This window comes from Bacillus sp. AFS023182 (assembly GCF_002560575.1).
Classification (GTDB): Bacteria; Bacillota; Bacilli; order Bacillales; family Bacillaceae_G; genus Bacillus_A; species Bacillus_A arachidis.
This window is the reverse complement of record NZ_NTRO01000011.1, coordinates 1-103,853: the sequence shown is the minus strand read 5'-3', so window position 1 is coordinate 103,853 and position 103,853 is coordinate 1. Positions and strand designations below refer to the sequence as shown.

The 103,853-nt window shown below is 35.2% G+C and carries 94 protein-coding genes, 3 pseudogenes and 1 riboswitch; of the genes and pseudogenes, 65 read left to right on the top strand and 32 right to left on the bottom strand.

Going from position 1 to position 103,853, the window contains the following annotated elements; all coding sequences use genetic code 11:
• Together CN288_RS06510 and CN288_RS06505 are read left to right on the top strand one after the other, a co-directional pair.
• Positions 1 to 806 (top strand): ABC transporter substrate-binding protein (locus CN288_RS06510; RefSeq protein WP_255259952.1); only part of this gene is annotated, 806 nt, incomplete at its 5' end.
• Between the two features lie 116 nt (positions 807 to 922).
• Positions 923 to 1,642, top strand: a complete 720-nt coding sequence (locus CN288_RS06505; RefSeq protein ID WP_026591609.1) for a class I SAM-dependent methyltransferase — start codon at positions 923 to 925, stop codon at positions 1,640 to 1,642.
• Between the two features lie 51 nt (positions 1,643 to 1,693).
• Here CN288_RS06505 and CN288_RS06500 read toward each other — a convergent pair whose 3' ends face one another.
• A complete protein-coding gene (locus tag CN288_RS06500; protein WP_026591608.1) occupies positions 1,694 to 2,035 on the bottom strand; it encodes a hypothetical protein in 342 nt (113 codons plus the stop codon).
• Between the two features lie 140 nt (positions 2,036 to 2,175).
• On the opposite strand from CN288_RS06500, the gene CN288_RS06490 reads away from it, so the two are divergent.
• The 4 genes from CN288_RS06490 to CN288_RS06475 all read left to right on the top strand — a co-directional run bounded on the left by CN288_RS06490 (position 2,176) and on the right by CN288_RS06475 (position 8,642).
• Entirely contained in the window at positions 2,176 to 2,511 is a 336-nt protein-coding gene (locus CN288_RS06490; RefSeq protein ID WP_026591607.1) for a hypothetical protein, read from the top strand.
• 338 nt (positions 2,512 to 2,849) lie between these two features.
• Complete coding sequence (locus CN288_RS06485) at positions 2,850 to 4,949, top strand: vWA domain-containing protein (protein WP_098301997.1); 2,100 nt, start codon at positions 2,850 to 2,852, stop codon at positions 4,947 to 4,949.
• 130 nt (positions 4,950 to 5,079) lie between these two features.
• Positions 5,080 to 8,442: a tubulin-like doman-containing protein gene (locus CN288_RS06480; RefSeq protein ID WP_090691813.1), complete on the top strand. Its 3,363-nt coding sequence runs from the start codon at positions 5,080 to 5,082 to the stop codon at positions 8,440 to 8,442.
• 56 nt (positions 8,443 to 8,498) lie between these two features.
• Complete coding sequence (locus tag CN288_RS06475; RefSeq protein WP_026591604.1) at positions 8,499 to 8,642, top strand: hypothetical protein; 144 nt, start codon at positions 8,499 to 8,501, stop codon at positions 8,640 to 8,642.
• 34 nt (positions 8,643 to 8,676) lie between these two features.
• On the opposite strand, the gene brnQ is transcribed toward CN288_RS06475, so the two are convergent.
• Positions 8,677 to 10,023 carry a branched-chain amino acid transport system II carrier protein gene (brnQ, locus tag CN288_RS06470; RefSeq protein WP_026591603.1) on the bottom strand — a complete coding sequence of 449 codons (1,347 nt, stop codon included), beginning with the start codon at positions 10,021 to 10,023 and terminating at the stop codon, positions 8,677 to 8,679.
• A 658-nt stretch (positions 10,024 to 10,681) separates the two neighbouring features.
• On the opposite strand from brnQ, the gene CN288_RS06465 reads away from it, so the two are divergent.
• The 5 genes from CN288_RS06465 to CN288_RS06445 all read left to right on the top strand — a co-directional run bounded on the left by CN288_RS06465 (position 10,682) and on the right by CN288_RS06445 (position 16,126).
• On the top strand, positions 10,682 to 12,061 hold the full coding sequence (locus tag CN288_RS06465) for an APC family permease (protein WP_026591602.1): 1,380 nt from the start codon (positions 10,682 to 10,684) through the stop codon (positions 12,059 to 12,061).
• Between the two features lie 208 nt (positions 12,062 to 12,269).
• Positions 12,270 to 12,524, top strand: coding sequence for a DUF1294 domain-containing protein (locus CN288_RS06460; RefSeq protein ID WP_141527930.1), 255 nt, complete (start codon positions 12,270 to 12,272; stop codon positions 12,522 to 12,524).
• Positions 12,525 to 12,719: 195 nt separating this feature from the next.
• On the top strand, positions 12,720 to 13,661 hold the full coding sequence (gene rarD, locus CN288_RS06455; protein ID WP_098301996.1) for an EamA family transporter RarD: 942 nt from the start codon (positions 12,720 to 12,722) through the stop codon (positions 13,659 to 13,661).
• A gap of 78 nt (positions 13,662 to 13,739) precedes the next feature.
• Complete coding sequence (locus CN288_RS06450) at positions 13,740 to 14,165, top strand: divergent PAP2 family protein (RefSeq protein ID WP_026591599.1); 426 nt, start codon at positions 13,740 to 13,742, stop codon at positions 14,163 to 14,165.
• 101 nt (positions 14,166 to 14,266) lie between these two features.
• On the top strand, positions 14,267 to 16,126 hold the full coding sequence (locus tag CN288_RS06445; RefSeq protein WP_098301995.1) for a terpene cyclase/mutase family protein: 1,860 nt from the start codon (positions 14,267 to 14,269) through the stop codon (positions 16,124 to 16,126).
• A 74-nt stretch (positions 16,127 to 16,200) separates the two neighbouring features.
• Here CN288_RS06445 and CN288_RS06440 read toward each other — a convergent pair whose 3' ends face one another.
• Positions 16,201 to 16,350 (bottom strand): YfhD family protein, encoded by a 150-nt coding sequence (locus CN288_RS06440; RefSeq protein WP_026591597.1) that lies wholly within the window; start codon positions 16,348 to 16,350, stop codon positions 16,201 to 16,203.
• A gap of 132 nt (positions 16,351 to 16,482) precedes the next feature.
• Between CN288_RS06440 and fabG the strand changes: the two genes are divergently transcribed.
• Positions 16,483 to 17,223, top strand: a complete 741-nt coding sequence (gene fabG, locus CN288_RS06435) for a 3-oxoacyl-ACP reductase FabG (protein ID WP_026591596.1) — start codon at positions 16,483 to 16,485, stop codon at positions 17,221 to 17,223.
• Between the two features lie 39 nt (positions 17,224 to 17,262).
• Here the strand turns inward: fabG and CN288_RS06430 are convergent, their stop codons facing one another.
• The gene (locus tag CN288_RS06430; RefSeq protein ID WP_098301994.1) at positions 17,263 to 18,747 is read right to left on the bottom strand and encodes an aldehyde dehydrogenase family protein; all 1,485 of its coding nucleotides are present in this window, start codon (positions 18,745 to 18,747) and stop codon (positions 17,263 to 17,265) included.
• Positions 18,748 to 19,018: 271 nt separating this feature from the next.
• Here CN288_RS06430 and CN288_RS06425 point away from each other — a divergent pair, with 271 nt between their 5' ends.
• From CN288_RS06425 to CN288_RS06400, 6 genes are all read left to right on the top strand, one after another.
• Complete coding sequence (locus tag CN288_RS06425; protein ID WP_026591594.1) at positions 19,019 to 19,297, top strand: YhdT family protein; 279 nt, start codon at positions 19,019 to 19,021, stop codon at positions 19,295 to 19,297.
• 3 nt (positions 19,298 to 19,300) lie between these two features.
• On the top strand, positions 19,301 to 20,731 hold the full coding sequence (gene panF, locus CN288_RS06420) for a sodium/pantothenate symporter (RefSeq protein WP_026591593.1): 1,431 nt from the start codon (positions 19,301 to 19,303) through the stop codon (positions 20,729 to 20,731).
• Positions 20,732 to 20,989: 258 nt separating this feature from the next.
• A complete protein-coding gene (locus CN288_RS06415) occupies positions 20,990 to 21,922 on the top strand; it encodes a nucleoside hydrolase (RefSeq protein WP_098301993.1) in 933 nt (310 codons plus the stop codon).
• 126 nt (positions 21,923 to 22,048) lie between these two features.
• A complete protein-coding gene (locus CN288_RS06410) occupies positions 22,049 to 23,158 on the top strand; it encodes a serine hydrolase (RefSeq protein WP_090691835.1) in 1,110 nt (369 codons plus the stop codon).
• A gap of 125 nt (positions 23,159 to 23,283) precedes the next feature.
• Complete coding sequence (gene argH / locus CN288_RS06405; protein ID WP_090691839.1) at positions 23,284 to 24,792, top strand: argininosuccinate lyase; 1,509 nt, start codon at positions 23,284 to 23,286, stop codon at positions 24,790 to 24,792.
• A 66-nt stretch (positions 24,793 to 24,858) separates the two neighbouring features.
• Positions 24,859 to 25,692: a GNAT family N-acetyltransferase gene (locus CN288_RS06400; RefSeq protein ID WP_098301992.1), complete on the top strand. Its 834-nt coding sequence runs from the start codon at positions 24,859 to 24,861 to the stop codon at positions 25,690 to 25,692.
• Between the two features lie 38 nt (positions 25,693 to 25,730).
• Here the strand turns inward: CN288_RS06400 and CN288_RS06395 are convergent, their stop codons facing one another.
• Together CN288_RS06395 and ric are read right to left on the bottom strand one after the other, a co-directional pair.
• Positions 25,731 to 26,483 carry a (S)-benzoin forming benzil reductase gene (locus CN288_RS06395; RefSeq protein ID WP_098301991.1) on the bottom strand — a complete coding sequence of 251 codons (753 nt, stop codon included), beginning with the start codon at positions 26,481 to 26,483 and terminating at the stop codon, positions 25,731 to 25,733.
• A 172-nt stretch (positions 26,484 to 26,655) separates the two neighbouring features.
• Complete coding sequence (gene ric, locus CN288_RS06390; protein ID WP_098301990.1) at positions 26,656 to 27,363, bottom strand: iron-sulfur cluster repair di-iron protein; 708 nt, start codon at positions 27,361 to 27,363, stop codon at positions 26,656 to 26,658.
• A 215-nt stretch (positions 27,364 to 27,578) separates the two neighbouring features.
• Here ric and CN288_RS06385 point away from each other — a divergent pair, with 215 nt between their 5' ends.
• The 5 genes from CN288_RS06385 to CN288_RS06360 all read left to right on the top strand — a co-directional run bounded on the left by CN288_RS06385 (position 27,579) and on the right by CN288_RS06360 (position 30,734).
• Positions 27,579 to 27,920, top strand: a complete 342-nt coding sequence (locus CN288_RS06385; RefSeq protein ID WP_026591586.1) for an ASCH domain-containing protein — start codon at positions 27,579 to 27,581, stop codon at positions 27,918 to 27,920.
• Positions 27,917 to 28,333: an NUDIX hydrolase gene (locus CN288_RS06380; protein WP_026591585.1), complete on the top strand. Its 417-nt coding sequence runs from the start codon at positions 27,917 to 27,919 to the stop codon at positions 28,331 to 28,333. The genes CN288_RS06385 and CN288_RS06380 overlap by 4 nt, the downstream gene beginning before the upstream one ends.
• 69 nt (positions 28,334 to 28,402) lie before the next feature.
• Positions 28,403 to 29,020 (top strand): acetate uptake transporter, encoded by a 618-nt coding sequence (locus CN288_RS06375; protein WP_026591584.1) that lies wholly within the window; start codon positions 28,403 to 28,405, stop codon positions 29,018 to 29,020.
• 417 nt (positions 29,021 to 29,437) lie between these two features.
• Positions 29,438 to 29,638, top strand: a complete 201-nt coding sequence (gene cspB / locus CN288_RS06365) for a cold shock-like protein CspB (RefSeq protein WP_003198964.1) — start codon at positions 29,438 to 29,440, stop codon at positions 29,636 to 29,638.
• Between the two features lie 262 nt (positions 29,639 to 29,900).
• Complete coding sequence (locus CN288_RS06360; RefSeq protein ID WP_098301989.1) at positions 29,901 to 30,734, top strand: exonuclease; 834 nt, start codon at positions 29,901 to 29,903, stop codon at positions 30,732 to 30,734.
• 342 nt (positions 30,735 to 31,076) lie between these two features.
• Here the strand turns inward: CN288_RS06360 and CN288_RS06355 are convergent, their stop codons facing one another.
• Together CN288_RS06355 and CN288_RS06350 are read right to left on the bottom strand one after the other, a co-directional pair.
• A complete protein-coding gene (locus CN288_RS06355) occupies positions 31,077 to 32,156 on the bottom strand; it encodes a DUF3900 domain-containing protein (RefSeq protein ID WP_026591582.1) in 1,080 nt (359 codons plus the stop codon).
• Positions 32,157 to 32,316: 160 nt separating this feature from the next.
• Positions 32,317 to 32,646, bottom strand: coding sequence for a hypothetical protein (locus CN288_RS06350; protein ID WP_098301988.1), 330 nt, complete (start codon positions 32,644 to 32,646; stop codon positions 32,317 to 32,319).
• Between the two features lie 404 nt (positions 32,647 to 33,050).
• On the opposite strand from CN288_RS06350, the gene CN288_RS06345 reads away from it, so the two are divergent.
• Positions 33,051 to 33,962, top strand: a complete 912-nt coding sequence (locus CN288_RS06345; RefSeq protein ID WP_026591580.1) for a VanW family protein — start codon at positions 33,051 to 33,053, stop codon at positions 33,960 to 33,962.
• A gap of 174 nt (positions 33,963 to 34,136) precedes the next feature.
• On the opposite strand, the gene CN288_RS06340 is transcribed toward CN288_RS06345, so the two are convergent.
• The 3 genes from CN288_RS06340 to CN288_RS06330 all read right to left on the bottom strand — a co-directional run bounded on the left by CN288_RS06340 (position 34,137) and on the right by CN288_RS06330 (position 36,261).
• Complete coding sequence (locus CN288_RS06340) at positions 34,137 to 34,589, bottom strand: DinB family protein (RefSeq protein ID WP_026591579.1); 453 nt, start codon at positions 34,587 to 34,589, stop codon at positions 34,137 to 34,139.
• 34 nt (positions 34,590 to 34,623) lie between these two features.
• Positions 34,624 to 35,142, bottom strand: coding sequence for a GNAT family N-acetyltransferase (locus CN288_RS06335; RefSeq protein WP_026591578.1), 519 nt, complete (start codon positions 35,140 to 35,142; stop codon positions 34,624 to 34,626).
• Positions 35,143 to 35,646: 504 nt separating this feature from the next.
• Positions 35,647 to 36,261, bottom strand: a complete 615-nt coding sequence (locus tag CN288_RS06330) for a TetR/AcrR family transcriptional regulator (RefSeq protein ID WP_026591577.1) — start codon at positions 36,259 to 36,261, stop codon at positions 35,647 to 35,649.
• Between the two features lie 205 nt (positions 36,262 to 36,466).
• Here CN288_RS06330 and CN288_RS06325 point away from each other — a divergent pair, with 205 nt between their 5' ends.
• The 8 genes and pseudogenes from CN288_RS06325 to CN288_RS06290 all read left to right on the top strand — a co-directional run bounded on the left by CN288_RS06325 (position 36,467) and on the right by CN288_RS06290 (position 43,520).
• Positions 36,467 to 37,648 carry a YhgE/Pip domain-containing protein gene (locus CN288_RS06325; RefSeq protein WP_026591576.1) on the top strand — a complete coding sequence of 394 codons (1,182 nt, stop codon included), beginning with the start codon at positions 36,467 to 36,469 and terminating at the stop codon, positions 37,646 to 37,648.
• Positions 37,649 to 37,860: 212 nt separating this feature from the next.
• Entirely contained in the window at positions 37,861 to 39,393 is a 1,533-nt protein-coding gene (locus CN288_RS06320; RefSeq protein WP_098301987.1) for a cardiolipin synthase, read from the top strand.
• Between the two features lie 461 nt (positions 39,394 to 39,854).
• Positions 39,855 to 40,310: a MarR family winged helix-turn-helix transcriptional regulator gene (locus CN288_RS06315; RefSeq protein ID WP_026591574.1), complete on the top strand. Its 456-nt coding sequence runs from the start codon at positions 39,855 to 39,857 to the stop codon at positions 40,308 to 40,310.
• A 111-nt stretch (positions 40,311 to 40,421) separates the two neighbouring features.
• Positions 40,422 to 40,955, top strand: a complete 534-nt coding sequence (gene pssA, locus CN288_RS06310; RefSeq protein WP_026591573.1) for a CDP-diacylglycerol--serine O-phosphatidyltransferase — start codon at positions 40,422 to 40,424, stop codon at positions 40,953 to 40,955.
• Positions 40,946 to 41,434 carry a DedA family protein gene (locus CN288_RS06305; protein ID WP_026591572.1) on the top strand — a complete coding sequence of 163 codons (489 nt, stop codon included), beginning with the start codon at positions 40,946 to 40,948 and terminating at the stop codon, positions 41,432 to 41,434. Before pssA ends, CN288_RS06305 begins: the two co-directional genes overlap by 10 nt.
• Positions 41,435 to 41,811: 377 nt before the next feature.
• Positions 41,812 to 42,183: an ATP synthase subunit I gene (locus CN288_RS06300; RefSeq protein WP_026591571.1), complete on the top strand. Its 372-nt coding sequence runs from the start codon at positions 41,812 to 41,814 to the stop codon at positions 42,181 to 42,183.
• Positions 42,184 to 42,293: 110 nt separating this feature from the next.
• Positions 42,294 to 42,420 (top strand): annotated as a pseudogene (locus CN288_RS06295) (protein-tyrosine phosphatase family protein); the annotation flags it as partial.
• A 314-nt stretch (positions 42,421 to 42,734) separates the two neighbouring features.
• Positions 42,735 to 43,520, top strand: a complete 786-nt coding sequence (locus CN288_RS06290; RefSeq protein ID WP_026591570.1) for a TrmB family transcriptional regulator — start codon at positions 42,735 to 42,737, stop codon at positions 43,518 to 43,520.
• A 240-nt stretch (positions 43,521 to 43,760) separates the two neighbouring features.
• Here CN288_RS06290 and CN288_RS06280 read toward each other — a convergent pair whose 3' ends face one another.
• The gene (locus tag CN288_RS06280) at positions 43,761 to 44,285 is read right to left on the bottom strand and encodes a CbrC family protein (RefSeq protein ID WP_035414814.1); all 525 of its coding nucleotides are present in this window, start codon (positions 44,283 to 44,285) and stop codon (positions 43,761 to 43,763) included.
• A gap of 286 nt (positions 44,286 to 44,571) precedes the next feature.
• Here CN288_RS06280 and CN288_RS06275 point away from each other — a divergent pair, with 286 nt between their 5' ends.
• Positions 44,572 to 45,957 (top strand): FAD-binding oxidoreductase, encoded by a 1,386-nt coding sequence (locus CN288_RS06275; RefSeq protein ID WP_026591567.1) that lies wholly within the window; start codon positions 44,572 to 44,574, stop codon positions 45,955 to 45,957.
• A 160-nt stretch (positions 45,958 to 46,117) separates the two neighbouring features.
• On the opposite strand, the gene CN288_RS06270 is transcribed toward CN288_RS06275, so the two are convergent.
• The 5 genes from CN288_RS06270 to CN288_RS06255 form a co-directional block, all read right to left on the bottom strand.
• A complete protein-coding gene (locus CN288_RS06270; protein ID WP_026591566.1) occupies positions 46,118 to 47,593 on the bottom strand; it encodes a protein adenylyltransferase SelO in 1,476 nt (491 codons plus the stop codon).
• 446 nt (positions 47,594 to 48,039) lie between these two features.
• On the bottom strand, positions 48,040 to 48,246 hold the full coding sequence (locus CN288_RS06265; RefSeq protein ID WP_026591565.1) for a hypothetical protein: 207 nt from the start codon (positions 48,244 to 48,246) through the stop codon (positions 48,040 to 48,042).
• Between the two features lie 88 nt (positions 48,247 to 48,334).
• Positions 48,335 to 48,526, bottom strand: coding sequence for a DUF3967 domain-containing protein (locus tag CN288_RS30000; protein ID WP_141527929.1), 192 nt, complete (start codon positions 48,524 to 48,526; stop codon positions 48,335 to 48,337).
• Between the two features lie 392 nt (positions 48,527 to 48,918).
• Positions 48,919 to 50,706 (bottom strand): oligoendopeptidase F, encoded by a 1,788-nt coding sequence (gene pepF, locus CN288_RS06260; RefSeq protein ID WP_026591564.1) that lies wholly within the window; start codon positions 50,704 to 50,706, stop codon positions 48,919 to 48,921.
• A gap of 307 nt (positions 50,707 to 51,013) precedes the next feature.
• Positions 51,014 to 52,246: a MerR family transcriptional regulator gene (locus tag CN288_RS06255; RefSeq protein WP_098301986.1), complete on the bottom strand. Its 1,233-nt coding sequence runs from the start codon at positions 52,244 to 52,246 to the stop codon at positions 51,014 to 51,016.
• A 187-nt stretch (positions 52,247 to 52,433) separates the two neighbouring features.
• On the opposite strand from CN288_RS06255, the gene CN288_RS06250 reads away from it, so the two are divergent.
• The 8 genes and pseudogenes from CN288_RS06250 to CN288_RS28655 all read left to right on the top strand — a co-directional run.
• On the top strand, positions 52,434 to 53,720 hold the full coding sequence (locus CN288_RS06250; protein WP_098301985.1) for an NAD(P)/FAD-dependent oxidoreductase: 1,287 nt from the start codon (positions 52,434 to 52,436) through the stop codon (positions 53,718 to 53,720).
• Between the two features lie 13 nt (positions 53,721 to 53,733).
• Positions 53,734 to 55,206 (top strand): aldehyde dehydrogenase family protein, encoded by a 1,473-nt coding sequence (locus tag CN288_RS06245; protein WP_098301984.1) that lies wholly within the window; start codon positions 53,734 to 53,736, stop codon positions 55,204 to 55,206.
• 45 nt (positions 55,207 to 55,251) lie between these two features.
• A complete protein-coding gene (locus CN288_RS06240) occupies positions 55,252 to 56,670 on the top strand; it encodes an MATE family efflux transporter (protein WP_026591560.1) in 1,419 nt (472 codons plus the stop codon).
• 45 nt (positions 56,671 to 56,715) lie between these two features.
• Positions 56,716 to 56,997 (top strand): cupin domain-containing protein, encoded by a 282-nt coding sequence (locus tag CN288_RS06235; protein WP_026591559.1) that lies wholly within the window; start codon positions 56,716 to 56,718, stop codon positions 56,995 to 56,997.
• A 246-nt stretch (positions 56,998 to 57,243) separates the two neighbouring features.
• Complete coding sequence (locus CN288_RS06230) at positions 57,244 to 58,704, top strand: CoA-acylating methylmalonate-semialdehyde dehydrogenase (RefSeq protein ID WP_098301983.1); 1,461 nt, start codon at positions 57,244 to 57,246, stop codon at positions 58,702 to 58,704.
• A 30-nt stretch (positions 58,705 to 58,734) separates the two neighbouring features.
• Positions 58,735 to 60,090: an aspartate aminotransferase family protein gene (locus CN288_RS06225; protein ID WP_176527652.1), complete on the top strand. Its 1,356-nt coding sequence runs from the start codon at positions 58,735 to 58,737 to the stop codon at positions 60,088 to 60,090.
• Positions 60,091 to 60,197: 107 nt separating this feature from the next.
• Positions 60,198 to 61,817 (top strand): amidohydrolase, encoded by a 1,620-nt coding sequence (locus tag CN288_RS06220; protein ID WP_098301981.1) that lies wholly within the window; start codon positions 60,198 to 60,200, stop codon positions 61,815 to 61,817.
• Positions 61,818 to 61,885: 68 nt separating this feature from the next.
• Positions 61,886 to 62,023, top strand: a pseudogene (locus tag CN288_RS28655) (hypothetical protein); the annotation flags it as partial.
• A gap of 204 nt (positions 62,024 to 62,227) precedes the next feature.
• Here CN288_RS28655 and CN288_RS06215 read toward each other — a convergent pair.
• The 4 genes from CN288_RS06215 to CN288_RS06200 form a co-directional block, all read right to left on the bottom strand.
• Positions 62,228 to 62,596, bottom strand: a complete 369-nt coding sequence (locus tag CN288_RS06215) for a hypothetical protein (protein WP_098019361.1) — start codon at positions 62,594 to 62,596, stop codon at positions 62,228 to 62,230.
• Positions 62,597 to 62,974: 378 nt separating this feature from the next.
• Positions 62,975 to 63,310, bottom strand: a complete 336-nt coding sequence (locus CN288_RS06210) for a hypothetical protein (protein WP_098301980.1) — start codon at positions 63,308 to 63,310, stop codon at positions 62,975 to 62,977.
• Positions 63,311 to 63,334: 24 nt separating this feature from the next.
• Positions 63,335 to 63,628, bottom strand: a complete 294-nt coding sequence (locus CN288_RS06205) for a polymorphic toxin type 50 domain-containing protein (protein WP_098301979.1) — start codon at positions 63,626 to 63,628, stop codon at positions 63,335 to 63,337.
• Between the two features lie 302 nt (positions 63,629 to 63,930).
• A complete protein-coding gene (locus CN288_RS06200; RefSeq protein WP_098301978.1) occupies positions 63,931 to 64,722 on the bottom strand; it encodes an arylamine N-acetyltransferase family protein in 792 nt (263 codons plus the stop codon).
• A 597-nt stretch (positions 64,723 to 65,319) separates the two neighbouring features.
• Here CN288_RS06200 and CN288_RS06195 point away from each other — a divergent pair.
• The gene (locus CN288_RS06195; protein ID WP_098301977.1) at positions 65,320 to 67,221 is read left to right on the top strand and encodes an endonuclease MutS2; all 1,902 of its coding nucleotides are present in this window, start codon (positions 65,320 to 65,322) and stop codon (positions 67,219 to 67,221) included.
• A gap of 6 nt (positions 67,222 to 67,227) precedes the next feature.
• Positions 67,228 to 67,755: a GNAT family N-acetyltransferase gene (locus CN288_RS06190; protein WP_026591553.1), complete on the top strand. Its 528-nt coding sequence runs from the start codon at positions 67,228 to 67,230 to the stop codon at positions 67,753 to 67,755.
• A gap of 62 nt (positions 67,756 to 67,817) precedes the next feature.
• Here the strand turns inward: CN288_RS06190 and CN288_RS06185 are convergent, their stop codons facing one another.
• Positions 67,818 to 68,783: a quinone oxidoreductase family protein gene (locus tag CN288_RS06185; protein WP_098301976.1), complete on the bottom strand. Its 966-nt coding sequence runs from the start codon at positions 68,781 to 68,783 to the stop codon at positions 67,818 to 67,820.
• 137 nt (positions 68,784 to 68,920) lie between these two features.
• On the opposite strand from CN288_RS06185, the gene CN288_RS06180 reads away from it, so the two are divergent.
• The 3 genes from CN288_RS06180 to CN288_RS06170 all read left to right on the top strand — a co-directional run bounded on the left by CN288_RS06180 (position 68,921) and on the right by CN288_RS06170 (position 71,083).
• Positions 68,921 to 69,817, top strand: a complete 897-nt coding sequence (locus CN288_RS06180; protein WP_098301975.1) for a LysR family transcriptional regulator — start codon at positions 68,921 to 68,923, stop codon at positions 69,815 to 69,817.
• A gap of 318 nt (positions 69,818 to 70,135) precedes the next feature.
• Positions 70,136 to 70,696: a GNAT family N-acetyltransferase gene (locus CN288_RS06175; RefSeq protein ID WP_026591550.1), complete on the top strand. Its 561-nt coding sequence runs from the start codon at positions 70,136 to 70,138 to the stop codon at positions 70,694 to 70,696.
• A gap of 159 nt (positions 70,697 to 70,855) precedes the next feature.
• A complete protein-coding gene (locus tag CN288_RS06170) occupies positions 70,856 to 71,083 on the top strand; it encodes a hypothetical protein (RefSeq protein WP_090691914.1) in 228 nt (75 codons plus the stop codon).
• Positions 71,084 to 71,118: 35 nt separating this feature from the next.
• Here the strand turns inward: CN288_RS06170 and CN288_RS06165 are convergent, their stop codons facing one another.
• Complete coding sequence (locus tag CN288_RS06165; protein ID WP_098301974.1) at positions 71,119 to 72,444, bottom strand: ArsB/NhaD family transporter; 1,326 nt, start codon at positions 72,442 to 72,444, stop codon at positions 71,119 to 71,121.
• Positions 72,445 to 72,687: 243 nt separating this feature from the next.
• On the opposite strand from CN288_RS06165, the gene CN288_RS06160 reads away from it, so the two are divergent.
• From CN288_RS06160 to mgtE, 3 genes are all read left to right on the top strand, one after another.
• Positions 72,688 to 73,038: a YojF family protein gene (locus CN288_RS06160; RefSeq protein WP_098301973.1), complete on the top strand. Its 351-nt coding sequence runs from the start codon at positions 72,688 to 72,690 to the stop codon at positions 73,036 to 73,038.
• Between the two features lie 15 nt (positions 73,039 to 73,053).
• Entirely contained in the window at positions 73,054 to 73,716 is a 663-nt protein-coding gene (bshB2, locus tag CN288_RS06155; RefSeq protein ID WP_026591546.1) for a bacillithiol biosynthesis deacetylase BshB2, read from the top strand.
• Between the two features lie 286 nt (positions 73,717 to 74,002).
• A riboswitch (M-box (ykoK) riboswitch) is annotated at positions 74,003 to 74,169 on the top strand.
• Between the two features lie 180 nt (positions 74,170 to 74,349).
• Complete coding sequence (mgtE, locus tag CN288_RS06150) at positions 74,350 to 75,678, top strand: magnesium transporter (protein WP_098301972.1); 1,329 nt, start codon at positions 74,350 to 74,352, stop codon at positions 75,676 to 75,678.
• 148 nt (positions 75,679 to 75,826) lie between these two features.
• On the opposite strand, the gene CN288_RS06145 is transcribed toward mgtE, so the two are convergent.
• Entirely contained in the window at positions 75,827 to 76,225 is a 399-nt protein-coding gene (locus CN288_RS06145) for a DUF2871 family protein (protein ID WP_026591544.1), read from the bottom strand.
• Between the two features lie 321 nt (positions 76,226 to 76,546).
• Here CN288_RS06145 and CN288_RS06140 point away from each other — a divergent pair, with 321 nt between their 5' ends.
• From CN288_RS06140 to aiiA, 4 genes are all read left to right on the top strand, one after another.
• Positions 76,547 to 77,476, top strand: coding sequence for an AAA family ATPase (locus CN288_RS06140; RefSeq protein WP_098301971.1), 930 nt, complete (start codon positions 76,547 to 76,549; stop codon positions 77,474 to 77,476).
• On the top strand, positions 77,473 to 78,570 hold the full coding sequence (locus tag CN288_RS06135) for a DUF58 domain-containing protein (protein WP_098301970.1): 1,098 nt from the start codon (positions 77,473 to 77,475) through the stop codon (positions 78,568 to 78,570). The genes CN288_RS06140 and CN288_RS06135 overlap by 4 nt, the downstream gene beginning before the upstream one ends.
• A gap of 11 nt (positions 78,571 to 78,581) precedes the next feature.
• Positions 78,582 to 79,334 (top strand): hypothetical protein, encoded by a 753-nt coding sequence (locus CN288_RS06130; protein WP_098301999.1) that lies wholly within the window; start codon positions 78,582 to 78,584, stop codon positions 79,332 to 79,334.
• Between the two features lie 90 nt (positions 79,335 to 79,424).
• Positions 79,425 to 80,177 carry a quorum-quenching N-acyl homoserine lactonase AiiA gene (gene aiiA, locus CN288_RS06125; protein ID WP_098301969.1) on the top strand — a complete coding sequence of 251 codons (753 nt, stop codon included), beginning with the start codon at positions 79,425 to 79,427 and terminating at the stop codon, positions 80,175 to 80,177.
• 790 nt (positions 80,178 to 80,967) lie between these two features.
• Here the strand turns inward: aiiA and CN288_RS06120 are convergent.
• Positions 80,968 to 81,429 (bottom strand): hypothetical protein, encoded by a 462-nt coding sequence (locus CN288_RS06120; RefSeq protein ID WP_372440524.1) that lies wholly within the window; start codon positions 81,427 to 81,429, stop codon positions 80,968 to 80,970.
• A gap of 582 nt (positions 81,430 to 82,011) precedes the next feature.
• Between CN288_RS06120 and CN288_RS06115 the strand changes: the two genes are divergently transcribed.
• From CN288_RS06115 to CN288_RS06095, 5 genes are all read left to right on the top strand, one after another.
• Positions 82,012 to 84,696 (top strand): immunoglobulin-like domain-containing protein, encoded by a 2,685-nt coding sequence (locus CN288_RS06115; protein WP_098301968.1) that lies wholly within the window; start codon positions 82,012 to 82,014, stop codon positions 84,694 to 84,696.
• Positions 84,697 to 84,906: 210 nt separating this feature from the next.
• Positions 84,907 to 85,014, top strand: coding sequence for a YjcZ family sporulation protein (locus CN288_RS06110; protein ID WP_000505670.1), 108 nt, complete (start codon positions 84,907 to 84,909; stop codon positions 85,012 to 85,014).
• A gap of 373 nt (positions 85,015 to 85,387) precedes the next feature.
• Positions 85,388 to 85,708 carry a metalloregulator ArsR/SmtB family transcription factor gene (locus CN288_RS06105; protein WP_098301967.1) on the top strand — a complete coding sequence of 107 codons (321 nt, stop codon included), beginning with the start codon at positions 85,388 to 85,390 and terminating at the stop codon, positions 85,706 to 85,708.
• A gap of 74 nt (positions 85,709 to 85,782) precedes the next feature.
• Positions 85,783 to 86,709: a DMT family transporter gene (locus CN288_RS06100; protein ID WP_098301966.1), complete on the top strand. Its 927-nt coding sequence runs from the start codon at positions 85,783 to 85,785 to the stop codon at positions 86,707 to 86,709.
• A 202-nt stretch (positions 86,710 to 86,911) separates the two neighbouring features.
• Positions 86,912 to 87,301, top strand: a complete 390-nt coding sequence (locus tag CN288_RS06095; RefSeq protein WP_098301965.1) for a hypothetical protein — start codon at positions 86,912 to 86,914, stop codon at positions 87,299 to 87,301.
• Between the two features lie 1,103 nt (positions 87,302 to 88,404).
• On the opposite strand, the gene CN288_RS06080 is transcribed toward CN288_RS06095, so the two are convergent.
• Positions 88,405 to 88,911, bottom strand: a complete 507-nt coding sequence (locus CN288_RS06080) for a DNA topology modulation protein (RefSeq protein WP_098301963.1) — start codon at positions 88,909 to 88,911, stop codon at positions 88,405 to 88,407.
• A gap of 248 nt (positions 88,912 to 89,159) precedes the next feature.
• On the bottom strand, positions 89,160 to 89,489 hold the full coding sequence (locus CN288_RS29460) for a hypothetical protein (protein WP_255259951.1): 330 nt from the start codon (positions 89,487 to 89,489) through the stop codon (positions 89,160 to 89,162).
• Between the two features lie 349 nt (positions 89,490 to 89,838).
• On the opposite strand from CN288_RS29460, the gene CN288_RS06070 reads away from it, so the two are divergent.
• Positions 89,839 to 90,297: a VOC family protein gene (locus CN288_RS06070; RefSeq protein WP_098301962.1), complete on the top strand. Its 459-nt coding sequence runs from the start codon at positions 89,839 to 89,841 to the stop codon at positions 90,295 to 90,297.
• A 123-nt stretch (positions 90,298 to 90,420) separates the two neighbouring features.
• Here CN288_RS06070 and CN288_RS06065 read toward each other — a convergent pair whose 3' ends face one another.
• Positions 90,421 to 90,801, bottom strand: coding sequence for a BA_1872 family lipoprotein (locus CN288_RS06065; protein WP_098301961.1), 381 nt, complete (start codon positions 90,799 to 90,801; stop codon positions 90,421 to 90,423).
• A 195-nt stretch (positions 90,802 to 90,996) separates the two neighbouring features.
• Here CN288_RS06065 and CN288_RS06060 point away from each other — a divergent pair, with 195 nt between their 5' ends.
• From CN288_RS06060 to CN288_RS06045, 4 genes are all read left to right on the top strand, one after another.
• The gene (locus tag CN288_RS06060; protein ID WP_098301998.1) at positions 90,997 to 92,220 is read left to right on the top strand and encodes a PucR family transcriptional regulator; all 1,224 of its coding nucleotides are present in this window, start codon (positions 90,997 to 90,999) and stop codon (positions 92,218 to 92,220) included.
• A 133-nt stretch (positions 92,221 to 92,353) separates the two neighbouring features.
• A complete protein-coding gene (ald, locus tag CN288_RS06055) occupies positions 92,354 to 93,487 on the top strand; it encodes an alanine dehydrogenase (protein ID WP_098301960.1) in 1,134 nt (377 codons plus the stop codon).
• An 857-nt stretch (positions 93,488 to 94,344) separates the two neighbouring features.
• The gene (locus CN288_RS06050) at positions 94,345 to 95,010 is read left to right on the top strand and encodes a YkyA family protein (protein ID WP_026591529.1); all 666 of its coding nucleotides are present in this window, start codon (positions 94,345 to 94,347) and stop codon (positions 95,008 to 95,010) included.
• Between the two features lie 81 nt (positions 95,011 to 95,091).
• Entirely contained in the window at positions 95,092 to 95,418 is a 327-nt protein-coding gene (locus tag CN288_RS06045; protein WP_090691966.1) for a hypothetical protein, read from the top strand.
• A 295-nt stretch (positions 95,419 to 95,713) separates the two neighbouring features.
• Here CN288_RS06045 and CN288_RS30195 read toward each other — a convergent pair.
• Positions 95,714 to 95,851, bottom strand: a pseudogene (locus tag CN288_RS30195) (Tn3 family transposase); the annotation flags it as partial.
• 287 nt (positions 95,852 to 96,138) lie between these two features.
• On the opposite strand from CN288_RS30195, the gene CN288_RS06035 reads away from it, so the two are divergent.
• On the top strand, positions 96,139 to 98,526 hold the full coding sequence (locus CN288_RS06035; RefSeq protein ID WP_098301959.1) for an immune inhibitor A domain-containing protein: 2,388 nt from the start codon (positions 96,139 to 96,141) through the stop codon (positions 98,524 to 98,526).
• 469 nt (positions 98,527 to 98,995) lie between these two features.
• Here the strand turns inward: CN288_RS06035 and CN288_RS06030 are convergent, their stop codons facing one another.
• Together CN288_RS06030 and catA are read right to left on the bottom strand one after the other, a co-directional pair.
• A complete protein-coding gene (locus tag CN288_RS06030; protein ID WP_098301958.1) occupies positions 98,996 to 100,417 on the bottom strand; it encodes an IS4 family transposase in 1,422 nt (473 codons plus the stop codon).
• 480 nt (positions 100,418 to 100,897) lie between these two features.
• Entirely contained in the window at positions 100,898 to 101,545 is a 648-nt protein-coding gene (catA, locus tag CN288_RS06025; protein WP_098301957.1) for a type A chloramphenicol O-acetyltransferase, read from the bottom strand.
• 244 nt (positions 101,546 to 101,789) lie between these two features.
• On the opposite strand from catA, the gene CN288_RS29995 reads away from it, so the two are divergent.
• On the top strand, positions 101,790 to 102,056 hold the full coding sequence (locus CN288_RS29995) for a YecA family protein (protein WP_369680619.1): 267 nt from the start codon (positions 101,790 to 101,792) through the stop codon (positions 102,054 to 102,056).
• Positions 102,057 to 102,181: 125 nt separating this feature from the next.
• Here the strand turns inward: CN288_RS29995 and CN288_RS06015 are convergent, their stop codons facing one another.
• Positions 102,182 to 103,111, bottom strand: coding sequence for a choline-binding protein A (locus CN288_RS06015; protein ID WP_098301956.1), 930 nt, complete (start codon positions 103,109 to 103,111; stop codon positions 102,182 to 102,184).
• Positions 103,112 to 103,853: the final 742 nt, after the last annotated feature.

Here is a 103,853-nt window from a genome sequence, read left to right as displayed (position 1 = left end):
TTGGTGTATATTCTGAACCAGGCACATTCTTCTTACGTTTAAATCAAAAGCGCGGTGGTCAAGATACACCATTAAAGAGCAAAAAATTGCGTGAAGCCATTGCATTGTCAATTAATAAAAAGGATTTGGCAAATGTAATTTTAAATGATGGTTCTAAACCTGCAGATTACTTAGTAGCGAACGGATTAGCAAAAAGTCCTGATGGGAAAGACTTCCAAGAGGAGTTTAAAAACGGCTTAAAGAATGATACGAAAAAAGCGGCGGCAGCATGGGAAGAAGCGAAAAAAGAACTTGGTAAAGATCAAGTGACACTAGAGTTCTTAAACTATGATACAAGTAATGCGAAAAAAGTTGGAGAATATGTAAAAGACCAAATCGAGAAAAATTTAAAAGGTGTAACAGTAAATATTAAAATGCAACCGTTCAAACAAAAGTTAAAATTAGAATCTGATCAAGATTACGATTTCTCATATGCTGGATGGAGCCCAGATTACGCGGATCCAATGACATTCCTAGATATGTTCGAATCAACAAATTCTCAAAACCAAATGAGCTACTCGAATCCAAAATATGATGAAATCATCAAACAAGGTAAGACAGAGCTAATGGCAGATGCGAAGAAACGTTGGGGAGAGTTAGGGAAGGCAGAAAAACTGTTGCTTGAAGAGGATGTAGCACTTGTACCGTTATTCCAAAGTGCTAGATCGTATGTAATGAGACCAAACGTAAAAGGTGTTGTAAAACATAACATTAGTCCAGAATACAGTTTCAAGTGGGCTTATGTAACAGAAGAAAATAGTAAGTAATGAAGATAAAAGCATTTCTAAGGAGAACTAAACCCACCTTAGAAATGCTTTTTTATTTTGCACCGTTTTTTATTTGTATGAATATAGGTAATATAGAAAAAATGAAGGAGAATCCTATGAAACGGAATATATACATTGATTTTTTAGCCTATTATGGAATTGGGAGTGCACACCCTGGTGGTTTTACGTTAACGAAACAGTTATTGGCACAGTTGCCATTACACCGTGAAGCAAATGTACTTGAAATAGGTTGCGGAACAGGACGGACAGCAGCTTATATGAAAAAACAATATGGTTATAACGTCACAGCAGTTGAAAATAATGAGATTATGGTTCAAAAAGCAAAAAATAGATGGTTACAAGAACAGTTACAAATTGAGCTAATTCAAGGAAGTGCTGAGAAATTACCGCTTTTCGACGAGCAATTTGATCTTGTACTGGGAGAATCTGTACTTGCTTTCACGAACAAAGAGCAGGTAATTCCTGAATGTTATCGTGTCTTGCGAAAGAACGGGAAACTTATTGTTATTGAAATGATAATTGAAAAGCATATAACAAAAGAAGAGGAGGATAAAATAATACAGTTATATGGAATAAAGGAATTACAAACAGAAACAGAATGGATTGACTTATTTCAAATGGAAAAATTCAAAAGGGTAACAATTGTAGGTGGAGCTACGATTGCGGAGACGATCGCAGGACAAATGGAAGAGCCAGAATGGAACATGTCACAATTTATTCCGACCGAATTGTATGATGCATGGGTACAACACGAGCGAGTATTGCATATGTACCAACATATATTAGGGCACCGGATATTTATTTGTGAGAAATAAAACAGTATATTAAAGGAGTTGACTAAAAATGCAGTCAGCTCCCTTTGTACATTAGATGAAAAATAATGCAGCTAAAGTAATACCAAAAATAAACCCGAAAGCTAATTGAACGGCACCACCGCCACAAAAACCCCTATCGCAACATCTATCAAAACCAAATCCACAATGGTCACATTGACCTATGCCACCGCAACAATCACAACCACCATTTGCATATGCATCATAATATCCAAAACCTGTATCAAAAGATGGACGATGAATTGGTGTAATCCAAACAGAATCATCTGTTACATCAACAATTTTACCAAGATGAATATAACCATCACGATCTTCAATTCGTACAACTTTACCTAAATAACGTCGGCAAGTATTATAACATTTTTGTCTATGCATGTTCTTTCCTCCTTCCGTATTACAGTAATACAATATGTTATTGGGACAAGGGCGGCTTGTATGATTGACCTAAGTTTCATAATTGTTATAAGAAAGGGAAAAGATATGGGAAGAGTGTATGTGAAAAAGGAGTGGGACTTATGGAACCTAAAGATCAATTTCAAACGTATGAAGTGCCTTGGAATGAATTTACGAATGCCCTTCGCAGTGAAATGGAAAAGCAAATAGGAGCAGATGTTATTGACAGAATCGTTTGTGATTTGAAAGATGGATTTGAAGTGTATACATATATACAAGGAGATTTAGATTTTGAATATAGAGAAACACTTGAACGAAAACTTGGGAGTGATGGAAAAACTCCTAATTTGTTAACTATCATGTTATTAGCAAGTATTTATCGTACAAGTGAAGAGAAGATTCGTTTGCACGCGGATCGTAAAGATAATCCTATTGTTGAAGTATATGTAAAACAGTAAAAACACGCTTTTATAGGCGTGTTTTTTATGTATATGATAGGGTGTAAGGGAATCAAACTTTTTTACAGTGATTTTCCATATAAAATGTAGTAAGAGCTTGTAGTTCTCATTTTTGTTCCATGCAGGCTTGTTTATGTGAAAAATAAATCCTATAAGATGCACAATTAATCAGAATTTATAAGGTAACGCTCAACAGAATGAGATTTTTTATTTTAGCAATATTGTTTGCATAATTAAATTATGAGAGCCTGTTTGTCTAAAAATACAAGTCATATATCTTGTTTCTCTTCATAAATTTAAACATAGGAATTTGTCTACAAAGGTGGCGAAGCCTCATCATGAAGATTCGAATCTGTGCCACATTCATCTTTTTTCTATTATTATGTTTGAATCCTTTTTTAACTTTTGCAAAAGGAGAGGAGGCAAAAGAAAGGGTCGTTTCACTTGTATATGATGATTCTGGCAGCATGAGAAATAACGATCGCTGGAAATATGCCAATTATGCTTTGCAAAGTTTAGTTGCATTATTAGATGAAAAAGATAAATTTTCATATGTTCCAATGAGTCGTCCTACTGAAGCGTTAAATGTAACGCTGACCAATGAAAAAAGACAAACAGAAATTAATGAAATTGGAGTGTGGAAGAACTATTTAAATACGCCGTTTCGTGCTGTAGAAACAGCAATGCAATCTATTAAAAAGGAAGCAGACATAAATGGAAAACGTGAATTTTGGCTTATTGTATTAACTGACGGAGCATTTAATGAACTCGAAAAGGAAAAGACTGATGGTAAAGAACAAATCACACAGAAACTAGGACAATTTAAAAAAGAAATGGAATCAAAAAAAATATCATTGCATCCAGTTTTAATAACAATGGAAGAAAATTTAGGTCAGCAAGAGCAACAACAGATGAATACGTTCAAAGAAATTTGGAAGAAAGAAATAAATGGCATCATCATGCCAACAAGTGGGGAAGATGGGGTCATTGAGAGTGTAAATCAAGCTGCGGCCTTGGTTGCGAATCGAGATCCATTTTCTTCTGTTGAATCTGTTGTGAAAACGAATATATATGGAAATAAATTAGAGATTACGACACCGTTTCCATTAAAAAGAATGACACTGGTGCAACAATCTTCTAATGTATCACAATATCAAATAGAACAACTTTCTAAACCATTAGCAGTACAATCGTTCTTTTCGATTCATGCACCAGGAGAATCGAAATTATATGGTGGTATTACCCATATTAGTGCTACGAATGGTGAAGTGATGAAACCAGGGACATATACGCTAGAAATTGATAGAGATATTGTGAAAGAAGGGCTGAAAGTACTTGTTGAACCAGCACTTGATTATACCGTTTCTACTTACGATAAAGAGGATAAAGCGAAAAAAAACGTTGAGGAAATGTATGAGGGAACAAAAGCAGTAATCGAAGCGAAGCCGACGGATTTACCAATTCAATCTTCTTATTTTCAAGCAGAAGTAGAACTAGATGGAAAGATGTATCCAATGAAATGGGATAGTAAGGGAAAACGATTCTATTATGAAACACAAGTTGGAAAACAGGCAGTACGTGGGAAAATTCATATGAATATAAAAGGATTTTACAGGCAAACAAGAGAATTCCGAATTGAATCGGTACCTAAACCAAAACTATCTTTACAGGTCATTACGAAAAACTATGAAGAAAAGGTGACAAATTTAGAAAAGAGTAAACCATTTGTCTTGCAGCCCTTACTGAATGGTGAACCGATAACAGAAGTGGAAGTAAAGAAACTATTACAATCTACAGGTATCACATCTCATCAATCGATCAACTACGAACTGCGGAAACATGGCAATCAAATTTATATTTATCCTCGTCCTTACTACTCCGATACATTCAATTTTACAGCTACCGGCACCATAGAAGCTACCATCACTATAAACGATTCAAAGTTACAAGAAGTAAAGAAAACGATTTCGTTTCATATTCAAAATGCACCATTTTGGGAACGTTATTCGCTAATCTTTCAATTCGTAATCCCAGTTGCATTACTATTTTTGCTTGTTGCGATTCTTATTTTAGGGTGGATTGTCCGGCCGAGGTTTCATCGGAAAGCAATGTTGTACTACGAATGGGATCAAGAAGTAGCGAAAGATTGGCTGTATCAATCTGAACCAGAATTACTAAGAAACAAGTGGTGGAAACATTATTTTGGTATTCCATTTCGAGCAGAGCGAAAGACTGTGCAATCGGTAACTTTTATAGCAAAAAAAGGATCGAAGTCTGTATTTGTCGCAAAGGAATCGCAAGTGATTGGTATGATTATTGACGGTATGTTTATCACAGAGGAAGAGGCCGGGAATGAGCATAAGACATTATATCCGAATGAGATTTTACTGATTGATCGAGGGTATGGGAAAGAAATTTATCGATACGAATGTGAATAATAGAAAGTTCGAAAAGCCCAGTACTCAAGTAGTACAGCTAAACTTCGTATCCTCCCGGCTGTTGAGCTTCGAACTGCTCGGCTCTCTTTATCCTTCTTTTTGAATACATACTAATAGGAAGGTGGTTCACATGACATTACAAGTTCCAACAATTTTAATTGGCTTAGGTGGAATCGGTAGTACTGTTACTCATCAAGTATATGAAAAGTTACCAGAAGAACGACGTAAAAAGGTAGCGATGCATGTGTTTGATACAGATGTGAATACATTAAGTAAATTTGAGCACATTCGTAAGTTTAAGACACAAACTAGTTCTAGTAAAACACCGCGAGAATATATTGCGGGGGATCCAACGATTCCGGAATGGTTTCCGATGGATCCTACTATTTTAGATAAGCCGTTAACAGAAGGAGCTGGCCAACTTCGTGTCATTTCACGTCTAGCTTTACGGGCAGCGATGAAAGAAGATAAATTAACTGCTTTTTGGCAAGAAATTGAAAAAATATTTCCTGTCACCAGTGATCAAACTGAGTATGGTGTTCGCGTGATTATTGTCACATCGTTAGCTGGCGGCACGGGCTCAGGTATGTTTTTACAAATTGCATTATATTTGCGTGAAATGCTTAGGAAAAAACTGCAGCACCATAACATCTTAATACGTGGCGCGTTTTTAATGCCGGATGTACTTGTCAAGACGCGTACGATTAGTGCGAAAGAGTTTGAAACTGTGCAAGCAAATGGTTATGCCTCTTTAAAAGAACTTCATGCGATTACCCTGGGCTCAACAGGTGAATTATCAAAAAGAGGTGGTGTAACGATTGAATTAGAGTATCGTCCGGATCAAGTAGATGAAGATGGCCGGACGAATCACACGATTAAACAACACCATTTGCCGTATAATTATTGTTTTTTATATGATTATGAAAATTTACATGGTCATCATTTACACAATTTATCAGATTATATGGAACAAATGACAAACACGATTTATTTGCAGTTATTTAGCCCGATGTCTACAAGTCATTTTGCACAGGAAGATAATCAAATTCAGCAGCTTGCAGAATCGAATGGAAAAGCACGTTACTGCGGAGCTGGAACTGCAAAGCTCATTTATCCGTATGAGCATGTGTTAAAATATTGTGCTTTGAAATGGGCCGTGCAAGGCTTAGATGAATCCTGGCTTCATTTAGATCAATTGTTTCAAGAGAAAAAGCAGCGCTATGAACAAGATGTTCGTCGTGGTATGCAACGTGAGAAGCCAGAGCGTGGGAAGAGCTATTTAGAAGATTTAGAGCATCTTGCCACTCGTCCAGAGCAAGCTCATATCTTTTATAGACAGATGTATAATGAAACACGTGAAGGGGCAGAAGGTGGGAAGGTTGGTATTGCAAAATCAAAGTTATTTTTAGAGGCAGTTGAAAGCTATGTACAACGTACTGTACAAAAAGATGAAGAGTTAAATAGATTGCAGCATGAGTGTAAAATATCGGCCGCAAAACTCAAAATTACGGAACAGATGAAGGGGGAAGTGGCGAGGGTTGATCATGCTGTTCGGTTGTATGCTTATGCAATACCAAGCCGTGTACATGAACATGTGACGACGCTTTTGTATGACATGATAGAATCGGATCGATATGCTCCAAGTGGTTCAGAAGGACAGTCATATCAACTAAACACGTGGTTTTTAAAGAAAACAGAAGCTGTTCATCCGGTGGCTGCTCGTTTCATGTTATATGAAATTCGGAAGCAGTTAATAGAGAAAATGAATCGATTGCATGAGAATAATGAGCAGAAGCGTAATTTAATTCAAAACTACGATAAGAAATTTAATGTAAGTAATATTGACGGTACAGTTACAGCAGTGCGACGTGTTGAGCTAGCTCAGCAACAAAGTTGGTTTGGGAAAATGTTCTATAATCAACAGCGTATGTTACGAAAAGAATTTGAAGATATAGTCACGCAATATGTGCATAAATTGAATGAGTATCGTAAAGAAATGTTACTCGAACTCGTTTATCAATCATTATATCAAGCGGTAAACAAAATGATTCAACATTGGGAAAGATTCTTTGATAATTTACAAGAGACACGTGAAAATTTACTGTTTGAAATTCAAAAACGTAGCAAAGAATTTGAAGGAAAAACAAACCCGACAAATGTATATGTGTTAGCAGATGAAAGGCTGCAAGAAAAAATATGGCAAGATATGCAACAACATTTAAATTTAGGTGTACTGCCAAAGGATATATCAGCGGAGATTTATATGAGCTTGTATGCAGAATATTGCCGTGATGCACAAGCTGAAGAAAGTCAATCTAAGAAGGTAGAGGATTTTTATCGAGAGCATATTTTAACGTATTGCTATGCTGAACTTCAAGTGCGATATCGAGACAAACTAGAGCTCAATATAATTGAAGCATTGCGAAAAGAAGCGGATTTTAAAAAACGTGATCGCAATGAATATGTGAGAGAAAAAATTGAAGACCTTTTCCATCTAGCAAGTCCATTTATCCCGAAAGTATCTCATCATAGAGAGTTACAATATTGGGGCATACATCCTTCGCTAAGACAAGAATTACAAGAAGAACTTCTACAAGAGATGTTTCAAGAAAAGGATACAGTGAATGAAGCATTTTCACCATTTGAAGTAATTTGTTACCGAGCACACTATGGATTATCATTACAAGATTTTCCTAAACTTTCTTCTGGGCATATTGCAAATGGTTTTATGAATGATAAAGGGGATTATTTTCAGTCTTATTATCGTCGTGTGAATAAGTTAAATATTAAAAAATCTAATTTAACGCCGCATTTAGATAAATATTGGCACTTACCAGCCTTTATGCCGGATTTGAATGCAACGCAAACGAAGTTAGATTATGATAAATGTAATCGTGCTCTTCTTTATGCATATATGTACCGGTGGATTAGTCTTGTTGCTGTCGATGGTCAATTTGTCTATCAATATAATGGGGTAGGGCGTAGCTTTTTAATTCAGTCAATGGGGAAAAATATTTCAAGTGAGAGCTATAAATTACACCGTGCATTGCTTCATAATCCGTTTATTTATGAAAATATTTTGTCGCGTTTTGAAGAAGAACAGGAGAAAGCGACACTCCAAGGCGGGCATTTATATACACATGCTTTTGTGTTAGGTGCACAAGATGTAAGATGGCTTAGAAAAGAACATGTCCATAATATTTTAGATATTATTTTAATGTATGATCGAGAGGCAAAGTATGACCCGACGCTCGAGGAAACATCAGATGAATTGTTACGGTTATTTCTTGATGAAATTTTAGTTTATTTCCAAGATTATTATGGAACTGGTGCTGAAATGGTGGCAAAGAAAGAAGCAGAGATGTTTGTAAAACAACTATGGGACCGTTCGTATGCGAAAGGCTATGTTGATCCAAATAGTGCGCCTTATAAAAAATGGCAACATGTACTGCATGTTCAAGATGAGGAACAAGATACAAAAACGAATGTGTAGGATGTAGATAGGGAACCCTTAGTATAGACATATCATTTTTGAAAAGAGGGGTTCAAGTGCCGTTTTTAGGAAGCGTATATCAAATATTTGGATTATATCCGGAGATCTACCATGCGATGATTTCTATGGAAATGCAGGAAGAAGAATTACGTAATGAGCATGTGGAAAAGAACAATACGGAAATAGAAATGGAAGATTAGGAAAAACCATGCAGATTTTTATCTGCATGGTTTTTTAATGATTTGTTTTCGGAGTATTCGTAATGAATTTCATTCGGAATACATAAATGAAGTAACCAATACATCCTCCAACAAATGCAGGACAGATCCAACCTAAACCTGCATCGTATAAAGGAAGAAATTTAGAAAAAGTAACATTGATTGCTTGAATAGGGATATTTGCTGCATTTAGTCCATCAAACAAACTAACGACAAAAGTTAGGAGTAAGCTCCATTGATATACCTCAGTTCTACCTTTAAATATGGGGTGCAAAAATGTTAAAACAATTAGCATAATTGCAAGTGGATATATCGCTGTAAGTACCGGTACAGAAACCGCGATTAATTCTGTCAAACCAAGATTTGCAATCAATGCGCTAAAAACAGAAAGTATAACAGCAAATGTTTTATAAGATATTTTCGGGAATACTTTATGAAAGTATGAAGAGCATGATGTTACAAGTCCGACGCTTGTTGTTAAACATGCAACAGTAATCATTAAGCCTAACAATAAATTGCCTAAAGAACTAAAATAATAATTCGCTACTTTAGCTAATACTTCTCCTCCATTTGTTAGGTGCCCTAGTTTAGATACACTAGCGGCCCCCATATAAGAAAGTGAAGTATAAACAATTGTTAATACAATTGCTGCAATACCAGCAGCCTTTGCACAAACGCTCACTATTTCTTTTTTATCATAAGTACCTTTCTCTTTTATAGCATTGATAATAATAATGCCGAATACAAAAGATGCAAGTGTATCCATTGTTAAGTAGCCTTCTTGGAAACCTTTAAAAAAAGAATTGTTCACAAATTCTTTTGCAGGTGCCTGAATAGGGCCGATTGGTTGGACAAACGCCGCAACTACTAAAATCCCGATGAATGTAAGCTTGATAGGGGTTAAAAGCTTCCCCACAACATCTACAATTTTCGTTGGATTAAATGAGAACCAACATGTAATACTAAAGAAAATGATTGTGAAAATAAGTAATGCAAACGTCTCTGTTCCGTTAGATAAAAATGGTTTTACACCTATTTCAAAAGAAACACTTCCAGCTCTAGGGAGTGCAAATAACGGACCAATTGCTAAATAAAGAATAAATGTGTACACAGCGCTGAACCAAGGATGAACACGATTCGCTAATGTTTGTAAATCATCACTATTAGAAATACCAAATGCTAGAACGCCTAACAAAGGAAGACCTACTCCTGTAATTAAAAATCCAGCAGTAGCAGTCCACACATTATGCCCAGCTGCTTGGCCTAACATAGCTGGGAAAATTAAATTTCCAGCACCAAAAAATAGTGCAAATAACATAAGGCCGATTACAAGGACACGAGAAAAGGGTACTTTATTTGCCAAATTAAAACCTCCATTGAAATAATTCTTTACAATACCATATTGTTACAAAGAAAATTCTGAATTTTAAAATTGTTATATTCACAACGTTTTTTATTATACTAATACGAAATTTATATAGCAACCAAAAATTTATTTTCTGAATTAATAATAAAAAGTAAATGTATGATATGAAATTTAAATCATGCAAATAATAGAGTTAAGATACAATCAAGTAACTATAGTTTTTATTTCACAAAAACAATTTCGATTATGAAATAGTGGAGTGCATATGTATCTTGTAGGGTGTAGTGAATGGAATATTAATATTAGAAAAATAAATCAGGGGATATACCTGGTGATGATTAGAATCGCATGATTTTAAATTATGAAATAATACTTTTTGTTACATAATTATCCATTATAAAAAGAGTGCTCTTATTATTGACAATTGAATTAATTATATGATAAATTCAATTCTGTTTCTTAGTGATGCATCATTTGCAAGAATATCACATTGTAATTTTAAATGTATATTTTGAATTTTTGCATTTTTAAAAAATTTAGTTTGGAAATAAGTAAAATTTCTAGTTATTTAAAAATAATAATTATAAAAACTCTAAAACGGAATAGAAGAGGTTGTACTTAGTAAGGGATTATATTGAAAACGAGGTTTCTACTAATGAGTCTATTAATTAAAAAGGAAATGAATGAAGAAAAGAAAAGGGTGTTGAATCAAACGTTAGGAGCATTTGATTTAACTCTTTTAGGAATCGGGGCAATTATTGGAACTGGTATTTTTGTATTAACGGGTATTGTGGCAGCGAAACATGCTGGCCCAGCAATTGTTCTATCTTTTGTATTGGCTGCACTTGTTTGTGCCTGTGTGGCATTTTGTTATGCTGAATTTGCTTCTACTGTTCCAGTGTCCGGTAGTGTATATTCTTATACATATATTACATTAGGAGAAATTTTTGCTTTTATAGTTGGTTGGTGTGTCATGTTAGAGTATTTATTAGCGACCTCTGCAGTAGCAGCTGGGTGGTCCGCTTATTTTCAATCATTACTTCTAGGATTTCATATTAAAATCCCTACTCTTGTTGCCTCGGCACCGGGCATGGGGAAAGGTGGAATCATTGATTTACCTGCAGTTTGTATTATTTTAGTTGTTACATTTTTGTTAAGTCGTGGTGCGAAAGAAAGTGCACGCATTAACAATATAATGGTTATTATTAAACTTGCAGTTATTGTAGGATTTATTATTGTAGGTGGACAGTATGTAAAACCAGAGAATTGGCAACCATTTCTTCCGTTTGGGTTTCATGGTGTTATTGGAGGAGCAGCTACTGTATTTTTTGCTTTTTTAGGATTTGATGCAGTTGCTACAGCAGCTGAAGAAGTGAAACGCCCACAGCGCAATGTTCCGATTGGTCTTCTTGTATCGTTATGTATTTGTACAATTCTTTACATTGGTGTTTCATTTATTTTAACAGGAATGGTACCATTTACTGAATTGAATGTAGCTGATCCAGTCGCCTATGCGCTGCGTGTTGTAGGACAGGATAAAATTGCAGGTTTGTTATCAGTAGGAGCCATTGCTGGTTTAACTACTGTTCTTTTGGTAGCTATGTTTGCTTTTGTACGGGTATCTTACTCAATGAGTCGTGATGGATTACTTCCAAAAAAGCTTTCAAGTGTACATAAACGTTTTCAAACACCATTTCTTAATACGTGGATTACAGGGGTTCTCGCAGCACTTTTAGCGGGGCTTGTAGATTTGAATTTATTGGCGAATTTAGTAAATGTGGGAACGATAACAGCTTTCATATTTGTATGTATTGCGGTAATTGTACTCCGTAAAACACACCCAAATATTGAAAGGCCATTTCGTGCACCATTGGTTCCTTTTTTACCGATAATGTCAATAATCAGTTGTATGTATTTAGCTTTAAATCTTTCTAAAGTAACTTTAATCAGTTTTATGGTTTGGATTATAATAGGTATTTTGGTTTATTTTGTGTATGCTAAAAAGCATAGTAATGTAAGGGGAAATGGGGCATAAAGTGTATGGGGTGTTAGCCCTTATCAATTTAGCTTTACTTCCTGCGAATAGTGGGATAAATAATTGAAATAGCAGCTGTAGGCTGAAAAGATAGCTTGTTTACAAGTAATTCTTTACTGTCTACAGCGATTTTTATTTGTATATAAATAAAAAATCTATTATTGTACAAAGAATTAAATTAAAAAAGATAGTGAAGTGAGAATTAATAATGTTCGTAAAATGTATGTATATATTGTGTATGAGTGTCATTGCTTTTTCGATGATGGGGCTTGATAAACGTAAGGCTGTGAAAAAACAATGGCGTACCCCTGAAAGTACATTGTTTTTAGTGTCTGCAGCAGGGGGAGCAATCGGAACGTGGATTGGAATGTATGTTTTTCACCATAAAACTCATAAAAATAAATTTAAAATTGGTATACCGCTTTTTGTTGCTATAACCTCATATGCTATATGGCTGATTTAGGTTGAGGTGATACCAATTAGGTTTCTAAAAGGAGTTTAGCTGTTTTTACTAGGTTCTAAAGCATGTATATATAAATGATAAGTAAGTTGTTTGAAAAGGGAATTATATTGTCGAAAAAGATAGGGAGAGAATATTTGTAAAGGTTTAAAGCTACACCTTATAATGAAGAGAAAAAAGAAGAGGAGAAAAGGGAAGATGGAGAGTCAAAAAGCACTGCAAAAGAAAGGGATTTTATATGCGGCGGGTGCTTATATGATGTGGGGAGTTCTCCCCATTTACTGGAAATGGGTGGGGGAAGTTCCTGCAGAAGAAATATTAGCGCATCGCATTGTTTGGGCATTTGTTTTTATGTTACTAATTTTAGGAGTATCAAAGCGAATGGGGCAATTTCTGAGCGAGCTTGTGAGTCTTTTTAAACGACCTAAATTATTAACATCATTAACGATTGCTTCTATTTTAATTAGTGGGAATTGGTTTGTGTACATATGGGCTGTGAATCAAAATCATATCATTGAAGCAAGTCTTGGTTATTATATTAATCCTCTTGTAAGTATTTTACTTGGTACAGTTGTTTTGAAAGAAAAACTTAACTTTTGGCAATATGTTGCAGTTGGTTTGGCGGGAATAGGTGTTATTATTTTAGCGTTCCGATACGGTTCAATTCCATGGATTGCCCTTTCACTTGCGTTTACATTTGGATTATATGGATTAACAAAGAAGTTACTGAATTATGATGCAATGATAGGACTTACGATGGAAACAATGATTGTGACGCCTCTTGCAGTCATTTATTTAGTTATGATTGGTGACCATGGTTTTGGTTCGTTTGGTTCTATTTCGTCTACTTCAACGTTACTTTTAATGGGAGCGGGGGTTGTTACTGCATTACCTCTTTTTTATTTTGCCAAAGGAGCACAACTTATTCCACTATATATGATTGGGTTTTTACAATATATTGCACCAACTATTAATCTTATTTTAGGGGTTTTTGTGTTCCATGAGCATTTTTCATCGGCACATATGACGGCATTTTTCTTTATTTGGATTGCACTTTTCATATTTTCGGTCGCTAAAACAAAGTTTTTATTGGAAAAGCAACCGAAGTTTCTTAAAAATAAATCAGCAAAAGTATCATAAAGCGTAGTATTTTCTACGCTTTTTTCTTTATACTTATAAGTATAGAATTTCCATTACTGCAAGTAGGGAGCTGGAAAAATGGAAACAATTTTACATAACGATCCGTTGATGGCAGCTGTACTCGCTTGGTTTTTGGCGCAACTAGCGAAAGTCATTTTTAAATTAATCAAGGCGGGAGAATTTGATTTCGCACAATTCTTTGCTTCTGGAGGAATGCCAAGCTCTCATTCTTCAACAGTTACTGCATTAGCGACAGGTGTTGGGATGGTGGAAGGTGTAACGAGTGCGGTATTTGCAGTGGCCGCTATTTTTGCAATTATTGTAATGTATGATGCATCTGGGGTAAGACTTGCGGTAAGTAAACAGGCGAAGATTTTAAATGATTTTTTTCACGGTAGACAAACAGAATATAAGAAATTAAATGAGCTTGTCGGACATACACCATATCAAGTTGTGGTGGGAGCTATATTAGGTATTGTAGTTGCAATTGGATATTGTTTATGAGCAGAACATGTATTTTTATATGTTCTGCTTTTATTTGTTTATACATAATTTTTTGTAAAGTGGAATATGGTATACGAATTTAGAAAGGGTGGGTGAAAAGAGTGTTATTATATGAAAAAGTGCGTCAGGAAGTCAATCGGAAAATTACTGCACTGCAAACGATGCAGCATCAAGACGGAACATGGCGATTTTGTTTTGAAGGTTCTCCATTAACAGATTGCCATATGATTTTTTTGCTTAAATTATTAGGTCAAGATCAAGAAATAGAGCCGTTTGTTGCAAGACTGGCATCTCTTCAAACAAATGAAGGAACTTGGAAGTTATACGAAGACGAATCTGTCGGTAACTTATCCGCTACAATTCAGGCATATGCGGCTTTACTCGCTTCTAGAAGATACACGAAAGAAGATATAAATATGAAACGTGCGGAAGTATTTATTCGTGAACGAGGTGGGATTACACACGCTCACTTTATGACAAAATTTTTATTAGCGCTTCATGGTGGATATGAATATCCTTCGTTGTTTCACTTTCCAACACCGATTTTATTTTTACCCGAAGATTCCCCACTCAGTATATTTGAGCTAAGTAGTTCGGCCCGTATTCACTTAATTCCGGCGATGATTTGCATGAATAAGCGATTTACTGTGTCAAGTACAATACTTCCTAATTTAGATCATATTTCAGGAGTGAGTAAGACGCAGTGGTTCCGAGAAGAACGTTCATCGCTGTTTCAAACGCTAATTAGAGATGTGAAGAAGTTTTTATCATACCCCTTATCTTTGCATCATAAAGGGGACAGGGAAGCAGAGCGTTTTATGATTGAGCGGATTGATGAAAATGGAACATTATACAGTTATGCGAGTGCTACATTTTACATGATTTATGCGCTACTTGCACTTGGGCATTCAATTCAGTCGCCGCTTATTTCAAAGGCAGTATTAGGATTGAAATCTTATATATGGAATATGGATAAGGGATTACATCTTCAAAATTCACCATCTACAGTGTGGGATACGGCTTTATTAAGCTATTCGTTGCAAGAAGCGGGTGTAACGCATGACAACAAAATAATTCAAACAGCAACAGGTTATTTACTGCAAAAACAACATAAAGAGAAAAAAGATTGGAGTGTACATGCTCCATCACTTGAAGCTGGGGGATGGGGATTTTCAGATATAAATACGACAATTCCGGATAATGATGATACAACAGCTGTACTTAGAGCGTTAGCACGAAGTAGGAGAGGGAATCCAAAAGTAGAAGGAGCGTGGAAGAAAGGAATCCAATGGGTGAGAGGATTGCAAAATATTGATGGGGGCTGGGCGGCTTTTGAAAAGGGTGTAACCAATCATTTACTGACGCATTTTCCTCTTGAAAATGCAAACGATATGCTTACAGATCCATCTACATCAGATATTACAGGGCGGGTATTGGAGTTTTTTGGAAGGTATGCGTCACATGAATTACAAGGTGAACGAAGAAATCGAGCAATAAGATGGCTAATCAATGCACAGGAGAAAAATGGATCGTGGTATGGAAAATGGGGAGTGTGTTACATATATGGTACTTGGGCAGCTCTGACAGGTTTACGTGCTATAGGAGTCTCGCCTAATCACACAGCTTTGCAAAAAGCAGTCGCATGGTTAGAGAATATTCAACATAGAGATGGAGGTTGGGGCGAGTCTTGCAGAAGTAGTATAGAAAGACAATTTATTTCGTTACCTTTTAGTACACCATCACAAACAGCATGGGCACTCGATGCGCTTATTGCTTATTATGATATAGAAACACCAACCATTCGAAAAGGGATTTCTTATTTACTTACACAATCAATGGAGAATCAAGATTATCCTACAGGCTTAGGGCTATCAGGTGGGTTTTACATTCACTATCATAGCTATCATTATATATTTCCCCTTCTTACTTTTGCTCACTATATAAAAAAATATAGAAAATAAACCGAGAATTTGTCTCGGTTTATTTTTGTTGGTAGTAGGTTCCAATTGAAAAGAACAAGGTAATGAATCACACCTTATTTTTTTGTTGATTGGTGTTTTTGACGTGCGTCGGCGGCATCTGCACGAGCGTTTGCTTCTAAGTCATCTTGGTCAGCGAGCTCACGTGAGAACTCGACATCAATGCCATCAGAGGCTATTTTTCGCTTTAAATCCTTTTTGTTCATTCGACACAATCTCCTTGTGTTTATGCTATGTTGCAAGTTTAGTTTGACACAAATAGACTTTTTTATACAAAAAGGATTTGGAAAAGGGAAAGCCGAAATATACAGTATAAGCGATAGAAATGGGGGAGAATAATGGACTTTTTAAATGGGAGAACAGCGGTTATAACAGGGGCAGCACAAGGGATAGGTAAGGAGATTGCTCGTACGTTTGCAAAGCTTGGAGCAAAGGTATTAATTAGCGATGTAAACGAAGAGAAATTAAAGGAAACAATAAATGAATTTTTGGAACAAGGGTATGAAGTGAGTTTATATCCTTGTGATGTAAGTAATCAAAATGAGGCGAAATCATTAATTGAATATGCGGTTCAAACATTCGGCGGGTTACATATTTTAGTGAATAACGCTGGAATTACAAGAGATGCGATGTTACATAAAATGGAGAAATCAGCTTGGGAGCAAGTGTTGCAGGTGAATTTAACGGGTGTGTTTTATTGTATGCAACCAGCACTTCTTTATATGAGGCAGCAACAATTTGGACGTATCATCAATATCTCTTCAATTAGTAGAGAAGGGAATATTGGGCAGGCAAATTATGCCGCAACGAAAGCAGGTGTCATTGGATTAACAAAAACGGCAGCGAAAGAAGTGGGTGGATTTGGTATTACTTGTAATGCCATTTGTCCCGGTTTTATGGATACAAGTATGACAAAAACCATACCAGATAAAGTGAAAGAGAAGATGGTTGGTGCAATTCCAGTTGGAAGAATTGGAACGCCACAAGATATCGCAAATACAGCGGCTTTTTTAGCTTCAGAGTATGCGTCTTATATTACAGGCGAGGTATTAAATGTGAGTGGTGGATTACAAGTTTAATGGGAAAAGAGCCTGACTGCATGAGTCAGGCCCTTTTCGTTAGTTCAGATTCACCCAAACACTCTTCACTTCTGTATAGTTATTTAATGCATAGGATCCCATTTCACGGCCAAGACCAGATTGCTTAAATCCACCAAATGGAGAAGCTGCATCAAATACGTTATAACAGTTTACCCATACAGTACCAGCGCGGACTTTGCTTGCGATATAGTGTGCATGTTTTACATTTTCTGTCCATACACCAGCAGCTAGACCAAATGATGATTTATTTGCACGTTCAATTACTTCATCAATATCATCAAACGGCAATGCGGAGATGACAGGGCCGAAAATTTCTTCTTTTGCAATTGTCATTTCATCGTTCACGTCTGCAAATACAGTTGGAGCGACGAAATAGCCTTGTTCGTATGGTTTGTTTCCACCACAAAGTACTTCTGCACCTTCTTCAATACCTTTTTCAATGTATCCCATAACGCGTTTTTGTTGTTCTTCTGAAACAAGAGGCCCAATGGTTGTTTGAGGATCTAGACCTGCACCTTGTGTTAATTTTTTCGAATACAGAACAAGGTCAGCCATAACATTGTCATACATTTTCTTTGGAATAAATAAACGTGATCCAGCGCAGCACACTTGTCCTTGGTTAAACATAACGCCAGAAAGTGCACCTGGGATTGCACGAGATAAATCAGCATCTGGCAAAATAATATTTGGTGATTTACCACCAAGTTCTAATGTAACTCGTTTTAGTGTTTCAGAAGCTTGTCTCATGATTTGTTTACCAACAGGAGTCGAACCTGTAAATGCGATTTTATCAACGAGAGGGTGATTCACAAGCGCTTGTCCAGCTGTTTCGCCAAATCCTGGTACGATGTTGACAACACCTTTTGGGAAACCAGCTTCTTCAAATAATTCAGCTAAGTATAGAGCAGAAAGAGGTGTTTGCTCTGCTGGCTTTAGTACAATTGTACAACCAGTCGCAAGGGCAGCACCCATTTTCCACATTGCCATTAGGAGAGGGAAGTTCCATGGGATAATTTGTCCAACAACACCAACTGCTTCATGGCGCGTGTAGTTAAAATATTCACCGGAAACTGGAATAGTTTGACCGACAATTTTTGTAGCCCAGCCAGCGTAATAACGCATATGTTCAATCGCAAGAGGAATATCTGCTGCCAACGTCTCACGGATTGGTTTTCCGTTATCTAATGTTTCAAGTTGTGCCAGTTCCTCTGCATGTTCTTCCATTAAATCTGCAAGTTTGTACATAAGACGGCTGCGCTCGGCGCCACTCATCCGGGACCAAGGTCCTTCATCAAATGCAATCCTAGCAGCGATTACTGCTTTATGAATATCTTCTCGACCAGCTTCCGAAACGATTGCAAGTGTTTCACCAGTTGCTGGGTTAGGAGTTTTAAATGTTTTACCGGAAGCGCTTTCGACGAATGCTCCATTCACATATAATTTTTTTGTTCCTTGAAGAAACTGCTCTACTTTTTCATGAAGATTTGCAGCTAATTGACTCATTGTATAACCCCCTTGGAAATATAGTGTAAACGCAGTGCGAGACGGCGTTTATTCCTGCAATAGGGTTGTGAAAAACTAGTTGAAAGACCTCTAATTTAAATCATAAATAAAGAAGATTGAAAATTCAAATTTCATTTTTGTTACAATTGTAAAAAATATGTAATACCGGACTTGCTACTGTATCTTAAAAAAATCCCTCTAATTTTTCTTTTCTATTAGGAAAAACTAGAAGAACAATGTTACAATAATACATCGTGAGAGGAGGGAGAAAATGAAGGATTATCATGATGATCCACGCTTTCGAATTGCCCATAAAGAAGCGTTAATGGGTCTTGGACTTGCTTTTATTAATTTTATAATATGGTATGGGTTTGCTTATGGGCTTGGTAGTAAGGATCCAAGTGAATATACATATGTATTAGGTTTTCCAGCATGGTTTTTTTATAGTTGTATAGTCGGTTTTGTTGTAGTAGTTATACTTCTTATTTTAATCGTGCGTTTTGCATTTCAAGATATTTCGCTCGATGAGGAAGAAAAAAGTGAGGAATGATGAATGAATTGGTACGTAATAATTCCAATGATAATTTCTTTTATCGTTGTATTTTTAATTGGTGTATATGCATCAAGGCGTGTGCAAGCAACGGCTCATAATAAATTTTTACAAGAATACTTTCTTGGAGGACGTGAGCTAGGCGGCTTATTATTAGCTATGACAATGATTGCTACGTACGGTAGTGCGAGTAGTTTTATTGGGGGACCTGGAATTGCATATAATATGGGACTTGGATGGGTATTATTGTCGGCAATCCAGGTTGTAACGGGTTACATCGTCTTGACGGTAATTGGTAAAAAATTTGCAATCATTGCAAGAAAGATGGAGGCAATTACACTTATTGACTACTTAAAAGGAAGATATAATCATAAAGCAGTGGTCATTCTTTCAGCACTATGTATTATTATCTTTTTATTTTCAGCAACAGTTGCTCAGTGGGTTGGAGGCGGAAGGTTAATTGAATCGTTAACAGGTCTTTCGTATACAGCGTCTTTATTTCTTTTTACATTTTCCGTACTTATATACGTTTTAATTGGTGGATTCCGTGCAGTTGCTTTATCTGACACATTGCTTGGCATTATTATGTTGGCGGGAACGACAATTATTTTAATTGCAACGGTGATTGCTGGTGGCGGAATTGAAAAGATTATGCAGGAACTTGTTCAAATTAATCCGAATTTAATTACGCCGTTTGGAGCGGATGGTAGTTTAACGAAAACGTATGTGACATCATTTTGGATATTAATCGGTGTTGGTGTGGTTGGATTACCACAAATTAGCGTGCGCGCGATGTCTTATAAAAATTCAAAAGCAATGCATCAAGCTTTAATTATCGGAACAATTGTTGTCGGTACAATTATGATTGGTATGCATTTAACGGGTGTGTTTGCACGCGTGGTGCTTCCAGGCGTAACGGTACCAGATAAAGTGATGCCGCTTCTTGCAATGGAAGTATTGCCACCTTGGCTTGCTGGAGTCTTTTTGGCAGCCCCAATGGCTGCCATTATGTCAACTGTAAATTCACTTTTATTACTTGTAAGTTCATCAATTATTAAAGATATATATGTGAACTACATCAATGAAAAGGCTACTGATACAGCTATCAAAAAAGGAAGCTTGTGGATTACTGGAATCGTTGGTTTACTTGTGTACGTAGCAGCTATTAAACCACCAGATTTCTTAATTTGGTTAAATTTATTTTCTTTTGGTGGCTTAGAAGCAGCATTTATTTGGCCAATTGTTTTAGGATTATATTGGAAAAGAGGGAATGCATGTGGTGCGCTTGCATCCATAATAGTTGGAGTAGGATCTTATGTAGTCATCCATCTTTGGTTCCCAAATCCGTTCCATATACATACAGTAGTCTTTCCGATTTGTTTTGCTTTTATTGCTTATATAATTGGCAGTGTATTGACGGTGAAAAAAGAATAGAAATAGTAAAACAAAACCACAGTGCTTTCAAAGGTGAAAAGCACTGTGGTTTTTTATTCGGCTATTCGTGAGCCGTAAGACTTCACCTCAAAATTCAGTACAAGATAAGAATTTAGGCTAGGGACCAGAATGCATGTAAAAGCCTGATTAGTAGGAGATGATTTAAGTTTTACGTTATGATGAAAATGAAGTTTTTTATTCTGCATCCTTTTGGTTATTCATAAAGTAGTAACAATTGATGGGATGGAGTTGAAGCCTATGAAAAAGGTACTTTTTTTAGGGGATCCTGGGATTGATGATTCTTTAGCCATTATGTATGGGCTGTTACATCCTGAGATTGAAATTGTTGGGATTGTAACTGGATATGGAAATGTAACACAAGAACAAGCAACGAGTAATGCAGCGTATTTAATGCAATTAGCAGGTAGAGAAGATATATCTATTATAAATGGAGCAAAAATGCCATTGTCGGGTGAATTTACAACATATTATCCGGAAATTCATGGAGCGGAAGGATTAGGCCCAATTCGCCCTCCGAAAACGATTCAACCAAATATCAAATCGTTTTGTGCGATCTTTGACATAATTCAGCGTTATAAAAAAGAAATTATTATTGTGGATACAGGGAGATCAACAAGTTTAGCAACGGCGTTTATATTAGGGAAAGATATAATGCAAAATGTAAAAGAATATTACTGTATGGGCGGTGCTTTCCTTATTCCAGGGAATGTTACCCCTGTAGCGGAGGCGAATTTTCATGGTGATGCACTTGCTGTAAATTTAGTCATGCAGTATGCAAAAAACGTAACATTAATCCCTCTAAATGTTACAAGTGAATCAATCGTTACACCTGAAACTGTGCAATATATAAAAAAACATTCACAAACTGCATTTAACAAATTAATTGAACCTATATTTCAATATTATTATAAAGCATATAAGAAAATAAATCCGAAAATTACAGGAAGTCCCATTCATGATGTGCTTACGATAATGGCAGTTGTAAATCCTTCAATGATTGAATATGTATATCGGAAAGTAGAAGTTGATTTAGAAGGTAGTGCAAAAGGTGAAAGTATTGCTGACTTCAGGCCACAACCTGATGCAAAAGCACTTAAAAATTGGGTAAGAATTGGGTGGAAATTAAATTATAAGAAATTTGTTGAAAATTTTGTTCGAATTATGACATAGACATAATATAAGATTACAAGTTAAAATAATAGAGACGATTATTTAGATAATCGTCTCTATTATTTTGTGTATAACTATATATAAAAGATAAAAGATAAAAGATATGAATTGGGAGAGGGAATTCACTTGAGAAAAGTTATAATATGTGCGGGAATCATTGGTGTATTCATAGTGCTTATATCCGGTAACTTTTTAGTGAAAAAAGTTTGGAGTTCTAATAATGATGATGCTCAATTTATTGCTTCATTTGTTGAAGAACATAAAGATGAAAAAAATAGTGCCTTACTTATAAAACGAAATGACAAAGTTGTTTATTCTGTTAATCCAAATGTTGTGTTACCGGTTGCGAGCACGATGAAGCTAATTGTCGCAATTGAATTTACGAAACAAGTTGTAGATGGGAGAATTGATCCAAATAGTTATGTGTCGATTGATGATGTAAATCGTTACTATATTCCAAATACAGATGGTGGTGCACAGGATCGTTGGCAAAAGTATTTAATAAGAACTGGTAAAATGGATGGAAATGCAGTTTCTTTAGAGGAAGTTGCAAAAGGCATGATAAAGTTTAGTTCTAATGCCAATACAGAGTATTTAATGGATCAACTTGGATTAGATCATATTAATCAAAATTTACAAAACTTATCACTTCCTTCGCATCAACCGTTATTTCCTATTGTTTCTTCTTTATATATTCCAGGATATTTGCATAAGGAATTGCATATTCCAAAATCTAAATTAGAGAAAAAGTTAAAAGAAATGCCCCCAGAAGAATACCGTCGTTATGCTGTGTTAATACATGAACGCTTAAAAGAGAAAGGGCCGTTATTACAAAAAGAAATTCCGCTATATTTAGAAGAGAAATATGAAAAAATATGGTCAGACAAGTTGCCAGCTGCATCCGCAAATGATTATATGGTGCTTTTGGAAAAAGCGAATCATAAAAAAGGTTTTACAGATGCTGAAGAAAAAGAGTGGGCGAATCTTGTTGAAACGGACATGAAAGCAAAAAAGTACCGTAAGTCATTTAGACATGCTGGGCAAAAAAATGGGTATACGCCGTGGACATTAGCAAAAGCGGTTTATGCCACTGATAAACTTGGGAATTGTACAGAAATAGTGTTTTTAGCAAACCAATTGAATGAAGATGATAGTGTAGAGCTTCGTAAGCACTTGCGAAATCTACATTTCCAAGTGTTACAAAGTGAAAAATATGATGCAACTGTTATTAAATAACCCCGATGCGTGAAGCACCGGGGTTATTTTTGTTCAGTTAATGAAAGTTTCACTTCATACAAGCACCTTTTCAGAAGCTCTGGGTATGATGATTAGTAAATAACTGGGCGAAAGGGGAAAAAGTGATGAAACAGGGTAACGAAGAATTTATAAAGAGTGAAGGCGCTAATTTCCCTGGAAAAACCTATGCAAACTGTGTGTTACAGCATGTGTTTCAATTTCAGCGAGATTATTTATTGCAAGAGATGTTTATGATTCATCGGGCTCATATTATCATGCTTGTGGAACAAAAATTAATGAGGCAAGAAGATGCAAAAGTTATTTTAACAGCGTTAGAGAAAGTGGCGCAAATCCCAAAGAGTCAATTATTGTATGAGCAGGAACATGAAGATCTCTTTTTTTTAGTAGAACATTTAATTGAGCAAGAAGCGAATCATAATTTTGTAAGTAATATGCATATCGGCAGGAGTCGAAATGATATGGGAGTCGCGATGTATCGAATGAGTTTGCGCCGCTATTTATTACGGTATATAGAGCATTTTCTTCTTTTACAAGAAAGTATGTTAGAAGTGGCAAACGAACATATAGAAACAATCATGCCGGCTTATACGCACACACAACCCGCGCAACCAACAACATTTGGTCACTATATGTTAGCGATATATGATACGATGCAGCGGGACTTAGAGAGAGTTTGGAACCTATATCATCTTGTCAATCAATCTCCTTTAGGAGCAGCTGCTCTATCTACTACAAGCTTTCCTATAAATAGACAGCAAGTTGCAAAGTTGCTCGGTTTTTCAAGTGTTATTGAAAATTCATATGACGCTATTGCGAGCGCAGATTATTTATTAGAGACAAGTGCGACAATTATGGTGGCAATGACAAATAGCAGTCGATGGCTCCATGACTTCTTACTACTAGCAACAAAAGAATACAATGGGATTACTGTTGCAAGTCCGTATGTACAAATTAGCAGTATAATGCCACAAAAACGGAACCCTGTTTCTATTGAACATGCTCGTGCTCTTGTTAGCGGTGTACTTGGAGAAACCTTCACTGTATTTCAAATGATTCATAATACACCATTTGGAGACATTGTAGATACAGAGGATGATTTGCAACCTTATTTATATGAAGGAATTGAAAAAGCAATTCGTGTATTTTGTATAATGAATGCAGTGATTCAAACAATGAAGGTGGAAGATGAAGTTTTAAGAAATCGATCGTTTAAACATGCGATTACGATAACAGATCTGGCAGAAACATTAACCAAAAATTATAAGATTCCTTTTCGGCGCGCTCATCATGCTGCAAGTTATATTGCCAAAATGTCTATACAGCAACAAAAAGAGTTGTATGAACTAAATTTTTCTGAAATCAATATGTACCTACAAGACAACTTTCATGTAACGCTTTCAGAAAAAGAATGGGATGACATTATATCACCTGAAGCATTTGTTAAAAAACGAACTGTATACGGTGGGCCGAGTAAAACGGAAATGATACGCATGATTCGAAAGAGGAAAGAGGATTTTAAGAAAGAAGAAATTAAATTTGACAAAGAAAAACAACGGATGCTACAAGCTGAAAAAGAAGTGATGGAGAAAGTCTTGAATATTATTGAATCATAAAAGCAGGATTTAGTGAATTAGTCGCTAATATTCTATTTAAATATAAATAGAAGGAAGAGATTGTCGATGATTCAATTACAGATATATAAGGAAGTTTCTTGTTTTAAGGAGGAAGTTACTCCTATTTTAGAAAGGAATGAACAAGAGAATAATTTATTATTAGGTGTGTTACAGTTCACGGAGAATCCGTTGTTTATGGCAGTGGCAAAGCAAAATGAAAAAATTGCTCTCATATTTTTTCAAACCGAGGAGCAGAAAATGATTGTTGCTAAATCCGAAGTTTCGGGGGGGACTATACAGGAAATAGCGAAACAATTAACAAAGGTGTATCCAGATATACCTGGATTGATCGGTGAAAAAAGAGTGGTGAAACAATTAGCGGAAGAGATTGCACAACTAGAACAAAAGAAGCTTTCTATTCGTATGAATCAAGGTGTGTATGAATTAAAAAAAGTAAAGAAAAAATGGGATGCGCATGGTGTTTTCTGTCAAATAAATAGCAGTGAATTACCATCTATTGAAAAGTGGGTGTACCAATTTTGTGAAGACGTTCAATTACCTACTACGGAAGAAAAAGCCAAACAAACTGCAAATACATTAGTAAGTACAAATCGATTGTTTGGGTGGGAAGTGGATGGAAGATTGGTTTCGGTAGCTGCAATTACAAGACCAACTAAGAGTAATATTACAGTAAATTTTGTATATACACCGAAAGACGAACGTAAAAAAGGGTATGCTTCTAATTGTGTAGCTGCTCTTAGTCAACATATGTTAGAAAGAGGCTATAAAACAACTACTTTATATACGGACTTAGCGAATCCGACTTCAAATAAGATTTATCAAGAGATAGGATATGAACTGATAATGGAATCTGTATTAATATTTTTAGAACCGATGTAATGAAGGGCTCGCATACAAGCGAGCCTTTTGCTATGAAACTAATTTTCATCAATCCGAATTATTCCACCTTGCTTAAAATCTTGAGTTTCTAGAAGATGAACAACAGCTTTTGCAACATATTCAGGAGAAAGTAATTTTCCTTCTTCTTTTAAAGCGATAAATCGATCTAAGTTAGTAAAATCTTCTTTTTCTGTTTGGCGAATTTGCTGTTGCATATTTGTATCCACAACACCTGGTGCAAAGGCAATGGTTTTAACAGGATATTCTTTTTCAGCTTCCTCTGTAGCGATGCATTGTGTAAACATGTTCAAACCAGCTTTCGTTGTACAATAAGCACCCCATCCAAAGTAAGGTTTTTGTCCAGCACCTGAGGAGATATTGATAACACGTTTGTCGACTTTCCAATTTTTCGTATGTTTCATAAATGATGAAGTAAGAATCATCGGTGCGATTAAATTAATGTGTACATTTGTGATCAAAAGTTCACTCTCAGATTTTTCAATCGGCTTTATTGGTGTAAGTGTACCGGCGTTATTAATCAAATGGATAGAAGAGACGCTTTTTTCTTCGATAGATGAAAAGATTGTTTCGAAATGAGTTTCTAAATGATGTACATCTTGGAGATCGATTGCGTGAAATGTGAAAGAAATACCTTTTTGTTTTGCTTTTTCAAGAAGTTTTTCATTTTGTCCTCTAGAAATACAAATAAGTTGTGTATTTTCCTCTAGTAGTTGTGTAGCGATAGCCTCGCCTAATCCTTGTGAAGTACCTGTTACAATAACATATCTCATAGTATATTGAACTCCTCTCATATGTATAGGGATTTTTTAATTATGTGGTGTACATAATCTATTTATAAAGTATAGAGGATTTTTTTTATAAATGAAGTAATTAGTAGCAGATTATAGTTGGAGTTAAAGAAAAAAATAAGCAGCGGAAAATAATCCTCGCTGCTTATTGGCTTTAGCGGATAGCAAGTAATCGCTTGAATAAAATGTTGTTTTCAAGATGTACGTGTTGGAATAAATCGGATTCAAAATCCTCTAGACGATTATAGACCATGCGATATGTGCGACATGCATGCTCTGGAGGAGTAAAGTCATTTGTAATAATTCGTAATTCTTTTATAAGATCGCCAGCTCCATCATGCTCTTGTTCTAATTCTTCAAGCTTTTCGATTGCCAAAACTGAATTTTCTTGAGTTGGGTTTTGTTCGTATTTTTTGATAAGTGGAAATACAAGAGTTTCTTCTTTGATTATATGTTGTTCCAGTTCTAATTTTAACTCATGGAAAAGTCGGTGAACGGCACTTAAATGAGACCCTGTTTGACCATGTACGCGAAATACTTTTGTTACATATGGACTTAGTTGCGGTAATTCTTCTTGAATATAGCGATGATGTTTTTGGATAATGTGGTCAATTAGTGTTGAAAAATTAACTTCACTCCAGTTTATAGATTCATTATTTTTTGACTGATATAAAGTGTATTGTTCATTCAATATTTTTAAAAGTTCATCAGGGGAAATTTCTTTTGTTTGTGTCGCTACTTCGATTGTTTTGTCCCCGCCACAACAAAAATCAATGCGATGTTTTTTAAATAAATCACTTGCTTGTGGAAAAGTAGTAACTATTTCACCAACAATAGATGTTTTTGTAAAAGGTATAGTCATATCAAACACTCCTCTGTTCATTTGGATGTTTTTAGCATAATGGTTTAGGAAGGAGGTCGGAGTGATTAGAATCACAAATATATTGGAGAGTTTATGAATGTTTTGTATATGGTGTGATATTTCCTTTACCACAATAGAAAGGGGAGGAGTGTAATGACGGAAAAATCAAAAAACGAAGAAGGGTTACATGATATAATGAAGCAGGGTGATGAAGAGTGCAACATAAAATGGGGCTATATGATGAGCCGTTTCAATCTATTCAATCTGGAAAAAAGGTATTTGAAGTACGTTTATATGACAAAAAACGTCAGAATATACAAAAAGATGATGAAATCGAATTTATAAATTTAACAACAAAAGAAACAATTCGTGTAAAGGTAACGGAATTGAAATGTTATAAAACATTTCAAGAAATGTATAAGGATATTGATAAAGAGTTGATGGACTGTGCAAATTGGAGTTTAGAAGAGATGCTAACAAGTACATATGAAATATATACAAAAGAACAAGAGCAAAAATGGGGGACAGTTGCGATTGGGGTTGAGGTGATAGCGTGATCCGAAATCGAGGTGCAGCTCTCATTATACAGAAGGAACAAATTGTTCTAATAAAACGTATTCGAAACAATGAAGTGTATTTTGTATTTCCAGGTGGGGGAATTGAAGAAAATGAAACACCTAAAGAAGCGACAATACGTGAGGTTTATGAAGAGCTGGGCGTGCACGTTGAAATTCAAAAGCTTGTTACGAAGTATGAGTATAAAGGTACGCAGTATTTTTATGAAGCCCGTATCATTGGAGGTCTTTTTGGTTCAGGAAAAGGTGAAGAATTTACAAGGATTGATAGAGGCCAATATATTCCGGTTTGGATCCCTATAAAAGAGCTATTACATCTAAATATCAAGCCGTATGAAGTAGCGGAAATGATCGTGCATCGCTACAAAAGTATGAAGTCTGACGACATACAATAAAAACCATTGACATGGCCTTCTGAATTCAGTATTGTATTCAAGTATGTGTTCAAAATCAGGAGGTTTTTTATGAGTAATCAAACTACACATCATGTAAAAATGACAACAGCGGATCCATCTGGAATTGGTCTATTTGGATTAGCAATGGTAACACTTGTAGCATCATCACAAAAATTAGGATTAACGGATGGTGTTGCATTTGTATTGCCATGGGCAATCTTTTTAGGAGGATTTGCACAACTTTTTGCTTGCGTTCACGATGCAAAGCATAATAATACGTTCGGTACAACTGCATTTGGTGCATATGGTCTGTTTTGGCTAGGCGTTGGAACGTCTTGGTTAATTCAATTAGGTGTATTCGGTGAAAAATTAGCACAAGCTGTAGATCCAAAACAACTTGGAGTAGCCTTCATTGGATATTTAATCTTTACGATTTTTATGACAATTGGAGCAATGGAAACACATAAAGTATTATTTATGATTTTTGTACTTATTGATTTCTTATTTATTGGTCTTTCATTTAGTACTTTAGGTGTTATGCCACATGCTATGCATAGCTTAGCAGCGTATTCTGAACTATGTATTTCATTACTATCTTTCTATGGTTCAGCAGCAGCTGTATTAAATACACATTTCGGAAAAGTTGTATTACCAGTAGGAAAGCCATTTGGCATTTTTAAAAAATAAGAAAAAAGCACGAGTGACAAGAATAGTCAGTCGTGCTTTTTTTATACAAATAGAGAGAGGGGTTAATTATGGTGTGTGGATCAATCAAAGGACATAGCCAGCGAATTGTTAATGAAAGGGAAAATTATGTTGTAGCAGGGGCTGGAAAATCGAAAGTGATGCACTGGGAGAAAAGCATTGTGTAAGATCTACAAAAAAAATAAGGAATTCAGCTTTACTTTTATTATATTGATATGATATAGTAATTATAAACCATTTTACTTTTAATAATATAGAGATTTAAATGAGCTGTAACTTCAGAGGAGGATAGCAATGTTAAATCTCCTCTGAGGTTGCAGTTTTTTAATGTCCTTATTATTTTGTAAAGTGGTCGAAAATGAATATGTACATATAGGTACATTGTAGGAGGATTTTTTCATGCAAAACGGTAAAGTAAAATGGTTTAACTCAGAAAAAGGTTTCGGATTCATCGAAGTTGAAGGCGGAGAAGACGTATTCGTTCATTTCTCAGCTATCCAAGGCGAAGGATTCAAAACTTTAGAAGAAGGTCAAGAAGTTACTTTCGAAGTAGAACAAGGTAACCGTGGACCACAAGCTACTAACGTAGTTAAGAAGTAATTGAATTAAAAGGAGAAGGGATTTCCCTTCTTCTTTTTTTTGTTGGATTTAATCCATTTTATCCTGTAGTATATATCATTGAAAATAATTTGACGAAGATAAAGAAAAAACATGGATTGAAGTTTTATAAAAATTTTTGGGTGTTTTTGTCTTAAAATTCAAAAAATAACCTGTAATCTTTTTTAGAAATTTTGTTTTTTGTACTGGTACAGTGGGGACTATATAGTTAAAACTATAATTAGACAAGGAAGAGGTATGTGACTTGAATGAACCTAAATATTATATTGTATTTGATGTTGAGAGGAATTTTCGGCCTTATAAATCGGAAGATCCATTGGAAGTGGTTGATATTGGAGCAATTAAGGTAGAAGCAAGTACAATGCGTATTATTGAGAGATTTTCTTCACTTGTTAAACCGATAGCACCTCTGACTCGTCATACAACAAAATTAACGGGAATTACAAAGAAAGATTTAAAAGGGGTAGAAAAGTTTCCAAAGGTAATGGAGCGATTTCTTCAATTTGCTGGAGGTGACTATATGTTTATAACATGGGGGAAGGAGGACTATAGATTTCTTGCGCAAGATTGTAAACTACATAATATAGAATGCCCTAATATAGAGAATGAAAGGAAATTTGATTTGCAAAAATTTGTATTTCAAGCATATGAGCAATTATTTATACATATACCAAGTTTGAAATTTGCGGTGGAGCAATTCACATTAGAATGGGAAGGCAAACAGCACCGTGCCTTTGCAGACGCTAAGAACACCGTAAATATCTTTCTTAAAGTATCAAAGGAAAAGGATATTTATAAGCGATATAAAAGAAATGAGGAGCTCGTACTTGCTAAGAACGGTGTATTGACCGAAAAAGCAAAAAAGAAAATGAAAAGATGGGTATTTAAAGAATTAAAGAAAAAAGAGCATGTTCAATTTAATTGGGAGGATTTTTATAATAGCAAGACATGGGAACATATAATGGAACGGTATTATATTCATGATGATACAATCTTGCTTTTACAGGAATATTTTACTGTTGCTGTACAGAAAGGAAACCAGCAATTACGCGTATTAGAAGAAATGAATGATGTATAGTCAAAAGTTAGGTCGGCTGTTGGAAATAATTTTTATAAGGCGTATCCTTTTACCTAGATTTCTTTAATTAGTAGAAAAAGGAGTATATGTATACAAGTTTTCCAAAATCTAATTTGTGAAATTGTAGTATTTTTTGAGGTGAATGAAATAATTATTCTTATTAATAAGTGGGCTTTTAAATTTTATTTTTGGTTATCTCACTTTGAGCTCGTCTTCATACATCATCTTTCTAAGTTGGTGATTTTTCTAATCGGAGGTTTTAATACTGTAGTAACGCGGTGATAGAAATGTGAGTGGAAATAATCGAGCACTATAAATTAGCGCTCGATCAAAATGTAACTTTTAATATTGATTGGGGTTGGAAGCTTTTTTCTCAATCCTTTCAATCACATCCTGCAACTCATCTGGCTTCAAAAATTCAATAGGAGAGAATCCCTTCTCAAATGTAAGTGTATCCGCTTCAATCATGAGTACATACCTATCGTTTACCTTCGCAATATGGATCTGATCCCCGAAATCTGCAAGTAAGGCCTTCACAGAAATATGATCTGCTTTTACTTTCAGTTCAACCTCAGGGGCATGCTCGACGATTTGCGCTGTGGCTTCCAGTACTTCTTCCGTTGAAAACTGTTCCATAATTTCACGCTTCGGACTTGCAGCCCATACTTCCATTGCTTGGTCAAATTGCTCGCGTTCTTCTGTGCCTTCTTCAAATACATCTTCGATTTGGTCATATACCATATCCATAACTTGTGTTTTCATAATTTCAGGCATGGAACGTTCGTATTCTACGAATTTTAAGAAATCCTCAAAGTAGCGGGCGTGTGATGCTTGGTGTATTTTTAGTTCGCCTACTTCTACCATGCCTTCTTCCGGCATATATGGGTATTGAATGGATTTCATATTTTTTGTTGTAATTGCCATTTCCACGTTATGAATAAGTGTTGCTTCATCAGAAATGGAAGCAACTTTTGGCTCGAAGTCACACTTCATAACGAATACGAACGGGTCGTCAAAGTATTTACGTAATTTTGCCTGAGCAACTAAAAATACACCACCACGTACTGCGCTTGTATCGATATATGTATAAACGAGAGGTTCGCTCATATCTTTGAAATTCTCTTTCGTTTCTGCAAATCGGATACGATTAAATAAATTATAATGAGGATTGGAATCGAATTCGTGCCCAGCTTCTACAATAAATCGACCGATCTTTGTTGGGGCTTGTTCGGTTTTTGCATGGCGTTCTACTTTACGTTTAGATATTTTTAATAATTCACCATCTAAGAATTCTTTTAAAGGGCTATCTTCATATTCTTCAGCATCTAACGTTTGGAAATGCTTATATCGCTTATCTGCTTGTTCACCTTTTCCTTCTACTTGTACGACATAGAAAGAAAGGAAATTTATTTCAAAATCCATATTTATCACCTTGTTTCATTTCATTGACTCTTATCAGTATAGAGATGGAGAAAACTTTCGTCAATTTAATAAGAGAAAACGAATATTGGAGAACTACTACCTATTAATTGGGGCTATAGGGAAGGAGCCTCCTTCCCTATAGTTTTTTTTATTTTATTAATTAGAATCCATCTTCAAGTGCTGAAAATGGAATATTTAGTCGGTTCTCTACAGTACGTAAACGTTGATTTAATCGATTAAGTCTACGTATATGGCGTTCTACTGTGTTTTGAAGTTGATTTACTTGACGATTTAATTGATTTACGCGTTGCTCTAGCTCATTTACTCGTCTTTCTAACTGACGGCCACCAGTACCTGGGAATGAAATTGGAATTTGAAATTGTCTGTTTGGATCATATGGATCAATTTGTTCAGTTTGTTCTATATATGGTTGATATTGCGTTTGTCCGTCATATTGACCTTGATAATGATAAGGGGTGTAGGGGTACATAAATATCCTCCGTTCTCTAAATTTGGTTGAATTCATCATAATGTATGTGTAAGAGCGGATGGGTGGCACGGCAAATACCTATTTTGAATGAGGTCCTTCATAAGACATATTGAAAAGGATTTTTATGAATTATTATTGATTATGAAAAAATTCTTACATATTAATTTATTAAAATTGTTTTTGAATTATCATTTGGTATATACTGGTTAAATAAGAGAGGGTTACAATCTTACAAACTTAAGTTTTTCAAGTAAATATTTGTAGACATTTCTTAAAGAAAAGAGTAATTTTAATATAGTGGAAATCAAATTGTAATATTTTAGAGTCATATTGCAAAAAACATGTAATCATATATACATAAATTTGAAAACAAAGAGTAATAGCAAAAAAAAGGAGAGAGTGTATTGTTACGTAAGGTACAAAGTATAGTAATAGGGGCACTATGTGTAAGTATAGTGAGTGGATGTGGTACAAAAGTAAGTGAAGTTTCATTAGTGAGTGGTATAGGAGAGCATACTGTAGAAGCTAAGACTGGAGTCAGTGACAGTGTGAGTTTAGTTGATCCTAGAAGTGGGAAAGAAATAAAAAATGTGAATCTAGCAAACTTAGGTTATTTTGAAGATGAAAATAAATTTAAAAAAGAAGTAACGAAGGTTGCTAAGGAAGTTGGAAAAAGCATTGATCAAAAGATGGTTCCTTCACGTATGGCAAGCAATGGAACATGGCAGGAAGGTAAGCCTTCTTATGAATTAATGGAAAAAGAACTAGTAGACAAATTAATGAATGTAGGTATGTGGGATGCCTCATATCAATTGCCGATTGTTGAGAAAAAACCAGTAGCGACACCGGCCGATGCAAGTGGTAATGGTGCAGTTTTAGGGAGATATGAAACAAATTTAGGTGGTTCTACTGGTGGTAGAATTGAAAATATTCGTTTGTCTGCAAATAGCATTAGTGGAGTTGTATTAGGAAAAGGAGATCGCTTCTCTTTTAATGCCCTGATTGGCGATACAACACCAGACAAAGGGTATCAGTTAGGAAAAGAAATTGTTGATGGAAAATTAGTAGATGGTTATGGCGGTGGTGTATGCCAAACGTCTTCTACTTTATTTAATGCAGCAGATCAAGCTGGATTAAAGATGGTGGAGAGAACAACGCATTCCAAAGAAGTAGGATATGTTCCAAAAGGCCGAGATGCTACAATTGCCTATCCATATTTAGATTTAGTATTTGAAAATACAAATGATGTACCTGTGAAGCTTTATATGAGTATAGAAGGTGGAAAGCTTATTGCTGAGGTACGTGCAGCAAGATAAGAAGTGTATTCTTGTTTCGTGCTTGATTGATAAAGGTTGCCTATTCGTAAGGGATGAAAAAATTTTCATTAATAGAAGAGCGAGCTAAGCCATTCTTTCTAGTATTTTTCTAGAAAGAGTGGCTTTTTGTATACAATTAGAAAGCAATTGAGTAGGATAAGAGTGAAATGAGATTTATTTTTTATGTTTTTTAAATATCTGATTAAGATGATGGTTCATATGATCAATATAATCTGTAACAAGCCATTCTAAAGTTACTTCTTGTTGGTCTTCTAACTTACATGTTAGTTGCCATTGTTCATTCTTTACATTGTTTAGTAATCTTATAATTTGTATGTTATTAGCTTCCCATAATTTTAGAATTTCATTTGATGAAAAAGACTGTTGATAATTATGTGTATGCACCCATAAATCTTGGTTATAGCCAGTGAGTGTAATAGCTTCCTTTGAAGTAAGAATATCAACAAAGCGTTTATGATTTACCGTACCGGAATCGCAAAGATGACCTAATATTTCTTTTTTAGACCATTTTGTTAGATTAAATTTTATGTCCATATCAGAAAGAAGTATCATTTTTTGCGAAGCAGTATGAATTATATTTTCTAATTGGGTTGCCAATGTAGACATGTGAACTCCTCCTTTGTCCTTAATAACTGGATGTTTACAGCTCAATCCAATACCTTCTTACAACATTACCGTCTTCTTCCATAAAGTCACTATCACGAAATCCTCTGTTATGCAAAATTGTTTTTTCTGAAGCGGTATTATTTTCATCGCAAACAACAAGCACTTTTGTAACACCTAATTCTTTTATTTTTTCTAACGATAAAGCTAACAATTTTGTAGCGTATCCTTTTTGTCTTGCTGAAGGGCGGATGCCATAACCAATATGTCCACCAGCATTGAATAAATGCTCTGTTAAACGGTGACGAATATTAACAACACCAACAATTTCTTTATCTTGTGTAACAAGCCAATAAGTAGAGTCAGGTACCCAGCCTTTACGGAGGTTTTTTCCTTCCGCTGCATCGAGTAACTCTTGAACCATGGCAGGTAAGTTAGAAGGATCTTTTGCAATAACCCAAGGAATCATTGTTTCACCACTATTTTTCCATTCTTGATAAAATTCTAAGTATTCTTTTTGTAAGTCAATTGTGGGTTGTACTAAGTAGACATCCATTATTATTAGACTCCTTTTATGTATTTTTTGAAATATTAAAATAATCTTAACATAATTTGGATGATAGAGAAATAAAGTACTTGCAGATATTGATGTTTCTGAATAAGAGGTGATAGAATGAAATGTTCAAAGGGTATTCATTGTTTCAATGAACATGTACATGGAGGTTTGCAAAATCAATAATTCGTATATGCAAAATTTATCTGTAATATTTCACCATGTTCATAATGTTGTAGAAAGACATGAATTCCTAAACTGAAAATTTATGAATAAACGTTTGTAAATAGACATGAAAGTATAAACTTTTTGATCGTGAGACAAGAAACTCTAAACTTTTTTAAATTATGGTGATAGGGTGGCTTGTCTACTGTGAGAACACAAGGATTTGAAACATGAAAAGACTACAAAGCTTTCTTAAAAAAGCGCTTTGCAGTCTTATAATTTCTTGTTTTATTTAATATAAACAGACAAATAAAATAAGGAGAAAAATGATGAAACGAAACTCTAGCCCTCATTAAATAAAGTAAAACCAATTGCACACAAGGGTCCTTTAGTCAAAAGCTTCACTAATTGTTGTGCAGTATATTTTGGTGAATATTTCATGTCATTTTGAAGCCACCAAATTGCCATCCCAACAACAGAGGAAGTGATGAAATGCAATACCATATCCTTTGGAATATCTAAATCATGTTCTTCAATTTTAAGCTCAATGAAATTTTGTTCAAGGTTATCCATAATAGTCCGCTGCATTTGTAGGTTAAAATCATAAATGCCATGAGGACCAAGCATGGTTTTATAAAAGTCTGCATGTTTTACCATACATTCAAATATGGATTGTAAAATTTCCTCGAATTTCGAAAGATCTATTTGATCTCCCTGTACATGGGCATATAGGACCATCTTACTTGTCAACTCTCCTAGTACCCCCTCACTAAGCTTTGTTAACAAATCTTGTTTATCCTTGTAATGCGAGTAAAATGTTGCCCGATTGATGAGTGCCTCATTTGTGATGTCTTGAATGGTAATAGCATCGTATCCCTTTTCCGCTATCAGTTTGATAAAAGCATCATATATAAATTTCTTTGTCCGAATAATCCGCAGATCCGCTTTTTTCAACATCTTATACCTCCTTGTTCGTTATTGCTGTTATAAACAACAGATTCTACCCTGTTGTTTCTTATCTTACATTTATGTCCTAAATGTAAATTGCATTGTGTAGCAAAAACGATATAATTTCATTATAAACAACATGAATTCATTATAAACTACATATTGTTCGTTATCTATCTTTTTGTTAGACGAATGCTAGGAGGAATAATTTAAAATGCTTACAGTAAAGCAATTTTTCAAACAAAAGATGGTTCTAGGTGGCTTGTTAGGTATTATGGCTGCTGTTATCATCGCTAGTTTTGCTTTTATGGGATCAACTGTTAATCCTGTTCCAAAAGACTTGCCGGTTGCCTTAGTAATACAGGATACAGGTGTGAACTTACAAGGACAAGGAAGTGTAAATATAGGAGATAAAATAAAAGAGCAAATTCTGCAAAATAAGCAAAGCACAGTTAAATGGACGTTCTTACAAACGAAAAAAGATGTATTGCAAGGGATGAAGGATAAGAAGTATTACGCTGCCATTGTGTTTCCACCAGAAATATCCCAGCAACTTGTATCGCTGACCACACCTAAGGGAAAACAAACTGAGGTACAAGTCTTGGTGAATCAAGGAATGAACTATAATGCCGCAATGGTTTCGAGCCAAATGATTGATAAGTTCATTGGAGGGATCAACGAAAATATCCGTAATACCTTGCTTGATCAGCTTTCACAAAAAAATATGACACTAACAACTGAACAGGCAAAGTTATTGGCAAGCCCATTTATTGTTAAAACGGAGTTGATTCATCCAGTTCAAGCACATACAGGTAATGGAAATATTCCTATAATGCTGACACAAATCTTATGGATTACTACTCTTATCAGTTCCTTAGTCTTATTTATAGCTGTCCAAAAGTTTACAAACGGACGTGTTACAGGAAAATCAGTCTTATCACAGATCCTTGCAGGTTCTGTTTTCGTGACAGTAATTGCAAGTTTAATCCTTTTCATTGCTCATACCATACTCGAGGTAAACATACCGAACCAAGGAGAAATTTTCTTATTGTTCCTTTTCTTTGGCTTCATGTTCTTCCTTTTGCAAAGTGCAGTACTCAACTGGATTGGGCGTGTCGGGGTACCAATATTAATGGTATTCTTCTTCTTTTCTATGCCAATCTTATCACTGGCACACGAATTTCTTCCGGATGTGACAAAACACTGGTTGTATTCTTGGACTCCTTTTAAGTACAGTGTAGAAGCATTTCGTAGCAGCTTCTTCTTTGGCGGGTACAGGATAGGCTCATATGTTCAGGTGATGGGGCTTCTTGGACTTGTATCTCTTATAATTATGGTACTGTCTGTATTCAAAAAAGATAAACAAAAAGGTTCTATATCTACTGTGTCAGTATAGAGGAAGTAAATCCATAGTCAAAAAGATACAAGGGAAATTCCTTGTATCTCTTTGGTTTTCATGAGCTCGAATTTATTAAGTCATTACATTTTATGTGAATGATATGACGGACTAGAGCAGCACCCCTGTGATTTAACACTAATAGAAATGTTAGATTACAGCTTCCATATACGAATCCTATATTTAAGACAGAATGGGTGAATTTTATCAAGATGAAAAATCCTATCGTTCAATTATTATTTGTGTTTACACTTGTCTCTATCGTGCTCTTTCTGTTAGATACATCCATTATCTCACTATACAACTTTGTCCGCGTACTATGGTATATCGCAATAGTAGGAATTTCCTTCATTATTTTTATCGAAAACCGTTCCCCACAAAGTACTTTAGCATGGTTTTTGGTATTAGCACTTTTTCCGATTGGTGGAGTACTTTTGTACTGTCTTTTTGGCCGGAGCCGCTGGAGAAGAAAAAAACATCTACGTCGTTCAGAGGAGAAAAGAAAATTATTCCGTGAGATTTTAGAAGAAAAACGCCTAGATCTATCATTCACTTCCTCATTAAGTGAGCGCTCTGCTCGTTTAACACAGGTTGTACAAAAATTCGGTGGCAGTCCTGTTGCCAATAATACCACAACAAAACTCTTAACAAATGGGGATCAAACATTTACAAACATTATACAAGCTATTGAAAATGCTACACATCATATACATATTCAATACTATATTTATCGAGCAGATGAAATTGGTACAAAAATTCGCGATGCATTAATAAAGAAAGCAAAATCTGGTGTAATTGTACGCTTTCTTTATGATGGGATTGGAAGCAATTCATTACGAAAGCGCTTCTTACAACCCATGAAAGATGCAGGAATTGAGGTTATGGCATTTGATCCTGTTCTTTCGGCATGGCGTCCACTTGAAACAGTAAATTATCGTAACCATCGTAAAATTGTTATTGTAGACGGAGAGATTGGTTTTACAGGTGGGCTCAACGTTGGCGATGAGTATCTTGGTCGTTCTAAAAAATTCCCAATTTGGCGTGACAGCCACTTACGAATAGAAGGAAAAGCATTGTACAAATTACAAGCAATATTCCTTGAGGATTGGCTCTATGCCTCTAGTGATTTAAATACTTATTCTTGGAATCAATTTATGAATACAAAATACTTTCCAGGTAAAGAAAAGTCTCATGCAGAAGGTGCTGTTCAAATTGTAGCAGGTGGGCCGAGTTCAGATGATACAAACATTCGTAATACTTTACTTGCTGTTATAGGTTCTGCTAAGAAATCAATTTGGATTGCAACACCCTACTTCATCCCGGATAAAGAAATATTAACATTACTACGTTTAAGTGCAATGGCTGGAATAGATGTCCGTATTCTATATCCAGGTAAGAGAGATAGAATCATTAGTGATCAAGCATCTCAATCATACTTCACACCTATTCTAAAAGCCGGTGCTTCAATTTACAGCTATAAAGATGGGTTTATGCACGCTAAAATTGTACTTGTAGATAATGAAATTGCAACAATTGGCACAGCAAATATGGATGTCCGTAGCTTTGAACTAAATTATGAAATCATTAGCGTACTTTATGAATCTAAGACAGTTCTTGATATTAAGCGTGATTTTGAAAAGGACTTTAATTATTCAACTGAAATTCGATGGGAATCGTTTCAGAAACGTAGTATTCAAAAACGAATAATGGAATCCCTAATGCGTCTAATTTCTCCTTTATTATAATTCTGAAAAAAGTAATCTAAACAATAAAATAGCAGTGTTTTTTCTGATCAAGAGTTAAAACATGCATTTTACAGAACAAATCTTTTAAAAAATTATTAAGCATAAAGGTAGCGTAGAAAACCTTGTAAAGGTAGGAATTGAGAAAGCTAAATATTTTTTGTGAAATTTTCATTAGCGTACGAAATTTGCGTTTTTGGTGCTAGCCCTATCGATAGACTAAGAGATCAGTATATCAATATTTCTTTTTTTGATTTATACATTTTTTCTCCTAGAAAGTTTTATTAATAATAATTGGGGCTTCTTATGTGTTACTAAAATGAATTTGTAATGAAAGTATTGATATATATTTTCCTTTACACTAACATAAAGGTGTAATATAGTTAAGTTAACTAAACTAAACTATGTGTCGAAACAAAAAACGGCGCACAATGCAATAACAGAATGGCTGGAGGAACAATACTATGACCAGATCTTATAAAGAAGTAATTAACGAAATGAATCGAGCCTACAATGAATTCTACATTTTACTATCTCAGGAGTTAAAGGATGAGTTCGGTCTTACAGGGCAGCAAGAGAGTATGATATTCTATATTAATTTAAATAAAAATACTACAGCGAACAATATTGCGACCACTTTTAATATATCTAAAAGCGCTGTTAGCCAAGTTTTATCTAAATTGGAAAAGCATAATATGATTTCGAAACAAGTAAATCCTAACAATAAACGTGAGTATTTCCTTACACTTGGTCCTAATGGTAGCAATTATATAGAACGGTTGTCTCAGCTAGATGATTTACTTATTGAGAAGTACTTCTCTAAAATTGATATCGAAGCCTTGCAGCAAATGACTGATACCTTAATTAAAATAAATAAAATTATATTGGAAGAAAAAAAGAAGACACTTGAGCCCAAATAGTAATAAAGTTTCTATGAAGCGATTTTTATTAAAAAAGTTGTATATGTTCACTGAGTTTTAATTAACTTTTTGAAACATTACTTAGTTAGTTGAAAGAGGGAAAAGCATGTTATGAGTTATATACCAAGTATTATTACGATAGCAAATTTTATCTGTGGACTTCTGGCTATTTACTCAGTTTTCGTTCACGATATTTATTTTGGAATGATTTTTATTATTACAGGTATGTTATTTGATCTGTTTGATGGCATGATTGCTCGGAAACTTGATTCTGTTTCGGAGATAGGTAGAGAATTAGACTCATTTGCGGATTTAGTTACCTTTGGTATAGCTCCGTCTATACTTGCATATAGTGTAGCTTTAAAAGATCTGCAGTCTATTGGGATGCTATGTGCACTGGCTTACAGTATTTGTGGAATGCTTCGGCTTGCTAGATTTAATATTCAACAAAGCAAGCTCCCGACGTTTATCGGAATGCCAATTCCATTTGCGGCAATGTGTCTCGTCATTTTATGCTTTTTGAATAATCCTATTCTTATAGCCCTTGGCACATGTGTACTGTCTTATTTAATGGTGAGCAAAATAAAATTCCCCCATTTTAAAAAACATATGTCAAAAAAATTGGAGTCTGAAAGATGGAATTAGTACAGCAGGTTATAGCAGACTATGGTTACCTCGCTATTTTTTTGATGCTTGTTCTTGGGATTGTAGGAATACCAATCCCTGATGAAGTCATGATGACAGTCGTAGGTTACTTTACGAATATTAATGTCCTGAATTATGAGCTTGCCATTTTAGTCAGTTTTGTAGGAGCGTTGTTGGGTATGTTGATCAGTTATATGATCGGCAAAAAGGCAGGTCGTCCTTTTATTGAGAAATATGGGAAATGGATCGGTTTGAAGGAAAAGAGAATAATTAAAGTTGAAAAGTGGATGGGGAAATATGGATCCTATTCTCTTATTTTTGGGTATTTCATTCCAGGTGTCAGACATATAACCTGTTACCTTTCGGGGATTAGCAAAATGAAGTTGAAAACTTATATTTTGTTCGCTGCTATCGGCGCATTTTTATGGTGTTTCGTTTTTATTACGTTCGGCAGGGTTATAGGAGTTATTCATGAATAAGAATGTATGAAATTATCGAAAAGATTCTAACTGGAAAAGCTAACTCTAAAATCATTTAAGACAGTTATGACGATGTTTTGCGGTTATCTCATTCTAGAGGTCACGTTATCAAAAGCGAAAACTTGTACGTTAAGGGATAACATGTTGTTTTGTACAGAAACCCCATGTTATTGAATATAGATATAAAATAAAAAGGTGACATAAAATCATCCTTTTTTTGTGTGGAAGAGAGTATCCGGCACTGGATAGAAGCGGTCAGTTCTTTATTTCACGTGACTTATATATTAGAAAAACAATAGGGATATATGTATTTTTTTAATAGTAGTAGCTGTAGTTGTTGATATGTAAATACAATGAAGCAGGTAAAGGAGCACAGCATGATTCGTATGGCACTAAGAGCATTTAATATACAAATATATTATTTGCTAGGCGCGATGTTATTAGGATGGGTTATGACGCCTTTCTCGTCCCATTTTTTAGGTGCAAGCATTGGCTTGCTTGTTAGTATGTATTGTGTTTGGATTTTAGGAAGGCGTATTGAAAAGTTTGGAGATAGCATTGTAAAAAAAGTAAAAGCACCAACGCTTGGTATGATGAATCGGTTTGCAGCAGCGATACTCGGTGCGATTATTATGTATGAGATTGAACATCATAGTGTCATGTGGACATTTGCTGCTGGAATTATGGGTGGTTATTTCTTAATTGTGATTAATTTAGGATATTATAGCATGAAAGATGCGAAGAAATAGATTAGCATAAAACCTTTTTGGGTCCACTCAAAGTAGCCACAATCTTTTCATAAACAGATTGTGGCTATTTTTTATCTAATTTGAAGCGTTTAATCGATTAGGTGAGATGGCGTAATCGCACTGGTACAGTGGTAACTGGACTATTGTTAGAATTAGGTTATGCTTCCAATGTTGGAGATGCAGAACAACAAGTAAAAGAAGTTCGTTCAGATTAATATTAAGCTGGAAATGAAGTAAGTGTTGAAACATGTATACGTATAATTCATCTAATCCCCAAAAACAAGAACTTTTGGGGATTTTTCTTTAAAGGAGTTATCTTCTTTCAAATTTATTTATTTGATTTAACCTAAGGCTACATGGGTAGAATTTTGTAAATCTATAAAATTCTAGTTTAGACTTTCTTGTTCTTGTACAAATGTTAATTAACAAGAATAAACAGATGAAATTTTGTTGATTTTCGTTTAAACTAAGGGTAATACACTTTTTAGGAGTATTGATAAATACCACTTAAGATATGCATCCCATTCAAGTGTTAAGATAGGAGGTCTCCCATGATTGATTTACTAAAAAAAATAGGTTTGTCTGATTTAGAAGCAAGGTGTTATTTGACGTTACATGAAGAGACAGAGTTGTCCGGCTATGAAGTTGCAAAACGGGTATCTGTATCAAGAACAAATGTATATGCTGCATTACGATCATTAACGGACAAAGGAGCTTGCCGTAGTATAGAAGGGGAGACAGTACTTTATAATGCTGTTCCAATTAAGCAATTAATTCGCCTTGTTCAGACTGAATTTGAACAAACTTCGAAGGCTCTTATTAATCAATTAAAAAATCCGCCTAGACCTGCATCTGCTTTTTATAATTGGCAAGGAAGCAATGCGTTAGATAATGCTGCACGTCGCGTTATTGCAAATGCAGAAACATCTATAGTTGTAGATGTTTGGTCAGAAGATTTACACCATATAGAGGAAGCGTTACTTGTAGCTGAATGTAAAGGGGTTAGTGTCATATTAATTACAATGGGAGCATGTAAAACACCTCTTAAACATGTATTCCAGCATTATAGGGACGAAGAATGGCCTGTGGATGAAAGGAAGTTTTCTATTCTCTGTGATTCTAGTTCAGCTTTAATTGGTAGTTTCAAAGGAGATATGAAGCCATCTGCATTAGAGACGAGCCATCCAGCAGTAATTGAAGTAATAAAAAACGCTTTTTACCATGATATGATGATGCAACACATTGAAGAAGATTTTGGAAAAGAATTTCAGGAGAAGTATGGTGAGAATTACCGGAAAATGTTAAGTTATTTCAAAGAGAAAGGTTTGCATGTTTAATTGGGGTGCTTTTGGAATTATTGCTGCAAATCAAGATATACATGAAGAAATGGAAAAGGAACTTCAAAATCTTTTCACATATATACAAAAGAGTCCAATACAAGTGGACTCTTTTTCGTTTTTTGATGGTAGGAAGAAGTTGTATTCATTGTTGCTTTGTATCATTATAGAAAAATGAAACGAAATGCGCTATTGGTATAAAGTATTACGATGTGAATACAGTTGTCGCACATTGATATATTAGGTGCAATCTACATGTAAACGGTGTATACCGCAGTGTAAACACTTGAAAAGATATCCTTGAAAACTACCTTGATGCCCCAATGAATACTGAAAATCTTGTAAACTAAGTCCATAATACTCCGTAAATTCAACTAAGTCTTGTTGTAATTCATTCTCTAAATGAGCGATTTCTTTCCATTCTACATATCCAATGAATGCACAAAAATCATTGCAATGTCCTAGCCAGTATTCCTGTTGCCATCCGCGATATCCAGGTGTTCTATGGATAAGTTCCTTTAATTTTTCTTCATCGTTTACTTCATCACAAGAGTATGAATCTTGAAATTCGCCATCAAATTTTTTAGCTGCATTTCCATTAGCGATACACCAAGGGCAGATGCTTTCTACATTTTCTATGGAATAGAAAGGACCACTATAAACATATTCACGTTCGTTTTTGCAAACACAACAAGTCGTAAGTTCTTTTTTTATAATCCCTAATTCTAATGAGTTCGGATTATATTTAAAGGTTGGTAATTGCACGTCTAATTCCCCCATAAATGATATTTATCCTGTATGTCTATTGTTAAATTCAGGTTAATTTGAATATAAACAAAATTTCTTGATGTTACAAACATTAACTCTGGATAATTTTAGTAATCTCCTAACAAGAAAAGAGAAATTTCGAAATTTAAATTGTTTCCGAATTAAGACTTGAATTATTTGATTTTTCAGATTACCATGTATGGAATAGTTCATCAGATGAATCATTATAAAACGATCTTAAATTGTATATCAAATCTGTAACAAAATGATGGGAGAGAATAAAATGAAAGCTGAAACTGCAAATTTGATAATTGCCTTAAAAGAGGTACTTCCTGAAACGCAAGTAGTAGTAAATGAAACGGTGAGAGAATTGCACAGTAAAGATGAATCTTATCATGCTAGTAGTTTACCAGATGTTGTCGTATTTCCAACAACGACAAAAGAGGTTAGTGAAATAATAAAACTAGCGAACAAGTACCAAGCACCCGTTGTACCATTTGGAGTAGGATCAAGTTTGGAAGGGCATGTGATTCCATATGAAAACGGGATTACAATAGATTTCTCACTTATGAATCAAGTGCTAGAGGTAAGAGAAAATGATTTTCTGGTTAAAGTTCAACCGGGTGTGACTCGTTCGCAGCTCAATAAAGAGTTGAAAAAGCATGGGTTGTTTTTTAGTGTAGACCCAGGAGCCGATGCTACGCTAGGAGGAATGGCTGCTACAAATGCAAGTGGAACGACTTCAGTAAAGTATGGTGTGATGCGTGATCAAGTTCGTGATTTAGAAGTGGTACTGGCAGATGGGACAATTATACACACAGGGACTTTAGCGGCAAAGTCATCATCTGGCTATCATTTAAATGGTATTTTCGTTGGATCAGAAGGAACACTTGGTTGTTTTACGGAATTGACATTAAAAGTGTATGGAATACCTGAGCATACGATGGCAGCAAGAGCATCTTTTCCGGCAGTAAATGATGCTGTAGAAGCTGTGATTGATATTTTACAAGCTGGCATTCCGATCGCACGGATTGAACTTGTTGATGAACTTTCAATGAAACAAGTTAATCTTTATAGTGAAACAAATTATAGAGAAGAGCCAACTTTATTTTTAGAGTTTCATGGGAATGAAGCAGGATTAAAACAGGATGTTGAATTTACAAAAGAGATTATGAAAGATCATAAATGTAATGCTATTTCATTTGAAACAGAAACGGCAGCAAGAAATAAATTATGGGAAGCAAGGCACAACTTAGCGTATGCATATGTTCATAGCCATCCAGGGAAAAAACTGATGAGTATGGACGTTTGTGTGCCAATTTCAGAGTTAGCAAATGCAATACAGTATGCCAAAGAGACTTTAGATGCAATGGGAATTGTTGGGGGAGTACTTGGACATGTCGGAGATGGGAATTTTCATGTTCTATTAATGGTGAATCCTAATGATACAGAAGAAGTGCATAAAACAGAAGCGGCAAATGAAAAAATTGTAATGTATGCTCTTGAACGCGGTGGAACATGTACAGGTGAACATGGGGTAGGAATTGGTAAACGAAAATATCAAGAAAAAGAGCATGGGGCAGCACTTCTTGTGATGAAAAATATAAAACAAGCTCTTGATCCGAAAAACATTCTGAATCCGAATAAGATCTTTAAAATGAAAGAATAGGGAATGGTTCTACTAATAACTAGTGGGGAATGAAAAAAACAACTGATTAAAGCTTCACTTTATACGAATCATGTGAAAGAAATGCTCCCCCTTCAAGTGAAGGAGGAGCATTATGTTATATAAACAGTAAATCATGAAAAGGTGTTGACTGCATGTTTTCTCACGTACCACAAAAAGTTCGATAAGGACGGGATGAAGGCGCAGGCAATGTAGCGTATTCACATTGTTCAGGTGAATGTGCGTAAGGGGTTGAAAGAACCGCGAGCAGTCGTTCCGTCACACTATAATCCCCTTGTTTTACTGCGGCCTCTAGCGCCTCTTCCACACGATGATTTCGTGGAATTACCGCAGGATTATTGTCTCGCATCAACTGATGTGAAGAAGATTTTGATTCCTGCTGTCTGCCTAGTCTTGCTTGCCATTTTTTCTTCCACTGAGTAAACTCTGTGCTGTTAAACAAATCGGTATCTTCATTTGTATCAAAAGTTAAAGCAAGGAAGGTATTCGTATAATCTGCGCGATATTTCTCCATCATCTTAAGGAGTTCATCAATAAGGACTTTATCTTCTGCTTCTTCATTACATATACCTATTTTCGCTCTCATTCCAGTTAGCCAATGTTGTTCATATAGAGCACCAAATTTTGAAAGGCTATCTTGAGCTATTTGGGTCGCTTGTTCCAAATCTGTATGTAGGAGTGGTAATAAAGATTCCGCAAATCGGGCAAGATTCCAAACACCTATATAAGGCTGGTTACCATAGGCATATCGGCCTTGTGTATCAATGGAACTAAATACGGTTGCTGGATTATATTCGTCCATAAAGGCACAAGGACCGTAATCGATGGTTTCTCCACTAATGGTCATATTGTCGGTATTCATCACCCCGTGGATAAAACCAACGAGTTGCCATTTTGCAATTAGGCTGGCTTGTTGCTTCAGCACTTCTTCAAGTAGCGCTAAATATGGATTTTCCTGCGATTGAATAGCTGGAAAGTGACGCTTAATTGTATAATCAGCTAAAGTTTTAAGTTCCTCAACTGAGCAGCTAGCTGCTGCGTATTGAAACGTGCCGACGCGTATATGACTGCTAGCTACACGTGTCAAAATTGCACCTGGCAAGGCAGTTTCGCGAATGATTAACTCACCTGTTGAAACTACAGCCAAACTACGGGTAGTAGGAATACCAAGCGCATGCATTGCCTCACTTATGATATATTCACGCAGCATGGGTCCAAGTGCCGCGCGGCCATCCCCTCGGCGGGAGTATGGTGTTCGACCAGAACCTTTTAGCTGAATATCAAACCTCTTACCTGAAGGAGAAATATGCTCGCTAATTAGTAGAGCACGTCCGTCCCCCAGCATATTAAAGTGTCCAAATTGATGCCCAGCGTATGCTTGAGCAAGGGGAGAAGCACCTCCGGGAACTTTGTTGCCGGCAAGCATTGCTAAGCCTTCTTCGTTTTTAAGTTCCTCTATGCTTAACCCTAAAGATGTTGCCAAAGAATCATTTAGAATGACTAACTTTGGTGAACGTACGGGTGTTGGAGAGAGATTGGCGAAAAATGGCTCTGGTAGACGAGCATAACTGTTGTCAAAATTCCATCCAGCTTCTTTTAGTTCTTTTTTCTTTTCCATTGTATCTCCTTTTGTTGTTTTATTTTTAAAACTAGTTTTTTACAAACCTTTCTTGGATTCATCTATAATTATGTGCATTTCCTCTGTAATCAATGAATAAAAAACGTATCAATCATTGGTTTTATTAAGTCGTTCTGATATCTATAGTAGCACTTTTATGAGTGGAACTAAAACGTATTTCATCATTTAAAATTGTATAAAGTTTTTTTCGGATATTCATTTATGTAGTTCATGGTGAAATGTAAGTGCCTCTAGTTGAGGAATAAGAAAAAACAAGGTAATAGAAAAGAACTGTGTCCGATAAAATTTAAGAAAGAATGAAGAGTTAAAAAAAATGTTATAAATAAAAATCCATATAAGGTTAACATAGCGCAATTAGTAGCAAATATAAAAAGCCTAACCTTTCTTACAAAGGATAAGCTTTTTATATGATTTCTTACCAAAAACTAAAAACGAGGAACTATTTTATCAATGTTTGCAATCACAATGAAAACAAATGAAACAACATCTACGACGATGTTCTCTCTTACATCTACAAGAACCACTATCACTATGACGTTTACACTTACAAGAATCACTGTCGTGTTTATCTTTCCACGAATCGCTACGGTGCTCACATTTACAAGAATCATTACGACGCTTCGAACAGTCACTACTCCAACTCATTTTTATACCTCCCTTCGAATAAGAGATATATTATTTTATGTTTTAATAGAAAAAGTGCTTGTTTATTAACCTATATTAACTTTTTTGTACCTCTCGTATATGTTGCATCAGCACTTGATCTCGTTCTTCTAATCTTTGCAAAATACGTTGCTTACTACTAAAAACTCCTGCTTGATTGCCTCTAACAATTCTTTTTTCAATTGTACTTTTTCCATGTTCAAATCTATATCTATGAGTGAAGGGTGTTCTGTGGGGTGAGTGGGACATGCTTTTGCTTGCTCAGCACTTGTTTAATTGCAGTTTCTAGCTTTTGGCCCTGACTTTGTAGGTGCTTAATTTTTTTCTAATAAGAGTACGTCTCGTTCAAGGAATACAGTAGCCTTTTTAATAGATAGTGAAGAAGACTCATTACATTAGGAAACTGAGGTGGGTGATTCATTTATCGAGGGAGGACTTGTATCACTTGCTTTATGGTGCATTAGTTAAATAAAATACATTTAATAAATTTCAATTGGGATAAACAAATTTTGAACATTCTTTTCTTGAATGTCCAAAATGGAATGAGTGATGTATGTAATCAGGAATTTTGAAAGGAGGCAAAAGATTTATTAGAAGGAAAATAAATTTGAAAAAGCCTCTAGCATAAGAGGCTCTTTTTGTTAAAATGACGAAAATTCTTCAACTAGTTTACTAAAACGATCTAATGCACTTTCAATAGGTTTTGATGTTGTTAAATCGACACCGGCTTTCTTTAAAAGGTTCAGTGGATAATCTGAACTTCCGCCTTTTAAGAAATCGATATAATTTTTCTGAGCGGTAGGATCACCGCTTAAAAGTTGCTCTGCGATTTGAATTGCGGAAGCAAATCCGGTAGCGTATTTATAAACGTAAAATGGTCGGTAAAAATGAGGGATTCTAGACCATCCATATTTTACTTCTTCATCGAATACGAGAGTGTCCCCGTTGTATTCTCTAAATAATTTCTCATAAACATCATTGAATGCTTGAGCATTTAGTGGCTTACCTTGTTCTGCCATTTCGTGCGTAATCTTTTCAAATTCAGCAAACATAACTTGTGTAAAGAAAGTTCCTTTAAACTGGTCGATAAAGTGATTGATTAAATGTTTGCGTACGTCTATATCTTTTGCTTCTTTTAATAAATGGTGAATGAGCAGTACTTCATTTACTGTTGAAGCTACTTCGGCTACAAAAATTGAATAGTGAGCGGAAATTCTCGGCTGGAAACTATGTGAATAATATGTATGCATACCATGTCCACATTCATGAGTAAGCGTAAAGAGACTATTTAAGTCATCATTATGATTTAAAAGGATAAACGGATGAACACCATATACGCCAAAATTATAGGCACCAGAACGTTTACCAGGTAATTCTCTTACATCTATGTAGCGTTTGTCTTTAAAACCTCGGAGTGTTTGAAGATATTCTTCACCGAGTGGAGAAAGGGAAGTAAGCATCATTTCAAATGCTTCATCATATGGAATATCTTGTTTTACGCCTTTTACTAAATCAACATTTAAGTCATACTGTCTTAATTCATCTAGCTGCAATTTTTCTTTTCGTAAATGATTATACTTATGAAGAGATTTAATATTTCTTTTAGTCGTATCAATTAAAGTATCATATACTTCCTTTGGAACCATATCACCAAATAAAGATTTTTCTAAAGCAGAAGGATAGTTTCTAATTTTTGAAATGGTAACATTGTTTTTTATAGCTGCTGCTAAAGTAGAAGCTATAGAGTTTTTTAGTTGAACGTAGGGTTGATAGTAGGCTTTATAAGCTTCCTTCCTCGTATCTCTATGTTCATCTTTTATTAATTTTGAGTACATCCCGCGAGTTAAGTTCACTTTATCCCCATTTTCAGTTGTAACTTCTCCAAATGTAATGTCTGCGTTATTTATCATTCCATATGTATGTTGAGGAGCAGAGAGGGCTTCACCCATTTGGGATAAAATCTCTTCTTTATCTTTATTTAAGACATGGTTTTTATAGCGATATAATTCAAATAAATCCTCTTTATAATAATGTAAGCCTTCATTTTCTTCTATATAAGAATGTAATGTTTTCTCATCGATACTAAGTAAGAACGGTGAAAAGAAGGAACGAGTGGCGCTTATTTTAACATGTAATTGTGATGCTTTGTCTACAAGAGACTGAGCTTCCATATCGCGTGTATCAAGGTCAGCTTGAAGCCTTGCATATGCATAAACGAGACTGAACAAACTTGATACTTCTTCACTTTTTGTAAGATAAGTAAGTAAACTTTGGCCATCATGGATATTTCCATTGAATTCTTTTAAGTTCTCTGTTAAAATTTCGATTTTTTCATAGTCGTTTTTCCAGTCTTCAATTGTTTTATAAATGGCTGTTAAATCCCATTTTTCCTGATTAAGTACATCTATTCTATTCTTAAATTCTGTCATAATCATGTCCTCTCTAAATATGTAGTTTGTATATTCTCTATATAACTATGAAATACAACAAATTGCAAAAAATCCCTGCTGCACGATGAAAAGTCTTGTCGGAAACGAAAAACTGAGGGGAGGAAAGTGTCTTTTTAATTTCACTTGCCTATAATTTGCTTAAGAATAGCAAATAGATCAAATCGAAAATGGTAGCACGGGTGCTTATGCCTGCGCTACCATTTTTTAGATTAATCATGATTTTAGCTACAAGGGGGCTGTCTCATCCGTGAACTAGCCTGCTTTTCGGACAGTCTCTTTTTGTGCGCTATTTTTTTGTACTAGCCAAATACATTAGCATGTGGAATTTTTCGCCTATTACATGATAATCAAAATAGGGTCCTGGATCTGTACAGTAACCGATATTTTCACTTTGGGTGATTTGAAACTCGTTGACAGATAAATTTTCTTCTAAGTATTTTGGATATAAAATATGCTCGTTAGAATTTGGATATAAGGCTGAAATATTTTTTAAGGATTTGGCTGAGCTATCATAATAGGAATACCCGCCAACAATTGTTGAACTGCTATGGAAATAGTTTTTTAGAATGTGAATTGGGAACTGCGGATTGAGCAGTGAAAAATCAGTTGCTGTAAAACTATCCACAAAAATATCGATGCTAAGCGGTTTCAATGGCAAATTTAAATCAGAATTCAAAATATAAAGGACGTTTGGCTTCGGATTCATACGCTCAATTCTTTTTCTAACCTTCTTGAGCATCGCAAGTGAATAGCCACTGAATACATAGGATGCGCTCGTTTCAAGACCATCGATATATTTGGGTAGTGACACAAAAGCGTCAACGTTCGTTTCCACGATTAATTTGTTTTTCAAATCTACATTTTGTAGAACTTTTTGGAACCAAAAATTACTTTTTTCAAATAAGTTAATCATTTTGGGATTGATCTCTTTAATCGTTTCTTTATCGTAAAAATAAGATGGATAAGGAGACGTCTCGTACAAGTTCGAGGTAATGATAATACCTTCCTCGATAGCTGCCTCGTATCCACAAGTACAAGTTAAACTTCCTGTTTGAATGTAGACTTTTTTAATCGTTACATCTTTCATTTCAAGTGGAATGTGACACTTCGGACAATAGAGCAGATTTACAAAGGAAAGCGGGATCCCTGTAAGATTCTCTTCTTTGGATGAAGGTGAGCTAGTTTGAACCGCTTTTTCAATCAATTGGATAGCTTTTGATATGTCTTCTTTTTTCTTGATCAGCTGGATCTTTTTATCAATGAGCAAGTTGTTGTAGTAGTCGATATCCTCATGGTCCGAGAAGTCTGTGACACGCTGATACGATAAAATTTGTTGAATTTCTAGCAGTGAAAAATGAAATTTTTTCAGCTCAGTAATAAAAGCCATGTCGTCGAGACACAATTGGTTCATTTGATACTGGGTGTTTTTTTTATCTGGTATTAATAATCCCAGTTCAATGTAATAACGAACGGTATCAGTTGTAACGTGAAATAGATTTGCAAATGTACCAATTTTCATAGATGTCCCCTCCAATGAAAAAAGTGGAGTTACTCCACTTTTTTCGCAAAAATGAATTCAAAAAGCTCTCAAATTGCTATTGACCTGGAGGAAACTCCACGTCATATGATAGATTCACGAAATGTGAATATTGTGAATAATTTGACTGTATTGTAACATACATGTCACCAAAGGAGAAGAATTAGCTATGGATAAGATGGATCGAATGGATACTCTCTCACTGTGGACAGCGACTGCAACCAGTTATGAAAAAGGAAAAATTCTTGAGGGAAATGAAGAGGCAGATGTTGTCATTATTGGCGCAGGTTTCACAGGTCTTTCTTCTGCATATCATTTGCAAAAATTAGGGAGGAGTGTCGTTGTCCTTGAGCAAGAAACAATCGGATATGGCGCAAGCGGTCGTAACGGCGGGATGGTATTGCCAGGCTATAAGCCAACGATGCAGGAGCTTGCCAAAAAGTATGGTGCCGAGGAAGCCAGACAGCTTAACGATCTCTCCCTGTATAGTGTTGAATTGGTTAAAAGTATCATCAACGAGCATCAAATCAACTGTAACTTTAGAAAAACAGGTCACATTGTGGCGGCTTACAAAGCCAAGCATTTTGAAGGATTGAAACATGAAAGCGAATACTTAAACAAAACTTTCGGGTACGAATCAAGCGTGCTTGATCGAAATCAGTTGCATCAAGAGATTGATTCCCCACATTATTATGGCTGCTTAGTCGACGACTCGAGTTACTCGTTCCAGCCACTGAACTATGCAATTGGTTTGGGAGAAGCAGCTAAATCGATTGGTGCAAGAATCTTTGAGCATTCGAAAGCACTATCTATGGAGTACGGTCAAAACAGTGTGAAAGTTGTAACAGAAAAAGGTGTTGTTACTGCGAAAGACATTATTGTGGCTACAGATGGTTACTCTGGAAAAATCATGAGTGAACTGAACAAAGGTGTACTGCCAATTTCGGCACGTATTATTGCTACTGAACAGCTTCCAGAATCACTGGTGAGTACCGTCATTCCTAAAGATCGCATGGTTTTTGATACAAGCAGTTTCCTTTACTATTTCCGACGTACACCAGATAATCGGATCGTATTTGGCGGTGGCGATGTTCGTCCAAACTTAGGCGATGCTGTTTACCAAAATGTTTACGATGCCATGGTTAAAATCATGCCAAAACTAGCAGGAAGCAAGATTGATTACCGTTGGGGTGGATTTATCGGGGTTACAATTGATACTTTCCCGGTTATCGGCAGATCTAAAGAAGGCGCATATTTCGCAACGGGTTATACGGGCCACGGTGCTTCTCTCTCGACATTGTTTGGTAAGTTATTGGCACAATGGATTGTTACGGGGAGTGCAGGTGGATATCGATTTGAAAAGGAACGCCTCAAATCATTCCCGTTCTATAATCAGAAAACTATGCTGGTAAATCTAGCACATATTGGTTTCAAACTTTTAGATATTATTGCGTAAAGGAGAGCTATTTATGAAAATTAATATGTTCATTGACGGGAAATGGGTAGAAGCGTTATCCGGCGCTAGACGAAACATTATCAATCCGGCAAACGGAGAGGTCATCGCATCGTCTGCTTATGGATCAGCAGACGATGCGAAGATAGCAATCAAGGCGGCTCGCAAAGCGTTTGACAGCGGAATCTGGTCGGATTTATCGGCTGATGAAAGAGCTGACTACCTCTATAAGATTGCAGACCGTCTTGAAGAGAAGGCAGCTGAAATTGCAAGTTTGGAAACTGCAAATAACGGTAAGGTGATTCGTGCAACCACTTATGTGGATATTCCGGTATCGATTCAATGCTTCCGCTATTATGCTGACTTGATCAAGGGCATGAAAAAGGAATCTTACACGCGTGCTGATTCTTCAGACACAATTATTATTCATGAACCGATTGGTGTTTGTGGACTTATTGTACCTTGGAATTTCCCGCTTATGTTAGCTGTTTGGCAAATTGCTCCTGCACTTGCCGCAGGAAATACAATTATACTTAAGCCTGCTGAAGTCACTCCTGTAAGCGTATTCAAACTTTTTGAGATTATCGAAGAGATTGGACTTCCAGACGGAGTGGCAAACTTGGTATTGGGACCTGGATCAAAGGTTGGGAATGAGCTTGCCGAGAGTCATAATGTTGACAAGATCGCCTTTACTGGTGGAACAAAAACAGGTCAAAGCATTATGCGCGCAGCTGCGGGCAATATGAAAAAAATCACACTTGAACTGGGTGGTAAATCTCCACTTATTGTGTTCGATGATGTGGATTTTGAAATTGCAGTCGAGAATGCGATGTTTGGTATTTTCCACAATGCTGGGCAAGTTTGTTCAGCTGCATCTCGTTTGCTTGTACAAGAGACCATTTACGATAAGTTTGTTGAAAGATTGGCCGAGCGTGCGAGCAAAATTGTAGTTGGCAACGGGGAAAGCGAGAACATTGAAATGGGAGCCATCACAAACGAGTCTCATATGAATGAAGTTTTACATTACATTAAGAGCGGAATTGAAGAAGGTGCAAAATTAGTTTGTGGCGGTAAGCGCTTAACAGAAAATGGGCTTGATCAAGGATTTTTTATTGCGCCAACGATCTTTGCTGATGTAAATGCGAATATGCGTATTGTTAAGGAAGAGATTTTTGGTCCAGTCCTTGTTGTAGAGAAATTTAAAGATGAGGAAGATGCCATCCAAAAAGCAAATGATTCCATTTATGGATTAGCCGGTGCTGTATTTACTGAAGATATGGATCGAGCAAAACGAGTCATTAGTAAATTGCGTGCGGGAATTACTTGGATTAATAGTTATCATTTCGCCTATGTTGAAGGTCCTTGGGGAGGATATAAGCAAAGTGGAATCGGAAGAGCGTTAGGTACTGTTGGGCTAGAGCACTTTATGGAAACGAAGCAAATCAATATTCATCAGAATGCGAAGCCTGTAGGTTGGTATGCGAATTAATTGAGCTTAACTTGCTATATAAATTATTTATAAGGGGACATGCTCATGAAAATAGTAGACAACCGTCCATCATCGACGATAGAGCAACTAGAAGTAATGAATAAGCCGGCGAATGATTCAGTGCTGGGAACCAAAAGTATTCCGTTACTATATTTACGGTTTGCTTTGGCTGGAATTATGGCTAACGTGATTCTAGGAGTTGTAGCGGTTGTCGATGGCTATTTCGTCAGTGACTTTCAGGAGCTGGAAGTCGAAGGGATCGGAATTGGATTTACGGTCATGGTTATTACCCGTATGCTTGGCGTTCTTTTTGGTATAGGAGCCGGAGCGGTCATTTCACTTCGACTTGGAAAAGGGGAAATTGAAGAAGGTAGGAGTATTATGGGGCAAACTTTATGGTTTACTCTTTTCTTCTCAACATTACTAGCCATACTTGGATTGGTCTTTGAAAATCAAATCATGACTTTATTCGGAGCAAGTCAGGAGGCACTTCCATATGCGGTGAAATACAGCCGACTATTGTGGATTTCATTGCCAATAACGATATTGGCGGTTGTACTAAGTATTTTTACAAATATTGATGAAAAACCTGTATTATCAATGAACAGTTGGTTAATTGCAGCAGTTGTTGCGGGAATTACAGAATGGATTCTGGTAGTGAAATATGACATGGGAATGATGGGATCTTCGTGGGCGAATACAATTTCACAATCGATCCCTGTTTTACTTATCTTTTATTTTTGGTTTGGGAAAACAAAGCTTAAGCCAAAAATAAAAGATATGAGGATTAAGCTTAAGGTAATTGGTGAGGTGGCTTGGACAGGATTTGCATCTTTCTCAAGTCAGTTCATGATGTTTATTGCAATTATCTTCTTCAACAACTTACTGCAAAGCTACGGTGGTGGGCTGCACGTTGCTGCTTTCACGATTCAAAATGGTTACATTACAAATCTGCTCGCCTTAGCAGCGCTCGGTGGGATGACAGGACTGCAACCGATCATTAGTTATAATTACGGTGCGGGCAACCTTGAGCGTGTGAAACAAGCAATTAAGATGGGAATCATTTTTACGGTTGCTTTCTTTGTGATTGTGACAGCCATCCTAATCATTTTTGCAGATCCAATTGTTTCATTTTTTTCCGGTGGTAATCCTGAATTGCAGAAACTGGGCATTTGGACGACAGTTGTATTCAATTCTTTGTTTGTGTTTAATGCAGTTAGCTTGCTTGTATCTGGTTATTTCGAATCCCAAGAGAGAAACTGGACTGCAACGTTTATAAATGTTAGCAAAATGTTGTTTTTCTCATTTCCATTCATGTTTATTTTCCCGAAGTTCTGGGGTGTAGAAGGTATATGGTACGCAGGTCCTGCTGCAGAAATTCCAGGCGTTCTCATTGCCATATATTTTATAAGAAAAGAGTTCAAACGTTTAAAAGATACGGATGTTAAGAACGTACGTTTATAGAATCTATTCCTTCAAAAATACCAATAAGAAAGAGAGAGGATCATCATGTTTTTTGCGAAAAAACTTACAGCAGAAGAAGCACAAAAATTAGGTGTTGACACGTGGGAACCATGGGTAGGCGAACCGAATAAAGGACCGTGGCATGTAGAAGAGCAGGAAGTTTTCTATGTGACAGATGGTGAAGTGTTCATTACTGTTGAGGGGGAAAGATATCATATTACAAAGGATTGGATCGTTTCCTTGGCTAAAGACCTTGTTTGTGAATGGGATTGTCCAGTGTTTTTGAAAAAGAATTATAAAATGAACCATGAGATCAATCTGAAATAATGTGAAATGAGAAGAGGGCCTAAGCAGATGACTGCCCCTATGTATTTCACGGGTAAGAAATTCAGAATAGTAGAACAAAATAGAGATAAAGTCTAACGAACCAAAAAGCCGACATTGTACTCTCAAGTTATGTTGACGAAATGTAGTGGGATTTATGCAAATAATTTTACATACCGCCATATGAATGCGCTTTCTTTTGAGGGTGCAATACATAGGACGGTTATTTAAAAACTAGGAGGTTTGATGATGGTAGTAACGAAAAATGTACAAGCGTTGAAAAATTATATTGGCGGACAATGGATAGAATCCACAAGTAAACAGATTGAAGATGTACCAAATCCAGCAACAGGAGAGATCATTGCTCGTGTGCCACTTTCGACTAAAGAAGATTTAAATAGAGCTGTAGCAACTGCTAAAGAAGCATTCAAAACATGGAGAAGAGTCGCTGTGCCTCGGCGTGCTCGTATTCTATTTCGCTATCAACAGCTATTGATTGAAAACTGGGAAGAGTTAGCTAAGCTCGTTACCCTGGAAAACGGAAAAAGTTATAAAGAAGCTTACGGTGAAGTGCAGCGGGGGATTGAATGTGTTGAATTTGCCGCAGGTGCACCCACTTTAATGATGGGAGAGCAACTTCCTGATATTGCTACTGGTGTTGAATCGGGGATGTATCGTTACCCAATCGGAGTAATCGCAGGAATAACGCCATTTAACTTTCCGATGATGGTACCATGCTGGATGTTTCCACTCGCGATTGCATGCGGAAACACGTTTGTATTAAAACCATCTGAAAGAACACCGCTATTGGCTAATCGCTTAGCTGAACTGTTTAAAGAAGCAGGTCTTCCAGATGGAGTACTAAATGTTGTGCATGGTGCACATGACGTCGTTAATGGCATTCTTGATAATGAGGATGTGAAGGCTGTATCTTTCGTTGGTTCTCAACCTGTGGCTGAGTATATATATAAAACCGCAGCAGCTAACGGCAAACGTGTACAAGCTCTTGCAGGTGCAAAAAATCATTCGATCGTATTAAAAGATGCGGACCTTAGTTCTGCAGCGAAAGAAATTACAAATGCTGCCTTCGGTTCAGCCGGTGAACGATGCATGGCGGCGGCTGTTGTGGTTGTAGAAGAAGACGTTGCAGATGAGCTCGTTAATAGACTACTTCAAGAGGCTAACGCTATTACTATTGGTAATGGTCTGGAAGAAGATGTTTTCCTTGGTCCTGTTATTCGTGAAGGACATAAAGAGCGGACACTCGGCTACATTCAATCCGGTGTAGAGCAGGGAGCGACACTTATTCGTGACGGACGTGAAGACGATGCAGCAAACGGTCAAGGTTATTTTGTTGGCCCAACGATTTTTGACAATGTGACACAGGAAATGAAAATCTGGCAGGATGAAATCTTCGCACCGGTTCTTTCTATAGTACGAGTAAAAGACTTGATGGGAGCGATTGATGTTGCTAATGCTTCGCCATTCGCAAATGGTGCATGCCTGTACACCGATAGCGCTAAAGCCACTCGTGAATTCCGTGAAGAAATTGATGCAGGTATGCTAGGGGTCAATCTAGGAGTTCCTGCTCCAATGGCATTCTTCCCATTCTCAGGTTATAAAAAATCCTTCTATGGTGATCTCCATGCAAATGGAAAAGATGGCGTAGAATTCTATACTCGCAAGAAAATGCTTACGGCTCGTTATTGAAAGAGTAATGTAAAATCATAAAAAGATAGAATGGAGTTGGTGATTGTGCAAGCGACAGAACAAACACAAAGTTTGAAAAAAGCAGATGAAAAGTACCTTTGGCATGCAATGAGAGGAGCGGCCCCTAATCCAACGAATTTAATTATCACAAAAGCAGAAGGGGCATGGGTGACAGATATTGATGGAAACCGTTATTTAGATGGTATGTCCGGTCTGTGGTGCGTGAATGTTGGGTATGGTCGAAAAGAACTTGCAAGAGCGGCTTATGAACAGCTTGAAGAAATGCCGTACTTCCCTCTGACACAAAGTCATGTTCCTGCTATTAAATTAGCAGAAAAATTGAATGAATGGCTTGGTGACGAATACGTCATTTTCTTTTCTAACAGTGGATCGGAAGCGAATGAAACAGCGTTTAAAATTGCTCGTCAATATCATCAACAAAAAGGCGATCATGGACGCTATAAGTTTATTTCACGCTATCGCGCTTACCACGGTAATTCAATGGGGGCTCTTGCAGCAACAGGTCAAGCCCAACGAAAGTACAAATATGAACCATTGGGGCAAGGGTTTCTGCATGTAGCACCGCCGGATACGTATCGCAATCCAGATGATGTTCATACACTGGCAAGTGCTGATGAAATCGATCGTGTCATGACATGGGAGTTAAGCCAAACAGTAGCCGGGGTGATTATGGAGCCAATTATTACTGGGGGCGGAATTTTAATGCCTCCTGATGGATATATGGCAAAAGTAAAAGAAATTTGCGAGAAGCACGGTGCGTTGCTCATTTGTGATGAAGTTATATGTGGATTTGGCCGGACAGGGAAGCCATTTGGATTTATGAACTATGGCGTCAAACCAGATATCATTACAATGGCAAAAGGTATTACTAGTGCGTATCTTCCTTTGTCAGCAACAGCAGTCAGACGAGAGGTTTATGAGGCATACATAGGCAGTGAAGATTATGATCGCTTCCGCCATGTGAATACGTTTGGAGGCAATCCTGCAGCATGTGCCTTAGCTTTGAAGAATTTAGAAATTATGGAGAATGAGAAACTCATTGAACGTTCGCAAGAATTAGGTGAACGACTGCTATATGAACTAGAGGAGATAAAAGAGCATCCAAACGTAGGAGATGTTCGCGGAAAAGGTCTTCTTTTAGGTATTGAACTAGTGGAAGATAAGCAAATGAAAGAAGCGGCTGCTATTGAAAAGGTGAACAAAGTCATCAATGCTTGTAAAGAAAAAGGTCTAATTATTGGTAAAAATGGTGACACTGTTGCAGGTTACAATAATATTTTGCAACTTGCTCCGCCATTAAGCATCACAGAAGAAGACTTTACTTTTATTGTTAAAACATTAAAAGAATGCTTAGCTCAACTTTAACTAGTTATGAACAAATCTTGTTAAAAAGCAGAATAGCATATCGAGAGAGATAGTTTTAAATACTGAACGAATCACTCTAAAAGAGTAATTCCGAAAGGGCTGAGTTTATGAAAGCTGATGTTGTATTGATAAATGGAGAAGTTATTACAGTAGACCAAAAAAATACAGTAGTCGAAGCTGTAGCAATAAAAGATAATCGTATCGCAGTTGTTGGTTCAAATCAGGAGGTTAAGAGTTTTATAGGAGAAAAAACGGATGTAATTGACTTGCAAGGAAAAACCCTTCTTCCTGGATTCATTGATTCTCATATTCACCTCATTTCTTATGGGGTGAATCAGTTGGCGGTAAGTTGTAAAGCTGAACATATTGATTCTATCGAGGCTTTGTTAAATGACCTGAAAAAGAAAGCTTTAGAAACTCCTAAAGGTGAATGGATACGTGCTTGGGGCTTTAATGAAACTGCTGTGAAGGAAAAGCGTTATCCAACAATCACTGAGCTGGATGAAATTTCAAGTGAACATCCCATTATTGTATCCCGTACTTGCGGCCATATAAGTGTGGTGAACAGTAAAGCATTAGAAATTGCGGAAATTAACGAGAACACACCGGATTCTAATGGGGGAGTTATTGAAAAGAATCAGGCAGGAAAGCTTACAGGAAAGTTAATTGAAGCAGCAAATATGGAGATGAGCGAGGTTGCAAGTTATACAGAAAGTGAACTGATGAAGGCTATGAAAATTGCATCAGATCATTTCGTTGCAGCGGGCATAACAAGTATACATGAGGCAGGTGGATATGGCCCTGAGAGTTACCGTTTACTACAACAAGCTGTGAAGAGTAAGAATATTCGTGTCCGAATATATGCAATGATATGTCAGTTAAATAACTCCCATGAATTTGTTAATAAAATGGTCGAAGCTGGCGTGGTAACTGGTACTGGAGATGAGAGATTTAGAGTTGGACCAGCCAAATTGTTTACAGATGGAAGTAGCACCGGACCTACAATTGCAACCCGTGAGTCGTACTCCAGTGACTCTAACAACTATGGTATTCTTTATTATAGTGAGGAAGAAATCTACCGGATTTTAGGTGAAGCACATAAAAAAGGCTATCAAATCACTGTACATGCACAAGGTGATAAAGCCATTGAAATGTATTTAAATTGTGTAGAAAAGGCGTTGGAGGAATCACCAAGAAAAAACCACCGTCATCGGATTGAGCACGCGGGAATTTCTTCACCAGATTTACAAGAAAGAATGAAAAAGCTCGAGGTGGTTCCTATTCCAAATCCTCCATTTCCATATGAATTCGGGGAGATATATGTAGAGCACTATGGTGATCGTGTGAATCACATGTACGCTGTTCGTGATTTTATTGATCATGGTATCATGGCAGCAGGTGGATCGGACGCACCAGTTACTGACTATAATCCTTTATTAGGAATTCATGTTGCTGTCAATAGAAAAAGCCAGTCTGGAATGGAGTTTGGTGCTAATCAATCTATAAGCGTAATGGAAGCTATTAAACTATACACCTGGAATGGTGCTTATGCGAGTTTTGAAGAAGAGATAAAAGGAAGCATAGAGGTTGGAAAGTTGGCGGATTTAGTTATATTAAATGACAGCATTTTAAGTGTCAACCCAAACCAAATTAAAGATTTAAAAGTAGAAACAACTATTATTGATGGTGAAATTATCTATCAAGAAGAACAACCAGTAAAAATTTAATATAGCATAGTTCACTATATCATAGTTTGCATACCACGTAACCCTTGTAATGTTACGTGGTGTTTGTTGGAACTGTAGATGCAGGATTAGGATTTACAATCGATGAAAAGGTAACTGTTAGTGGATCACCACAGTACAAAGTACAAAATAGCAAGGGCCAAACATACTATGTAACTGCAAGTGAAGCTTATGTATATGTGAAGTAAGAGTTGCAAAAGAGCATCCACTTAAATAATAATTTCTAATTTAAATCAACAAAAGAGACCTCAAATGTGAGGTCTCTTTTGTTGATTATTCACCATCTGTACTTTCTCTTCACTTACTCAAGGCCAGGTAACATGGTATACAATCCTAAAGAAGACTTGTTCTTCAAAAAGTTCTTTTCTTGCCCTCAGAATCTAGCAAAATAGCTAGTCAAAAGATAATTGTAATCTATCAACTTGTAAATAGACATATTGTCCCTCTAAATATTTGTAGTCTTCAAGTAAATCACTAGTTATAAAGAAACCAACATCTAAAACATTATTTTCTAACATTTTTCCAAAAAGAATATAACTTCCATTAGCAATATTTTCTATTTTTTTGAATTTATCTTCTTTTTGCGTTTCTACTGTCAAAGCGTCATTCACAAATATATCTATCTCAGCTTCGTATTCTTTATTTACAACAACTTCTTGAGGTGAAGCATTAAAACCTGTTACCTTTTGATTATTTACTAAAAAGTCTATTTCTTCTTCAATAATTGAATCAATTCTACATATCAATATCTTATTTTTCATTTTTTGACCTCTATTCTACTGGATTGATAACAGGGATATTTTTACTATTATCCACCGTTTTCCAAAAAAGTTTTTCCGCTTTCTACATGGTATGTTGTAATTTCCCCTAAATTATTAGTTCCTACAAACTCAAATTTAGCATAACTTTAGCTTCTTGCTCTTTAAAGCCATTTCCTTTTCAATTTCAGCTTCACGAGATTTGTCATTATCGTATTTAAAGTATAAATCAAGTAATAAGTTTTTTAGGGACTGCAATTAATCTCGTACGTTTGTTATCTTCGTGGTCTTCTAATTCAAATATCAATTTACATTTCATTTAACTATAAAAAACCTTGAAAGACTAAAAGCCAATCAAGGTCAAAGTTTAAATAGCGACTATTATTTATGTATTTCCCTTTCCCATACTCTCTTTCCCTCAGCTAAAAATACTGCACTTGGTGGATCATCATAGAGGGAAATTTCAACCAATGAACCTTTCTCTTGTATTAACCAATTATATACAATGTCTTGGTTAGTAGTAGGATGGGATAAAATACTATTTACTTTAAATGCAGCTGCATCGTATTCTGTATAATTTATATCATCATCTAATCCATTGTCTGTTTCAAAAACTGTATCGAGTTCGCCAATTATCCTCAATCCACTTTTCCATTCTAGTATCATTTCACTATCTTCATATTTTATTAATGTTCCTATTAAAGAATCATATCCCATGTGCATCCTCTTTTCTTATATATTTTATGGTCTTGCTGGTACTATATGAGCACCGTCTTTTCCGTAATGAATCATTCCTCTAGTAGTCTCAAGGTATTGACCAGTATCGCGATCATAGTATTTCCCAATTGGTTTACCAAAGTCTACTCTTTCTTTTTTACCGTCTGGTAGTAGTTGACCTTTCCCGGCAAACTTATCAAGTAATTCTTGTGCTGTTTTATTATCACCATAGAAGATACTTTTGTTTTTTCCATTTGCAACCTCTTGTTTGTAGTTAGGTGCATTAGGAATATGTTTTTCTTGAGCTCCAGCTTTCACTTTTATTGGGTAACCATTTACTTCACGGTATGGACCTTTAGGTACAGAATTTTTCCCATAAGAAGGTAATAGAAGAAATATAAAAAAGTGCTAACAAGTTTGCATACGAACTTGCTAACATTTATACAAAATAGGTATAACTTATCGCTGATATGTCACTTGGTAAATTGATAAAACGAGTAAACATTCCTTCGAAAGCAAGGCTTAGTATATTCTATATAACTGTGAAATACAACAAATTGCAAAAAAACCTGCTGTACGATAAAAATTCTTGTCAGAAACGACAAGAATTTTTAGTTTGACTATAATTGTATACCAAATATTGCGTGCAATAGGTCTGCATATTGCTCTTTTGTAATCTCTTCTTTACTCTGTTTTCCTTGCTTTGTTACTGTAAAACGATCTTTTGTTAGAGTAGCATGCCCATCAGAAGTTAGTTTTACGGTGAGAGGTACTTTATTAAAAGGGGAGTCTGTATGTTCTACAATTGTTTTTTGTGCTTTATTTAATTTTCTTTCATCAACTGCCTCTATATAAAATGCGTAACCTAATGTCCAATCTTGAGAAGAATCCTGATTTAGAAATTCATTATTTTTTTTCATCTCTAAAATATAGTTTCCCTTTGTAGTTGTTTCTTTTCGAATGCGATAGTCCCCAGTAACGGAATGAACAATCTCACCGGTGAAAGGAACAGGTGAAAGTGGAAGGTTTGAACCGAAACCGACTTCAATTAAATAAAATTCAGTATTATGTTTTAAAACAGTTGCCACATGCCCTGAATCAACAGCCCAAGTATTAGAAGCGGCATGATAAACTGTTCCTGATACTAAGTGAACATCAAAACCGCAATCTTTAAGGAAGTAATACATCGTTGGATTTAATTCGTAACAAAGGCCACCGCGGTTATGAACTAAAATTTTTTCTTGAAGATTTTCTTTTGAAATTTCTTTTACTGTACCGTGAATAATATCTAGATTCTCAAAGGGAATCGCTTGTGCCATTGCATGAAGGATTTCGTTTAAATCTTCAAATGAAATGGACTCTCTTTCTTGTATATTTAATCTGGAAAAGAATTGCTTTTGTAGTTCTGTCACGTGAATCGCTCCTTATCCATTTTACTTATATATAATTGTATCGAATGTCGAATAAGAAAACATTCGTAATACGTTGAATAAATAATCCATATATATACTTACGACTAAAGTATAATAAGAAGAATATTGTAAAGTATGGAACCTTTACTTCTGCCGTAACATATAGTATGATAATTTCAATAAATTAGATTTCAATGAACATAATTATAAATTAATGAGAGGTGCTTTTTGTGAGTGCGGTAGGTTCTAAATAGGAAAAAATTGAATGAAATAAATCTAATGAGAACAGGGGATTTTTATATACTTCTAACCCCTAACTTTGTTATGGATTTATTTCAAATAACCTATGAAGATACCTACAATACTTTATAAAGCGTGTAATGATTATGGGATAGCCATATGTTTTTTTGAGATGGTTTTATTTCTTTATATATTGCACAGGCCTTGTAAATGTAAAAAGCTGCGGTATCTACGCAGCTTTTTTGTGTTTATTTTTATCACATGAAAGTTATATTTAATTAAATATATCTCATTGAAATCTAATGGGTAGGTATCTTCATTTTTGATGTGAGTAAATCATAGTGAGGAGAATAGAAATTGAATAAAATGACTTTTGAAAAGTTGCAATATAACGAGTTAAAGGAAATAGTTAAATCGTATTGTGTGAGTGGATTAGGAAAACAATTGTTAGATAAATTGGAGCCAAGCGCAAGTATCAAAGTAGTGAAAAATCGTTTGAATGAAACAACTGAAGCGCGAGCTATATTAGATGCAGAAGGGCATGTACCTTTTTTCGGAATTTCTAATATCGATAGTACAATTCAAAAGCTAGAAAAGGGAATGATTTTAGATCCAACTGAGCTAGTTAGTGTATCAGACTTTTTAAGAGGGTGTCGAAAGGTTAAAACGTTTATGCTGGATAAAGAATTTTTCGCACCCATACTAGCATCGTATGCGAATTCAATGTCTGAATTCAAAAGTGTGGAAGAAGAAATTAATTTTTCAATTAAAGGAAATAGTATTGATTCTGCCGCAAGTAAAGAATTGAAGCGAATACGAAATAATATCGACTCCGTAGAGGGGAAAATTAAAGAACGTTTAAATAAATTTTTAAATAGCAGTACAAATAAAAAATATATTCAAGAATTCTTTATTAGTAAAAAAGACGATCGATATACGATTCCGGTGAAAGCTTCCTATAAAAATCAAGTTGCAGGAACAATTGTTGAAATTTCTTCTAAGGGTTCAACAGTTTTTATAGAACCAAATACTGTTACAAATTTAAATGTGGAACTAGCGAGCTTAAAAGCTGAAGAAGCGATGGAAGAATATCAAATATTAGCTACTTTATCAGGAATGATCTTAGAGGACATTTATAACATTAAGATTAATATGGAGCTGATTAGTCAATACGATATGGTGTTTGCAAAAGCAAAATGTAGTAAACATATTGGCGGGGTAGAGCCGAAATTAAATGATTATGGGTATGTAAAGTTAGTAGGGTGCAGACATCCATTATTAGCAGGAGAAGCTATACCGCTTAATTTTGAAATCGGGCAAAACTATCGGAGCTTAATTATTACAGGACCAAATGCTGGTGGGAAAACGATTGTTTTAAAAACAATTGGGCTATTAACATTGGCGACAATGTCAGGATTGCACATCGCTGGAGACAAGGAAACGGAAATTGCTGTTTTTGAAAATATATTTGTAGACATTGGCGATAATCAAAGTATAGAAAATGCACTGAGTACATTTTCATCTCATATGAAAAACCTTTCAGAAATCATGAGAGTATCAAATAATAATACGCTTTTACTATTTGATGAAATAGGCAGCGGTACGGAACCGAATGAAGGAGCTGCACTTGCAATTTCTATTTTAGAAGAATTTTATCATATGGGTTGTACGACTGTTGCAACTACTCATTATGGTGAAATTAAACGCTTTTCAGAAATGCACAGTGACTTTATGAATGCGGCGATGCAATTTAATAGTGAAACATTGGAACCGATGTATAAGTTAATGATAGGGAAATCAGGAGAGAGTAATGCTCTATGGATTTCTAGAAAAATGAACGTGCGAGAAAACGTACTGCAAAGAGCGAAAGGCTATATGGAAAATAAAGAGTACCGCTTAGAGCGAGTGAATGAAAGTAGACTGAGAAAGCCTAAGATTGTCAAAGAGAAAGCAGAAGAGAAGGATGAATATAAAAAAGGGGACCGTGTGAAATTATTAGACTATGATGACTTTGGAATTGTATATAAAGAAAAAGACAATTTCTTCAATATCGTTGTGTTTTATAATGCCCAATTCATTGAAGTAAACGTTAAGCGAATTTCTTTAGAAGTACAGGCAAAGGAATTATATCCAGAAGGGTATGATTTAGACACATTGTTTGTGGATTATAAAGAATGGAAAATGCAGCATGATATAGAGCGTGGATCGAAAAAAGCGTTGCGTAAAATTCAAAAAGAAATAAGAAAGAATAGAGGATGAGGGGCTATAAATATAAAGATTAGACAAGAATTTGAGAAAGAATATAAAAGGGCAGAAGAGGTTGTAAAACAAGCATTTTCACATGAAACATTTAGCGATCAGAAAGAGCACGAACTTGTAAATCGTATTAGAAAATCTGATGCGTTTATTCCAGAGTTATCATTAGTAGCGGTAGATAAAGAAATTATTGGTCACGTCCTTTTATCTAAAATAAAAATCGTCAATGGTGATAAATCTGTAGATTCGCTAGCGCTTGCTCCAGTATCTGTTGCACCAGACTATCAGAAAAAAGGAATTGGAAGCTTGTTGATTTCGAATGTATTAAGAGAAGCAAAAGAGCTCGGATATCATTCTATAATTGTTTTAGGGCATAAAGAGTATTATCCGAAATTTGGTTTTAAATCAGCTAGTCTATGGAATATAAGAGCGCCATTTGAGGTGCCAGACGAAGTATTTATGGCAATGGAGTTAACGGAGAATGCTCTTCAAAATGTGCAAGGCGTTGTTCAATATTCGGAAGCTTTTTCTGAGTAGCACAGATAAAGATAGCTAGAAGAAATCTTCTAGCTATCTTTTTGATTTTTAAGTCGAAGTGTTCATGGTATTAATAAAATTTTCCCCGTACTTTTTCGACTTTCCAATAAATGATGTGCCTTAGCACCATCTTCTAAAGAGAAAGTAGTTGGATTTTGGATGTTTAATTTTCCAGCAGTAATCCAATCAAATAGTTGATTGGAACGTTGTTTGCGTTCTTCATACGTTGTGAGTACGTTCCAAAGATCGCCGCCAGTTAAAGTTTTCGAAGTATCCATCAGCATTCGTGGATCAACAGGAGCAGGATCACCGCCGGCCATTCCGTAAAATACAACCGTACCACCGGTTTTTGTAGTCTTAAAGCTCTCTTCTAATGTAGAACCTATTGATTCGTATACAACATCTACGCCATGACCTTTTGTAATTTGTAGTACTTTCTCACACCATGATTCTGAATATAAAAATACATAGTCTGCTCCAGCTGAATAAGCTGCTTTTGCTTTTTCTTTAGATGAAGTAAGACCGATTACTTGTGCGCCTTGCATTTTAATCATTTGAATGAGAAGTTGCCCAACCCCTCCGGCAGCTGCATGAACTAAAACAAAATCACTAGCTTTTATTTTGTAGCTGTCTTTTGTTAAGTAATGAGCAGTTAACCCTTGTAATAAGACGGAAGAGGCTGCCTCGAAGGAAATAGAGTCCGGGAGTAGAATCGCTTTTTCTTTTGGAACAGCTACTAACTCCGCATTTGCAAATGGTACATCAGCAAATGCAATGCGATCACCGGCAGAAATGTCCGTAACTTCAGCGCCGATTTTCTCTACAATTCCTGAACCCTCATACCCTAATATATAAGGTGGTTTACCAACAAGATGATAGTTACCTCTACGTCTATATATATCAGCAAAATTTAGGCCAATCGCTTTTGTGCGAACGAGAATCTCATTCGGTTTTATAGTTGGGTCTGAAACTTCTTGATATTTTAATACATCCGCATTTCCGAATTCCTCGAAACAAAGTGCTTTCATATGAAATACCTCCAATTTGTAACATGAATCAATATTGTTTGTTATTGGTTCTTATCATACAATATAAATATTGATAGGCAAAGAGGATTATTCAGATCTAATCAATCGAAAATATTGATTAGAAGGAGGAAAGTGTCTTGGAGATAAAACAATTAATCACATTTAAAACAGCAGCAGAAAACTTGAACTTTACGCAGACAGCTAAAATATTAAATTTTGCTCAATCAAGTGTCACGGCACAAATAAAAGCATTGGAAGCTGAGCTAGGAGCAACGTTGTTTGAACGATTAGGAAAACGCCTTTTTTTGACTGAAGCAGGACGGAAGTTTCAACTATATGCCAATAAGATAATAGCGTTAAGTTATGAAGCGAAAATGGTTGTGCAAGATGAGGAAACAACATCTGGTACGCTAGTGATTGGCGCACAAGAAAGTCAATGCACATATCGGCTTCCTTCCATTTTGAAGGAATTTAAGACGAAATTCCCGCAAATAAGACTTATATTCAAACCTGCTCATTCAAATGAGGCTGTAAAGGAGCAACTGATGGAGGGAAAACTTGATTTAGCCTTTATTTTAGATGAATGTAAAATAGAAGATGCTTTGCATGTAGAGTCGTTAGTTCGAGAAGAATTGAAAATAGTAGCATTTCCTAATCATCCTTTACTTGAAAAATCTTTAATGTCTACAAAGGATTTAGAAAGTGAAACACTTTTGTTAACAGAATTTGGCTGTTCTTATCGTACTATATTTGAAGAACTATTCCGGGCAGAAGATGTATATCCTGCAAATAAAATTGAGTTTGTTAGTGTAGAAGCAATTAAGCAATGTGTAATTGCGGGCTTAGGTATAGCTATTTTACCAGCAATGGTAGTAGAAAAAGAGATACAACAAGGTACAATGAAGGAGTTAGTTTTAGAGAATACAATCTCTCCTATTTTTACACAGATTGCTTGGCATAGAGATAAGTGGATTACAGCGCCATTACAGCAATTCATAGATGTAACAAGAGTGTCAATTGGAAACATGTATTAAGGGGAGAAATATTTGTTTTGCATGTAAGAAGAAAAGTGAATAATAGATGTTTTGAAAGAAGAGAAAGCCGATATTTGGATGAAGAACAAATATCGTTTTTTTCTTTGTTTGTAAGGACAGTCGCTATGCTAGTTTCTATATAAACAAGTTGAATGAATAGTCTGATATAAGTACAATAAATTTATACATATTAAAAGGGGATGAATGATATCGCGTATCGTAAGTATCTCATTGGTAGTGAGGGTTATGGAACAAGGGGATAGAGAGGCTTATTAACTTACAGAGCTATCCCCAGAATTGAAAAGGGGGATTTTTGAAATGAACACGAAATTGAATAATCTTTTTCTAGGTGAAAATATTAAGTTATCAGCAATCAGAGCTGAAGATATTGAGCAAATGGCTATTTGGCAAGAAGATAGTGAGTATTTAAGAAATGTAGATACGGACGCTGCAGTTCCACAATCGTTACATGAATTAAAGGAATATGAGTTATTAAAAGGACAAAAATCAAATGGCGTTTCTTTTATGTTAAGAACGATTCAAGATGATATTTTAATTGGTTTTGTGGCACTTCATAGCATAGAGTGGAATAATAGAGCTGGGTTGTTAGCAGTTGGTATAGGTGATAAGAATTATAGAGGTAGGGGATATGGTACGGAAGGATTACGCCTTATTCTGAAATATGCTTTTTATGAATTAAACCTACATCGTGTAGGTCTCGATGTTATTTCATATAATAAATCGGCAATTGAAGTTTATAAAAAGGTTGGATTTAAGGTGGAGGGGTGTATGAGAGAAGCTGTTCAGCGGGATGGGAAGAGTTTTGATCGTATCATAATGGGTATATTGCGAGATGAATGGCTAAAGACTCAAAATTGATTTACATAGGATGTAATCGCACATAATGTTGTAACATATCAAATTAATCGTAAAAATTTTGCTATATTTATATTTGGTAATACGGATGTAATTGCAGGGAAAAGGATAACGACTGGCGAAATTTTACAACATATGAATTGAAATAAGGAGTCATGTCATATGAATTTAGAAAAAACAAAGCCAGTAAATGAAGAATTAGCACAGTTAAAAGAACTCGTAAAGGAATTGCATGGTAGTGTGCATCAACTACAAAGTGAAGTTCAACAGCTTAGACATGAAAGACCGGTTGTAGAAGTTAAAAAAGGTGTTCAATTATCACCAGGAATCGTTGGAGAAATTGGTGGTATAATTTTAGGAGCATTGGTAATTATCGGGATATTTTGGTGATAAAAAAGGTTTGCAGCAATATGCTGCAAACCTTTTTATATTAAATAACGTAAATATATATAAGCATGTGATAATAATAATGCAACGATTGTTAACGGTAAGCCAATTTTTAAGAAATCAAGGTAAGAAAATCCATGTCCTTCGCGCTTAGCAATACCTGCGACAACTACGTTTGCAGAAGCGCCAATTAATGTTCCGTTCCCCCCTAAGCAAGCACCAAGTGATAATGCCCACCATAGTACTTCAATTTGAGGAGAGTCAACAGAAAGTCCAAGTCCTGAAGCTAAATCTTGAATCAGCGGAATCATCGTTGCGACAAATGGAATATTATCAATAGTAGCTGATGCTGCCCCTGATACCCATAAAATAAGAATCGCTGCAAAGCCGATATCACCATTTGTTACATCAATCACTTCTTTTGCCAAAGATGAAATAAGTCCGATATCAATTAAACCGCCAACAAGAACAAATAATCCAGCGAAGAAGAAAATCGTTACCCATTCTACATGAGCAAATATATCTTCTAATTCATGTTGTTTTACACCAATTAACATGAGGAGCGTTGCACCGGTCATCGCGATAACTGCCGCATCTACATGAATAATGGAATGAAGAACAAATCCGAGAATTGTCAATCCTAAAATGGAAAGAGATTTTAGGAGCAAGCTTCGGTCACGAATATAGTCTTTTTCATTTAGTTCCATAAGTTTAGCAATTTGTTCAGGTGTTGTTTTTAATTTGTTACGATACATAAGGTAAATAATGCCTAATGTAACAATGGAAATAATAAGTACAATTGGTGTTAAATTGAGTAAAAAGGCATTAAAATCTAGGTGTTTATTAGCAGATCCAATCATAATGTTTGGAGGATCACCAATTAGTGTAGCAGTACCACCGATATTTGAAAATAATACTTCAGAAATCAAATAAGGAACAGGTTGTACCTTTAAAATACGCGTGATCGATAGTGTAACAGGAACGATTAATAATACGGTTGTTACATTATCTAAAAATGCAGAGCCGACTGCGGTTAATAGGGATAAAAATAATAAAATTCGAATTGGTTTTCCACCCGCTGCTTTTGCTGTTTTAATGGCTACATATTCAAATACACCAGATTGACTCGTAATATGCACGAGAATCATCATTCCAATTAAAAGAGTAATGGTTTCCCATTGGATATGCGATGTAAAGGCAGTATGTAAGTCTACAATGCCAAAAATAATCATTATTGCAGCACCCAATAGTGCAATTACAGCACGGTTTAATTTCTCAGAAATAATAAATCCGTATGTCACTAAAAATACGGCGATTGCAAAATAATATTGCCAATTTGCTACTTCATGTGCTGAATATTCCAACATGTCACCTTCTTTAAAATATATATTAAATTGTCGAAATATATCCCTCCGCATGAACTCTATTGTAGCAAATTCAAAAAAGAAAGAAAACTATTTACGAGTAGTAGGAGAATAGTGAACTTTTCTATGTGAAAAAATAAAAAACAAAATGCAAATTATTATGCAAAGTGAGTTTTGTCCTCTAATATAGAGATAGCAATTTACATTATTTTTGCGTAAAATGGTTTAAAGAGGTGAAATCCGATGGAAATAGTAAAAGATAGTACTGTTATTCAACATGAAATTGAACGGTTTGTAAATAAAGATGTATATATTCATTTAGAAACAACAAATGGAGCATACGCTTCACATTTTAATGAAAAGATGATGACAGTCGGAGCATTTATTCGAAATGCAATTATTCGTTTTGAACGTGGGAAAATAACAGGAACAAATCCATACCGAGTTGGTCTCAAAATGGATCATGGTTGGGTATATGCTGAAGGTATTACACATTGGGAAGTATACGAGAACGATCGTTTATTATTAGCAGGGCATGATAATAAAGGGCGTTTAGCAGTAGCGCTTGAATTAAGCTTAACACCATTTAAATAAGAAGGAGGGAAATGTATGGAAAGACATGTGCTTGTTGTATTTCCTCATCCAGACGATGAATCGTTTGCAGCTGGAGGAACAATTAGTTTATTAAGAAAGCAAGGAGTACCTGTGACATATGCGTGCGGAACGCTTGGACAAATGGGACGCAATATGGGAAAGAATGTTTTTGCGAACCGCGAAACGATTCCGAATATCCGTGAAAAGGAATTAAAAGATGCATGTGAAGCGATGGGCATTGAAGATTTAAGAATGCTTGGTTTCCACGATAAAACACTAGAATTTGAAGATGTAGATTTTGTAGCAGATAAAATTGAAACTGTCATTCGCGATGTACAACCATCACGAATTATTACATTCTATCCAGAGCATGGTGTTCATCCAGATCATGATGCATTTGGCCGTGCTACTGTTCGCGCTGTATCACGTATGCCGAAAGAAACACGTCCGGTCATTCATGCAGTTGCGATTACAAAAAATCGTGAGGAAGTATTAGGTGAACCAGATGTTATCAACAACATTAGTGAAGTATTCGAACAAAAATTAGCGGCTTTACGTGCACATCGTTCACAAACAGAAGCGATGTTAGAAGAAACGGAAGTAAAGTTGCAAAACAAAGATGCTGCAACATTAAAATGGTTACAAATTGAACAATTTTGGACTTATAAATGGGAATAGGCTAGAAGATTTTCTACTAGTCTTCCATACATACAAAAGCGATGTCGCATTGTGACATCGCTTTTTCTGTTAAGTATCAGGAATGTGCATTGTGCGGTGTTGGTCAACGCTTTTGTACTTTTCTCCCTCATAAATACTTGTTCAAATGTTAATTATACTAATAATTTGAGGAAGCATAAAATATCAACACTATACTTTTAACAGAGCCAAAAATTAAAAAGAATATATATTTATTATAAAAAAATTGACAAATCAAAAAGAACGCTGTAAATTGAAGTTATATTTGAATAGTCTCTGTTAGGTGAGGCTCCTGTATAGAGAAACGCTGCTGCCCAAAAATGTCGAGAGACGCCAATGGGTCAACAGGAACGGTCGGAGAGAAGGCCCTTCTTAATGTAGCTGGTTTCAAACCTATGCTGTACAGTGCTAAAACTCAACGAGGGAGAGGTACGTGATAATTTGGAGGGATATATCTCTATGATGGTAAAAAGAGATTTCACCCTTTGTTTATTTGTGATTTTTAAAAACCTTTACTCCTTTTTGAGTAAAGGTTTTTTATGTATACGATCATCGATATCTAATTATTTGTACTATTAAATGACCTAATGGAACTATTTATTAGGAGGAATTATGATGAAAAATAAATTAAAGCAGCTTTTGTTAACAGAAAATATTTTTATGGTAGAAGAATTTTTGAGTGATCCACCATATGATATTGCACAAGAAATTAAAAAATTTCCACTTAAAGATCAAGTATCAGTAATAGATCTGATCCCAATTACAAAAAGCTCTAAAGTCCTTAGACATATGAGTCCAGACGAACAGTATAAGATCCTAATCAATTTACCTAGAGATAAATCTAAAATATTGCTGAATAAGCAACCAGTTGATGAGCTTGTTGATTTGTTTCTAGCTATTCAGCTTAATAAAGATGGACAATTAATGTCGTATTTAAATAAAGAAACGCAACAAAAGGTAAAGGATTTAATGAAATTTAAACCTGAGACAGCAGGTAGTCTTGTAACGAGTGATTATATTTCAGCTAGAGAGGATTGGTCAATAAAAACGACTTTAGAGCATGTTAGAAAAATTGCTACAAATGTAGAATCGGTATCCTATATATATGTTCTAGATAACTACGGACACCTCAAAGGAATCGTTTCCATACGTGAGTTATTATCAGCATCGGATGAGGAAATCTTATCAAACATAATGATTCGAGATATTATCTCAGTATATGCTGAAGCCAATCAACAAGAAGCTGTAAAAAAGTTAACAGATCATGATTTATCTGCTTTACCTGTAACAACAGCTGATAAAAAAATGATTGGTATCATAACATTTGATGATGTAATGGATGTAATGGAAGAAGAGGCAACTGAAGATATCCAGAGGTTAGGTGGTAGCGAACCATTAAATCAATCATATTTTGAAGCTTCTATTTGGAGGATTTTTTCTAAACGGATTCCCTGGTTATTGCTTCTATTCATGGCTGAGGCATATACAGGCACAGTACTTCACCATTTTCAAGATGAACTTGACAAAGTGGTCGCACTTGCGTTCTTTATTCCATTACTAGTAGGTACTGGAGGAAACACAGGTACACAGGTTGTAGCAACAATTATTCGTGCAGTAGGTATCGGGGAAGTGAAGTTTAAAGACATTTTTCGTGTTATAAGAAAAGAGATGTTAATTGGTGTACTCCTTGGTCTTGCGCTTGGTACAGCAGGTCTAATTCGTGCATATATATTAGGAGTTGGAATAGAAGTTGCACAAGTTGTAGCAATGACAATGGTGTTTATTGTTGTTTGGGCTTCTATTGTAGCCGCTGCATTACCATTGATTATCAGAAGATTCAAACTAGACCCTGCCGTTGTTTCCGGACCGTTCATTACAACGTTTGTTGATGGCACTGGACTAATCATTTACTTTATGGTTGCTAAAATGATATTAAATTTATAAATATAAACTATGTATATTTCTGGTACGAAAAAGATGAGTAGCATGTTTATTTATAGCTCTAAGGTTATAGAGTCTGTTTAATGTAGAAAAAAGAGTCTCATAAGTAATATGAGGCTCTTTTTTGTTTTGGCTGAAGTTTTATTACACACTACATTTTGAATGATTTTTTTAATAGAATCATAAACCAAATAAGGGTAAGACCAATGAGAGAGTGAGAGAATCCAATTATATAGGTTAATTCTTTAAAATTAGCACCATTTAGTTGAAGAAGCCCTCGAGTTGCCAGTGAAGAAAGGGTTAAAATTAATCCAATATTATGGACGATGAACCAACTATTAAAGCCCTTCACTTTATGAAATGAAAATGCTTTTGCTAATGCCAGGGCAATTAAGAAAAATAAAAACCCAAGTACGAGCGTATGTGTATGTAAAAGGTTTAGCAGAGTGGATCCTAGAATACCTTTTGATTTTGCATATTCTCTAGCGAATACACCTGATAATAAACCGATTACTAAATATACGAACGATGCATAATATAATTTTTTCATTATATACCTCCTGGTGCAAATTTTATAATGTGGGTTTTCGATTTGTAAATTTCTATTGTATTTTCAAATTATGGTGGTTACATAAAAAAGACTCCTAGTGTTCCAGGAGTCATAGTATAACAAGTTTAAAATTATTGTATCATAATTATAAGGTATTCGATTATATGAAATAATTGAACTTTATGTGAACAAAGGGGATTGTAAAGGTTTGGGATTATATTTGGAATAAGAATTGAAAATCCAATTCATTTTCCGGTTTATGGAAAAAGGATATCGTGTTAAAATATCAGAAAAATCAAACGATTAAGGGTGATAAAAAATATGTCTATATTAGAGAAAATTAAAGAAAATGTTTCAAAAGTTATTGTAGGGAAGGAAGAAGTAATTGATTTAGCAATGATCGCGCTAGTTGCCAACGGACATGTCTTACTAGAAGACGTACCAGGAACGGGAAAAACAACATTAGCCAAAACACTTGCGAAAAGTATTGATGGGGCTTTTCAACGTATTCAATTTACATCGGATACGTTGCCGGGTGATGTAGTAGGATTAGAATATTTTGATATGAAAGAAAGTGATTTTAAAACGAGGAAGGGGCCTATTTTTGCGAATCTTGTATTAGTAGATGAAATTAACAGGGCGGTTCCGCGGACGCAATCAGCGTTGTTAGAGGTAATGGAAGAACGTACGGTAACGATTGCGGGCGTAACACATGTATTACCAAGCCCATTTATTGTATTGGCAACGCAGAATCCTTTAGAGTCGGCAGGAACATTTACACTTCCAGATGCGCAATTGGATCGCTTTTTATTAACCATTCGCCAAGGGTATCCAAATCGAAAATATGAGAAGGAAATGTTAAAACGATTTAAAGAAAACAATCCATTTAACGATTTACAAAGCGTTGTAACTCTCTCTGACATATTGGAGTTGCAAGAGCAATCTAAAAAGATTCATATACATGATGAGGTGGAAGAATACTTGCTTGATATTGTAGAAGCGACGCGAAATCATGATTTAGTAGAAATTGGAGTTAGTCCGCGTGGATCTTTAGCTTTTATGAGAGCCGCTCAAGCAAGAGCTTTATTAAAAGGAAGAGATTATGTAACTCCTGATGATTTGAAAACTTTAGCATCCCCGGTTTGTGCCCATCGGTTAACGTTAACGATTGAAGGGGATATGAAAACAACTAAAGTAGATGTGCTGCAAGGCATTTTAGAAAAACTTGCAGTGCCAGTGGAAAGCGTATGAATGAAATTATAACAAGGAAACATCCGTTGTTAGAGCCACTTTTTATAGTGGGAATCGGCGCATTTTGTCTTATACTCGTCGTGTTTACCAATCAATTTTTCATTGTGGCTATCTTTTTGTTTTATTTGTTGCTAGTTGGATTTTTGTATTTGTATATGAAGGCAGTCATGAAAGTGAAATGGGAAATCTCCCAAAATCAAAAGAGGCTATTTATGAACGAAAGAGGAGAATGTGTGGTGCAGATTATAAATGAAGCACGTTTTCCAATTTTTAAAGCAGCTCTTCAGTTTCGCTCTAATGAACAAATAGAGTGGGAAACGGATCAGAAGATGCAGCGTTCGCATCACTCGTATCAAATTCCTCTCCAATTAGAAGGGCGAGATATGATAACAATTATGTTAGAGGGAAATGCACATGAAAGAGGGAGACAAGGGTGGCAAGCTGCGGAACTCATGATATCAGATCCATTTGGTCTTTTAACGTATTACTTGCCTATTGAACAAAAGAAACTCCCTGAATTTCATATTCTTCCGCAAATGTCGAAAGTAACAATACCAGAAATGACAACATGGAAACACGGATTTCGTAGAGCGGCTGTTTCTCCGTTATATGATGAAACGAAAATAGTAGGTGTGAAAGAGTATGAAGGGGAATCCTTTCGTTCGATTCATTGGGGAGCTACTGCGAAAACAGGAGTTATTAGTGCAAAAAAGTATGAATATACGCAAGGCGATCGGTATGCATTATATGTAAATCTATTAGGTAAAACGGGATATACACTTCGCACCGATATGGAATATTTAATTCAAGTTGCTGCTGGTGTATGCCGGGAGTTAATTTCACAAGATTGCTCGTTCGAACTATGGATAAATGGAGTACGGGAACAAGGTGTCATTCATTTAAAGGGCGGAAAGCACCGAAAACAACTTTATAAAGCAATGGATTTGTTGTCTTCATTAACGGAAAAAGATACACCGCTTAATACGCATTTCTTTTATCAAACAGGATTTCGCAGACAAGAAGCAGGATGTATTCCATTAATTATAGGATATCCACCTGAAAAACAAAAAGGATGGATACAAATTGTGAAGTAAAGGGAGGAACGGTGAATACATTGAAATGGGGATCGCGTGTTATATTTTGTTTCCTAGCTATTGGTCTTTGTTTTGTATTAGCGATTGGAATAACGGAAGGGGTCTTTTTTGCAAAGGAACAAGTATTAGATTCTTCTCAATCAAAGGTAGGAGAGGATGGTGACTCACAAATGCCCAGAAAATGGGTATTTACAGGAGAAGGAACGCCGGTGGAACCAGGAGAGGATTCAGGAGGATTATATGAAATAGAAGATTTACCAGATTTTGATAAAAGTGGGTATTGTAGGAAAGAGAACCACAAAGGAATTCCTCGAGATAGAAAGGTGCCACTTGGTGGCATAGAATTTCTAGGCGTTAGTACTGAAAATATATTTATACAAATTGGCATCCTTGTCTTAGTAATATTAATCATATTTTTCATCTTTCGTCTTATACGGAATAAGAAGCAGGAGATCCATCTTATTGATACGAAACAAAAAGAAATACGAAAAGTTGAGGGGAATGTAGAACAAGAAGAGCAAGATAGCTTAATCCTTCCAATAGAAGAAGTGCGTGCAATGTTAATCAAATGGGAAATGACATTACCGAAGTTTGAAAAGAGAAGATTACAAGAGACGATGCAGCAATGGTTTTCCCGTATCCATAAAGGTGATACTATTATTCCGATTTATGAGAAAGTGAGATACGGGGAAGGAACTGCTTCAAATGAGGAGTTACAGGTGATGCGGAGATGGATACATGAAAATGTAAAGAAAAGTTTATAGTGAAAAAAGAGATAAAAGGAGAAAGTTTGTTGTTAGCGGAAGTATTATAGTACTGTTTTATCCAAACTGATACGAGAAGGTGGATATAGAATGACGGTTAAAAAACTTTACTTTTTACCAGCTGGCCGCTGCATGTTGGATCATTCTTCTGTTAATAGTACGCTTACTCCGGGTAAACTCTTGAATTTACCAGTCTGGTGCTATCTGGTGGAAACGACAGAAGGTCCAATTTTGATAGATACAGGAATGCCAGAAAGCGCAGTAGATAATGAAGATCTTTTTAAGGGAACGTTTGTTGAAGGACAGATCCTCCCGAAAATGAAACCGGATGATAGAGTTATAAATATTTTAAAGCGGGTAGGTTATGCGCCAGAAGATCTTCTCTGTGTTATTAGTTCTCATTTGCATTTTGACCATGCTGGGGGGAATGGGAACTTCAACCATACACCCATTATTGTGCAACGAACTGAACATGATGCTGCTTTACATAGAGAAGAATATTTAAAGGAATGCATACTACCAAATTTGAACTATCAAATGATTGAGGGAGATTATGAAGTAATGCCAGGTGTTCAGTTGCTTTATACGCCAGGGCATTCCCCAGGGCATCAATCAGTATTTGTTAAAACGGAAAAGTCAGGTTCTGTTTTACTAACGATTGATGCATCTTACACGCAGGAAAACTTTGAGCAGGGCGTCCCATTCGCAGGATTTGATTCAGAAATGGCCTCACAATCTATCAAACGATTAAAAGAAATTGTTTTGGATGAAAAACCTATTGTTTTCTTTGGACATGATATGGAACAAGAAAAAAGTTGTAAAACATTCCCTGAGTGTTTATAATGTATCCATTTTGTAGGACGGAAAATAATATAACTACACCTTTTTTCGTATTGATTTATAGAGATACGATATCCGAATAAAATCTAAAAAGGTGGAAGGTATGAGGAAAAACATAATGCTGTTTAGTGTAATGATATGTTTTTAGACGTTAAGTGGTTGTGATCGCACCTATTCATATGTTGGAGAAAGTAAGCATTGGAAAGGCAAGTATATAATTTCACAGACAGATACGAGTGAATCTGGAGAAGGCACAATTATTTACAAAGGAAAAGATAGAGAAAAAATCAATGACGTAAAATGGAGAGTTGAAGATAATAGTAGTAAACAAGAGGGAACAGGATTTATTGAAAGGAGAACGATTCAATTAAAATCGTCATGTTCAGGTTGTGCAGTGCGTGATAAGGAAGAAGTGTTTCTTGTCACAATTGAATGGGATGGAAAGAAAGAGAGCTTTGAGATGAGATACAAGTAGTTGATATTCCCTACCTAAAGAGGGAAATATCGTTTTAAAAAAGATGAACCGTGGAATAAAAAGCTTAGAATAGGTTATAGGAAAGAACCAAAAATGGCTTGCTTTAATATGCAAGCCGTTTTTGGTTCTGGAATTTGTAAAAAAGAACCTAGAATTTTGGTGATGAGAAATAAGCTCTTTCCTAGTTAGCGAGAGTATTATTTTGTTTCTACTTTAGGTTGAGTAAAAAAGAAGATAAAAATAATTAAAGGAAGAGCTAAAAGAAAGACTCCGTTTTTAGATGGGTGAATAGTGGGAATATCTGTTAAAGCCATGTTATCATTCCTTTGTAAGGATTTTTAATAAGTTAGGATTTACATGAAAATGTTTGGACACAACTTTTTGGAAGAACTTATAATCCCTTTTCAAGTAAGGGAGAGTAGGTTCAAGTTTAGGAACACCAAAAATTGGTCCACTCACATTAATAGTAAATCTACCAGGTGCAATAAAACTCCCCGTAACTCCAATTTCATCGTTGAGTAATAGTGCGGCGAGGATAACGTCTATTACATCAATAATCATATTCGCAGTTTGTTTTTCGAATTTACCTTCTAGTCGACTTTCTCCTGTTAATGGTCCTCCTAATGAAACGCGAAAACCTCCTGGTGTCACAAAGACTCCTATAATAGTGATCTGTCCAGTTAGTAATAGTGCGACTGTCACAATATTGAGATCGCGTTGGATAGACCGTATGACTTGTATATCTCTTGTAATTTCAATGTTTTTTTTCAATATTGTCACACCCTCTAGGTACATATTATTCTGAGCGATTGTTAAAGGTGAGTAAGGATAAGTATTAAATATAGGGGGGATGTAGGAATGGAACCGAATGTAACAATAAGTATTAGCTGATATCAATAATTAATTTTTTATAATGTTTGCTAATACTTGTTGCTCGATATTTCTTCATTACTATATTTGTTTATATCATCATCCAATCAAAAGATGTGATGAAGGATTTTTTGTCGATATTTAACGAAAAATGTCATATTTTAATTGTCATATTATATAGTGAATGTTAAAATCAAGGTGATAAAAAATTATGAATAAACTAAAAATTGCAGAAGATAATTTTTCTGAATTTTCTTTATAATTAATGATGATTATTTTTTGTATATAAATCCCTTCTACTCAGAAAGAAGGTAACCTGCACTCACCATCCTTTTTGTTTTCAGCTTGTACAAAGCACGAAGAGGCCCGGACCGAATCCTCCGTTTATACTCATGTTTTACATTTCACTAATGTGAAAATGTTTATATAAAACTTATTAATATGTATTGAACTATTAAACTTGTAAAACTACAGAAAGGTTTGTGGTACAGAATGAAAAAAGATACCCAACAAAGGCATCAAGGGGTCGCAATCAAAACATTAATAGCTATGAATGTACTTGCTTCACCATTTATGGGAGGAGTAACAGGAATAACAAAAGTTGCAGCTGAGACACAAGTATCGGCGGAACATGTTTTTTATGTTGAAGGTAAGGGAGATCCAGAAAAAATTAGAGCAAATGATCGACGACAATTTAAGTTTAGCCCCTATGAACCAACTGGACTATATGCAAGTCCAAACGAAAAAATCACCATTCAAGTTGAAGGAACACAAAATATTCAAGCTTATATAGGAACATTCTCATACGATGGTGCATGGAATCAAGATTCGCTCATAAAGTCGTTCACTTTAAAACCAGGAGAAAATACAATCGAATCTCCAAATGGCGGAATGATTTATTTATATAATCCAGGGCAAGGTGGAACAGTGAAGACGGAGATAAAAACAGGTGGAACAACTAGCCCTCTGTTTGAGTTAGGAAAACATACACAACAAGATTTAGTAGACATGCTAGATAAATATCCTAATGCCCATGCGGTGGAACTAAAAGGAGAGCGTGTACTTATAACCGCAAGTCCTGCAAGAGTGAAAAAATATTTAATAGGTTCTAACACAGATCCTGTACAACTCTTAAAAAAATTAGATGAATCTATTAGAATTCAAGATCGAGTTTCTGGTTTATCTGAAAAGGAAGCGGACAAGCATTATGTACACTTTGTGGAGGATAATTACTCAACTCTTTATATGTATTCGTATTATGGTAGAACTGCGTATGTCGGAGATGCAATTCAGCATGTACTAAATGTGAAAGACTTTACAGAAAATGGATGGGGACCTTGGCATGAAGCTGGTCATCAAAGGCAACAACTTCCTTGGACATGGGATGGATTAGGGGAAGTTACTGTAAATATTTATAGTATGTCCGTACAACGAGCTTTTGGAAATAAATCGAGGTTAGAGAACGGAACATATGACAAAGCATTTACTTATTTAAATAAGCCTCAATCCGAAAAAGACTATAATAAAATTGATGATCTCTTCGTCAAATTAACAATGTTTTGGCAATTAGACTTAGCTTTTGGGGAAGAATTCTATCCGAAATTACATCAATTATACCGTGCAATTCCGAACGAGGAACTTCCTAAAACTAGTGACGAGAAAATACAAGATTTCATTTATAATACTTCTAAGATTGCACAGAAAAATTTACTTCCATTCTTTGATAAATGGGGGCTAATTGCTACACTAGAAACAAGACAAAAAATAGAAAATTTGAATTATCCACTTTTAGCCGCTTCTATTTGGGAAGCAACTGATTCTAAACCTGTTGTTGTAGAAGAAAACGAAGAAACTCCAGATATGGAACCGAAATTAACAGTACCTGGTGGAACAACAATGAATGTAGGCAATTCATTCGACCCAATGGCAGGAGTATCCGCTATTGATAAAGAAGACGGAGACCTTACTTCTAAAGTAACAGTTGATGGTAAAGTAGATATATTTAAAGCAGGTACTTACGAGTTAACGTACACAGTTAAAGACTCTAAAGGTCATCAAGTAACTGCAAAACAAACAGTAACGGTTAAAGAGAAAGAAGAAACAAAAGATGAATCACCAGTACTAAAAGTACCTTTAGAAACTACAATTACTGAAGGAGATAAATTCGATCCAATGAACGATGTAAGTGCTACGGATAAAGAAGATGGTGAGATTACGCCAGAAGTAAAATATGAAGGTCATATAGATACAAATACACCAGGCACTTACACGATTAAATACACAGTTAAAGATTCTGCAGGTCATTTGGCAACTCAAACACAAACTATAATAGTTAATGAAAAACCTGTTGAAGACAAAGCACCAGAGTTAACAGTACCAAAAGAAACAGTATTAACAATTGATGATAAATTCGACCCAATGAGTGGGGTTAAAGCTATCGATAAAGAAGATGGTGATATCACTTCTAAAGTAACAATTGACGGTAAAGTAGATACTTCTAAAACGGGTACGTATGTTTTATCATACACAGTTAAAGACTCTAAAGGTTATGAAGTAACTGCGAAACAAACGGTAACGGTTAAAGGGAAAGAAAAGTTAAAAGATGAATCACCAGTATTAACTGTACCTGCTGAAGTGAATATAAATGTAGGAGACAAATTCGATCAAATGTCAGGGGTTAAAGCTATTGATAAAGAAGATGGCGATATTACTGATAAAGTAATACATTTTGGTGAAGTAGATACAGCTAAAACTGGTACTTACGAAGTCAAGTTCCTTGTTCGTGACTCCGGCGGTAATGAGGTAACTACAATACAAAAAGTAGTTGTGAAAGATAAGGACAATGGTAACGGTTCTGATAACGGAAACAATGGTTCAGGCAACAATAACGATTCTGACACTGGTAATACCAATACCAACAACGGTAATGGTTCTGATAATACCAATACCAATACTAGCACTGATAATGGCAGTACTGGTACTAACAACAGCAATGGCTCTGATACTGATAACAGTAATATCTCAAATAATAGTACTTCTGATAAAAAAGAAGATACATATAAAGAGCTTCCAAAAACGGGAGCAAGTACAAATAACAGTGCAGCAGTGGGTATATTGATGGTTCTTGCAGGTATGGTACTTACTTTTGGTCGCAAATTTAGAAAGGTACTAAAATAATTGTAACTCAGTGCATTGTATAAAAAGACATCTTCGAATAATGAAGATGTCTTTTTATCAATAAATTACTGATTTGATAAGTACGCATTGAGTGTCTTTTTTTTATTTATTAAAGGACCTGCTCAATTAGTTCGTAACAACATAAAATAAATCGAATCCGTTACATGAGAACTCCTATGTTTTCCCCTCTTACTTAAAGGAGGAACTATTATGGGCTTTGGTGGTAGTTGTGGAGGTTGTGGCTTTGCTGGAGGATTTGCATTACTCGTTGTACTCTTCATATTATTAATCATCGTTGGAGCTGCTTGCTTCTGCTAAAAAACAATGAGAGAAGGCACTCATAAGAGTGTCTTTCTTTATGAAAAAATCCCCACACAATGCACAGGGATCCAATGTAAACCTTTCAGTTGTTGAATATTCAATTAAACTTAAAGAAAGTGTGGTAATGGTCGATTACGTATTGGTGTGACAAGTAATTACTTTATTGAAGAATGCAAAAAAGTGCTGGATCTTCTGGTAGAAGCTAAAGAAATTTTCAAATTTTAATTATGATATTTACTAACTATTGTTGTGAAAGATGATATACTTATGAAATAAACATAGTCATGATACTATCAGTAGGAATCTTACTACCATTTAACCTATGCTGATGGAATCTAATTTGAATATAATAACTAAAAGGATGCGGATTATGGAAAATTACGAATGCAAAAACAGAGAAAATATATTGGAACAATTTAGGTTAACGACTCCAATTTTTCAAGCATTAGGTGATGTGAACAGGCAACAAATTATCATGATTTTACTTAAAAATGACAGCTTAAATGTAAACCAAATAACTGAACAAATGAGCATCTCGAGACCTGCTGTATCCCATCATTTAAAAATTTTAAAACAGGCAGAACTAGTTATGCCAAACAAAAACGGGAAAGAAATTTATTATTCTTTGACAACTAGTAATTTTTTGGAATATATGAAAGGATTAGTATCTGCAATTGAAGCAGGATATTAATTTTTAACTAATGCGTTTATAAGTTTGAACTTATGAACGTGTTTTTGTGCATTCAACTAATAGGGGGTACAAAGATGCAAAATCAAAACAATTCAAACAAAATATACTTTTTAATGTTATTAGTTCCTTTGTTTTGGGGTGGTTCATTCTCAACAGCAGAACATGTAGTAACAGAAATTCCGCCTCTTGTAGCAGCTACTCTTCGATTTGGTATAGCTGGAGTTATCCTTATGATTTATTCAACGATAAAATCTGAATGGCATATTGGTTCTTTAAAGAAAAGATGGAAAGGGTTATTACTCGTTTCGTTGACTGGAATCTTCGGATATAATGCACTTTTCTTCTTAGGAGTACAGTATACATCTGCCATTAATGGTTCTTTAATTATTGCAACAATGCCAATCTTTGTGACACTAGGTGCCATTATCTTTTTAAATGAAAAATGGAACAGCAAGGTTGGAATAAGTTTAGTTTTATCTCTAGTTGGTGTTATTATCGTTATTACAAAAGGGTCACTTGATATGTTACTTTCATTAGCATTTAATGTAGGTGATTTATTATTTCTAGCAGCCTTAGCGTGCGGTGTAATATACGGCTTAGTTGGTAAATCTGTAATGAAAGACGTATCGCCGTTATTCGCTACAACAATCATGACTGTAATGGGATCTGTCTTCCTAGCGATTACATCATTATTTGAAGGTGGTTGGGACCTTGTACCAAGCATGTCAGCCCAAGGTTGGTTAGAAATGTTTTATATGGTTGTATGCGGTACTCTTGTTGGTTATATTATATTCAATAAAGGTGTAGAACAAATAGGGGCAAGTAAAGCAAGTATCTATTTAAACCTTACTCCGATTGTAACGACTTTAATTTCTGTATTATTTTATGGTTCAATTATGACTTGGAAACAAGTAATGGGAATGATTTTGGTATTAATCGGTGTATATATCGCAACAGCAAAAACGACTAATCAAAGTAAGAAAGTCGCTCTAAATGATTAAAATTATAATATAATTGAAAAAGGTTTACTGAGTTGGAAAGCCAACTTGCAAATAGAATTGACGCTTTTAGAAATATAGAAGGTGATTTAGAAACTATAACTCTAATATTAAAATTTTTATTCATTAGGATATATATTTTTTATAATAGTTATTTTTATAAGTTTTAATGGTAGAAATTTCATTGTGAATAAGAGGAGTAATTATGTTGAAAATCATTAAAAATACAATTTTATTTGTTTTATGTCTAGTAGTTCTTAGTGGTTGTTTTACAAGAGAGGGAACTATTGTTGGTGGTAAAGTTCATGGTTCTTCAGATAGTGTATCTGGTAAGTATAAAAAATTCTCTGGTTCAGCAGCTCAAGATATGAAAGTGAAAAAAGGTGAAAATTGGGTATTTTCTTTTGATGAAACAACAAAGAAAGGAACTATAACTGCTTATGTGGTGGATTCAAATGATAATACAATATTAGAATTTAATAATGGCAAAGATCAAAAAAATATTAAAGTATCTAAAGATGATACATATAAGGTTAAAATTAAAACGGAAGAACATGGTGGAGAATTTCGAATATCATGGAAAAAAGAAAAGTAGTTTTTTGGAATCAAATAAGAAATGTATCAAGTACATTATCTTTCTCTTTTCTGTTAATTCTAATGTATTTGAGTATAATTAGTGGTGTGCTGTGATTGAGTATTTCTTGTAACATAGCCACATCTTTTGTTTATGGAACTAATAGGGGATTCGTCCCATGCCCATCAACTTAAAAATATTAACTACCCTCAAGAGTAAAAAACGCTATCCTCACTAAAAGAATAGCGTTTTTTCATTATTTAAATATGATTTTATGTGTAGCTTTGGAATAAAGTTTGATCAGTTTCTATCTGTGTTATTCCAGAATCGCGCCCGATTGTAGAATATTGAAAAACACGATAACTGTAAAATAACTCCACAGTCATTTTGCTAAAGCCTCTTTTAATTTAATAAGGAAATTTTAAGAACCAACTTCCTAGTCCCAATCCATATAAAAACTCACCTTTAGCTTTTCTTGCCCACAATCTGGACAATCTAGAACATCACTTTGATTAATATCGACTAAAGGCTTTGACGGCATTTGAGTATTACATCGAGGACAAGTATGAGTGTTCGTGTAAGATTGGGTTCCTGACTTCATATGTAAATGTACTTTATTTAATAGGTAACAACACTTCTGACAAACATATAGACCGTCGTAGCATTCAAAAGACGTTTCCTTGTTATTAGTAAACTCTCTGATGTATTGCCGACCTTCTTCTTCCTCATACCATTCTAAAATCGAACTCAAGTGTATATAACTAAATCCAATTCCTAAAAAAACATTTTGATTGTAAGAGCAATGTCCGCAGTTCAAATTACAAGCTATTCCCATAAATCCCAAATACCCCTCTTGTCCAGTTTAGATAGAAAACAATACAGAGAAATTTTAACACAAATATCCAGATTTTAAAGGTGTTATTCCATAAAATGGCCCGATTGTTGAATAGCATGACTAGAGTTTTTTGAACGACTTTATTGTAAATTAAATGTAGTGTAGTGCTTTAAAAAAGAAGATGTATTCTTTCATGAAAACAAATCCTAATTTTCTACAAGGGATAGTTGGGATTTGTTGGTTTTTAATAGACTTAGGGAAATGAAAAAATACACCCTTCAGTTTATAATTATTGCACTTGTTCTAAAAATTGTTGAACTTCTTTTGGTGATTTTAAGATAATAACTTTTTTATCCCTAGATAATTGATCAAGTCTTTTTAAAATTACAGGTCTTTTGGTCGTTGGATATTCCCATATCCATTTGAAAAATTCTAAGTCAAATCTTTCTTCGCATCCTTCGCCCATATCTGGTCTTGTTCTATTTCGATAATGTACTATTCTTTTGAAAGCACGATAAACACATATTGTTTTATGTATATCAAGAAAGATTATTGTATCAGCTGCGTTCAGTCTTATTTCCATTGTCCCACCATAATTTCCATCAATAATCCATTCTTCTTCTTTAATTAAATCATTTTGCACTTTTCTTTGTTCATTCTTTGGAACACCTACCCAATTAGGTTTCCAAAATAATGCATCAAGATGATAAACATTTATTTTTAATTTTTCACCTAAGCGTCTTGCTAATGTAGATTTCCCTGAACCGCCCGAACCAATAAGTATAATTTTTTTCATAAACCGCTCCTTATTGTCTCATTAAAAAAATGTTTTAGACTATTTCTTTAAGCACTACAGAAACAACTTTATTGTCATTTAACATGGAACTATCGCCACCATTCTTTAACGGTAATTTTATGTGATTTTTCATTTTTATCTATAATTTCTACAAGACAATCATATTTTTCTAGCTCAGCACCAGAAATACCAATGTGTGAGTTTTCAAGATTAAAAATGATGCTTGCTGTTGCAGAAAAAACATTGTCTCAGGGAATATTTGCATTTTTTAAAAGACGTTCGAAGTCTTTTCCTAAATCATCTAAAGACTCCTTTATTACTGGAATTTCAAAAGCTTTAGGTTTAATATTTCTTCCTAAAATATCTATAACTATGCTATCTATATTTTTCTCTTTAGCAATATTATATAAATGTTTAAAAACAAACCCGTTGTCTCTACAATTCATTAAACTTAAATAGCTATGAACAGTATTATGTCCTATACCCTTTAATAATTTTAACCTAGCCATTTTAGCACCTCCTGTACTATTTTCTTCAAAATATATTATAAGCAACATTCTAAAATTATCCTGCTTCATTCGTTTAATAAAAAAGGTGAAATCCCTTCTCCACTTAGATAAGTTATTTCATCGCATCATTTTTAAAAACGTCGCAACTTTCTTCAAAACTTCGCGTCTTTTTTAGAAACATCGTGACTTTATTATAAAACTATATCATCTGAATTTAATGGAGATTTCTCCTACAAAAGTAGTAGGATTTTTATTTGAATTTGCTACCTCAGTTGGATTTATCATATTTCAACTTCGATATAATAGTAAATAGGTATATTGGATATGGAGATACATTACAATGATTATACATACTTCAGATTTAGAATTACAGTAACTACTCAACCCGTAGTTACCAATAAAGAAAGGAATAAGCAGAATGATACAGAACATATACGAAACTCATTTACATGTAAGAGATTTAGAAAAGGCGATAGATTTCTATCAAAATAAGTTAGGGTTAGCATTAGCAAGAAAAATATCCAAAAGAAAAGTGGCTTTCTTTTGGGTAGGAGAGAGTAAAAAGCAAATGATTGGACTATGGGAAGTACATAATATTGAAGATTTTGAGATGAAACACTTTGCTTTTGGTGTAGATTTAGAATTTCTAAAGACTTCTAAATTGTGGTTAGAGAATCGTGGAATAGAAGTGGTGGGAAGCCAAGGAAAAGGAAATCAAGAGCCAATTGTCCAAAGATGGATGCCAGCTGCAAGTGTATACTTTCTGGATTGTGATGGAAATAAATTAGAGTTTATTTCTATGTTACATGATAATCCAGATGAATTGGAATATGCATCCTATTTAAGTGAATGGGATGCGGAACACCAAGAAAAATAAATGAGATTGTATCTATAAAACGGAAAAAACGTTGATTTTATCACTCTAAGAGATAGTACCGATCTCAAAAACGTTGGTATTTAAATTGAAACGGCAAGCGGTTACACTCCGCTTGCCGATTTTTCATAGCTTCGTATGTATTTGAATTCCTTTTGCTTTTTCTTCTTTACCCTTCACACGTACAATTAAATCATATGATCCGGATTTTGGTGCTTCAAAAGAAAGTAAACCTTCTTTTTGGGAAGTGACTTCTTCTTCATAAATGACCTTGTCGTCTTTTGTGACTTGCAATAAAATCGTACCTTCTTCAACGGCCGCCTCAAAAGGAATTTCCACATTCCCTTTTTCAATTTTAATTGTTTGCACATCATGATACCCTTGCAGGGACCCAATTTTTAAAGTCGTTTCGCCGTTTTCTTGCACCCTTGTGACGTTTGTTGCTGTATTGCATGCGCTTAATAATACAACAAGAGTTAGAATGAGAAATGAACGTAGCAATTGCATAGAGATTCTCCTTTCTTTTTTATCATTATAAAATTTTTTCTTATAAAAAATAAAGCTTTAGCTTTTGTGAAAATCTATTTATTTCATAGAATAGAAGGTATTATGGTATTATTTTGTTAATTTACACAAAATATATTTTCATCTAGAGTAAATACGAAAATATATTTTAAATAGGAAGGATGAATTTTGCCATTTATGAAAAACGATCTTTTTAGAGTAAGCTTCGATAGTTTAGAAGAGTTTGCTGATGTAATCAGTGAGATTCTGCAATGCCCAATTACGATTGAAGATGTGAATCACCGCCTTCTCGCATATAGTACCCATGATGAAAGAACAGACTCCGCCAGAATTGCGACTATTATGGGGCGCCGCGTACCTGAAAAAATAATCAATAACTTGTGGAAAGAGGGCATTATTCCCGCTCTTCTAAAAAATCCTGAACCTATTTGTGTAAAAAAGATAGATGATATTGGTCTCGGTGACAGGGTTGCGATTTCTATTTGGAACAAAGAGGACGTCTTAGGATTCATTTGGGCTTTGGAAATCGAGAAAACTTTCAGTGAGCAAGATTACGCATTGCTGAGAAAAGCTGCGGAATCCGTGAAAAGCAAGTTATTACAGCTTCAAATCCACAAAAACAAAAAAAATGAACGATCGCAAGAGTTTTTGTGGAAGTTGCTTACCAATCATATGCAGGTAAACGAAGAAATCATTGAAAATTTTCACTTGCTTCATATTTCTCCCGCTTCCTTATTTACCGTTGCCGTATTCCATTTTGACCAAGAAATTACAAGTGAAAAAGAAAAACAAATTTCTTATTTGTTAAAAACAAGTCAACATTTGAAAGTTTTACTTTCTACAATTGATCGTAACCAGTTGATTCTTCTTACCTCATTGGATAATGTAAATCGACCTTTCCATGAAATCAGCGCTTTCATCGAAAAATTTATATACAAAATGGAAAAGAGATTTGGTATAAAATCTATCAAGCCGGCATTCAGCAGTATTTATAGTGATTACCAAAAGATTAGTAAAGCTTACAAAGAAACACTAAAGGTTTTAGCTATAAAGGAAAAGTTCCCTTCTGACACAACTGATATCCACAGTTATCAAGACATGGGGATTTATCAATTAATCGATATTCTACTGGAACAAAGGAAGCATGAAGAGTATGAAAACCAGGCGTTGCAAAAGCTATATGAGTATGACCATAAGCATAATAGCGATCTTGTTGAAACATTGGAAACCTTTTTGAATAAAGATAGCAATGTTGGCGAAGTGGCCCAAGCTTTGAACATTCATGCAAATACACTGAGTTATAGACTGAAACGTATTTGTGAAATCAGTGAAATTGATTTAAAAGATCCAAATCAAAAAATGATTTTGTATTTGGATCTCAAGTTACAAAAATTTATGTAACAGCATCCTTTTGTGGAATTCCACAAAAGGATGCTGTATTTTTCTTTGTTCTCAACGATGAAAAAACATATGTAATCCCCTATAATCGAATTACAACAAAATAACGCAAAGATTAGTTAAGGGAGGCAACCTAATGATTATCGGAGTTCCAAAGGAAATAAAAAATAATGAAAATCGTGTCGCACTTACGCCTGCAGGAGTTATTCCATTTGTGACAGCTGGCCATAAGGTATTGGTTGAAACAAATGCAGGTGTTGGTAGTGGATTTAGAAATGCAGACTATGTACATGCTGGTGCCGAAATTATTGAAAGTGCTGCTGAAGTATGGAACCGATCAGAAATGATTATGAAGGTAAAAGAACCTCTTGCCAGCGAGTATATGCACTTCCGCCCGGGCCTAATTTTGTTTACATACTTACATTTGGCTGCTGAACCCGCTTTAGCTCAAGCTCTTAAAGATAAAAGCGTAACCGCAATTGCCTACGAAACAGTAGAAGTGAACCATACACTTCCTCTCCTTACACCAATGAGTGAGGTAGCTGGACGTATGGCTGTGCAAATCGGGGCCCAATTCCTACAGAAGTCGAATGGTGGCCAAGGCATTCTCCTTGCAGGGGTTCCTGGTGTAAGCCGAGGTAAAATTGCCATTATCGGCGGTGGTGTTGTAGGAACAAATGCTGCGAAAATGGCGATTGGTCTTGGTGCCGATGTTACGATTATTGACTTAAACGCTGATCGCTTACGCCAACTGGATGATATTTTCGGTACTCAAATCAAAACATTGATGTCCAATCCGTTCAATATCGCGGAAACGGTAAAACAAGCAGATCTTTTGATTAGTGCAGTATTAATTCCTGGCGCCAAAGCCCCTAAGCTTGTTACGGAAGAAATGGTAAAAACAATGAAGCCTGGATCTGTAATCGTGGATGTAGCGATTGACCAAGGAGGCGCTGTGGAAACGTGTGACCATGTAACTACTCATGATAATCCGACATTTGAAAAGTATGGAGTTCTGCACTACTCCGTTGCAAACATGCCAGGTGCTGTTCCGAGAACATCTACTATTGCTTTAACGAATGTAACAACTCCATATGCATTGCAAATTGCCAACAAGGGCGTGCAAAAAGCTATTTTTGAAAACGATGCGTTAAAACTTGGCGTAAACATGCTCAACGGTGAAATCACATGTGAAGTAATTGCAAAAGAACTTGGATACACTAGTGTGTCTTTAGAAGAGGCTCTCGAAAAGGGGATTATATGTAATTAAGTTTCCTTTCAATAGATTCCTTCATAATGGACTGTTATCGTAGGACATGGGTAGCAGTTTTAATAGACAACGTTTAGTACAATCATTTATTACCTAAAGAACATATAAAGAAACAACAATCATGGTTGCTGCCTATGCGGAAGGTTACGAACATGAGATAGTTAAATGTACGAAGGTTCTAATATAAGTAGAATTAAATAAAGCACTGGTATTGTGGAATACAGCCCCTGCTTGTTTCTCCTCCAATCACTTGATTCAAGCAGTTACTGGGGGAGAAATTACACTATCGTATCTTCTTAAGTAGATAAGGTAGTGTAATTATTATCAAATTCTTGTATGTATAGAAAATTTCAATCCATTTGATAGTCAATACAAACAAATATGGAATCGTTACCATATCTATTATAGAAGATTGAGGATTATACCAAAAAGAAAACGTCTTTTCTACTGGATACCTTGAAAGTATGATTTGTATATTTTACAAGTGTATATCTATACTTTCATGTAGTTTCCATACTGCTAAGAGATAATTTAGTCTTTAGAAATACACGATTTTTATGCATCAATCAAACATTGTTGGAACAGTAACAACGCCTCTATGATGAATTGCCTCAATATTCATGAAAATATTGTACAAATCCTCACCGAATTATATACAAAAGGAAGACGTATTATTAATTTAATACAAGAGGTATGGTAAACAATAATCAATGTAGCCGATAAAGGAATTGAATTTGATATTTTGAAGAAAATAGTTGAGGTACATTGAAGTACGATATGTATCGTCGGTAGAGAAAGGATTGGTACATTTTTTATAAGATAAATGAACGTATATAACATCATAGGAGGAAATGACATTGATTTATAGAAAAGTGGCATTTATAGCAATCTTATTAATTGCGTTGCTAGTAGGATGTTTGGGTGCAAAACCAGAAGAAGAATTATATGTTGCTTTTGAAAATGCAGCAAATCAAGAAAAAACATTATTTGATAATGTGAAAATATTTGAGCAGTTAGAAACAAAAGCGCAAGAATTGTACAATCAAATTATACAAGAAGGAAAAGAACAAAACAAAGCAGTGATACAACAAATAGAACAGGCTGTTATAAATGTAAATGAACGTGAAAAATTGTTAAAAACTGAACAAGATGTACTAGAAAAAGCGCAAAAAGAAGTAAAATCAGTTCATAGTTATATAAATAAAATCGAGGATAAAAAATTACAAAAACAAGCAAAAAAGGTAGCAGAAGTTTATACAAATCGTTATGAAGCTTTTCGGAAAATGAATGAAAGTTACAAAAAATCACTAATACTCGAAAAAGAACTTTATGAAAAGTTAAAAGACAAAGAAACAAAACTAAAAGAGATTAGTGAGAAAGTTAAAGCTATCAATATATTGAATGAAGAAACACTAAAAGAAAAAGAAAAGTTCAATCAATATACTAAAGAGTATAATGAAGGAAAATTAGCATTCTACAAAGCAGCAAAAATTAAAATAAAAGAGAAAAAGCAAGAAAAATAAATATCAATTAAGTATCTTGCCACCTCATTCCTAAAGACAAATCAAAGCTCTAAATAGCTTGTCACTTGAAGGAGGTTTTTTATGAGCTATGATACGGTTGCATCTTTAAAACGCATGCAACGACCACAGCAAGGTGAAGTAGCAACAGGACAAAAAAATGTTTTAAAACGAGTAAATTCAAGCTTGGAGATTATAATGTTTATTCCAGGATTATTCTTAGCTTTCTCGACTTTCACATTAACTTTCTGGATATATTTCTTTTATTTTTTAATAAAGGAATATACTGCTAAAACATATCTAGTAAAAAACATGGATACTGGTGAAAAATTTCGAGTTGATAAACAAGAATTTAAACAATACAAAAAAGCGTTCAGATCGAAAGAGGTCGCAAAGGAATTGATTAGTTAGTAGCTTTAATAAGTAAAATTAATAATAGCAGGGTTTTAAATGTAAGAATATTAGGAAAATAACTCTTTTATTGTAGTTATTTCTTGACTTAATTTATGACAATACATTTTGCACATCATATCAAAAAGGAGTCTCTTATGAAATATTTCTCAATAAGTTTAGTAATTTTATTTCTAATTGTGATATATAGTTGTATTATTTTTGGTTCACGTGCAAATAGCTGAAAAAAAGGGTTCTGATGTTCAACATGGCTGGAATCGTTGTAAGCATTGTCTTGTCTTCTAAAAAGTATAAATTTATTTAATCCTCGTTGAATTTGCCGGCGCATAGGTTTATTTGAAAGATAATCTAAGATAAAGATAGTTTTTTCGATTCTTCCTATCTCTCTTAAAGCTTTTGCTACTATATTTTGACGTGTATAAGAACTTAATTTCCCAACAATATTTACAAGTGTTCTGTAAACTAATCTTGTTACATTCATCACCAAAAGTTAACGGAACTTTAACTCTGTTAACTAAAATAATGAGTGACCCCCAAAAGTAGTGATCGCTGCTGTACCCCTAATATATTCCAAAAACATCTATTGATCAGAATATATGCCAATCTAAAACAAAGGATATTTTCAAAAATATTACAAATAAAGACAATATCTTGCAAATCGATAGAATTTTCTTTATTATCAAAATATTACTATATATTTAAGGTTGGGGAGGAATAAGGATGAAGAAAAAGCCTTTTAAAGTGCTGTCTACGCTTGCGGCGGCAGCTGTGCTTAGTTGCACATTTGGGTTTGGTAGTCAATCTGTTTATGCGGCAACGCCGTCTAATGTAGAATCTTTAAGTCCAATTGATGAAAATTTAATTCCGGAGGATCGTCTAGCAGACGCGTTGAAGCAGCGTGGTGTAATTAGTAAATCTGCGTCGAAAGAAGACACATTAAAAGCTGTTGAAAAATATGTAGAGAAGAAAAAAGGCAAGAATGCTGGAAAAGAACCAGCAGCGGGGGACAGTGTCTCGAGAGAAGCTTCTGACTTTTTGAAAAAAGTGAAAGATGCAAAAGCAGATATGAAAGAAAAAGCTGATCAACCTATTGGTAGTCCGGTAGCTGGGCAAGAGCAGGTTAAAGGTGGATTAAACGGAAAAGTACCAACTTCTTCAGCGAAGCAAAAACAATATAATGGTGATGTTCGCAAAGATAAAGTACTTGTATTGCTAGTAGAATATGCTGATTTTAAGCATAACAATATTGATCAAGTACCAGGTTATATGTATTCAAACGATTTTACGCCAGAACATTATCAAAACATGTTGTTTGGTGATAAGCCGTTTACGTTATTTGATGGTTCGAAAATCTCGACATTTAAGCAATATTATGAAGAGCAATCAGGCGGTAGCTATACAGTTGATGGAACAGTAACAAAGTGGTTAACAGTTCCAGGTAAAGCAGCGGATTATGGTGCAGATGCTGGCGATGGTGGTCATGATAATAAAGGACCAAAAGGACCTCGTGATCTTGTAAAAGAGTCATTAGATGCAGCTGTAGCAAGCGGTATGGATTTATATGAATTTGACCAGTATGATCAATATGACTTTGATGGAGACGGAAATAAAAATGAACCAGATGGACTGGTTGATCACTTAATGGTCATTCATGCTGGAGTTGGTCAAGATGGAGGCGGCGGTAGATTAGGTGATGACGCAATTTGGTCACACCGCTGGAATCTTGGAAAGCCATATCCAATTGAAGGAACAAAAGCAAAAGTGGATAACTGGGGCGGTAAAATGGCAGCATACGATTACACAATTGAGCCAGAAGACGGAGCAGTTGGTGTATTCGCACATGAGTTTGGTCATGATTTAGGTCTTCCAGATGAGTATGATACGCAATACTCTGGATCAGGTGAGCCGATTAACTCTTGGTCTGTTATGAGCGGCGGCAGCTGGGCAGGTAAAATTGCAGGTTCAACGCCACCAAGTTTCTCTCCGCAAAACAAAGAGTTCTTTCAAAAGAACATTGGCGGAAACTGGGCGAATATTGTAGAGACTGACTATGATAAATTAAATCGCGGTATCGGTTTTGCGACATACTTAGATCAAAGTGTAACGAAATCAGCTCGTCCTGGTCTGATTCGTGTTAACTTACCAGATAAAGATGTAAAAGGTATTGAGCCTGCATTTGGTAAGAAATATTACTTTAGTACAAAAGGCGATGATCTTCATACGACACTAGAAACGCCAGTGTTTGATTTAACAAATGCAACAAATGCGAAGTTTGATTACAAATCATTGTATGAAATTGAAACTGGTTGGGACTTCCTTGAAGTACATGCAGTGACAGAAGATGGTACGAAAACGTTAGTGGATCGAATTGGTGAAAAGAATGTTAAAAATGGTCTAGACACAACAGAAGGAAAATGGATAGATAAATCATATGACTTAAGCAAATTTAAAGGTCAAAAAGTAAAATTAGTATTCGAATACATTACAGATGGTGCTACGGCACCAAGTGGTTTTACTCTTGATAATGCAACATTAACTGTCGATGGAAAAGTTGTGTTCTCTGATGATGCAGAAGGTGAATCACAATTTAAATTAAACGGTTTCGTTGTATCAGACGGCTTTTATAAGAAGAAACATAACTACTATTTAGAGTGGAGAAACTATGCTGGTGCTGATGAAGCGTTAAAATATAGCAGCGGTGTAGCGTACAATACGGGTCTTGTTGTATGGTATGCAGACTCTAGCTTTACAGATAACTGGGTTGGTATTCATCCGGGCGAAGGTTTCTTAGGAGTTGTTGACTCTCACCCAGAGGCAATTGTTGGAACGTTAAACGGTAAACCAACTGTTAAAAATAGTACACGATATCAAATTGCAGATGCTGCGTTCTCCTTTAACCAAACACCAGCGTGGAAAGTTGTATCTCCATCGCGCGGAACATTTGAGTATAACGGATTACCAGGTGTAACGAAGTTTGATGATTCGAAATCTTATATGAACAACTTAATCCCAGATGCAGGGCGTAAAGTACCGAAACTTGGATTAAAATTCGAAGTCGTTGGACAAGCAGATGATAATTCTGCGGGTGCAGTTCGTTTATATCGTTAATAATGGAGAAGCTGTTGAAGGAGATTCCTTTCAACAGCTTTTTTCATAGAAACATATATTTCAAGTTATTAATAAAATAATAGCAACTACTCAGCCATACATTTCATTTAGAAGTTTGGTAAAGGGTATTATTCCAATTAAATTACGCTTACACCGTATTGTTGAGGATGTAGTTTAGCATTTATAGATGGAAACTGTACCATAAATAAAGGCATTTTTTTGAGGGAAATGACAATATACCAATGTCTTTGGGATGGTGATAGAAACCAGGACTTTTTTCTCTGTTTTTATATTTAGGATTATATCAGACCCACTTATGGGGTACGGCAACATCGCCATCAAGCTAAGAAAAACATAATACAGAAATATGTAAAATTTTCTTTGTAACACTTCAAGGAAAAGAGATATATAGAAAAAATGGCATGCTAAATAACCCTTACGGGCTAAATTTTTTAAAACTATTTCATTTTTATTTTGATAGATGTTGTACGTATGCAATACCTAAGATATCAAACACCGTTTTCTTTCGATATCGATGTGACTTCTGTCCATTTTTATCAAGTAAATGAAACAAGCGAAGAAAACTTTTTGCTAACTGATTCGATTGAACTTGCATTTGTTGATATAGTACTCGAAAGTAATCATGAATCATATACATGGCTTTCCATTCACTCAGTTCTTTTTGTTTTTTAACCAGTAGTAATTGTCGCATCTGGAACATCACTGTAGAAGATAATAAGAGCGCAATTAATTTTCCATAGATATGACACTCTAACCGTTCCTTTTTTATGTTTGTATTGTGATGAATACGAAAAATCGATTTCCACGTTTTAAAAATGATTTCGATTTGCCAACGAAGGGAGTAGAACTCATGAATCGCTTCTTTTGAAACATATTCCGATGGAATATTAGTCACATACACATTGATTCCTTGCAATTTTTTAATTCGATCGCTAAAAGTTATCCTTTTCTTTTTCTTTTTATATGCACGATCTTTTCTACGTTGTGTTTCTTGCTCAGGAGTTAGCCTGTAAATCACAGCGCATGCTGGAAGTCCATAATCACGACCAATGTAAACCACGGGAATTTCAGAGCATTCACCTGGCTGTAGCCGATTCATAATGGCTTCTAAATCAATTAGTGTGTATTGAGATTTCTTCTTGATGGATCCGTTTTTAAAAGTAAGGATATGCTCATTTTTTTGAAATAGTTTGGTATTCATTTTTAGTCGAGATAAGAAGTAGGCCCCTTTTTTCTGTATCGCATCTAAATCAATTAAACTAAAATAACCTAAATCTCGTATGCATAGGTCTTGTAAATCAACAGTATGTTGAACTTCTTTTCCATAATTCACATCATTTTGTTTTCCAGGTCCCACTTCAACATGTAAAAACTGTCCACTCAGCAAATCATATTCTAGTTGTATTTTCACACCAGAAGCCTTTCCGCTTCCTCCGGATCCAGGATAGGACGTTGCAAGTTGATTCGAGACTTGAAATGTAGTAGCATCTAGAATTCGAATACGACGAAAGTATGCTGAAAAAGAAGAAGGAAGAGGCATCGTGGATAACAATTGTTTTTGTAATAACCGTGAGAATAGAGAGCGTAAAAATTCCACTGCTTTTGTATTTAGCCTGAGATTCAGTCCTTCCGGACTGATAAGGACACCTGTTTCTGATTCTAAAATGCCGTATAATCGAGCCAGAGAATGACTCGCAGTATCTTGTCCCATCCCAATACATAATGAAGATAGATCTTGTGCCCGAAATTTACTCGTACGTTGAACAAACTGAGTTTGTTTGGCAAGTTCGGTTAATGCTTGTGGTGAAAAGCTACATTGTAATTCCTCTGCAAGTAGTCGAAACACTTGAGAGCTAGAAAATTTTTCCATAGATATTCCTCCACTTTTTCTTAAATTTTATACAATAGAAAGAAAAAGGAAAGAGGGAATCAGACATGTATTCACTGGGTTCGAAAGAACATCCCATCACCGTAAAGGTTTCGTCTCAAACAAGAGCAGAGAAAGTGGCTGCGATTTGTGAGGCATACAATTTTTACTTGTTGCTTTGGAATAAAGTTTGATTAAATTAACTTAATAAACCTTGATAAAAGAGGCAAATAGAAAAAGCGTGTTTTGAAAAAAGATTGATCGAAAGACGCTTTTTCTATTTTCAATTGAATCATTCTTTTATAAAAAAGTTTGATAATTCTTGTGATCCTTGCTCAATTAAAGCGCCCTATTATTGAAGAGCGTTATTGAAGAAAAGCCCCCGTTACTTTAAATACATTTATTCACAAACTTTGGTGTATTTCTATAAAGAAAGGAACTGATTTAACAGTTCCCCTTATAGATATTTTCCCCAATGAACAACTAGATCCAGTCCGTACTTTCATCAGCAAGTTTTTGTAGATCATTCATAAAAACACTTGCGTGATAACCATCACAAACAGCATGATGAATTTGCAATGAGATAGGTAGGAATAATTCATCATTTACTTGTGAATATTTCCCTCCAGTTATTATTGGTAAGAGAAAATTTCCACCATTATTAATATTTAAATTAAATGCTGTAAAAGAACTCCAAGGAATCATAGATATCGGAATATTATTATCTGGTATAGGTATTTTTGGAAATAAACTACCTGTACCATTGTATTTTTCTACATCCTTTTCATATTGAGAATGAAACTCAGAAAAATTAGCTAAATTTGGTGACCAGATGCTAGAAAATGTGTGCGTCTTCTTATCAAAAATTGTATAAGAAGGGAAAATCTCTGTCCAATAACCTAAATTACCTTCCGAGTTACAACTAGTTCTAAATTCTCTGTGGGAATTAACTATTTTTGTAACCATAAAAATAAACGCAGGATATAACTTGTAATTCTTTTTCTTTAAGTTTTTCATAAGAATAGTAATATTAATTTCATTCGTAAGACTGAATGTTGTTTGTTGTTGTAAATAGTGTTCAAAGTATTCTTTTCGATACCAATTGTCACGATTAATAATATTGAATTTCAAATTCAACGCCTCCTAAAATACTTAATTTTATCTTAGGAGGCTATTTTCACTGCTTTTTTCATGACAGTCATCCTTTTTTATATACAATTTCATGCCACTATATTATCAAGTATCTCTAATTAGAGTCAACAGACGTTCTTCCACTATCCTGCACCGATAAGTACATTTATTCACAATCTCTCCCATAAATTTCAACATAAATATCCATTTAATTTAAAGATGAGTTCTTCCATAATCTGGCCCGATTGTTGAACATAGAAATACTCTACAAAATAGTTCTTTTTATCAAACTTTTTTACAAATTATCATTCTTTATTATAAATCATCGAACTTTATTTTAAATCCACATTACTACATAGTTGGGCTAGGATTCAATGAAGATATATCGGATTTAAAAAAAGCAATCAAAGATTGCTCAAGGCCAGCAAATACTTATGAGAATTGTCCATGTAACAGTGGTAAGAAATACAAATTTTGTTGCATGAACAAAGAAATTGAGTTAGATATATAAAAATGAGATACTCCCATTTTTTTCGGTTTGGGGCGTTATAAAATCCTTAAGTTGATGGGCATATGGCGACTCATTTCTAGAATTGTTTTCATGTGTCAATGATAGAAATATATTTTTAATTATGGCTACTTTTCAACTAGTACGATATCATCAAGATAGGCATCACCGATTACATATCCATTAATTTGTAAGAAGAATGAATATGGATTATTAGTATTTAGAGTAGTAAATTCAACCGATTTTTGTTCATACTGTGTGGAAGTAAACTTCATATAAAGTGTGTCTTTTCCCCCAGGAGACTGTGCTCCTACAAATAAGGTTTTTTCAGGACCCGATACTTTTCCAGATGCGGACAGTATGTATGTAGTATTAGGCTTCAAAGTTACGTCTCCCTTAAGATGACCGATTCCTGAACTAAAATGAAGTCCTTTAGAATTATTTACTCCTGCATGCTCTTCAATATTGTAATTTAAAGAGCCATATGATGGTTTAAAAGGTTCTAAACTTGAATTGTGGTCAAAATCAATATTAAAAATATAAGATTTCTCCTTTTCCTTTAATTGTACATTATCAAACTTAGCCCTCCCATTTGCTGTAGAAGCAAGTTTGACAGCAAAGTTTGACACATCTTCCCCTGTTTTAAACTTCATCTCATGATGTTCCGGTCTAAATCCTGTATACTGCTTCTTTGTTAATGGAACGATTTCTTGATTGGCATTCAGATTACCTACTGTTACTTCTGATGGAGAAACTATACTTCCCGCTATATCAAATGTTAATGTATATTCTGTATTCGGCTTTACAGTAACAAGCTGATAGGCTGTGTCTGCATGTATTAATTTGAGATAATGATTGCCTGGTTCAGAAGTGCCGATATTCTCGGTAGAAGAATTAGGATTAGATAAAATCCAGTTATTTAGCCCATCCTCAAAGTCTCCATTCCTAACTTGTTCATTTGCAGATGAACTATCTGCTGATACAATACCTGAAAAACCTATACTGGCACTTAATACAATTGCTGTAGACAATACTCCGATACCGCTTTTTTTAAACAATTTCTTCATCTCCTTTGGTCATATTAATATTTACTTTTTCACATTTCTATATATATTTGGATAAACCTGCCAAAGAACAGCTTTATTAAAAAATATTTATGTATCGGAGATTTAGGTTATTTTCATTTGAAAGATCTTCAACATATACAAGGACACCTCGCTCAAATTGAACGGGTAAAGAAAGCATATCAAGAGAGCACAGTGACCTATTAACTAACGGAAGTGTCAGTTCCACTTGCTCGTTTATTAAGGTTATTCGTATCAATTTGACCAAACATTATTCCAAAGCTACATGAATAAAACACACGGCAAGCTTATGGGTTAATAATTAACTCACGGCCAATTTATGCTTCCAATTCCGTTGAATAATTAGATAATCACCTACAAAAATAAGTGTTTTCTGGCCAACTTATGCTTCCAACTGCGGCCAACTTATAGGTAAAGTGACAATATAAATAAAAAAGATAAGACCAGAAACTCGGTCTTATCTATGGCATAAGGAGAAAAAATTGGGTGATGACCATCACCTTTTCATAATATTACATTAAATATTAATTTTGAATATTATATCTAAGAATAGTAGCAATATCCATATTGAGAAATTTATTACTAATTTGGTTTAAGTTCCAAAAGGTAAACCTTTTGAATCATTCATAAAGGTTTACAAAACAATGTCTCAAAAACGATTATTTTTGGGACAATTGAATACAAGGCGATTTCCACCAGTTTTTTGTCGGAATGC

Excerpts from the sequence above, each read along its gene's own strand:
- CN288_RS06505 (WP_026591609.1), top strand. The coding sequence starts at position 923 with ATGAAACGGAATATATACATTGATTTTTTAGCCTATTATGGAATTGGG.
- CN288_RS06500 (WP_026591608.1), bottom strand. The coding sequence starts at position 2,035 with ATGCATAGACAAAAATGTTATAATACTTGCCGACGTTATTTAGGTAAA.
- CN288_RS06490 (WP_026591607.1), top strand. The coding sequence starts at position 2,176 with ATGGAACCTAAAGATCAATTTCAAACGTATGAAGTGCCTTGGAATGAA.
- CN288_RS06485 (WP_098301997.1), top strand. The coding sequence starts at position 2,850 with ATGAAGATTCGAATCTGTGCCACATTCATCTTTTTTCTATTATTATGT.
- CN288_RS06480 (WP_090691813.1), top strand. The coding sequence starts at position 5,080 with ATGACATTACAAGTTCCAACAATTTTAATTGGCTTAGGTGGAATCGGT.
- CN288_RS06465 (WP_026591602.1), top strand. The coding sequence starts at position 10,682 with ATGAGTCTATTAATTAAAAAGGAAATGAATGAAGAAAAGAAAAGGGTG.
- CN288_RS06460 (WP_141527930.1), top strand. The coding sequence starts at position 12,270 with ATGTTCGTAAAATGTATGTATATATTGTGTATGAGTGTCATTGCTTTT.
- rarD (WP_098301996.1), top strand. The coding sequence starts at position 12,720 with ATGGAGAGTCAAAAAGCACTGCAAAAGAAAGGGATTTTATATGCGGCG.
- CN288_RS06450 (WP_026591599.1), top strand. The coding sequence starts at position 13,740 with ATGGAAACAATTTTACATAACGATCCGTTGATGGCAGCTGTACTCGCT.
- CN288_RS06440 (WP_026591597.1), bottom strand. The coding sequence starts at position 16,350 with ATGAACAAAAAGGATTTAAAGCGAAAAATAGCCTCTGATGGCATTGAT.
- fabG (WP_026591596.1), top strand. The coding sequence starts at position 16,483 with ATGGACTTTTTAAATGGGAGAACAGCGGTTATAACAGGGGCAGCACAA.
- CN288_RS06430 (WP_098301994.1), bottom strand. The coding sequence starts at position 18,747 with ATGAGTCAATTAGCTGCAAATCTTCATGAAAAAGTAGAGCAGTTTCTT.
- CN288_RS06425 (WP_026591594.1), top strand. The coding sequence starts at position 19,019 with ATGAAGGATTATCATGATGATCCACGCTTTCGAATTGCCCATAAAGAA.
- panF (WP_026591593.1), top strand. The coding sequence starts at position 19,301 with ATGAATTGGTACGTAATAATTCCAATGATAATTTCTTTTATCGTTGTA.
- CN288_RS06415 (WP_098301993.1), top strand. The coding sequence starts at position 20,990 with ATGAAAAAGGTACTTTTTTTAGGGGATCCTGGGATTGATGATTCTTTA.
- argH (WP_090691839.1), top strand. The coding sequence starts at position 23,284 with ATGAAACAGGGTAACGAAGAATTTATAAAGAGTGAAGGCGCTAATTTC.
- CN288_RS06400 (WP_098301992.1), top strand. The coding sequence starts at position 24,859 with ATGATTCAATTACAGATATATAAGGAAGTTTCTTGTTTTAAGGAGGAA.
- CN288_RS06395 (WP_098301991.1), bottom strand. The coding sequence starts at position 26,483 with ATGAGATATGTTATTGTAACAGGTACTTCACAAGGATTAGGCGAGGCT.
- ric (WP_098301990.1), bottom strand. The coding sequence starts at position 27,363 with ATGACTATACCTTTTACAAAAACATCTATTGTTGGTGAAATAGTTACT.
- CN288_RS06375 (WP_026591584.1), top strand. The coding sequence starts at position 28,403 with ATGAGTAATCAAACTACACATCATGTAAAAATGACAACAGCGGATCCA.
- cspB (WP_003198964.1), top strand. The coding sequence starts at position 29,438 with ATGCAAAACGGTAAAGTAAAATGGTTTAACTCAGAAAAAGGTTTCGGA.
- CN288_RS06355 (WP_026591582.1), bottom strand. The coding sequence starts at position 32,156 with ATGGATTTTGAAATAAATTTCCTTTCTTTCTATGTCGTACAAGTAGAA.
- CN288_RS06350 (WP_098301988.1), bottom strand. The coding sequence starts at position 32,646 with ATGTACCCCTACACCCCTTATCATTATCAAGGTCAATATGACGGACAA.
- CN288_RS06340 (WP_026591579.1), bottom strand. The coding sequence starts at position 34,589 with ATGTCTACATTGGCAACCCAATTAGAAAATATAATTCATACTGCTTCG.
- CN288_RS06335 (WP_026591578.1), bottom strand. The coding sequence starts at position 35,142 with ATGGATGTCTACTTAGTACAACCCACAATTGACTTACAAAAAGAATAC.
- CN288_RS06330 (WP_026591577.1), bottom strand. The coding sequence starts at position 36,261 with ATGTTGAAAAAAGCGGATCTGCGGATTATTCGGACAAAGAAATTTATA.
- CN288_RS06325 (WP_026591576.1), top strand. The coding sequence starts at position 36,467 with ATGCTTACAGTAAAGCAATTTTTCAAACAAAAGATGGTTCTAGGTGGC.
- CN288_RS06320 (WP_098301987.1), top strand. The coding sequence starts at position 37,861 with ATGAAAAATCCTATCGTTCAATTATTATTTGTGTTTACACTTGTCTCT.
- CN288_RS06315 (WP_026591574.1), top strand. The coding sequence starts at position 39,855 with ATGACCAGATCTTATAAAGAAGTAATTAACGAAATGAATCGAGCCTAC.
- pssA (WP_026591573.1), top strand. The coding sequence starts at position 40,422 with ATGAGTTATATACCAAGTATTATTACGATAGCAAATTTTATCTGTGGA.
- CN288_RS06305 (WP_026591572.1), top strand. The coding sequence starts at position 40,946 with ATGGAATTAGTACAGCAGGTTATAGCAGACTATGGTTACCTCGCTATT.
- CN288_RS06300 (WP_026591571.1), top strand. The coding sequence starts at position 41,812 with ATGATTCGTATGGCACTAAGAGCATTTAATATACAAATATATTATTTG.
- CN288_RS06290 (WP_026591570.1), top strand. The coding sequence starts at position 42,735 with ATGATTGATTTACTAAAAAAAATAGGTTTGTCTGATTTAGAAGCAAGG.
- CN288_RS06275 (WP_026591567.1), top strand. The coding sequence starts at position 44,572 with ATGAAAGCTGAAACTGCAAATTTGATAATTGCCTTAAAAGAGGTACTT.
- CN288_RS06270 (WP_026591566.1), bottom strand. The coding sequence starts at position 47,593 with ATGGAAAAGAAAAAAGAACTAAAAGAAGCTGGATGGAATTTTGACAAC.
- CN288_RS30000 (WP_141527929.1), bottom strand. The coding sequence starts at position 48,526 with ATGTCCCACTCACCCCACAGAACACCCTTCACTCATAGATATAGATTT.
- pepF (WP_026591564.1), bottom strand. The coding sequence starts at position 50,706 with ATGACAGAATTTAAGAATAGAATAGATGTACTTAATCAGGAAAAATGG.
- CN288_RS06255 (WP_098301986.1), bottom strand. The coding sequence starts at position 52,246 with ATGAAAATTGGTACATTTGCAAATCTATTTCACGTTACAACTGATACC.
- CN288_RS06250 (WP_098301985.1), top strand. The coding sequence starts at position 52,434 with ATGGATAAGATGGATCGAATGGATACTCTCTCACTGTGGACAGCGACT.
- CN288_RS06245 (WP_098301984.1), top strand. The coding sequence starts at position 53,734 with ATGAAAATTAATATGTTCATTGACGGGAAATGGGTAGAAGCGTTATCC.
- CN288_RS06240 (WP_026591560.1), top strand. The coding sequence starts at position 55,252 with ATGAAAATAGTAGACAACCGTCCATCATCGACGATAGAGCAACTAGAA.
- CN288_RS06235 (WP_026591559.1), top strand. The coding sequence starts at position 56,716 with ATGTTTTTTGCGAAAAAACTTACAGCAGAAGAAGCACAAAAATTAGGT.
- CN288_RS06230 (WP_098301983.1), top strand. The coding sequence starts at position 57,244 with ATGGTAGTAACGAAAAATGTACAAGCGTTGAAAAATTATATTGGCGGA.
- CN288_RS06225 (WP_176527652.1), top strand. The coding sequence starts at position 58,735 with ATGGAGTTGGTGATTGTGCAAGCGACAGAACAAACACAAAGTTTGAAA.
- CN288_RS06220 (WP_098301981.1), top strand. The coding sequence starts at position 60,198 with ATGAAAGCTGATGTTGTATTGATAAATGGAGAAGTTATTACAGTAGAC.
- CN288_RS06215 (WP_098019361.1), bottom strand. The coding sequence starts at position 62,596 with ATGAAAAATAAGATATTGATATGTAGAATTGATTCAATTATTGAAGAA.
- CN288_RS06210 (WP_098301980.1), bottom strand. The coding sequence starts at position 63,310 with ATGGGATATGATTCTTTAATAGGAACATTAATAAAATATGAAGATAGT.
- CN288_RS06185 (WP_098301976.1), bottom strand. The coding sequence starts at position 68,783 with ATGAAAGCACTTTGTTTCGAGGAATTCGGAAATGCGGATGTATTAAAA.
- CN288_RS06175 (WP_026591550.1), top strand. The coding sequence starts at position 70,136 with ATGAACACGAAATTGAATAATCTTTTTCTAGGTGAAAATATTAAGTTA.
- CN288_RS06170 (WP_090691914.1), top strand. The coding sequence starts at position 70,856 with ATGAATTTAGAAAAAACAAAGCCAGTAAATGAAGAATTAGCACAGTTA.
- CN288_RS06160 (WP_098301973.1), top strand. The coding sequence starts at position 72,688 with ATGGAAATAGTAAAAGATAGTACTGTTATTCAACATGAAATTGAACGG.
- bshB2 (WP_026591546.1), top strand. The coding sequence starts at position 73,054 with ATGGAAAGACATGTGCTTGTTGTATTTCCTCATCCAGACGATGAATCG.
- mgtE (WP_098301972.1), top strand. The coding sequence starts at position 74,350 with ATGAAAAATAAATTAAAGCAGCTTTTGTTAACAGAAAATATTTTTATG.
- CN288_RS06145 (WP_026591544.1), bottom strand. The coding sequence starts at position 76,225 with ATGAAAAAATTATATTATGCATCGTTCGTATATTTAGTAATCGGTTTA.
- CN288_RS06140 (WP_098301971.1), top strand. The coding sequence starts at position 76,547 with ATGTCTATATTAGAGAAAATTAAAGAAAATGTTTCAAAAGTTATTGTA.
- CN288_RS06135 (WP_098301970.1), top strand. The coding sequence starts at position 77,473 with ATGAATGAAATTATAACAAGGAAACATCCGTTGTTAGAGCCACTTTTT.
- aiiA (WP_098301969.1), top strand. The coding sequence starts at position 79,425 with ATGACGGTTAAAAAACTTTACTTTTTACCAGCTGGCCGCTGCATGTTG.
- CN288_RS06115 (WP_098301968.1), top strand. The coding sequence starts at position 82,012 with ATGAAAAAAGATACCCAACAAAGGCATCAAGGGGTCGCAATCAAAACA.
- CN288_RS06110 (WP_000505670.1), top strand. The coding sequence starts at position 84,907 with ATGGGCTTTGGTGGTAGTTGTGGAGGTTGTGGCTTTGCTGGAGGATTT.
- CN288_RS06105 (WP_098301967.1), top strand. The coding sequence starts at position 85,388 with ATGGAAAATTACGAATGCAAAAACAGAGAAAATATATTGGAACAATTT.
- CN288_RS06100 (WP_098301966.1), top strand. The coding sequence starts at position 85,783 with ATGCAAAATCAAAACAATTCAAACAAAATATACTTTTTAATGTTATTA.
- CN288_RS06095 (WP_098301965.1), top strand. The coding sequence starts at position 86,912 with ATGTTGAAAATCATTAAAAATACAATTTTATTTGTTTTATGTCTAGTA.
- CN288_RS06080 (WP_098301963.1), bottom strand. The coding sequence starts at position 88,911 with ATGAAAAAAATTATACTTATTGGTTCGGGCGGTTCAGGGAAATCTACA.
- CN288_RS29460 (WP_255259951.1), bottom strand. The coding sequence starts at position 89,489 with ATGAAGCAGGATAATTTTAGAATGTTGCTTATAATATATTTTGAAGAA.
- CN288_RS06070 (WP_098301962.1), top strand. The coding sequence starts at position 89,839 with ATGATACAGAACATATACGAAACTCATTTACATGTAAGAGATTTAGAA.
- CN288_RS06065 (WP_098301961.1), bottom strand. The coding sequence starts at position 90,801 with ATGCAATTGCTACGTTCATTTCTCATTCTAACTCTTGTTGTATTATTA.
- CN288_RS06060 (WP_098301998.1), top strand. The coding sequence starts at position 90,997 with ATGAAAAACGATCTTTTTAGAGTAAGCTTCGATAGTTTAGAAGAGTTT.
- ald (WP_098301960.1), top strand. The coding sequence starts at position 92,354 with ATGATTATCGGAGTTCCAAAGGAAATAAAAAATAATGAAAATCGTGTC.
- CN288_RS06045 (WP_090691966.1), top strand. The coding sequence starts at position 95,092 with ATGAGCTATGATACGGTTGCATCTTTAAAACGCATGCAACGACCACAG.
- CN288_RS06035 (WP_098301959.1), top strand. The coding sequence starts at position 96,139 with ATGAAGAAAAAGCCTTTTAAAGTGCTGTCTACGCTTGCGGCGGCAGCT.
- CN288_RS06030 (WP_098301958.1), bottom strand. The coding sequence starts at position 100,417 with ATGGAAAAATTTTCTAGCTCTCAAGTGTTTCGACTACTTGCAGAGGAA.